The organism is Shinella fusca (assembly GCF_014203155.1).
GTDB classification, from domain to species: Bacteria; Pseudomonadota; Alphaproteobacteria; order Rhizobiales; family Rhizobiaceae; genus Shinella; species Shinella fusca.
Genome location: NZ_JACHIK010000001.1, coordinates 1 through 111,246, shown reverse-complemented (window position 1 = coordinate 111,246; position 111,246 = coordinate 1). Strand labels below are relative to the sequence as shown.

Sequence of the window (111,246 nt, the reverse complement as noted above, 5' to 3'; positions counted from 1 at the left end):
CTCAAGGCGAGCCGCCCGCTACGCGACCACCGTGTTCCGGCCCATGGCCTTCGCGCGGTAGAGGTTGCGGTCGGCGGCGGCGAGGGCTTCGGCGGGGGCGAAGCGGGGCGGGCAGTGGAAGGCGCCGATGCTGATGCCGAGTGCGACGGGCGTGCCGTCCGGCGCGCGCAGGTCGATCGCTTCGACCGCCTCGCGGATCGCCTGCGAATGGTCGAGCATCCGCTCGGGCGAGGCCTCGCGCAGGAAGAGGCCGAATTCCTCCCCGCCGAGCCGGCCGACGAGGTCCGCGTCCCGCGCAAGGCTGGAGAGGAGCGCGCCGACGCGGGCGAGCGCGGCATCGCCCGCGGCATGGCCGAAGCGGTCGTTGATGGCCTTGAAATGGTCGATGTCGAGGAAGAGCAGCCCGCCATGGGTGCCGGCCCGGGCCTCCGCATCGAGCCCGGCCATGAAGGCCGCGCGGTTGAGGACGCCGGTGAGCGCGTCCCGGCGCGCCTGTTCCTGAAGGCGGGCATAGGCGTCGGCCAGTTCCCGGGTGGTGCGGCCGAGGGCGGCATGCGCGAGATGCAGCTTCTCCGACTGGTAGAAGTGCAGGAACGAGGCGGGGATCGAGATGGCGATGGGGCAGGCGATGGTCATGACGAGGCCGGCGCCGGCCACCCTGCCGCCCAGCATGGGCACGAAGGCGAAGCTGATGGCGAGCGATGCCAGCACGGAGAGAACCGCGACCGCCAGGGTCTTGCCGAGGATACCGTACATCGAAGGGCCTGCCTGCTGTTGAATGCAGGCCCTCACTAGGAGCGTCTGGTTGAAGAAGCCTGAATTTGCTCGCTAAAAGTGGTTCGAGCATCGAAATTCACGTAAGGGAAGGCTTCTATCGGTCGGACCAGACCGCAAGCTCGTATCCGTCGGGATCGGCGAAGTGGAAGCGCCGGCCGCCGGGGAAGGAAAAGATCGGCCTGACGATGCCGCCGCCCGCCTTTTCCACACGGGAAAGCGCGTCTTCCAGATCGTCGGCGAAGAGGATGACGAGCGGGCCGCCTTTGGCGGAAACCGGCGCGAGCGTCGTGAAGCCGCCGGTGAGGCGCCCGTCGCGGAACTCGCAATAGTCCGGGCCGTAATCGGTGAAGGTCCAGCCGAAGGCGCCGCCGTAGAAGGCCTTGCTCCTGGCGATGTCCGCCACGTTGAACTCGATATAGTCGATCTTGCGGTCTCTCATCGTGCCGTCTCCCGTTCTTCCATCAGCCGTGCCAGCGTATCGAGGTCGCGGGCGACATGCGCGGCGTCCGCCTCGAAGGCCGCGTCGTCCATGCCCGGCGGCCTCAGCAGCGTGAACATCACCTCGGCCCCGTCGCCGTTCGGCACGACGCGCAGCGCGTTCTCCACGACGAGCCCGTCCGGCAGCGTCACCGTATGGTCGATCACGCCGAAATCGTTCTGCGGGGCGAAGCGCACGCGCACCTTGCCGATCGGCCCGCCGTCGGCGATCCAGTCCTCGCCGTCGCGCACAAGGCCGGACGCAAGGCCCGAGGCCCAGAGCGGCATGTTCTCCGGTTTTGCCGCGAAGGCATAGACGGCGCGCCAGTCGCGCCGGATGGCGCGGTGGACGATGCGGGCGGGCATGGTGGTCATCTCGCGTCTCCCTTTTCCCGCAGAATAGCGGGAAAGCCGTCCGGATGTCGAACAAAAAGTGAACGGTTTTCCGTAAACACCTGCAAGGCTTATCTCCACAAGTCCGCGATGCGGCAACCCGCCACGCCCTGCGGCGTCCGAAAATTGACGTAGATCAACGATGGTCTGGACCGTTGGCGTCATTGTGCCGGAACAACGACACATGCGACCGGCCCCATGCAACAGAATTCCACGACAATCGACACGTCCATCGAGCGCCATGAGGCCGAAGCCGTCAATTCGGCCAAGGTGCGCAAGCCGCTCTACGAAAAACGCAAGAAGATCTTCCCCAAGCGCGCCGAAGGCCGGTTCCGGCAGTTCAAGTGGCTGGTGATGCTCATCACGCTCGGCATCTACTACCTGACGCCGTGGATCCGCTGGGATCGCGGCCCGCATGCGCCGGACCAGGCCGTGCTGGTGGACCTTGCCGGCCGGCGCTTCTACTTCTTCTTCATCGAGATCTGGCCGCAGGAATTCTTTTTCGTCGCCGGCCTCCTCGTCATGGCGGGCTTCGGGCTCTTCCTCGTCACCTCGGCGGTGGGGCGCGCCTGGTGCGGCTATGCCTGTCCGCAGACCGTGTGGGTCGATCTCTTCCTCGTCGTGGAGCGGGCGGTCGAGGGCGACCGTAACGCGCGCATGAAGCTCGATGCCGGGCCGTGGACCTTCGAGAAGGTGCGCAAGCGTGTGGTCAAGCATGCCACATGGCTGGTGATCGCCGTCGCGACGGGCGGCGCGTGGATCTTCTATTTCGCCGATGCGCCGACGCTGCTTGCCGATTTCGTGATGCTGCGCGCGCCCGCCGTCGCCTACATCACCGTCGCCATCCTGACGGCGACGACCTATGTGCTCGGCGGGCTGATGCGCGAGCAGGTCTGCACCTATATGTGTCCCTGGCCGCGCATCCAGGCGGCGATGCTGGACGAGAGCTCGCTGGTCGTGACCTACAACGACTGGCGCGGCGAGCCGCGCACCCGCCACGCCAAGAAGGCCATCGCGGCCGGCGAGAGCGTTGGCGATTGCGTGGACTGCAACGCCTGCGTCGTCGTCTGTCCCATGGGCATCGACATCCGCGACGGCCAGCAGATGGAGTGCATCACCTGCGCGCTCTGCATCGATGCCTGCGACAACGTCATGGACAAGCTCGGCAAGGAACGCGGCCTCATCGCCTATGCGACGCTGTCGGACTATTCGGCCAACATGGCGCTTGCGACGGACGGCGGCACGCAGCCGGTCGATCCGAAGCGGGTGCGCGATGCCAATGGCGGCTTCAGCGACAAGGTCAAGCATTTCGACTGGCGCATCATCTTCCGCCCGCGCACGCTGCTCTATTTCGGCGTCTGGTCGGCGGCGGGGCTGGCGCTCGTCTTCGCGCTCCTGTCGCGCGAGCGGCTGGACCTCAACGTCATCCACGACCGCAACCCGCAGTTCGTCGTCGAATCGGACGGCTCGGTCCGCAACGGCTATGCCGTGAAGCTGCTCAACATGATCCCCGAGCCGCGCGTGATCACCGTCTCCATCGAGGGCATGCCGGGCGCCACCATGAAGGTCGCCGGGCACGACAGCGCGGACGGGCGCAGCGTCGCGGTGCCGGTCGATCCGGACCGGGTGACGGCCCTGCGCGTTTTCGTCACCCTGCCCAAGAACAGCCTTGCCGAAGCGGCCGAAGGCTTCCACATTATCGCCGAGGACCGGCAGGGCCACGAGCGCGATACCTATTCCGCCAAGTTCAACACGCCGGGAGTGAAGTGATGGCCAGCGAGCGCAGGGAACAGGGTTTCGTCTTCACCGGCTGGCACATGGTTCTCGTGATGGTGCTGTTCTTCGGAACAATCATATCCGTGAACCTGGTCATGGCGTGGAACGCCTCGCATAGCTGGAGCGGCCTCGTGGTGCCCAACACCTATGTCGCCAGCCAGCAGTTCAACGGCAAGGTGGCCGAGGCCAAGCGCCTTGCCGCGAGCGGCATCGAGGGCAGCCTGACGGTCGAGGGCGGGCGCGTCGCCTACCGGGTCGTCGATGCCAAGGGGGCGCCGGTCGTCGCCGACGAGGTCATGGCCACCTTCAAGCGCCCGGTGGACGAGCGCGAGGACTTCACCCTCGCGCTGGAGCCGGCCGGGCAGGGGCTCTTTGCCGCGGAGCGGGCCATCGCCGGCGGCCAGTGGGTCGTCGATATCAGCACGACGCGGGACGGGGCGAAGGTGTTCCACCAGACCGTCCGGATCGTCGCAGGAGGCATGAAATGAGTTGCTGCGCACCCGGCACGGAAGGGGCGGTCGAGGCGGAACGGACGCGCCATGCGCTGCCGTCCTCGCAGGAACTGACGCTGGCGAGCCGCCCGGTGGGCGAGGGGCTGCGGCAGGTCGACCTTTCCGTGCCGGGCGTCCATTGCGGCGCCTGCATCACCACCGTCGAGGGCGCGCTGAAGGCCCTGCCGGAAGTCGAGCGCGCGCGCGTCAACCTCTCCACCCGCCGCGTCTCCGTGGTCTGGAAGGAAGCGGTCGACGGCCGACCGACCGATCCGCAGGCCATTCCCGCCGCCATCGCCGCCACCGGCTACGAGGCGCATCTCTTCGCGCTCGCCGCCGAGGGGGACGATGCGCTGCGCAACCAGCTCATCCGCGCCGTCGCCGTCTCCGGCTTTGCAGCGATGAACGTCATGCTGCTCTCCGTCTCCGTCTGGTCCGGGGCGGAAGCGGCGACGCGCGACCTCTTCCACTGGATTTCCGCCCTTATCGCCGGGCCGACGCTGATCTATGCCGGCCGCTTCTTCTACCGCTCCGCCTGGAACGCCATCCGCCACGGCCGCACCAACATGGACGTGCCGATCGCGCTCGCCATCACCCTTTCCTATCTGGTGTCCGTCTGGGAGACCATGCATGGCGGCGAGCATGCCTGGTTCGACGCAACGGTGAGCCTCCTGTTCTTCCTCCTGATCGGCCGCACGCTCGACCACATCATGCGCGACCGCGCCCGCTCGGCCATTACCGGCCTTGCGCGCCTTTCGCCGCGCGGGGCCATGGTCGTGGGCGCGGACGGGGCGCGCGACTACCGCCCGGTCGAGGAGATCGCCGTCGGCGCGCGGCTTTCGATTGCCGCCGGCGAGCGCATTCCCGTCGATTGCCGCGTGCTGTCGGGCACGAGCGATATCGACCGCTCCATCGTCAACGGCGAGAGCGATCCGCTTGCCGCAGGCCCCGGCATGCAGATCGAGGCCGGCGCGATGAACCTCACCGGCTCGCTTTTGGTCGAGGCCGTCGCCACCGCGCGCGATTCGTTCCTCTCCGAGGTCATCGGCCTGATGGAGGCCGCCGAAGGGGGAAGGGCCCGCTACCGGCGCATCGCCGACCGCGCGGCGCAGATCTATTCGCCGGCCGTACATCTGCTGGCGCTCGCCTCGTTCCTCGGCTGGGGCCTTTACGACGGCGACTGGAAGCATGCCATGCTCGTCGCCATCGCCGTGCTGATCATCACCTGCCCCTGCGCGCTCGGCCTTGCCGTGCCGGTGGTGCAAGTCGTTGCGGCCGGGCGGCTCTTTGCCGGCGGCGTGATGGTGAAGGACGGCTCGGCCATGGAGCGCCTTGCCGAGATCGATACCGCGCTCTTCGACAAGACCGGCACGCTGACGCTCGGCAAGCCGCAGCTCGTCGGCCGCGAGAAGGCGAACCGCGCGCATCTTGCCCTTGCGGCGGCGCTCGCCGCCCATTCGCGCCATCCGCTTTCGCTGGCGCTGGCCGCGGCGAATGCCGGGCCGGTGCCGGTCGTCGATGCGGTCACGGAAGTCGCCGGCGGAGGCCTTGAGGCCGTCACGCCGCAGGGCGTGCTGCGCCTCGGCAACCGGGCCTTCGCCTGCGGGGCGGCGTCGGGCGAGGAGGAGGCACACGGGCTCTCCGAGGTCGTCCTGTCGCGCGACGGGACGGAGCTCGAAACCTTCCGCTTCGAGGATACGCTGCGCGCCGGCGCCGACGCGGCCGTCAGGGCGCTGAAGCAGGACGGCATCGACACCGCCATCCTTTCCGGCGACCGTGCCCCGGCCGTCTCCCGCATCGCGGACCAGCTCGGCATCAGGCGCTGGCGCGCCGCGCTGTCGCCGCGCCAGAAGACCGAGGCGGTCGCCGAGCGTTCTGGGCGCGGCCACCGCGTGCTGATGGTCGGCGACGGCATCAACGATGCGCCGGCGCTCGCCGCCGCGCATGTCTCCATCGCGCCGGCGACGGCGGCGGATGTCGGCCGGCAGGCGGCGGATTTCGTCTTCCTGCACGAGAGCCTGGAGGCCGTGCCCTTCGCCTACGAGACGGCACGCCGCGCCGGGCGGCTCATCCGGCAGAATTTCGCGCTCGCCATCGGCTACAATGCCGTCGCCGTGCCGGTTGCGATCCTCGGCCATGCGACGCCGCTGATCGCCGCCATCGCCATGTCGACCTCCTCGATCATCGTGGTGGTGAATTCGCTCCGGCTGCGCGGCGGAATGCCGGCCTTCGCAAGGCGGGAGGCCGATACGGCCGGCCCTGCCGGTTCTCTGGTGCAGGCGGCATGAACACGCTCATCTTCCTCATTCCCATCGCCCTCTTCCTCGGCGCGCTCGGGCTCGGGGCCTTCCTCTGGTCGCTGAAAAGCGGCCAGTACGACGATGTCGACGGCGCGGCCTGGCGCGTCCTCGACGACGGCGACGACAAGCCCGGGAAATAGCCGTCCCGGGCGGCCGGTATGGGGCCATACAAAGCATGCAGGTCGTGGCCAAATTCCCGCCGGAACCAAACAATCCCTTGTCGTAAATCGATTTGAATGCCAAAACACGAGCGCTGGAGCTCGGCTCCCACTCTCTTTCGCGCGGCGTTTCCGGCATGCTCCGGAAATCATCCCCGCCGCGCCATCCTTAGGAGGTTATTATCGTGGCACAGGCGGAAATCGGGCTTATCGGCCTTGGCGTAATGGGGTCGAACCTTGCGCTCAACATTGCCGAGAAGGGCAACAGGATCGCGGTCTTCAACCGCACGGCGGCCCGCACGAAGGAATTCTACGAGGAAGCCGGCGCCCTGAAGGACCAGATCGTTCCCTGCGAGACGATCGAGGAATTCGTCGCCGCCATCCGCCCGCCGCGGCCGATCATCATCATGATCCAGGCCGGCGCTGCGGTCGACCAGCAGATGGAGCTGCTGCGCCCCTATCTCGAAAAGAACGACATCATGATCGATGCCGGCAACGCGAACTTCCGCGACACGATGCGCCGCTTCGATGCGCTGAAGGATTCGGGCCTCACCTTCATCGGCATGGGCGTTTCCGGCGGCGAGGAGGGCGCGCGTCACGGCCCCTCGATCATGGTCGGCGGCACGGAAGATTCCTGGAAGCGCGTCGAGAAGGTGCTGACCTCGATTGCCGCGACATACAAGGATGAGCCCTGCGTCGCCTGGCTCGGCGAGAACGGTGCCGGCCACTTCGTCAAGACCATCCACAACGGCATCGAATATGCCGACATGCAGATGATCGCCGAGATCTACGGCATTCTGCGCGACGGCCTGAAGATGAGCGCGGAAGAGATCGGCGCCGTCTTCGGCGAATGGAACAAGGGGCGCCTTGAATCCTACCTCATCGAGATCACCGAGAAGGTGCTGGCCGCCAAGGACCCGATCGGCGGCGGCCCGATGGTGGACATGATCCTCGACAAGGCGGGCCAGAAGGGCACCGGCAAGTGGTCTGCCATCGAGGCGCAGAACATGGGCGTGCCGGCAACCGGCATCGAGGCGGCTGTCGCCGCCCGCTCCATCTCCTCCTTCAAGGGCGAGCGCGAGGCGGCGGAGAAGATCCTCGGCCTGCCCGACGTGCCGGCCCTTCAGGTCGCCGACAGGGCCGCCTTCCTCAAGGACCTCGAAAGCGCGCTGCTCGCCGGCAAGATCGGCGCCTATGCGCAGGGCTTCGCCGTCATGGCCGCCGCCTCGAAGGAATACGGCTGGAACCTGCCGATGCCGACCATCGCCAAGATCTGGCGTGCCGGCTGCATCATCCGCTCGCAGTTCCTCGATGAGATCACCAGCGCCTTCACCAAGGCGCCGGATGCGGCGAACCTCATCGTCACCCCGGCCTTCGCGCCCGTGGTGAAGGAAACCGACGGGGCGCTGCGCCGCGTCGTCTCCGCCGCCGCCCTGCACGGCCTGCCGGTTCCCGCGCTCGCCTCGGCGCTCGGCTACTTCGACAGCTACCGCCGCGCCCGCGGCACCGCCAACATCGTCCAGGCCCAGCGCGACTTCTTCGGCGCCCACGGCTTCGACCGCGTCGACGGCGCCGACAGCCACCATGGCCCGTGGGGCTCGGGGCTGAACGGCTGAGGCTTTTCAGAGCTTGATACGGAGCGGCCCGGTCTTGCAACCGGGCCGTTTTGCTTTGGCGAGGGACGTCGCTTTGAAGCGCCAACCTCTTCTCCGTCATGCTCGGGCTTGACCCGAGCATCCATCGCCGGTGCGGGTGGCTGTGGATCCTCGGGTCAGGCCCGAGGATGACGTCGAGAGTGGGGCGAGAGGGTAAGTGGGCCGGGCGGCTTTCCTTCCATCTTCTTCCGATCGATCGGAGGAGAACGGTACGTCCAGCGTTCCTCGCCCCGCTTGCGGGGAGAGGATGCCGGCAGGCAGGTGAGGGGCAGTCCACGGGACGGTCGTCCCCTCAAATATCCCCGGTCTCGATCGGATAGCTCAGCGTCTGCAGCTCCTCCGCCGGAATGCCGTCGATGCGGGCGAGGACGGCCTTTGCCAGTTCGCGGCCGGCGAGGCGGATGTCTTCGCGCATGGTCACGACCTCGGGCCGCAGCCATTGCAGGAACATCTGCGGTTCCTTGGAGACCATGTCGATATCGGCGCCGAGCCTGCGGCCCTTCGCCTCCAGCGCGGCGATGAGGGCGACCGCGCCCGCGCCGCTGCCCGAAACGATGCCGTCCGGCGCACCCTCGCCGCCGAAGAGCGTCTCGGCGGCGTTGCGGACCTCGATGAGGTTGTTGTCGAGGTTCACCTCGTTGAAGGGCACGGCCGTCGCGCCGAAGTCGCGGATACCCTTCTCGAACCCCGCCCGCATGTGCAGGTAGAAGGTCAGGTATTGCGGCGGCTGGAACAGCGCAAGCCGCCTGCGGCCGCGCTCGACGAGCTTGCGCACCGCCTCGTAGGCGAAGCGCTCGTTGTCGAAGTCGTGATAGGGATGGGAGAGCCCCATTTCCGTGCGGCCGTGCGTGACGAAGGGGAAGTTGCGCTCCATCATCAGCGCGACGCGCGGGTCCTTCGGCTCGGTGCGCGAGATGATGACGCCGTCGGCGGCGCCCGTCTCCAGCACGTAGCGTACCGGATCGAGCGCATTGCCCTGCGTGCGGTAGGGCGTGACGACGAGATGGTACTGCGTTGCCGCAAGAACCTCGGAAATGCCGATCACCATGGGGCTCGTCAGGCCCATGATCTCCTCTTCCAGGCTGAGGATGAGGCTGATCACGTTCGTCTTGCCGGTGCGAAGGCGCACGCCCGCGCGGTTCGGCTGGTAGCCGATCTGGCGGGCGACGAGGCGCACGCGCTCCTTCGTCTCCGCGCCGATGTCCGGCGCGTCCTTGAGGGCGCGTGACACGGTGGTGATGCCGAGGCCGGTCATGAAGGCGATCGTCTTCAGCGTCGGCCGTTCGCTGCTGGGCGGAGGTGCCGCCTGACTGTCGCGCGTCGTCCTGTCCATTCCCTGCCCGTCACCTCATCCCATTAGCGGCAGGTTATACATGGTTTGCCACCCGCTGCCACTCCCTCGCGGAGTTGGCTCCAAATCTGTAACGATACAGTCCCTTTGTCGAGGCGAATTTTCCGGAACGGGCCGATTTTCATGCCGAGAGGGCGGTGTTGCACCGCAAATCGGTAAATATTGCAGGTGCGCTCACATGGATGGGCAGAAATCAATTATATTAAGCGAAATCATAAATTTATCCTGCTTCGCGTTGTGGATTTCAAGGCTATCGGAGGGCGCAGAAAACGCCGATTTCCGGGAAAACACGCTTTTGGCCGGGAAGGGCGGTTGCGCGATTAAATCGATTGGACTAAGTTTTTACGGTAACGTTTCAGTGAGGGAGGAGACTCATGAAAATCCGTTCGATGGCTGCTGTTCTTGCCGCCAGCGTCCTGCTGCCGCTCGGCGCGGCCAACGCGACCGATCTCGAAGTAACCCATTGGTGGACGTCCGGCGGGGAAGCCGCGGCGGTCGCCGAACTTGCCAAGGCCTTCGACGCCACCGGCAACAAGTGGGTCGACGGCGCGATCGCCGGATCGGGCGGCACCGCCCGTCCGATCATGATCAGCCGCATCACCGGGGGCGACCCGATGGGCGCCACGCAGTTCAACCACGGCCGCCAGGCCGAGGAGCTGGTGGAGGCGGGCCTGATGCGCGACCTCACCGATGTGGCGACCCGCGAGCACTGGAAGGACGTCATCAAGCCGGCCAGCCTGCTCGATAGCTGCACGATCGACGGCAAGATCTATTGCGCCCCGGTCAACATCCACTCCTGGCAGTGGCTGTGGCTGTCCAACGCGGCCTTCGAGAAGGCCGGCGTCGCGGTTCCGAAGAACTGGGACGAGTTCGTCGCCGCCGCGCCCGCGCTGGAAAAGGCCGGCATCGTTCCGCTCGCCGTCGGCGGGCAGGCCTGGCAGGCTTCGGGCGCCTTCGACGTGCTGATGCTCGCCCTTGCCGGCAAGGACACCTTCTACAAGGTGTTCAAGGACAAGGATGCGGACATGGCCGCAGGCCCGGAAATGGCCAAGGTCTTCAAGGCGGCGGACGATGCGCGCCGCATGTCCAAGGGCACCAACGTGCAGGACTGGAACCAGGCCACCAACATGGTCATCACCGGCAAGGCCGGCGGCCAGATCATGGGTGACTGGGCGCAGGGCGAATTCGCGCTCGCCGGCCAGGTCGCCGGCAAGGACTACAGCTGCCTTCCGGGCCTCGGCGTGACCGACGTGATCGCCACCGGGGGCGATGCCTTCTACTTCCCGCTGCTCAAGGACGAGGAGAAGTCGAAGGCGCAGGAGGTGCTCGCCTCCACGCTGCTCGCCCCGGCCACGCAGGTCGCCTTCAACCTGAAGAAGGGCTCGCTGCCCGTGCGCGGCGACGTCGACCTTGCCGCCGCCAACGACTGCATGAAGAAGGGCCTCGACATCCTTGCCAAGGGCAATGTGATCGAGTGGACCGACCAGCTGCTTTCGGCCGACACCCAGAAGCAGAAGGAAGACCTCTTCTCCGAGTTCTTCGCCAATCCTTCGCTGACGCCGGAAGACGCGCAGAAGCGCTTCGCCGAGATCATCGCCTCGGCGGACTGACCGGCCATCGGCCGGTACCGGCGCCCGTAAGAGGGCGCCGGTGCTTCCGCTCGAGACCAGGAAGGAGTGACCCATGACGGGCCAGCCACATGCCGGGCGCCCCAGCCAATTGCTGCGCAATCTCAATGCCAAGATTGCCTCGATCCCCATGATCCTGACCGCCGTCGTCATCTTCCTCGGCGGCACGATCTGGACGGTCGTCTATTCGTTCACCAATTCCAAGCTGCTGCCGCGGGCGAAGTTCGTCGGTTTCGACCAGTACGAGCGGCTGTGGGCCGCGCCGCGCTGGATCGTCTCGATCGAGAACCTCGCCATCTACGGCCTCTTCACGCTGGTGTTCAGCCTGGTGATCGGCTTCGTGCTGGCGGCGCTTATGGACCAGAAAATCCGCTTCGAGAACACGTTCCGCACGATCTTCCTCTATCCTTTCGCGCTCTCCTTCATCGTCACCGGCCTCGTCTGGCAATGGATCCTGAACCCGGAATTCGGCGTGCAGTCCGTCGTGCGCGCGCTCGGCTGGGAGAGTTTTGCCTTCGACCCGCTCTACAATTCGAAGATCGTCATCTACGGCGTGCTGATCGCCGGGCTCTGGCAGGGTACGGGCCTCGTCATGTGCCTGCTGCTGGCGGGCCTGCGCGGCATCGACGAGGATATCTGGAAGGCCGCGCGCGTCGACGGCATCCCGATGTGGCGGACCTATCTCTTCATCGTCATCCCCATGATGCGCCCCGTCTTCATCACCACGCTCGTCATCATCGCGAGCGGCATCGTCAAGGTCTACGACCTCGTGGTGGCGCAGACGAGCGGCGGGCCGGGCATCTCGTCCGAAGTGCCGGCGAAATATGTCTACGACTACATGTTCCTCGCGCAGAATCTCGGCCAGGGCTTTGCCGCCTCGACCATGATGCTCGTCACCGTCGCCATCATCATCGTTCCGTGGGCCTATCTCGAATTCGGAGGACGCAAGCGTGCCTGATCCCGTCGTCCTCAAATCCGGCGCCGAGCCCTGGGGCGCAAAGCCCCGCCGCGCCCTTTCCCGCCGCAACATCGTGCTCTATGGCACGCTGCTCGTCGCCGCGCTCTATTACCTGCTGCCGCTCTACGTGATGATCGTCACGTCGCTGAAGGGCATGCCGGAAATCCGCCTCGGCAACATCTTCTCGCCGCCGGTGGAAATCACCTTCGAGCCCTGGGCGAAGGCCTGGGCGACCGCCTGCACCGGCCTCAACTGCGACGGGCTTTCGCGCGGCTTCTGGAATTCGGTGCGCATCACCGTGCCCTCGACGCTGATCTCGATCCTCGTCGCCTCGGTCAACGGCTATGCGCTCGCCAACTGGAGGTTCAAGGGCGCGGAGGTGTTCTTCACCATCCTCATCGTCGGCGCCTTCATTCCTTACCAGGTGATGATCTACCCCATCGTCATCGTGCTCCGGGAAATGGGCATCTACGGCACGCTCACCGGCCTCGTCATCGTGCACACGATCTTCGGCATGCCGATCCTGACGCTGCTCTTCCGCAACTATTTCGCCTCCCTGCCGGAGGAGCTGTTCAAGGCCGCGCGCATCGACGGCGCCGGGTTCTGGCAGATCTACGGCCGCATCATGCTGCCCATGTCGATGCCGATCTTCGTCGTGGCGATGATCCTGCAGATCACCGGCATCTGGAACGACTTCCTCTTCGGCGTCGTCTTCACCCGGCCGGATACCTATCCGATGACCGTGCAGCTCAACAACATCGTCAACTCCGTCCAGGGGGTGAAGGAATACAACGTCAACATGGCCGCGACGCTTCTGACAGGCGCGGTCCCGCTCATCGTCTACTTCGTGTCGGGACGGCTCTTCGTCCGCGGCATCGCCGCCGGCGCAGTCAAGGGTTAAGCCATGCAGCATTCCGTATCCATCAGGGACCTTTCCTTGAGCTTCGGCTCGGTGAGCGTGCTCAAGGACCTCAATCTCGATATCGGCGAGGGCGAATTCCTCGTTCTCCTCGGCTCGTCCGGCTGCGGCAAGTCGACCCTGCTCAACTGCATCGCCGGGCTTCTGGAGCCGACCGGCGGGCAGATCTTCATCAGGGACCGGAACGTCACCTGGGAGGAGCCCAAGGACCGCGGCATCGGCATGGTGTTCCAGTCCTACGCGCTCTATCCGCAGATGACGGTGGAGAAGAACCTTTCCTTCGGCCTCAAGGTCGCAGGGATGGCGAAGGCCGAGATCGACAAGCGCGTCGCCCGGGCCGCCGAGATCCTGCAGATCGGCCCGCTCCTGAAACGCAAGCCGTCCGCCCTTTCCGGCGGCCAGCGCCAGCGCGTCGCCATCGGCCGGGCGCTGGTGCGCGACGTCGACGTCTTCCTCTTCGACGAGCCGCTCTCCAACCTCGACGCGAAACTCCGTTCGGAACTGCGCGTGGAGATCAAGCGGCTGCACCAGTCGCTGAAGAACACGATGATCTACGTCACCCACGACCAGATCGAGGCGCTGACGCTCGCCGACCGCATCGCCATCATGAAGAGCGGCGTCATCCAGCAGCTTGCCGATCCGAACACGATCTACAACATGCCGAGGAACATGTTCGTCGCCGGCTTCATCGGCTCGCCGTCGATGAATTTCCTGCACGGCGAAATCGTCGAGCGGGGCGGCAGGCCGGCCTTTGCCACGAACGGCGTCGATTTCTCGCTCGACGGCTATGCGGCCGGCGAGGCGCTTCAGCCGGGCCGCAAGGTCGTGCTCGGCGTCCGGCCGGAGCATGTGAAGGTCGACGAGGACGGGGCCGAAGAGGCCCATCGGGCGACCGTCGACATCGAGGAGCCGATGGGGGCGGACAACCTCCTCTGGCTGAAACATGCCGGCCACAGCATGTCCGTCCGCGTCGGCGGCGCACGGCGCTTCGCCCCCGGCACGGCGGTGCGGCTCTCCTTCGACATGGGACTGGCCTCGCTGTTCGATGCGGGGACGGAGGAGCGGATCTAGGGGGCTGCCCCTCATCCGGCCTGCCGGCCACCTTCTCCCCGCAAGCGGGGAGAAGGAGACTTGCGGAAACGTCGCCATTCCCTCTCCCCGCTTGCGGGGAGAGGGGTAGGGTGAGGGGCAATCCGCCCCGCCCACGAAGTTCAGAGACGATGCCATGACCCAGACCTCCGTCACCACCGCCATCGACCTTTCCGGCACCTGGACGCTGACCAGCACGGACGGCGCCCATACCGCGCCCATGCCGGTGCCGGGCGACGTGCACAGCGCGCTCATCGCCGCCGGCCTCATTCCCGATCCCTATGCCGGCCGCAACGAGCGGGACGTGCAATGGGTGGCGGAGAGGGACTGGGCGATCGAGCGCACGTTCGACCTCGCGCCGGAAATGCTGGAGGGCGGCTGGTATCTCGATATAGGCAGCATCGACACCGTCGCCTCCGTCTATGTGAACGGCGTCCTCGTCGAGGACACGGACAATTGCTTCCGCCGCTACCGGCCGGACGTCACCGATGCGCTGAAGGCCGGTGAGAACACGGTGAAGGTCGTCATCCATTCCGCCATCGCGGCGGGCGCGGCGCGGCAGGCCGACCAGCCCTTCTTCATTCCCTGGTCCACCGGCAACTCGCCGATCCCGAACGGCAACATGCTGCGCAAGCCGCAATGCCATTTCGGCTGGGACTGGAACATCGCCATCGCCCCGCTCGGCATCTATGGCGGGATCGTGCTGCGCAAGCTGGAGGTCGCCCGTATCGAGCATGTGACGACCCGGCAGTTCCACCATGCCGACGGCGCGGTCGACCTCTATGTCACCGCCACCTTCCATGCCGGTGAGCCGGGCATCCTGCCGGTGCATTTCGCGCTCGGCGAGGAGCGGGTGCGGCTCGATGTCGGCGTCAATGCGGGTGAAACGCAGCTCACCCACATGTTCCACATCGAAAAGCCGGCGCTCTGGTGGCCGGCGGGGCACGGCGAGCAGGCGATCTATGCCGTGCGCGTCGAGACGCCGACGGAGACGGTGGTGCGCCGCGTCGGCCTCAGGCAGGTGGAACTCATCACCGACAGGGACGAGGCCGGCAGCCGCTTCGCGCTCAAGGTCAACGGCCGCGAGATCTTCTGCCGCGGCGCCAACTGGATTCCGGCCGACGCGCTGCCCTCGCGCATCACGCCCGCCGGCGTGCGCGACCTCTTGCAATCGGCCGCCGCCGCCAACATGAACATGATCCGCGTGTGGGGCGGCGGCTTCTACGAGCCCGACTGGTTCTACGATATCTGCGACGAACTCGGCCTGATGGTCTGGCAGGACTTCATGTTCGCCTGCAACCTCTATCCCTCGACCGTCGATTTCCTCGACAATGTCGCCGCCGAGGTCGACTATCAGGTGCGGCGGCTCGCCTCGCACCCCTCCATCGTACTGTGGTGCGGCGACAACGAGCTGGTGGGCGCGCTGACCTGGTTCGACGTCAGCCGCGAGAACCGCGACCGCTACCTCGTCTCCTACGACCGCCTCAACCGCACCATCGAGGTGGCGATGAAGAAGGCGGCGCCCGGCGCGATCTGGTGGCCCTCCAGCCCCGCTTCCGGCTATCTCGACTTCGGCGACGCCTGGCATGCGGACGGGTCCGGCGATATGCACTACTGGTCCGTCTGGCACGAGAACAAGTCCTTCGACAATTACCGCACCGTGCGCCCGCGCTTCTGCTCGGAATTCGGCTTCCAGTCCTACACCTCCATGCCGGTGATGGAGACCTTCGCCGAACGGAAGGACATGAACATCGCGTCTCCCGTCATGGAGAGCCACCAGAAGAATGCCGGCGGTAACGAGCGCATCGCCGGCACCATGTTCCGCTACTTCCGCTTCCCGAAGGATTTTGCGAGCTTCGTCTATCTCAGCCAGATCCAGCAAGGCCTCGCCATCCGCACGGCCGTCGAATACTGGCGCTCGCTGAAGCCCCATTGCATGGGCACGCTCTACTGGCAGCTCAACGACACCTGGCCCGTCGCCTCCTGGTCGAGCCTGGACTACGGCGGAAGCTGGAAGGCCATGCACTACATGGTGCGCCGCTTCTTCCAACCCGTCGCCGTTGCCGCCATCCCCTCGAAGGACGGCGAGACCATCGGCTTTTCCGTCGTCAACGACACGGCCGAACCCGTCAGCGTCAAGCTCGACACCCGGCTCGTCTCGCTTTCCGGCGAGCGCCGGCTCTATCGCAGCGCCGAGGGTGTCTGCGGGCCGGACAGGGCGGAGATGCTGTTTTCCGTCTTTGCCGCCGACCTGCCGGAGGACACGCTGCTCTTCTGGTCCTTCGAGGCCTCGAACGGCATGACGGGCGAGGGGCACCACGTCTCGGTCAACTACAAGGCGCTCGATCTCCAGCCCTCCGGCCTTGCCCTCGATGCCGCGCCGCGCGGCGACGGCGCCTTCGCCGTCACGGCCTCGGCGAGCGGCCTTGCGCTGCATGTCATGCTGGAGGCGGACGTTCCCGGCCGCTGGTCCGACAACGCCTTCGACCTGACGGCCGGCGCGCGCCGCACCGTCACCTTCACGCCCGCGCAAGGCGGGGCGGCTCCGAAATTCCGCTGGCTCGACCTTCATTCCTGCCAGACCGACACCGAATAGCACGAGGAGACATCCATGCAGACAGTCAGCTTCCAGCTCTACAGCGCCCGCAATTTCCAGCCCTTTTCCGGCATATTCCGCATCCTCGCCGATGCCGGCTACAAGCAGGTGGAAGGCTACGGCGCGCTCTACGCCTCGCTCGACGACGCGGCCATCGCGGACGTGAAGGCCGATCTCGACCGCAACGGCCTTGCCATGCCCACCGCCCATTTCGGCCTCGACATGCTGGAGGGCGAGCCGGAGCGGGTGATCGCCATCTGCCGCACGCTCGGTATCGAAGCCGTCTATTGCCCCTATCTGATGCCGGAGGACCGGCCGACGGACGGCGCCGGCTGGCATGCCTTCGGCGCACGGCTCCAGAAGGCCGGTGCGCCGATCCGCGCGGCGGGCCTCACCTTCGGCTGGCACAACCACGATTTCGAGTTCTTCACCCTGCCGGACGGCACGGTGCCGCTCGACCATCTCTTTGCCGGCGGGCCGGACCTTGCCTGGGAGGCGGATATCGCCTGGATCATCCGCGGCGGGGCCGATCCCTTCGCGTGGATCGCCAAATACGGCGACCGCATCACCGCGGTCCATGTCAAGGACATCGCGCCGAAGGGCGAGAATGCCGACGAGGACGGCTGGGCCGATGTCGGCCACGGCACCGTGCCGTGGGCCGACCTCGCCAAGGCGCTCGCCGGCTCGCCCGTCAGGCATTTCATCGTCGAGCACGACAATCCGAAGGACATCACCCGGCTTGCCACCCGCTCGATCGCAACCATCAAGGCATTCTGAGGACGGACCGTCATGAGCAAGGAATACGGAGTCGGCATCATCGGCTGCGGCAATATTTCGGGCGCTTACTTCAAGCTGATCCCGATGTTCAGGAACCTGAAGCTGGTTGCCTGCGCCGATATCAACCCGGCGGCTTCCAAGGCGCGATCCGAGGAGTTCGGCGTCCCGGCCGAAGAGATCGACGCGCTGCTCGCCAATCCGGCGGTCGACGTGGTGGTCAACCTGACGGTGCCGGAGGCGCATTACCCGGTCTCGAAGAAGGCGCTCGAAGCCGGCAAGCACGTCTATTCGGAAAAGCCCTTTGTGCTCTCGCTGGAGCAGGGCGAGGACCTGCGCCGCATCGCCGACGCGAGAGGCCTCAAGGTCGGCTCTGCGCCGGATACCTATCTCGGCGGCGCGCATCAGTTCGTGCGCCACCTCATCGACAGCGGCAGGGTCGGCAAGATCATGTCGGGCACGGCCCATGTGCTGGGGCCGGGTATGGAGAGCTGGCACCCGAACCCGGACTTCTTCTTCGCGCCCGGCGGCGGGCCGATCCTCGACATGGGCCCCTATTACGTCAACAACCTCGTCAACCTCGTCGGCCCGGTGAAGCGCGTCGTGGCGCTTGCCAACAAGGCGCGCGAGGCGCGGGTGATCGGCAACGGTCCGCGCCAGGGCGAGGTCGTGCCGGTGAGCGTTGCAACGAACATCCACGCCATTCTCGAATTTACGAGCGGCGCGCAGGTGGCGCTGATGGCGAGCTGGGACGTCTGGGCGCACCGCCACCAGAACATGGAGCTTTACGGCACCGAGGGCGCCGTCTTCGTGCCGGACCCGAATTTCTTCGGCGGCACGGTGGAAGTCGCCGGCAACGACCGGGAGCCGAAGGAAGTCGAGGTCTGGGACCATCCGCTGACGGCGCGCAACTACCAGTTCGACTGGGGCACGCAGGCCAACTACCGCGGCATCGGCCTTGCCGACATGATGGAGGCCGTGACCACTGGCCGCGACTACCGCTGCTCGCTCGACCGCTCGCTGCACACGATCGACGTCCTGACGGCGATCCTGCGCTCGGCGGAGGAGGGCAGGGCCGTGGATATCGTGACCACCTGCACCCAGCCGGCGGCGCTCGGCATCGAGGAGGCGCGGGCGTTGCTTCGGTAGGGGAAGGGAAAGCCCCTCATCCCGCTGCCGCGACCTTCTCCCCGCAAGCGGGGCGAAGGGATATACCGTGCCGGTTTCCCGAATCTCGAACATCGCCTGGGGCGAGTCCCCTCTCCCCGCTTGCGGGGAGAGGGTTAGGGTGAGGGGCAATTCCCCCTTGTGAATACCAGCATGAGAGCGCTATGCAGGCGCAACCCGAATACAGCAAAGGAAGACACTATGGCCTGGCAGCCGGCGGAAAACCGTTACGACACGATGACCTATAACCGCGTGGGGCGCTCCGGCCTGAAGCTGCCGGCGATCTCGCTCGGGCTGTGGCACAATTTCGGCGACGACACGCCGCACGAGCGCAAGGTCGACATGTGCCGCACGGCCTTCGACCTCGGCATCACCCATTTCGACCTCGCCAACAATTACGGCCCGCCGCCCGGCTCGGCCGAGATCGCCTTCGGCGAGATCCTGCGCACCGATTTCCGGGACCTGCGCGACGAGCTGATCATCTCCTCCAAGGCCGGCTACAACATGTGGCAGGGGCCCTATGGCGAATGGGGCAGCCGCAAGTACCTGATCGCCTCCTGCGACCAGAGCCTCAAGCGCATGGGCCTCGACTATGTCGACATCTTCTATTCGCACCGCTTCGACCCGGACACGCCGCTGGAAGAGACCTGCGCCGCGCTCGACCATATCGTGCGCTCCGGCCGCGCGCTCTATGTCGGCATCTCCTCCTACAACTCTCAGCGCACCCGTGAGGCGGCGGCGATCCTGAAGGACCTCGGCACGCCCTGCCTCATCCACCAGCCGAGCTATTCCATGCTCAACCGCTGGATCGAGACGGACGGCCTCGTCGATACGCTGGAAGAGCTCGGCATCGGCTCCATCGTCTTCTCGCCGCTGGCGCAGGGCATGCTGACGGCAAAATATCTCGGCGGCATTCCCGGCGACAGCCGCGCGGCGCTGAACCACTTCCTCAAGAAGGACTTCATCCGTCCGGAGATCATCGACAACATCCGCAAGCTCAACGGGATCGCCGAGAAGCGCGGCCAGACGCTGGCGCAGATGGCGATCTCCTGGGTGCTGCGCGGCGGGCGCATCACCTCCGCCCTGATCGGCGCCAGCCGCTCGGCGCAGATCGTCGATTGCGTCAAGGCGCTGGAAAAGCGGGACTTCACGGCGGAAGAGCTGGCCGAGATCGACCGCTACAGCGAAGGCGCGGACATCAACCTGTGGAAGCGCTCCGCCGAGCTCGATTGAGTTGAGTGCATGCCGCCCGGGCGATGGCGCGGGCGGCTTTTTTCGATACGCATCTGACGTACGTGCATCATTCTTGGGAGGAACCGATGATCCGCAACCCGATCCTGCCGGGCTTCAACCCGGACCCCTCGATCTGCCGGGTGGGCGAGGACTATTACATCGCCACCTCCACCTTCGAATGGTATCCGGGCGTGCAGATCCACCATTCGCGCGATCTCGTGAACTGGCGGCTGGTCAGGCGGCCGCTGGAGCGAAAGAGCCAGCTCGACATGCGCGGCAATCCGGACAGCTGCGGCGTCTGGGCGCCGTGTCTCTCCTATGCCGACGGGCAGTTCTGGCTAGTCTATACGGACGTCAAGCGCTTCGACGGCAGCTTCAAGGATGCGCATAACTACATCGTCACGGCCCCCGCCGTGGACGGCGAGTGGTCCGATCCGGTCTATGTCAATTCCTCCGGCTTCGACCCCTCGCTCTTCCATGACGAGGACGGGCGCAAATGGTTCCTCAACATGCAGTGGAACCACCGGCCGGAGAACCACACGGGCGCCGCGCACAATGCCTTCGACGGCATCCTGCTTCAGGAATGGGATGCGAAGGGAAAACGCCTCGTCGGCCCGGTGAAGAATATCTTCGCCGGCAGCCGGCAGGGGCTGGTGGAGGGGCCGCATCTCTTCCGCCGCAACGGCTGGTACTATCTCACCACGGCCGAGGGCGGCACGGGCTACGACCATGTCGTGACCATGGCGCGCTCCCGCATGATCGACGGTCCCTACGAGATACATCCGGACATCCATCTCATCACCGCGAAGGACCATCCCGAAGCGCCGCTCCAGCGGGCGGGGCACGGGCAATATGTCGAGACGCCGGCGGGTGAGGCCTATCACACCCATCTTTGCGGCCGCCCGCTGCCGCCGCAGCGCCGCTGCACGCTGGGCCGCGAGACGGCATTGCAGAAATGCATCTGGCGCGACGACGGCTGGCTCTATCTGGAGCACGGCTCGCCCGTGCCGGAAGTAGAGGTTCCCGCGCCGGACGGTGCAGCGACGGCCGAAAAGCCGCAAAGCGTTTCCTGCGCTTTCTCCGAAGGGGAACTGCCGGCCGATTTCCAATGGCTGCGTACGCCGGAGCCGGAGCGCATCTTCTCGCTTTCGGCCCGGCCGGGACATCTGAGGCTCTTCGGGCGCGAGAGCATCGGAAGCTGGTTCGAGCAGGCGCTGGTGGCGCGCCGGCAGGAGCACCACGATTTTCGTGCCGAAACGACGGTCGAGGCCGCGCCGGAGGTCTACCAGCAGGTGGCGGGACTCACCCACTACTACAACCGCTACAAGTTCCACGCGCTCGGCCTCACCATGCACGAGACGCTCGGCCGCGTGCTGACGATCCTCTCCTGCCCCGGCGACTACCCGGACGGCAGTCTGACGTTCCCCGTCGGCAGCGGCGTTGCCGTGGGCGAGGGGCCGCTGGAGCTGGCGGCGGAGGTGCGCGGCAACGATCTCCGCTTCTTCTGGCGCCCGGCCGGAGCCGGTGACTGGCAGGCGATCGGCCCGGTGCTGGATGCCGGCGTCGTCTCCGACGAGGGCGGGCGGGGCGAGCACGGCTCCTTCACCGGCGCCTTCGTCGGCATGTTCGCCTTCGATATCACCGGACGCGCCGTCCCCGCCGATTTTGCGCGCTTCGCCTATACCGCGCTTTCCTGATCAGCCGGCCTGGCGGATCCACAGCGGGAAGGGGTCCGGCAGGTTCGCCCAGCGTGCCGGTTCGAAGGCCTCGTCCTCGACGAGGCAGGCATCGAGCCGGCGGCGGATGTCGGCCTCCTCCATCGGGTTTGCGCCGATGAAGACGATCTCCTGCTGCCGGTCGCCCCAGACCGGATCGCAACTGCGGGCGATGGCCTCGCGCGCCGCCTCGTCTTCAGGCCAGTACCGCTCGGGCACGGAGGCCCACCAGAGGCCGAGCCGGCCGCTTCTGACGAGCGCGCCCGCCTGGCTCATCTCGCCGACATGGTGCGGGCGGGTCGCCAGCCAGAAGAAGCCCTTGGCGCGGATGACGCCCGGCCAGCTCTCGTCGAGAAAGGCCTTGAAGCGGGCGGGGTGAAACGGTTTTCGCGCGCGGTAGACGAAGGAGCGGATGCCGTATTCCTCTGTTTCCGGCACATGGTCCCTGAAACCGTGCAGTTCCTTGAACCAGAGCGGATGCTCGCTCGCCTTCTCAAAATCGAAGCGGCCGGTGCCGAGGATATCGGCAAGCTCGATGCGGCCGTAATCGGTCTCGATCACGCGGGCGGCGGCGTTGAGGCCGCCGACGATCTGCCGGACGGCGCGAAGATCGGCGGGACTGGCCGTGCCCGCCTTGTTGAGCACCACCACGTCGGCGAACTCGATCTGCTCGACCAGCAGTTCCACCAGCGTGCGCGTGTCGCCTTCGCCGGCCGTCTCGCCGCGCTCGGCGAGGAAATCCTGCGAGCCGTAGTCCCTGAGGAGGTTCGCCGCGTCCACCACCGTCACCATCGTGTCGAGCCGGGCGACATCCGAGAGGCTCCGGCCGTCCTCGTCGCGGAAGTCGAAGGTGGCGGCAACGGGCAGCGGCTCGGAAATGCCGCTCGATTCGATCAGCAGGTAGTCGAAGCGATCCATTTCGGCGAGGCGGCGCACCTCGGTAAGGAGATCGTCGCGCAGCGTGCAGCAGATGCAGCCGTTCGTCATCTCCACGAGCTGCTCGCCGGTGCGCGAGAGGTCCGCCCCGCCCTCGCGGATCAGCGCGGCGTCGATGTTCACCTCGCTCATGTCGTTGACGATGACGGCGACGCGCAGGCCGCTGCGGTTGGTGAGCACATGGTTCAGCACCGTCGTCTTGCCGGCGCCGAGAAAGCCGGAAAGGACGGTGACGGGGAGGCGGTTGTCCATGTTGGCTGGCCTTTAATGTTATATCATTTCATTGATGGGGCTGAAGAAAGCGGGATGGTTCCCGCCTTTGTCCTATGGGATTGGCAAATTTCCGCCGTCAGGCGGCTTCTCGCTTCGTCTCGCGCTGCGCCTCGTCTTGTGCCGCTCGCCTTGTGCTGCGCCGCGCCTTGTACAGTGACTCTTCTTGTGTCGTACCTTGTCTTAGGCCGTGCCCCTCCTCCTCCGTCATGCTCGGGCTTGACCCGAGCATGACGGAGGAGAGAGAGGAGAGAAGAGGAAGGGAGAGAGGGGAGAATGGGGAGAGGAGAGCAGAAGGAGCGAGTGATAGCGAAGAGGTCCGCCGACCACGGCAAATGGCGAGTGATCTCGTCATAGCACCGCTCTGTCATCGCATCACTCCGTCTCCGCCTTTTCGCTCTCCCCTCACGCCTCAGCCAGCCCCGCCGAGGCAATCGCGCAGCGATGTGGCGATGCCCTTCATCAGGGTGAAGTAGAGGTCCGGGCCGGGGTCGAGCGTGGCGGCTTCGGGGTCGAGCGTGCCGGATTTGGCAGGCGTTCCCTCGATCACAACGTTGACCAGCTTCGGCTCGAACTGCGGCTCGGCGAAGACGCAGGTGGCGCCAAGGGCCTTCACCTTGTCATGGATCTGCGTCAGGCGCGCGGCGCCGGGCAGCGTCTCCGGGCTGACGGTGATGGAGCCGGCGGCGTGCACGCCGTAGCGGTGCTCGAAATACTGGTAGGCGTCGTGGAAGACGATGAAAGGCTTGTCCTTCACCGGCGCGACGGTCTCCGCGATCTCCGTGTCGAGTGCGGCGAGGCGGTCGTTGAGGGAGGCGAGGTTCTTGTTGTAGGTCTCGGCATTGCCCGGGTCCTTTTCCGCAAGCACCTTGGCGACCTCGGCGGCGATGGCGCGCGCATTGTCGGCGCTCAGCCACAGATGCATGTCGTATTCGCCGTGCTCGTGATCGTGGTCGTCCTCCGCCTCCGCGGCGTGATCGTGGCCGTCCTCGTCATGGGTGTGTTCCTCGTGGGCATGGTCGTGCCCTTCCTCGCCCTCATGCACATGCGGCTCGAAGGGACCACCCTCGCGGAAGGGCAGCTTCTCGAGGCCCGGCGTGTCGTCGAGCTCCACGACCGTCGCCTTGCCGCCGAGCGTTTCCAGCGGCTTTTCCAAAAACGCCTCCAGCCCGTGGCCGACCCAGAAGACGACGTCCGCATCCTGCAAGGCCGCCGCATTGGACGGCTTCAGCGAATAGGTATGCGGCGAGGCGGCGCCTTCCACGATGAGCTTCGGCTCGCCGACCCCTTGCATGATCGCGGCCACCAGCGAATGGATGGGCTTGATCGAGACGACCACGTCCGGCACCTCGGCCCGGGCGGCAATGGTGCCGGCGGCAAGGAGCGCGGTGGAAAGGAGGAGGGCGCGTACGGTGTTCTGCATGGGGATCTCCGTCTTGAATATGAATGTAATGTTATTACATCAATTGCGTTATGCTATAACGTGTGCCATAGCTGGTGGCAACAGGCTTTCGGAAAAAAATGATGCTGCAGACCCCGACCAAGACCATTCCGCCGCTCGTCTCGCTTGCGGGCGTCGGCGTGCGCCGCCAGGGCCGCTGGCTCGTGCGCGGCGTGGAGTTCTCGATCGCCCCCGGCGAGATCGTCACGCTGATCGGCCCGAACGGCTCCGGCAAGTCGACCACCGCCAAGGCGGCGATCGGCGTCCTCAAGGCGGACGAAGGCCGGGTGGAGCGCAAGGCGGGCCTCAAGGTCGGCTATGTGCCGCAGAAGCTCGCCGTCGACTGGACCATGCCGCTCACCGTCGACCGGCTGATGACGCTGACCGCGCCGTTGAAGGGTGCGGAGATCGACGCGGCGCTGGAGGCGACCGGCATCCGCCATCTTGCCCGCGCGGAGGTGCAGCACCTTTCCGGCGGCGAGTTCCAGCGCGCGCTGCTCGCCCGCGCCATCGCCCGCAAGCCCGACCTGCTGGTGCTCGACGAGCCGGTGCAGGGCGTCGATTTTTCCGGCGAGATCGCGCTTTACGATCTCATCAAGACCATCCGCAACACCACCGGATGCGGCATCCTGCTGATCTCGCACGACCTGCATGTCGTGATGGCCGAGACGGACACCGTCATCTGCCTCAACGGGCATGTGTGCTGCCGCGGCACGCCGGAGACCGTCAGCCAGAGCCCGGAATATCTGCGCCTCTTCGGCGCGCGGGCCGGCCAGACGCTCGCCTTCTACAACCACCATCACGACCATACGCACCTGCCGGACGGCCGCGTGCTGCATGCCGACGGCTCGATCACCAGCGATTGCCGGCCGGACGACGGCCACCACGGCGATATCCTGCCGAGCGGCGGCAAGGCGGGGCCGATGCGCATCGTCCATACATCCGGGCCGAACTGCGCCTGCGGCCACGATCACGGCCCGGCGCCCGCCGCAAGCGAAGGGGAGCGGCGCGATGCTTGACGATTTCTTCCTGCGCGCGCTCGTCGCCGGCGTCGGCCTTGCGCTTACCACCGGCCCGCTCGGCTGCTTCGTCGTCTGGCGGCGCATGGCCTATTTCGGCGACACGATGGCGCATTCGGCGCTGCTCGGCGTCGCGCTGTCGCTGCTGATGAGCTTCAATCTCCTCCTCAGCGTCTTTGCCGTCGCCGCCACGGTCTCCATCCTGCTGCTGCTGCTCCAGAAGCGCGGCACGCTCTCCACCGATGCGCTGCTCGGCATCCTCTCCCATGCGACGTTAGCGATCGGCCTCGTCATCGTCTCCTTCATGACCTGGGTGCGGATCGACCTCGTCGGCTTCCTGTTCGGCGACATCCTCGCCGTCTCGCGCGCCGACGTGGACCTCGTCTGGGGCGGAGGCATCCTCGTGCTCTTCGCCATCGTCTGGATGTGGCGGCCGCTGATCGCCTCCACGGTCAACCCCGAGCTGGCGGAGGCCGAAGGCCTGCAGCCGGAACGGGCGCGGCTTGCCTTCATGCTCCTGATGGCGCTCGTCATCGCCATTTCCATGAAGATCGTCGGCATCCTCCTCATCACCTCGCTGCTGATCATCCCCGCCGCGACGGCGCGGCGGTTTTCCACGAGCCCGGAGGTCATGGCCGTCCTTGCATCCCTCATCGGGGCGCTCGCCGTCATCGGCGGGCTCTTCGGTTCCCTGAAATTCGACACGCCCTCCGGTCCCTCGATCGTGGTTGCAGCGCTCGGCCTGTTCATCCTGAGCCTGCTGACTAGGCCGAGGACGGGCGGGGCGGAGCATCCGGCGGCAAGCCAGAAAGGTCCCGCATGACCACGCAACAGTTGACGCGCAACCAGGGCCTCGTCTTCGACGTGCTGTCGCATTCTGACGGCCCGCTCAGCGCCTATTCCATCCTCGACAAGCTGCGCGACAGCGGGTTCCGCGCGCCGCTGCAGGTCTACCGGGCGCTCGACAAGCTGCTGGAATTCGGCCTCGTGCACCGGCTCGAAAGCATCAACGCCTTCGTCGCCTGCGCCCATCCGGAAGAGGACTGCCACGCGCACGGCCTCACCGCCTTCACGATCTGCGAGACCTGCGGCAAGGTGACGGAGTTCCACGACCATGTGATCGAGGACCGGCTGAAGGGCTTTGCCCGCGACCGCAATTTCAAGACCGGCAAGACGACGATCGAGATCCGCGGCACCTGTGCGGGCTGTGCCTGATTTCAGGCGAGGGGCTTCAGCCCCTTCTTGAAGCGCTGCCAGTTGCGCACGTAGCTTTCGGCCGAGCGCTTCAGGCCTTCGATGGCCTCATCGTCCAGCGTGCGGATGGCCTTGGCGGGCGAACCGACGATCAGCGAATTGTCCGGAAAGATTTTTCCTTCCGTCACCAGCGCATTGGCGCCGACGAGGCAGTTTTTGCCGATCACCGCGCCGTTCAGCACCGTCGCGCCCATGCCGACCAATGAATTGTCGCCGATGGTGCAGCCGTGGACGATGGCGCCGTGCCCGATGGTGCAGTCCTCGCCGATGACCACCGGCCGGCCGGGATCGGTGTGCACGACGACGCCTTCCTGGATGTTCGAGCGCGCGCCGACGATGATCGGCTCGTTGTCGCCGCGCAGCGTGGCGCCGAACCAGATGCCGACATCCTCGCCGAGGATCACCTTGCCGATGACATTGGCATCGGGCGCCACCCAGTAGCGGTCCTCGGCGGGCAGCGTCGGCACCCGGTCGTCAAGGGCATAAAGCGGCATCGGCATCCTCCGGCGGTTCGAGTCTTGCCGCACTCTAGCACCCATCCGCGGCGGCGGGGAAAGGCCGAGGGTGGTTTTTCCGCCGCGCATGGAGTATGAGCCGGCCATGACGACGAGAGGCACATTCTACCGGCAGGCCGTGGAGACGGGGGCGAAGATCTTCGCCACCGCGCCGATGATCGACTGGATGGCCTGACCTGAAATACAGGCGAGCGAGGTGGTGAGTCGTACTTCTCGTCGTACCGTTTTGGGCGGGTAGGGCAGGGCGAGATTTATGTCGTCCTATCGCGCAGGCGAACGCCTGGGCCGTTTCCGTTCTGGTCGATGAAGATGACGCCTGCCGTTTCGAGCGCCGCCTTCAATTTCGTTTGCGTCGCAGAATTCAGCCCGCCCCGCTCATTCTCAAAACGAGTGATGGTGGCGGTCGTCACCCCTGCCATAACTGCTAGATCACGCACACCTATTTTCAGCGCTGCGCGGGCCATCCTCAGTTGGGCGGAATCCATAGTTGTCACCTTGTAGCAAATTATTGTTACGGGGTGTTGACTTTGGATTTGCCACCCTGTATCAATTACCTATCACACGGTAACAAGTCAACGAGGAGCCCACCCCATGCACATGCACACCACGTCACCCGAAAGAAGGCTCGAGCCGCGCAGGTTGGTGCCGAGAAGACCTGTCTCCGCCCATGTCAACAACCCCGCCACCATCCTCGGCTTTCGGCTGCACCTTCGCAGCAAGAATCCTGCGAAGTTCCAGGTCGGCGACATGATCACGTTCGAAAAGGCCAGCGGGCGCAACTGGCCGCTTCTGATCCTCGATATTCGCGGCAACGATGTCGATGTCATCTGCTACAACGGTAATCCGCATCTTGTTCGCATCAAAGTCACCACTCTAGACGCCCTGCGGATCGTCAAGATCGAGAAGTTCAATACCGAGGCCGTCGACATGTACCGCGCGCTGGTAGGTCTGGACATCGACCACGAGGCCGTAGCATGACCCACCTCATTTTCCGCGACGGCACCCGCGCCGAACTCGTCGATCGCACAGACGACCACGTCACCTACAAGCGCCATGACGGGGTTTGCGTGACCTTGCCCTTAGCTGCCGCACAAGCGGTTGCGGTGGGCGTGCTGACGACCTTCGATTTTCCCGCCAGCCGTTAGCCGCATCTGTCGGCTGGCTTTTGCCGGTGGCGCTGTATAGCCGCCCCGGCCTTTTATTACACCGCCCCGCCGACTACCAACCGGACGGGGTACCTGAGGAGACGGCCGAACCGCTCGCCCTAACAACGGGGCGGGCGGTTTTTTGTTACTGCAATACAGCCACACGCAACCATGCCGGCGCAGCATCCCTGCATCAAACAGGAGGCTGGCATGAAGCGCAACGACTACGTGTCTGACGCCGAATTCGAGCAATGCATGCTCATATCCGCCACGCTGGTGGATCGCTACGGCGACGAAATGCTTCCGATCTTAGAGCGATTGGAACACGAGTATAAGATGCGGAAAGAGAAACGCGACGCTGGCAATCAGGTCGACCGCATCAAGGCGCTAATCGCGGCAGACAAGGCGCCTACACTGGCTTAGCTTTAAGAAAGCTTGCCGCCATCCCTTTGAGATCATTCGGCACGTATCGGTGCATACAAAAATGTATCGAGCGCTTTCAATGGCTTGCCGCTGACATTTCAGCGGCAAATCCCATGAGGCCCAGCTTCATCCCTGCTACTTCTGCCCAGCCATGCACTTCACGAGTGCAGCGCCCGCCTTCGTCGAGCCCCGCGCGGATAGCAGGAAAGGTCGATCGCTGATGCCGTCCTTAATCGCGATCTGCTTCTGGGCAGCAGCAAAAGCCTTCACGAAAATCTCGGCATTCTCCTTGGACAGTTGCGTTTGGGCGGCAGCGACGTTGTCACCTACCGCGCCGACCTGCCCGGCTTGCCCGAGGATGCGTTTACCATCGACGGCAAACTCCATCTCCGGCTGAAAGTCCGAAAGATTGGCATCCATCGCGAAGCCGGGAACGGCGCGAACCATAAGGCCGGGTTCTGCCGTGTCACAAACAATTAGGACACCCGACCGCATGGAGTTGGAATAGTCCACCGTCGTCCTGTTCCCACCAGAGAACGGATCATCTTCGCTTTCGGTGGTCCAACTATTAAAGCCGGCGAGCGCCGGACTCGTAATCGCCAGGGAAGCCAAGCAAATAGCCGTTAGAAGTCGCATTCCATACCCCCAAGTCTTTGCAACCTTTAGTCATAATCCACTAAACGCGTCACAATGCAATCGGGAAACACCCCCCAATAAAGGCTGGACGTCTTGCCGCGCCGACCTAGGACGGGAGGCGACGGTTAGGGACCTCCACCCTCCTTGACACCGCACCTCCAAAATGAGAACATAACAAGAACAAAGCGGAGGTTGTCATGCACGCAGACCCCATCCAGAAAGCCCTTGAGATGGTCGCCGCCAGCCGCGCGTTACGCGAACGCCAGTTGGCCAATCGCGCTGAACTGCAGCGGAAGGTCGCCGCAGCCGCGAAGCCTCTCTATGTCCTGAAGAGCAAGCGCCAATTGGAGCTGCGGCTGCAATGACCCCGCGCCGGCAGGACAAGCCAGACGAGGCCTTTGTGGTACTGGCCCTGCACGACTGGGACGCATTAGAAGCCCTGCGCACATTCCTGGCCGAACGGGATGCGGTCGAAGAGCGCCTGCGGATCGCGGTCCTGGCGATGGGCCGCGGGTTCATGCGGGGATGGCGGCCGTAGGCTACATTAATTTACTGTGGTTGTACTATCGTAGGCTATAGACAATTTTTGGTGTCTCGAAGAAGATTCTCTCATATTCGAGGAGGCACTATGCGCTACACGAAATTTCGAATTCAGAATTTCAAGGGCATCAAAGATACGACTATCGACTTGAATTCAGGTGTCGGGGCGTCGGTCTTTCCGCTTGTCGGCCTCAACGAGAGCGGCAAGACAACGATCTTGGAGGCCATCTATAGTTTCTCACCTGACCTTGGCACACGGGATCTAATAGACCGCGGATTATCGTCTGAAGACGATAGTGTACCAAGGCACTTACTATCGAGCTTCACCGGTACAATCAGTGTAGCGGCGACTCTTGCCGTCGATGGACAAGATCGCAGGTCTATTGCACGCATGCTTGCTCCCGAGCTTACTTTGGAGGATATCCCAGATGAAATCACAATGTTCAAGGAGAGACACTACAAGAACGGTGATAAGCAGTCATCCGGAGACAGGATAGAGCCCTCGCTTCGAGTAAAAAAGAAAGGGGAACGTAAATTCAGGAAACCAAACGATGAAGAATTCACAAGAATATGGCGTTGGTTCTTTTGGAGAACCCCGAGCATAGCTTATTATCCCACGTTTGTTTTCGATTTCCCGAAGAAGATATACTTAAGTGGAAAATTTGGGGCAAAAGATGCCCTGTATCGACGTGTGTTTCAAGACATTCTTGATCAAGATGGTCAGGGCCACACAATTGAAGAATCGATAGTGCAGAGAGTGCAAAATGAAGATTTTGTTGTATCCTGGACAAACTTCCTCTCATTGTGGTCCAACCATCGCGATCGAGACAAGATACAGCAAGTTATGGATAGAGCGAGCTCTACTGTTACAAAGGTTGTTCTCGGACGGTGGAATGAAATTTTCGGAGAGAAACCTGCTGGGAAAGAGATAGTAATCAGCTATGATGTTACCGAAGGCGAGGAGACTAACAAGGCCGGTATCGTCGAAAAGACACTCAAGCACAATGTCGTCATAAAATTCCACATCAGAGACGGAACACGGCGCTTCGAAGTAAATGACAGATCTTTAGGATTTAGGTGGTTTTTTGCCTTTATGCTATTCACGCAGTTTCGAGTAGCGAGGGACACGGTCCGGCCGGTATTATTTCTCTTTGACGAGCCAGCCGCAAATTTGCATGCTGCCGCACAACAGAAACTTATCGACAGCTTCCCGGAGATCGCAAAAGATCAGCATATGCTGATATACACAACTCACTCTCATTACATGATAGAGCCAAAATGGCTTGAGCAGACTTTCATTGTTACTAATCGGGCAGATGCGCCGACGTCGTCGATTATGGACGCTGTGTCGCTAGACGATGAGTCGCTAGACATTCGCGCAACAAAATACCGCGTATTTGTAAACGATCACCCTAGTCAAACCAGCTATTTCCAGCCAATCCTTGACAGGTTGAACGTTGTTCCTTCGAAATTTGACAGCAGGAGGCAGTCTGTAATAACAGAGGGCAAATCTGATTACTACATTATGAGATATGCTATCCGCCTTTTAGGAATGAATGAGATAGCGTTGCTTCCTGCAATGGGAGCGGGTACACTTGACGCCTTGCTAAGTATTCATATGGGGTGGGGGCTCGACTTTCTGTTTGTGCTGGATTCCGACAAGCAGGGAAAGTCCGAACGGGAAAGGTATCTATCAGAATTCGCTGCTCGGCCAGACGACATTGTGGGCATTGGCGATCTAGTGCCCGGCCTAACGGAAATCGAAAAGTTACTCGACGATGACGCGCTAGACCTTATCGCTGCTGATATCGGTGCGACGAAAACACCGACGAAAAACCAGATTCGCCGGTTCTTCCAAGAGCGCTTGGCAGCTGACGACGTAATCGAGCTCACTCCGAAATTCAGGCAAAATGCGACAGAACTGCTGGAAGCAGTCAACCTTGCCCTAAGTAGAAAGCAAGCAAATTGAGCGAGGGCTTCTGCTCAGGCGGCTGAGGATGGTGGCCACTATCGGTTGCGTCTACGGGAACCTTTCACCCCCATCCGCGTTCCGGGCGCGCAATGGGGGCATCGTATATGGAACTAGACAACCTTACGCTCACCGAAATCATCGCGCGTCTGCGCAAGCTTGCCGACGAGATCAGAGTGCAGGCGCAGGCCGGCACCACGCCGGCCTAGTGCGTGAGGCCAGCGAAAGGCCCTCCTCGACTTAAAACCCGCCACCACCGCTGAACGTAGATTCAAGCGCTGACTTGGCGGCCTGGCCGAGCCGAGAAGCCGCCGCCTCGACGGCGTCCTGCGGAGAAGCGATGTTGCTGATCGTCACTGGCGCATGGACCGTGATATTCGGCCGCTCGTGGTTCATAACCTGAACCTGCTGCACACCGCTTGGCTGCGTCATCGCCGCGATGCTTGAGGCATCGATGGTGACGGGCTGTGGTCCTGCGCCCAAGCCGGCACGGTGCATGCCACCTTCGAATGCTACGCCGCGCCACATAGCGTTTGCACGATCGAGCGCCGGGAGAAGGTCAGGATTGCCGCGCGTCGCGGATTCCATTGTCCCGTGCGATACTGCGTCCAGGGCACGGAATGTCGCCTCCGCAACCATGGAAGGCGTGCCAAGCAGGCGGCCCGCACCGCGGCCAAGCCAGCCGAGCTTGGAGCCGAACCGACCGGTCAGTTGGCCGATCTTCTCGAATGCGGTTAGCTGAGTAGATTTCCGGCCGGAACCGACAAGATCAGAGATGCCCTCGCCGCTGAGCCAACGAGCCAGGAATTGCCCACCCTTTTTCGCTGCAGCACCTGCAACGCTCGCACCAGCGCCACGGCTTCCGGCAACGGCAGCAGAGCCACCTCCCAGCCCCAGAGCGGCGGCAACACCGCCGATGCCTCGCACGGCCGACAGGATCGTCGACGCGCCGCTGAGCAGCATCATGGCGCTGGCCAGCTTGCGGATCGCGCCGGCCACAGCAAGGAAGCCGATCGACCATTTCAGCGCCTCCCAATAGTACGGCGACAAGTCCGCGAAGAACTTGACGATCGGGTTGTCGCGGACATCCTCGCCGAACTTCCGAATGGACCTGCCGTACTCCTGGAATTGCCCGAAAAGACGACCGTATTTGTCGGCCGCTGCGCTGGCGTCTTCCGCGCCGAATATCAGGTCACGGATAGATTTGAAGACGTCAGTGCCGTCTCCCAGACCGAGACCGGACGCAAGACCGCCCAAGCGCGACTTCAACTCGTCGAAAATCGTGAAGCGGCTGTCAAGCGTGTTGAAAACGTGCGAAAGATTGTCCGCCACTTCCGAAACCGGGCCGAGGAGATTGGCACCGATGCTCTCCCCAAGGTTCTCGATGGAGACCTTGAACGACTTGACCTTCTGGTTGGCGTCATTCATCCGGCGCGCATAGGCGTCGGCGACGGTTCCGGAGGCCTTCTCGGCATCCTCCCTGATGCGGATATAGTCCTTGAAGTCGGAGAGCATGGGCCGGACGAAATCCAGCACCTGCTTGTCGCCAAACAGCTGTCCCAAGAGGTCGGCCTGGCCGCCCTTGGTTTTCTCGTCCACCAATCGAATGAAATGCTCGATCGGCGAAATGCCCTGCTTGTGGGCCTTCTTCAGCTCCTTTGTGACGTCTATCCCGAAACCCTTGAAGCGCTTCATCACCTCCGGGCTCATGATCTTGCCGAGGAAGTTGCTCATGTTATTCGCGGCGCTCGATGCGTCGCCCGCACCGCGGCGTGCGATCTGGAGCGCCGCGGCCATATCGAGGATGCCGTCAACGCCCTCGATGCCGAGCGACTTGGCGGATGCGGTGAGCTGCGGGAAGTATTGCGCCATGTCGCGCATTTCGAACGCGCCGGCATTACCGGCGGACGTCATGCCGTCGAGCATTCTCGGGATCTGGTCTGACAGAACGTTGAGGTTCTGCATCGCTGATACCGACGCACCGGATAGGTCCGTCATCGAAGCGCCCGTCGCCGTCGACGTCTTACCAATCGCCTCGATCGACCCCATGGCCTGATCCACGCCAAGACCCATCGTCAGCATGGTGTCGACGCCGGCACGAAGGTCCGATGTGAACTGGTTCACGCGCGGACTCATATCAGCCAGACGCTTCTGCATGACGCCGAGCTGTGCTTGGCTCAACTCGGCCTTGATGCCGATTTCGGAGAGCTGAGCCTGGGCGTCCGCCGCTGCGCTATACGTGCGCGACCAGCCCTGCGTGACGCCGAGATAGGCGCCGCCAAAAGCTGCCAGGCGCGAAGTCATGCCGGCAAGTGACGACGACTGGCGGGTAATCCCGTCGAGTGCCTTGTTGATCCGTCCCGCCCGGCCAGACACATTGTCGATGAGCGAGAGGATAAGGCTTGATTTCAAGACGACCATGGGGGGCCTTCCGCTAGCGCTTCGAATAGTCCCGAATGAACCGCGTGAGCCCATCGAGCACGGCATCAAGATTGACCGGGTCGATCTGATCGACGACGGCGCGAGGAAGGCTCGTGACGGCCGCGAGAACGTCGAGCAGGTTGTCGGCCAAGCTGCCAACATCACCGCTCGACCATGCAGCGTACGCACGCATCAGGATCGGCGAGTCGCCAAGGCGCGGCGGGCGCAGCGTCAAAACGCTGATTAGTTCGGGGCCGTTGGCGATCGGTTTGGAAAGAATGATGGTCGTCATTTTGTCTCCAGGTGTTTCAGGGATCTGAGCGGGAGCAGCATCGCCCCAAGTTCGGTCAGCAGCCCAGCTGCCTTTCCAGCCATGGAAGTACGATAGGTCAGCCAATGCGGCCTCCTTTAGGATGTGGGTGGGTGGTGGTGGGGGGTGGGGCCGAAGGGCCGGCTACAGTTCCGACGCGCTACGCCAAGTTGCGTCAATCTGATCGCCGGTCATGCCGTAAAGCTGGCCGATCAGTTCCGTGACTGGATGCGTGCGCCGGAAAGTCGTAGCACCGCGGATCAGCATGCGAGCTGCAAAGCGCTGGCTTTCAGGAAGCTGTTCGACCAGCGCGTCCATTGCGGCGGGGATGACGCCAGAGCCAACGGCATCCAGCGCTTCGTCTTGCGTGATGCGGCCTTCGATCGCCATCTGCTGGAAGAACTGACGATCAGAGATTTCGGAGGGCACGGCCGGCGGCGGGTTGAGGTAGGCAACGACGTCCGCGTGGTCCGGCTCCAACCATTCCTCGGCATACTCGGGCTGGGCAACACCATATACGCCGACGATGGCGCCATTCTTGCGTTCGACATAGGGCATCAGCTTCTTCCTCTCTTGTCGGTCCAGCCTACGGTAGCCATGTAAAGGGTGGTGTTTGCATCGGATGCAGCGAGGCGACTACGGATCTGTCCGGAAGTATTAGTCCGAACCCGCACTTGTTGGCCCTGGCGGTTATCGATGTTGCCAGTACCAGCGTTGGAGAGCGCCCCAGTCAAGGCGACTGTCAAATCATCAGTCGCTAGATCAGAGATGTACGCCATCCACTGACCCGCGCTTATGGAGTTTCGAACAACGACGTTGCACAGCGCGAAAAGTTGCAGACCGAGTGGAATTCGGAGTGTTCGAGTGACCGCTGACGTGCCAGGGTTTGTGGCCGAAACCTCCGTGCTTGGAATTTTATAGAAGAAGTCATCTCCATCTTGCACGAACCCCGCAATAGCGCCGCTCTCGCGAAGGATTGACCCAATCCGCCGTTTCCATGTGTAGTTCGTCGGCAAGGTTGGTGTGAGCGAGGCTGAAATTCCAACGTCAACAACGCCGGTATCCGACCTACCAATCAGGAAGACGTGGCCAGTCCCATTGGGCATAGAAGCGCCGTCGAGCCAACCGCCTTGGTTATTCCCAACTGCCCATGCGGCATCTGTGCGCTTGGTTAGAGCGGATGCAAGCACCATCAGAACTGGGTTGGTCTCCGTACTAGCCGCCTCACCTACGGCGATGTCAATATCGTTGGCCGCGTCAGACGCATTGTTGGAAAGCGTCAGACCGAAAATGTGCCCCTTGAGCGCTGCGCTGATGTTCGAGCGGGCCTGAGCCTGCTGCGATGCAGCGAGAAGCTGGGCTGCGTCAGCCCTGACCCGACTATCTAGCGCGGCGGCCGTCGCCGCAGCATCCGCCTTCCCAGCCAGCGCTGCAGTAGTCGCCGCCGCATCAGCCTTCGTCCCGATCAGAGCAGCCATCGTAGCCGCGAAGTTCGGATCGTCCCCTATGGCCGCAGCGAGCTCATTCAGCGTGTCCAGCGCACCAGGGGCGCTATCCACCAGCGCCGCAACAGCCGCCCTGACAAACGCAGTCGTCGCCAGTTGCCCGCTATCCGTGCCCGGCGCGGCCGTCGGCGCGGTCGGGGTGCCCGTAAAAGCCGGAGACGCCAAGCCAGCCTTGGCTGCTATGGCAGCCAACGCGGAAGCAACGTCCACGTCAATGGCGCGTAGGGCTGAAACTAGGCGATCAATGTCTACCTTCAGTGTATTCCCAACCGCAGGCTCTTGATACCCGCGGTTGGGGGTCGTGTTCTCAGTCACCATCTTGTGGATTCCCTAGAATTGAAAAGGCCTCGCGCGATGGCGAGGCCGGTGTAACGAGGTGCGGATAGCCCCCTCCGTTGGTTCCCCCTGGACCCACCCACCGGGGGAGCGGGTGGGCGCGACTGCGGGATTTCGGTCGCTGCAATTTTTTTCAAATGGGATTTCCTTCCGGGCTATCGGCTGAAAGCCCTGGAAATCCAACGTTTTCGCGGTGTGGGAACGGAAATGGCGGCCGCTATACCAGCCGGGAATGCCGCTCGAACATCGCGGCGGCCCAGCTAGGCAATAGATCAGCGGAAGCAATGCGACGGGCCGCAGGGACAAGCGGCGCGCTTCGTCCTGCCGCATTGTCGAGCGTCAAATTCGCGTGCAAGGCGACCTGCACCTCGGAGAGCAGCCGGTCAGATTCCTCCATCTGATTCAGCGCCTCCGCAATCACCTTGGCGGCCGGCACCACGCGTTTTCGAACCGTCTCCAGCACGGCCTCTGCAGACGCGTCCGCGGAAGCTCGTTTGGCCAGGAATTCTCGATCGAACTCGGCCGCCTCGGCCGCGCTGAGTTTGCGTTCCAGCTCGTTACGCGCGACGTCCGCGCGCTCGACCGCAATTCGCGCCGCGGCCAGTTCTTTCTCGGCTATGGCCACTTTCTCGTCCGTGCCGCCCAGGAGCGCTTCAGTGCGCTGAGCACGAGCGCGCTCAAGGTCAGCCAGGAGCGGTGCCGGATCCAGTTCCGAAATTGCCGCGCGAATATCTTCGGCGCTCTCGCTTTTCATAAGCTTGCGGATTTTTTCAAACATCTGGTTTCCTTTATGAAAACTCGCCGTGACGGACGAAAGGTTCGATGATCGACGCGGCGCGCTTGCCGCTCACGGTGTGTCGCTCCATAAGCTCTTGGGCGAGCATCTGGATCGCTTGCCGGACGCGGCGTTCTTGCGCGATGCGGAGAACGAGTAACTGCCCCTCGCGAAACACACCGCGTGCAGCATCGATACCGGCGGGAAGACCGACGGCTGCCCACGCCGCAAGAGCCATTCGGCACCCGTCGCAGCCGCCGAACTGGAAAGCCTCGACCCGAGCCAAGAAGTCGGCCTCGTCGGCCTGGCCAAAGGTCGACCAGCAGCGGGTAAGCGCCATTTCTCCGACTGGGCCAGCGTAAGACATGGCGACCGACTCTACGGGCTGGAGGCTTCCAGAGGAGACGAACTCCACATGCGCGGGTGAGCGCACCGTGACGGATGCAAGCACTGCCCCGAAGCCGTGGCCGATCACGGCGTGACACGCTTCGTGCCAGCAGACCCGCTCGTCCGGCTGGGGTTCTTCTATGGTGCCGATGACTGGCGCGGTCTCTGCGTGGAACTGGAAACCCATCGACCGCTCTACGGTGGCGGGCTCGATGAACTCGAACTCGCCTCCTGGGCAGCACTTCCGCCGTACGAATGTGTGAGCTTTCGATTCAGCCGTTGCGTCTTTATCGCCCAACGTCAACGTGCCGCTCCAATGCGGGCCGCTTTATCGATCACGTCCCTCCAGATACGGCCCACTGGAATGGTGATCGCCGTTGTGGTTGCCGACGGGGCGCGCCAGTTGCATCGGTCCGCCATGACGCCAGAGCCAGGATCAGGACCAATTGCCGCGATTTGATCAGGCGTCCCGGCGAGAACGGCGTCGGGCGCCGGTTCTTGCCGCATCACGACCGCGCCGACGCGCGCAGCTAGCGGCGGGGGAAACTTAAGTTTAACGAGGTCGCGGGCAACCGCGAAACCGGCGATATCTCGAGCCGAGTACCGAACTGCGTAGTCAGACTTCCGCCCGAAGCACCGCGAAAACCCTGAGTGATGCCAGCGACGGACGGTCGTTTCTTTCTCGTCGAGGACATTGGCGACATCGGCCGCGCCGAAGAGTGGTTCGTCAATCATTTGGTCTACCTCGCGACATAGAAGCGATCGCGCCGGTCCCAGTCCGCGAGACGCGAGCCTCGCGGCACCAACAGCGCCCCACGATTGGCGACGTGGTCTCGCTCGGCGATATGGCCGAGGAACTCGGACACGGAGAACACACCGCGGATGAAGTGCACGTCGAGTTCGTCCGCATCGAGAGCGTGTTCGTGAAGGAGGCCAATCCACCTCATGGTGACGTCGTCGGGGTTCTCGCCGGCGAAGTAAAATACCCTGCCGCCCTTGGTCTCACGCCCCGCAAACGGCGATCCGAGCGCGGTGCAGAGGGCGAGCAGCAGCGCCACCGCCGTCTTGCCGGACCCGGTCTGGCCGGTGAGCGAATACAGGAAGCCCGACTGCATGATGCCGTCGACCGCGTAATCCGGCGGCACGAACCCCCTGACGAAGTCGCCGCTGTGGATGAGCTCGGGACCGGCAGGACGGTTGTCGTTAGCCGGTGCGGGCATCGCGGCCTTCGCAAGCGCCTGCAGTTGGTCGATGGTGTTGCCGGCCTCCAGCCAGTCGGTGACGTCGCCCTTATCGGGAAGGCCCGGAAGCTCGACGCGCTTCACTTTGGCGATACCCTGCAGGAGGCCGATGGCCTTATCCGCTTTATCCGTGCCGGTCCTGTCGTTGTCCGGGATAACGAAGATAGTGCGACCTTTCAGCGGCGATAGGTCCGACGGCCACGAGCCGTTTGGCGCCGTCGTGGCGAGGAGGCCAGCGTTGATGAGCGTGTCGACGTCTTTCTCACCTTCGACGACATATACCGGCTCGCCGGGCCGCGCAGCGATCTCCGGCCACCTATAGATGATTGGATCTGGACGGCTGCCGAGCCAGCCGCCTTTCCCGTCCGGCTGGCGCTGAAGGAAGGTCTTGGATTCGGTGGCGTGCTCATAGCGCAGCACCTGGAATAGCACTTCGCCGTCCAGATCCACGTAATCGTATTCCACGGCCAGCCTGAAGCCTCGGCGTGTCAGATGGCCGTCATAGAATGCCTTCTGGGCCTCCTTCGATTTCAGGAGACCAGTGTGGGCAGCATGCGCCTCGGCTTTCTGACCGGGCGTGAAGGCTGGCTCGCCGCAGCGCTCGAGGACCCAGTCCTTCATGGCCACCGGATCTTCGCCGCTGAAACAATTCACGAGAAGACCGCGAGGCGCGGAGGGGTCGACGGTGATGGAAATCTCGGGCGAGCCCTTTTTATGCCCTGGCGCATGAGCGACCACCCGGTTGGTTCCGGCGATGACCTTACCGCCGATCGCCTTGGCGACTGCATGCGGATCGAGGTATACGGGATCAGGCTGCGCGATTGCGGTCATGGGCGGTGATCTCTCCGTGTACGAGCGCGATCATCTCGGCTGCGATTTCAGGGGTGAAGGTGACGGCCGCGCAGCCGAACGCCGACGGCGCAAACACGCGGAGGCCGGAGCCGGTCCGCTTTAGCGAAACATTGTGCAGACGCATGCCGTCTAGCTGGACGTCGAAACGGCAAAGGGTGTTCCCGCTCCCAGGCGGGGCGGGGCGGATATCCAATATCTGCATTCTTCCTCCTAGATTGCGCACGGATGCGCTGCCCGCCGGCACGCGGCCGGCAGATGGTTGAAATCATTGGGTGCAAAATTGCGTTGGTTAGGCGGCTAGGGCCGGTTAGGCGGCACCCCAGACATTCCCGATTGGCGAAAACACTTCCTTGAAGCGGTCTACGTTTGGCCCAAGATAGAAGAATGATTGCCCCTGAGCAGGTGTGCCGGGCTTGCGGTCGCGGGTCTCGAAACGGATGCGCCCTGTCTTGAGACATACTCGCATATTCGGAACCCTAAACAGCCTATGATACCATGCAGTATCCGTATTGTTGGGGACTAGGGCTATCGCCTCCAAGACCCGCCCGGAGAGGTATTCCTCCACGAGTCTATCGGTAAACGCGGCGAAACTGCCGCGGCCGTTCGGCGGGGAGAGCCAGACGCGGCCGAACCGCGGATTGCCAAGTCCGTCATCATCCGGTGTATAGTAGCGTTCCGCTTGGACGTTGATTTGCGCGAAGTCGGATGACGCGGGGTCTAAATCGATCCCGCCCATGACCTGCCGCGCCATGTTGATGTACGCCTTCGGCGTTACCCACTCGACGCTCACGACGCCGCCCTCGCTGCGGCCCGATTGTTGTCATTGGCGAAGTCATAGACGGCTGTACGTCGCGTGCCGGAAAGCCAAATGTCGAGTTCATCTTTCGTGTAGCGTACGGCTCCGCCAATCTTCAGGTAGACTGGACCGGAGCCCGTCATCCGCGTCTTGTTGAGCCATGATGCCGATTTGCTAATATATTCTGCGGCAGTCGCCGTCGTCATGAGTTGTGTCATTCTCCCTCCGTTCGGTTGTCGATATTTAAGTAGATAGTGTTTTGGCTGATTTTTTCAGCACAACCCTCCATTAACCTCTTGCTGTCGAAAACCGTCAATACTTAATTGGATCGTTCATTTTTTTTCACATGCCACATCCAGCCACGGCCAGTTGTCATACTTGTCGCCCGTCTGGCGGAGGTGCGTGTAGCGCTGCAGGGAATTCCATGAACGATGGCCGGAGACGCTGGCGGCGAGGGGGATCGTGCGCCCCATCTCAAACAGGCGCGATACGCCCTCGTGTCTCAGGTCGTGGAAATGCAGATCCTTGATGTCAAGGAACTGGCACGCTCGAGTGAAGCCGCCCGAGATTGCGTCGGTGCCGTACGGGAAAATTCGATCCTTCTCCCGCCGCATGGACAGGGCGATGCGGAGTGCTTCCGGAGGTAGCTCCACCCAAACGTCATTCCCCTTCTTTTGTCCTGGGTGTTTCATGTCGCGGACCAGTACGCGGCTATGTGCCTCGTCCAGATCGACCCACTTGATTCTCGTTATCTCCTCTTGGCGGCGTGTCGAGAACAGTGCAAAGGCGATGATCTTGTGCATCGGCGCAGAGTTGTGCGCTCTCGACTGCCTTTCGACGAAGAAGCTCATGAGAGCATCCAACTCGGCAAGGGTGGGCCGCCTATCGCGCTTTGCCGACTTGGAAATCGTCTCTTGTCGCGCCAGCGCAGACTTCGCCGCCTGCATCGCCTGATAGTCCAGCGGTATGTCCCATAGCGTCTTCGCGTCCTTAAAGACGGCCGAGACATGAGAGATATAGTTGCCGACTGTTTGTGGCTGCCTGCCGCCGTCGAGAAGCTCCCGCGCGAACGCGGAGATGTCGCTGGCCTTGATCGTCGAGCACTCCATCGCAGCGATGTTGTACTGCTTCACGGATCGCAAACATTGTGCCTTCGTCCGCCCGATGTCCTTCTTCTCCTGCACATACCGGTCGATCGCTTGCGCTAGCGTGAACGAGGGGAGAGCAAGGCGATCGAGGGCGCCGGGTTTGTCGAGCTCGCCCTCGCGAAATCGGATCCAAGCCTCAGCCTCGCGTCTCCGATCGAAGGTCTTTGCTTCCCGCAAAACGGTCTTCCCGTCTTTCTTCCGTATGATCTGCGCGGTATAACCAAGTGAACCGTCTTTGCGTTTCCGTGCGTTTATCGTGCCCATGTCGGTACAACATTCCTCTGATCGGTACGACATTGTTGTACCTGACAGTGAAAAGTGGTGCAACACGCGGAAAAACGCTGACAAAACCGGAAACAATCTCAGGCCGCTAAGATTTTGAATTTCTACGAAAAAGCCGTAAAATCAGGCACCCTTGTATTCGCCACCGCGCCGATGATCGACTGGTCCGACCGGCACTACCGCGTCTTCGCGCGCCAGCTCACGAAGAACGCGCTGCTCTTCACCGAGATGATCGTCGCCGACGCGATCCTGCGCGGCAACCGCGACCGGCTGCTCGGTTTCGATGCGGTGGAACGGCCCGTGGCGCTCCAGCTCGGCGGCAACGATCCGCAAAAGCTCGCCGAGGCGGCGCGGATCGGCGAGGGCTTCGGCTATGCCGAGATCAACCTCAATGTCGGCTGTCCCTCGGACCGGGTGCAATCTGGCACCTTCGGCGCCTGCCTGATGCGCGAGCCGCAGCTCGTCGCCGATTGCGTGGCGGCGATGAAGGCGGCGGTCGCCATCCCCGTCACCGTGAAATGCCGCATCGGCGTCGACGACCAGGACCCGGAGGTGGCGCTGCGTGACCTCGTCTCCCGCGTTTCGGCCGCCGGCACGGATGCCGTCTGGGTCCACGCGCGCAAAGCCTGGCTGCAGGGCCTTTCGCCGAAGGAGAACCGGGACATCCCGCCGCTCGACTACGGCCTCGTGCGCCGGCTGAAGGCGGAGAACCCCGCTCTTTTCATCGGCCTCAACGGCGGGCTTCACACATTGAGCGATGCCGTCCGCGAGATGGACGGCCTCGACGGCGTCATGCTCGGGCGGGCCGCCTACCAGGATAGCGGCATCCTGACGGGCGTGGACGCGCTTTTCCCCCATCCGCTTTCCCCCGAAGGAAAGCCCTCCGGCGCCGCCACCGACCCGCGGGACCTTCCGTTCGATCGCTGGGAGGTGGTGCGCGACGCGATGATCGCCTATGCGGCGGACGTCGTCGCCAGGGGCGGGCGGGTGGCGCATGTGACGCGGCACATGATCGGGCTCTTCCAGGGTTTTCCGGGCGCGCGGCGCTACCGGCAGATCCTGTCGAGCGATGCGACGAAGCCGGGGGCCGGGCCCGAAGTGATCGAGGCGGCCTTCGCGGCGGTGCTCGCCGCACGGGCCGAGGCCGCGGCGGCGGAATAGCGCTTTCTGTGCATCGCCCCGGCGCGACCACAATTTCGTCCCCTCGGGGTCCGAGAGTTTGCTAGAACCGACGACGCAATGCAGGAAGACAAGACAGGTGGCCGCGTGATCGATCCCTACGCCATGCTCGGACTAGAGCGCGATGCCGACGACAGCGCGGTGAAGACCGCCTATCGCAAGGCCGCCAAGGGCATGCATCCCGATTCGGGCGGCGACGCCGACCAGTTCGCCCGCCTGCAGGCCTGCTACGACCTGCTGCGCGATCCCGTGCGCCGCAAGGTCTTCGACGATACCGGCTTCGACCCGCAGCTCGCCGACCCGCGCGACCTCAAGGGCCTGATGCTGCTCGAGCCGCTCGTCAACGACGTCATCCTCGATGAGCGCGAGCCCGGCAGCTTCGACCCGCTCGCCGCCATGCGCCGCAAGCTCTCCGACGACATCGTCAAGAGCCGCTTCCACATCCTGGAGCTCGAACGCCACCGCAACCGCGTGCGCCAGCACATCGACCGCCTCGGCCGCAAGGCCGGCACGGATTTCCTCGGCTCCATGCTGCGCGCCCGCTCGCAATCCATCACCGAGGCGATCCGCAACGCCGAAGGCCAGATCCAGGCCATCGAGCAGGCCTACGCCATGCTGGAAGGCTATTCCTACGAACTGGCCGCGGCGCTGGAGCCGGTGAAGGGCGAGGCGGCGGAGTAGGCACCTGGCCTCGTTAGCGGTTTGGACGGGGCAAGATCCTTGCCTATTTCTGAATGAGTAAGAACCTATTCACTAGGGAATCTATTGGATTCTTATGAGTTTATCGATTGGTTCCTTTATTTCTTCGTGTAATTCTTTAATGTATCCAGTTGTATTCTCGGGTTTTATCGCAATCACGTAGTCCAACACGCCATGCGTGATATTGATTCGCCTTGTCTTTGATGCATACTTCTTCGCGAATTTATCCATCATTTCCTTGGTTTCGCCAAGGAGCGCTTTTCTTGATCTATATTGATTCGATCCTTCATCCGTGTACCGAACGCCAATGTTTATGTGCGTTTGATCGCTGTCTACATCGATTTCTATTTTTGTTCCTCCGGGAATCTTGAGATATCCCTTGTCGGATACATCATCCCATTGATATCCCCTACCATCGCTTATTTGGGATAATATCTCTTCCGCTATTAAATCGATAGGCTGCGGTGAAGATGGCTCCTGAAGGGCGTACACCGCTTTCTCTAGGCGACGGGAAAAGCTCGAAAAGTCCAGCCTGTCTTCCTGAGTAACCCTGCTCGCATCAATTATAGCGCGGGCGACCCTATGGTGGAGGCAACTCCAATTCGCCTTGAAGCCCGTCTTGATTGTGCTACGAACCCGCGTCTCCCAGTCGGCGCTCATACTCCAACCCGCCATTGGGTGAATGCCCCCGATCAAAGCGAAGGCCGTCATAGCGAGTCCGTAGCTATCCACCTTCGTTGAGCGGGTCGATACTCGCCTTGCTGGATCCGTTTGCTCAGGTGCAAGATATCCAAAGTCATCGCGGGACTCAAAAACAATGTCTTTTTCACTGGAATTCTTATGCCAAGACATATCGAAATCCAAAACAAAAATCTTTTCATATTCGAAGGTGGTGAAGTCAAAATTTTCAATCATAATATTTGACGGTTTGATATCTCTATGCAGTATCATCTCAGGAAGCTTGTGGCATCGATCTACAATCAACGAAATATCATTTATAATTTCGATCTTTGTCTTCCAGCTCATATCTTTAGATGAAGAAAATAACTCCTGTAGGCTATTACCGGGTATGATATCCATAACAATTGTTGGTGGAATTTCGAAAGCTTCAATTATTCTCGCAACACCGCTTATGCCATAGGCCGTCAATATTTTCATTGAACGAACGCCGCGCCGAAATCCTCCAATCATCTCGCGGTTGTTGACAATATTACTGTGCATTATCTTTATGCATACGGCATTGTTTTCTTCATCTGTTGCTTGAAATGCTTCACCAAAATTTCCTGACCCGAGTTCCGGAAATATGACCTTGTATCCAAAAAATACATTATCTGGAGGGACGCTGTCTTTGTAGAACGATTTCGTTTGTATAGGATATTTATATTTCCGACAAAATTCGTCGAAGGCATCATACAACGAGTCTCCAGACAGGCCATGCAATTCCTTGGCAATCAAGTCGGATAGCGTTCTCCTAACTTCTTCGCTCTCCAAGTTTGCTATTTTTCGAGGATCTTTGATCTCATTTTGAGATTCATTGAATATCTTTTGCGTTGTGATTTGTGGCGGTAAGCGCTGCTGTTCTTTTGAGTAGAATTTTCTGATGTCATCGACAAAGGAATTTAGAAATGCTTCATGTTCTGCGTCGTTCGATGCTTTATATAGGATTTTTTGAACGAAATTATCTTTCGACCATTCTTCCGATATTGAGTCTATCCTTGTTGTGAGCCAGAAAAGTCTTGGAGGAGCGAAGCCTGCGCTTTTGAGTTTAAGCAAGGCGGATGATATCGCGATGTCATCAGCACTTAATCCAACAAAAAGAACCGTATGGTTCATGTATATCTGGGACAGGAACAAGCGGTGGCCGTCGGTGGAAAGAAGTCTATCCAGTTCCGACTGCGTCAGAACCCACGTCTCATGATCGTGTAGGTGGCCGTGCATGTAAACGAGATATGGTTTCTCATCTGTAATTATTTGCCATTTCCTGGCGATCTCAAATCCATATACAGGAACAATCGATCTATGATTGCTTTGAGAAAAGGCTTGCCCGGTAATTGAGTCAAGGTTTAATGTAATAACTCCTCTTGGGGATAACTCAAAAAGCTTTTGATAACCTGACGGAACTTGTTCTTCATCGACGCTTAGCGTGTTTCTTATTATTCCGTTAAAGGTTGCTGTTCCTAAAATGTCCTTTGCGAGTTGAAAGAATTCCCAATAATTTGATGTGTTGGATGCTCTTTTAAAACGAGGATCCACAAATGATTTATCCGCCGACGTTTTCGTTGTATATAAATTATTAATTTGAAGCTGAATTGAATTTCTCAATTCCTTCCAATCGGGTAATCCGGCAGGTTTACTCAAGCCAGATCCAATAATAATCGTTAATGGAGCGATACTTTCGCTAATCGCTTTCTTGAGGAGTAAATGAGATGGTTGTTGTAGAAAATCCTCGAACAAGTAACGCCCCTCCACTTTAGGCCGATTTTAGCTGAAAAATACTATTCCTGCAATGCAGGATTGTTCTATCGCCCCGGCCGCCCCGTTTTCCCCTTGGTTCGCCCCTTGCGTTTCGCCTCCGCCGGGTCCTCGTAGCTCCCCGCGCCAATCTTCCCCCGACGAACCGGCTTGGCATCGTCCGCCCCGCTCGCGCGCTCCGGCTGGCCTTCGGTGGCCGGGGCAGTGCGTTTCTTGGTGGAGAGGGTTTCGTCCGGGCGGGTGGGCAGGGCGCCGGTGACGGGTTTTTCGGTGCGGCCGACGGTCATTTCGTCGAGGGTGTTTCGGCGGAAGAGGGATTTGCCGGCCGGGGTGGCGATGTCGCGGCCCATGTCGTCGAGGTCGGGCTTGCGGAAGAGCGGGTGTTCGGTGTCGGTGCCCGGGCCCATGTCGTCGAGCGAGGGTTTGGCAAAATAGCTTTTGCCATTCTCTTCTGTGCTCACGGCCGTACCGCCCTTCGGGCTGGCCTCCGCACGGGGCGCCGGACGATCGGCGGCGACCGCTTGGCCTTGCGGCTTCGCCGGGCTTTTGCTCTTTCCTCCACCTTCCTGCGATCTTGCTTCGTCCCGTGCCATCGGGTCGTCCATGACGGCGAGCTCGGCGGCCTTGAGGCGCTTGATCTCGTCGCGGATACGGGCGGCGGCCTCGAAGTCGAGGTCGGCGGCGGCGTCGCGCATCTGCTTTTCGAGCGCTTCGAGATGGGCCTTGAGGTTGTTGCCGACGAGGTGGCCGGCGTCGGCAAAGCCCTTGCCGGAGACGCCGGAAATGTCGGCGCGGACGTGGTCGCGCTCGTAGACCGAGTCGAGGATGTCGGAAATCTTCGCCTTCACCGATTCCGGGGTGATGCCGTGCGCCTCGTTGTAGGCGACCTGCTTTTCGCGGCGGCGGGTCGTCTCGTCCATGGCGCGCTGCATGGAGCCGGTGATCTGGTCGGCATAGAGGATGACCTTGCCGTCGACGTTTCGCGCCGCGCGGCCGATGGTCTGGACGAGCGAGGTTTCCGAGCGCAAAAAACCTTCCTTGTCGGCGTCGAGGATGGCGACGAAGCCGCATTCGGGAATGTCGAGGCCCTCGCGCAAGAGGTTGATGCCGACCAGCACGTCGAAGGCGCCGAGGCGCAGGTCGCGGATGATCTCGATGCGCTCCAGCGTGTCGATGTCCGAGTGCATGTAGCGCACGCGCACGCCCTGCTCGTGCAGGTATTCGGTGAGGTCCTCGGCCATGCGCTTGGTGAGCACGGTGACGAGGGTGCGGTAGCCGGCCTGCGCGGTCTCGCGGATCTCGCCCAGCACGTCGTCCACCTGGCTTTTCGCCGGGCGCACCTCGACCGGCGGGTCGATGAGGCCGGTCGGGCGGATGACCTGCTCGGCGAAGACGCCGCCGGACTGTTCGAGCTCCCAGCCGCCGGGCGTCGCCGAGACGGCGACCGTGTCCGGGCGCATGGCGTCCCATTCCTCGAAGCGCAGCGGGCGGTTGTCCATGCAGGAGGGCAGGCGGAAGCCGTATTCGGCGAGCGTCGCCTTGCGGCGGAAGTCGCCCCGGTACATGGCGCCGATCTGCGGGATGGTGACGTGGCTTTCGTCGATGAAGATCAGTGCGTTGTCCGGCACGTATTCGAAAAGGGTCGGCGGCGGCTCGCCGGGGCGGCGGCCGGTGAGGTAGCGCGAATAGTTCTCGATGCCGGCGCAGGAGCCAGTGGCCTCCAGCATCTCCAGGTCGTAGCGCGTGCGCTGCTCGAGGCGCTGCGCCTCCAGCAGGCGGCCGGCCTTCTCCAGCTCGGCGAGGCGGTGCTTCAGCTCCTCGCGGATGCCCTTGATGGCGCCGTTGAGGGTGGGGCGCGGGGTGACGTAGTGGCTGTTGGCGTAGATTTTTACCGATTTCAGGTCGCCGGTCTTCTGGCCGGTCAGCGGGTCGAATTCGGTGATGGCGTCGATCTCGTCGCCGAACATGGAGATGCGCCAGGCGGCATCCTCAAGGTGGGCGGGGAAGATCTCGATCGTGTCGCCGCGCACGCGAAAAGAGCCGCGCTGGAAATCCATTTCGCGGCGCTTGTACTGCTGCGCCACGAGGTCGGCGAGGAGCTGGCGCTGATCGAGCCGGTCGCCCACCTCCATCTGGAAGGTCATGGCCGTGTAGGTCTCGACCGAGCCGATACCGTAGATGCAGGAGACCGAGGCGACGATGATGCAGTCGTCGCGCTCCAGCAGCGAGCGCGTCGCGGAGTGGCGCATGCGGTCGATCTGCTCGTTGATCGAGGATTCCTTCTCGATATAGGTGTCCGAGCGCGGGACGTAGGCCTCCGGCTGGTAATAGTCGTAGTAGGAGACGAAATATTCGACCGCGTTCTCCGGGAAGAAGTTCTTGAATTCGGAATAGAGCTGTGCAGCCAGCGTCTTGTTCGGCGCGAGGATGACGGCGGGGCGCTGCGTCTCCTCGATCACCTTGGCCATGGTGAAGGTCTTGCCCGAGCCGGTGACGCCGAGCAGGACCTGGCTGCGCTCGCCGGAATTGAGGCCTTCGACGAGGTCGCGGATGGCGGTCGGCTGGTCGCCGGCCGGCTTGTAGTCGCTGATCATGCGGATCGGGATGCCGCCTTCGGACTTCTCCGGCCGGGCGGGACGGTGCGGCGTCCAGAGCTTGCCGTCCTTGAAGAGCGGGTTGCCGCTCTCGATCAGCTTCGACAGGGCCTCCACGGTGGCGGTGACGCCGGACCCCTTCTCCAGCGCGGCGGCGTCTTCCAGCGAGACGTCGAGGCCGGAGACCGGGTTGAGGCCGGCGGCGGCGCGCGTCTTCGGGTCGGACGAGCCGCCGATGGAGACGCCGCGGGAGGTTTTCGAGACCGTGACCTGCTCGGTGTGGCGGCGCGCGGCGTTCTCCACCGTCTTGCGGTGCTTGCCCGCCTTGGAGGCGACCTCGCGGCGGCTTTCGACGCTTGCGGCTTCCGCCTCGGCTTCGAGCTGCTTCACCCAGTCGGAGACGCTGCCCGAGAGCGGCTCGCCCTCGAAGGGCGATTGCGGGGCTTCCTCGAAACCGGGCTTCGGGGCGGGGGATTTCTTCGGAGATCTGGCCATGCGGGGAATATGGAGAGAGTCACCGCGAAAGGGAAGGGGGAGGGAGTACAAAAGGGAAACGAATTTGCGGCCGGCCAGTCCTAGGAAAGGCCGACGAATATCGCCCGCAGCTCCCCCGCCACATGCTGCACGGCGCGGTCCCTGTCACGCCGGCGGTGCCAGGCGAGGTGCAGCGGAAAGCCCGGCACGGGAATGGGCGGCGGGAGGAGGTGGAAGCGGTCGCCGGCATCGGGCGGCAGGCAATGGCTCGGCGTCATGGCGATGAGGTCGCCGTCCTCCAGCAGCGGCGGCACCATCAGGAAGCTCGGCACGACGATGCCGATGCGGCGCGCACGGCCGAGGGCGGCGAGGCGGTCGTCGAGGTCGGAGCGGGTGTCGCCCCGGCCCGAGACGAGGACATGCGGATAGGCGAGCCAGCGGTCGAGGCAGAAGCCTTCTACGGCGGGGTGGCCCTTGCGCATGGCGACGACGTAGTGCTCCTCCAGCAGCGTTTCGCGGTGGAACGCTGCCTCGTCAATCGTCGGAAAGACGGAGAGCACGATGTCGCTGGCGCCGCGGGCGAGGGATTCGAGCGCGGCCGGAGCGCCGTGCCAGGGCTGGATGACCAGGTCGATGCCGGGCGCGGTGCGGGCGAGCGCCCTGTGCAGCGGGCCGGCGATGACGATGCCGGGGTGATCGGCGGTGACGATGCGCACGGTCCGGCGGATTTCGGAAAGGGGTTCCTCCGGCGCATCGACGACGGCGGCGATGCCGGCGAGCAGGACCTTCAGCGGATCGCGCAGGGCTTCGGCCTTCGGCGTCAGGCGCATGCCGCCCTTGCCGCGCTCCAGCAGGGGATCGTCGAAGAGGTGGCGGCAGCGGTCGAGCGCGCTGGACGTCGCCGGCTGGGAGAGGTTCAGCCGGGCGGCGGCGCGCGAGACATGCGCCTCGTCCAGCAGCGCATCCAGCACGACGAGGAGGTTGAGGTCGATCGATCTTAAATTCATGAAATCGATAATCGCATATATCGATCATCGATTGGAATGATTTTATCGCTCCGGGCATCCTGTGCGCATCGACACAGGAGACGATGCCATGAGCAAGACGCTGATCCTTCTTTTCCATTCCGGCCCCAACCGATCGCGCGCAAACGCGGCGCTGGCGGCGGCCGCCGCCAGCCTGCCGGGCGTCGAGGTGGCGGATATCCACGCGCTCTATCCGGACGGGCGGATCGATATCGACCGGGAGGTCGCCCGGCTGCTTTCCGCCGACCGGATCGTGTTCCAGTTCCCGATCCAGTGGTACTCGGCTCCGCCGGTCCTGAAGGCGTGGGAGAACGCGGTCCTGACGCGCATGTACTACCTCGCCTACGAGACCGAGGGCCGGCTGCTGGAGGGCAGGCCGCTGCTGGTCGCCGCGACGGCCGGCAACGTGCCCGAGGCCTACGGGCCGGGCGGCGCCAACGCGTTCACCATGGCCGAGCTGCTGCGCCCGCTGGAGGCGACCGCCCGACGCTGCGGCCTGCTCTGGCAGGCGCCGTTCCTGCTCTTCCGGGCCGACAGGCTCGACGACCTCGCCCTGCACGGCGCGGCGCGGGACTATGCGGCCCTTCTCGAGGAATGGCGCAGGGCGGGCGAGCCGGCGGAGGACCCGCGGCGCTATCTCGTGGAGGCATGGGGATAGGCTTCAGGCGCCGTCGGACGCCGGATTGACGGTGCGGGCGTGCCGCTCGAGCCATTTCGGGATATCCGCGGCCGGCATGGGGCGGGCGAAGTGATAGCCCTGCGCGTGGCGACAGCCGAGCATGCGCAGGATTTCCGCCTCCTCGCGCGTCTCGACGCCTTCCACGACGATGTCGATGGACAGCGCATGGCCGATGCCGATGAGGGCGGAGATCAGCGCCTGGTTTTCGCGGCTCGTGGCGATGCCGGTGACGAAGCTGCGGTCGATCTTCAGCCGGTCGATACGCAGGCTCACCAGATAGGCGAGGGAGGAATGGCCCATGCCGAAATCGTCGACGGCGAGGCGGAAGCCGGCCGCGCCCAGCCGGGCGAGTTCGGCGCCGGCGGCCTGCGTGTCGAGCGTCGCCTCCTCGGTGATCTCGATCTCCATCAATCCGGGCGAGACGCCGTGCCTGTCGGCGATGGCGACCAGCAGACGCGAAAGCGTATCGCCGGAGAACTCCCGCGGCGAGACGTTCACGGCGACGGCCGCCTGCGGAAGGCCGAGGCGGGGCAGGCTGCGCAGGAGCTCGGCAGCGCGGGTCGCCACATAGCCGGTCAGCTCGGTGGAGATATGCAGGGCATGGGCGGCACGCACGATGTCCGGCGGGCTGACGGCGCCGAGCTGCGGATGCGTCCAGCGCAGCAGCGCCTCGAAACCCGTGACGCGGCCGGTGGCGAGCTCCACCTGCGGCTGGAAGAAGACCTGGAGGGCGCGCGTCTCGATGGCTTCCGTCAGGGTCGCCTCGATGAGGCGCTGGCGCTCGATGCGTGCCTTCAGCTCCGGATTGAACAGGCCGAGCCGCCGCCGCCCGCCTTCCTTCGCCGCATAGAGCGCGATGTCGGCGCTGGCGAAGAGGTCGTCGGCCGTCTCGCCGTGCTGGGGGTAAAGGGCAAGGCCGGCGCTGGCGCCGACGGTGACCGGCCGGTCGCCGATGAAGACGGGATCGCCGGCAAGGCGCACGATGCCTTCGCCGATCCACCGGCCGCGCGCCTCGGCCGCGCCGCCTTCCACGATGACGGCGAATTCGTCGCCGCCGAGCCGCACGACGGTGTCCGTCGGATCGGTGAGGTCGGCAAGGCGGCGGGCGATCTCGGTTAGCACGATATCGCCCGCGCCGTGGCCCATCGTGTCGTTGATGGCCTTGAAGCGGTCGAGGTCGATGGCAAGGAGTGCGAGCGGGCCCGCGTCGGTGCGGTCCGTGTCGAGCAGGCTGCGCAGGCGCTGGTTGAAGAGCGCACGGTTGCCGAGGCCCGTCAGCGGGTCGCGGTTCGCCAGCGTCGCCAGCTTGTCGTAGGACTGGCGGATCTCGGCATTGGCGTCGGAAAGCGAGGAGGCGAGCGCCACCGCCTTCAGCCGGTCGATCTGGCTGCGGATGAAGCTCGCCTCGCTGAGCTGGCTGGCGCGCAGCATCATGACGGCGAGCAGCACGGCGTCGGCGGCGATGACGAAGGCTTCCGTCGTGCCGGAGACGAGGAGCGAGATGAAGGCGGCGGCGAGCGGCGGGGCCGAGAAGAACAGCGCCGTGCGGGCATAGGCGGTGCTCTGCATCAGCGCGCCCGCGCAGATGCCGCCGATGATGAAGATCAGATAGGGATTGAGGCCGTTGGCGCCGTGCGCCGAGCCGAGGAGGGGCGAGAGGCTCCAGACGAGGCCGCCGGCCAGCGCGCCGAGCGACAGGACGTCGAGCGCGCGCTGCGGGCGTTCCATCGCGCAGTCCATCCGCCGGATGATGCGCACGCCGACATAGCGCGCGAGATTGACCGCGACGACGGCGACCAGCCAGAAGAGGATGCCGGCATTCGGCGTATCGAGCCAGAGAATGGCGGCGGTGGTGGCGGCCAGGAAGCTGTTGGCGACGAGCGACAGCACGATGCCGTCCAGCACGGACAGGGCCTGTGCCGAACGAATCTGTCGTCGTGTCTGTTCGTCCGCCGGCATCAGCCGGGTCGCATCCGTCATTCTCGTTCCCGGCCTTGCGGAAAGGTCGCCGTCGCGGCTTGCGGGCGATGGTGTGGCGGGCGGCATAAGATTGTCTTAACGGGGGATCGCCAGAATCCACTAGGCGGCGGACTTGACGGCGCCGACGGGTCGGCTATGCCGTGGCGTTCTCCTCCACTTTCAGGATTCGCCGATGCCCTTCAGCCTCAACCCCGCGGCCGTCTGGCCGATCGCCATGCTCTGCCTTTCCAATGTCTTCATGACCTTCGCCTGGTACGGGCACCTCAAGTTCAAGGCCGCGCCGCTCTTCGTGGCGGTGCTGGCAAGCTGGGGCATCGCCTTCTTCGAATATTGCCTGGCGGTGCCGGCCAACCGCATCGGCCACGAGGTCTATTCGGCCGCGCAGCTCAAGACCATCCAGGAAGTGATCACGCTTCTCGTCTTCGCGGGCTTTTCCGTGTTCTGGCTGAAGGAGAGCCTGACCTGGAACCATGCCGTCGGCTTCATGCTGATCGCCGCCGGCGCGGCCTTCGTCTTCAAGGGATAGCCGGCGTCCTATTCGACCGGAACGGGGGTCGGGTGCCCCGTCCGGTCGAGCGCCACCATGACGAAGGTGGCGGCGGTCACCTTTTCCAGCGTGGTGGTGAGATAGCGCTGCGCCCAGGCCTCGACGGTAAGCGTGATCGAGGTGCGGCCGACGCGGGCGATGTCCGTGTAGATGCTGAGCGTGTCGCCGATCTTCACCGGAAGCTCGAAAGCCATCTCCTTGACCGCCGCGGTGACGACGCGGCCGCGGGCGCGCTCGGCGGCGCGGATGCCCGAGGCAAGGTCCATCTGCGCCATGACCCAGCCGCCGAAGATGTCGCCGGCGGCGTTGGCGTCGCCCGGCATGGCGAGCGTGCGAAGGGTGAGCTGTCCGTTGGGGGCTCCGGTATCGGTCATGCGCGTCCTCTCCTTTTTCCCCAGGTCTAGCGGAAGAGCGGCGGGCGAAAAAGGGCCGCGGCGGCGAAAGAACCGGCGTATTTGCGAGTATTTTCAACTTCTAAAAACTGATAGCTGCAATTTTAGATGATTTTAAAGGATTTCCTCGACCTTGGATCACAAGACGCACTGCGCCCGGAAAGATCGAGGAGAGCATGATGAAGAACCTGAGAATATCCACACGGCTGTCATTGCTGGTGGCACTGGCATTGACCATCTTCACGGGTGCGCTCGTCTATACGCTCTATCACTACCAGGGCGCGATGGTCGCCGAGCGCAAGTCGAAGCTCGCCGCGATGGACGAGAACATGCTCACGCTCTTCAAGCATTACCAGGAGCTCGAGGCGGCCGGCACGCTGACGCGCGAGGAGGCGCAGACGCGGGCGAAGGACGCCGTGCGGGCGCTGCGCTACGAGGACAACGGCTACTTCTGGATCAACGACATGAACGCCGTGATCGTGATGCATCCGATCAAGCCGGCGCTCGACGGCACCGACCAGTCCGGCATGGCCGACCCGACCGGCAAGCACATCTTCACCGAATTCGTCAAGGCGGTGAAGGGCAGCTCCACCGGGCAGGCCTTCGTCGACTACTACTGGCCGAAGCCGGGCTTCGAGGAGCCGGTGCTGAAATATTCGCATGTCGCGGGCTTTGCGCCCTGGGGCTGGATCGTCGGCACGGGCGTCTATGCGGACGACCTTGCCGCCATGTTCCGCCGCAACGCGATCGAGACGGCGTCGATCCTGGCGATCGGCGCGCTGGCGATCATCCTTGCCGCCTGGGGCATCGTGAAGAGCGTCACCGGCCCGGTCGGGCGCCTCAAGGCCTCCATGCAGGCGATCGCCGAGGAGGACGTGTCGAGCGAGGTGCCGGAGACGGACCGCAAGGACGAGATCGGCGAAATGGCCAAGGTCGTTTCCGTGCTGCGCCAGTCGGTGGCCGAGCGCGCCGAACTGCGTGAGCGCGAAGGCGAGCAGCAGGCCCGCCTCGACGCCGAGCGCTCGGAAGGCGAGCGGCGCCACCGCGCCGTCAGCCAGAGCCAGACGGATGCCATGCAGACCGTCGGCCAGGCGCTGGAACGGCTCGCCAACGGCGACCTCACCGCCTCCATCGACACGATCGCGCCGGAATATGCCAAGCTGCGCGACGACTTCAACCGCGCGGTCGACGCGCTGGCCGGCGTCATCTCGGCGATCTCCCGCTCGACCGACATCGTGCACGGCAGCGCCTCGGGCATTGCCGAGGCCGCCAACAACCTGTCGCACCGCACCGAGCAGCAGGCCGCCTCGCTGGAGGAGACCGCCGCGGCGCTCGACGAGATCACCGCGACGGTGCGCAACGCCTCCGACCGCGCCGCCGAGGCGAGCCGGATGGTCGCCGAGACGAAGCAGTCGACCGGCCGCTCCGGCACCATCGTGCGCGATGCCGTCGCCGCGATGAGCCGCATCGAGGACGCGTCGAGCCGCATCGGCCAGATCATCGGCGTCATCGACGAGATCGCCTTCCAGACGAACCTCCTGGCGCTCAACGCCGGCGTCGAGGCTGCCCGCGCGGGCGAGGCCGGCCGCGGCTTTGCGGTCGTGGCGCAGGAAGTGCGCGAGCTCGCCCAGCGCTCGGCCAACGCCGCCAAGGAGATCAAGGGCCTCATCAGCAATTCGGCCGCCGAGGTCAGCACGGGCGTGACGCTCGTCCGCTCGACGGGCGATGCGCTCGACGAGATCGAGGCGCTCGTCAACAAGGTGAACGACCAGGTGAACTCGATCGCGACGTCTGCGCGCGAGCAGGCCGTCGGCCTTGCCGAGGTGAACACGGCCGTCAACCAGATGGACCAGATGACCCAGCAGAACGCCGCGATGGTCGAGGAGACCAATGCGGCCGGCCAGACGCTGACGCAGGAAAGCGAGCAGTTGAAGACGCTGCTCGGCAATTTCCGGCTGGACGGGGCAAGCCTGTCGGATCCGCGTCGCCGCGCGGCCTGACCTCACCCGCCTTCGCAGTCCTGAAGCCCCGGCGCCGCAAGCGCCGGGGTTTTTCGTTGGGCGGGAACGCTTCGTTTACCCTGTTGCGGGAAAATATCCGGGAAAAGCAGGCGTTCGCGCCTGCGCCCGGTTTTCGCTGCCGTTCCGTCCGAATGCGGACAAAGGCGGCCCGCACGATGAACCGGACAGGAATGGTGCAACGGGGCCCCGCATCGGGCGGGGCGGGCGCCGGGCGGAAGTGACAATGGGTATGGCGTTCGTTTCTCGTCTGCGCAGGCCGCTCGGGCTGCTTCTCCTGCCGGCGATGCTCGCCGCCTGTTCCGGCGGCCTGACGCCGCCCGACGATATCGACGGCGCCGACGTCGGCGCGATCCGGCCCTCCCGCCCGGTTGCCATGGAGATCGGCGATACGGGCGGCGACCTTCCCGATTATTCCTCCGAGAGCATGCAGGCGATGCCCGCCGCCACGCAGAAGAAACGCCTGCCGATGATCGACAGCGACGAGGCGATGGGCATGGCCGAGCCGGTCCAGGCGAGCGCCGGCGCGCTCTCCGTGCCGGAGGGCGGCGTCAGCATGGACGACGGGCTCGGCGTCGGCCGCGTCGAGGGCCTTGCGGAAGCGCAGGCCAACGAGATCGCCGAGGGCAATGCCACGCAGGTCGTCGTCGACGGCATCGGCACCGACGATCCCCGCGCGGTCAACCAGTCCGAGGCGCTTCCCATGTCGGAGGCCGGCATGGAGCTCGGCGGGGAAAGCGAAGGCTATCTCCGCGTGCCGGACAAGGCGGCGCGCCGGCGTGAGGCCGCGGAGGGCGAGCAGGTCGCCTTCCTGCCGCGGCTTTCCAACCCCATGCAGATGCCCGAGACCATGGGCGGCATGCCCGCCTCGGAGAAGGCCTGCCGGCAGCGGCTGCAACGGCTGGGCGTAACATTCCGCGACGTGCCGCGCGTTTCCCGCGGGCGCTCCTGCGGCATCGACTGGCCGATCGAGCTGTCCGGCCTTTCCGGCGGCATCCAGATCAAGCCGGCCGCGCAGGTCAACTGCCAGATCAGCGAGGCCTTCGCGCGCTGGGTGAAGAACGAGCTCGTGCCCTCGACGCGCATGCGCTACCTCTCCGGCGTCTCGGCGATCCACCAGATGTCCTCCTATTCCTGCCGCACGATGAACTCGCAGAAGGGCGCCGCCATGTCGGAGCACGCCAAGGGCAACGCCATCGACGTCGGCAAGATCGTGCTGAAGAACGGCAAGGCGATCTCCATCGAGAAGAAGGGCTTCTTCGCCTTCCGCGAGAAGGGGCTGCTCAAGGCGGTGCGCGGCGATAGCTGCAAGTATTTCTCCACCGTGCTCGGTCCCGGCAGCGACCGTTTCCACAAGGATCACTTCCATTTCGACCTGCGGGCGAGGAAGTCCGGCTACCGCCATTGCAGCCTTTAGGCGGCGCAACTTTTTTCCAAGGTCCGGGTGAAAATTGACGAAGGACACGCCATATAGGGTGTCCTTCCGCATGAATTCCCCTTTTCCCGGACCCACCAATGGCGCCCATCGTTTCCATTCGCAATCTCACCAAGAGCTACGCATCGGGGTTCACGGCGCTGAAGGGCGTCGACCTCGATATCGAGGAGGGGGAGATCCTTGCCCTGCTCGGCCCGAACGGGGCCGGCAAGACGACGATGATCTCCATCGTCTGCGGCATCGTCACCCCGTCCGGCGGCACGGTCACGGTCGCCGGCAACGACATCCTCACCGATTTCCGCAAGACGCGCGCCATCATCGGCCTCGTGCCGCAGGAACTGACGCTCGACGCCTTCGAGACGGTGTGGAACACCGTCGCCTTCTCGCGCGGCCTGCACGGCTGCAAGCCGGACCCGGCGCTGATCGAGCGCATCCTGAAGGACCTCTCGCTCTACGACAAGAAGGACACGGTGCTGCGCCACCTGTCGGGCGGCATGCGCCGGCGCGTGCTGATCGCCAAGGCGCTCTCCTACGAGCCGAAGGTGCTGTTCCTCGACGAACCGACGGCCGGCGTCGACGTCTCGCTGCGCAAGGACATGTGGCAGCTCGTGGAGCGCCTGCGCGCCGCCGGCGTCACCATCATCCTGACGACGCACTATATCGAGGAGGCCGAGGAGATCGCCGACCGCATCGGCGTCATCAACCACGGCGAGATCCTGCTGGTGGAGGAGAAGAAGGCGCTGATGGCCAAGCTCGGCCGCAAGCAGATGACCGTCGAGCTTGCCGAGCCGATAACCGCGATCCCCGACGCGCTGGCGCCCTACGGGCTGACGCTCGGCGAAGAGGGGCACCGGCTCGTCTATGAATTCGACTCGTCTGGCGAGCGGACGGGCATCTCGTCGCTGCTTTCGGCGCTCTCGCAGTGCGGATTGCGGGTCAGGGACATCTCCACCGAGCAGAGTTCGCTGGAAGACATTTTCGTGGAACTGGTGGGGGCAGGCAAATGAACTTCGAGGCGATCAAGTCCATCTACTTCTTCGAAATGGCGAGGACGCGCCGCACGCTGCTGCAGAGCGTCGTGTCGCCCGTCATCACCACCTCGCTCTATTTCATCGTCTTCGGCGCGGCCATCGGCTCGCGCATGCAGGAGGTGCAGGGCGTCTCCTACGGCGCCTTCATCGCACCCGGCCTCATCATGCTGACGCTGCTCAACCAGTGCATCGGCAACGGCTCCTTCGGCATCTACTTCCCGAAATTCACCGGCACGATCTACGAGATCCTCTCCGCGCCCGTCTCGATGATTGAGATCGTCATCGGCTATGTCGGGGCGGCGGCGACCAAGGGGCTGATCGTCGGCACGATCATCCTCCTGACGGCCTCGCTCTTCGTCGACATTTCCATCAAGCACCCGCTCATGATGGTGCTGTTCTTCGTGCTGACGGCGGTGAGCTTCTCGCTGTTCGGCTTCATGATCGGCATCTGGGCGAAGGATTTCGAGCAGCTCAACCTCTTCCCGATGCTGATCGTCCCGCCGCTCGTCTTCCTCGGCGGTAGCTTCTACTCGATCCACATGCTGCCGCCCTTCTGGCAGACGGTGAGCCATTTCAACCCGGTGCTCTACCTCGTCTCCGGCTTCCGCTGGAGCTTCTACGAGATCGCCGACGTCAGCCCCGTCGTCAGCCTCGTGACGGTGCTCTGCTTCCTTCTCGTGTGCCTGTCGATCACCGCCTGGATCTTCAAGACCGGCTACAAGCTGAAGAACTGAGGGCTCAGTCCTTCAGCCGCAATTCGTCGCGCGTGATCTCGATGGAGCCGAGGGTTTCGAGGAAGCTCATGCCGAGCAGGCTCTGGTCGAGCCGGCCTTCTTCCGTCACCATGCCGCGGATCGCGCCGCGGTGGATGGGGCCGATGGTGACCTCCCGCAGCGTCACGGGCGCGGCGAGCGCCCGCCCGTTGGCGGTGGCGACCTCGATGGAGAAGACGAGGTTGCCGGGATCGATGCCGAGGCGCATGGCGTCCTCGTAGGTGAGCACGATCGAGCTTGCGCCCGTATCGACCAGCATGCGCAGCGGCGTGTCGTCGATGGCGACGTCCGCCTCGAAATGGCCGGAGACGCCCTTGTGGATGACGAGGATCTGCTCGCCGCCCGCGCCGGTCGTCACCACCGCGCGGCCGGGAACGAGGCCGGCGGTGAGGCGGTTGCCCATGGCCTCAAGATCGAAGCGGTAGATGTATCCGGCGGCCAGCGCCAGGATGATGACCAGCCAGACGGCGGCGTGGCGCAGGCTTTCGCCCCATTGGCGGCGGCTGGCGAGGAAGCCGGTCGCCAGCATCGTGGCGATGGCCGAGAGCGTCACCAGGCGGCCGAAATCGTCATTTGCGATGCCGAGCGTGCGGCCGCCGTCGTGGTTGAGGATGAGGAGGGCGAGCCCCGCGGCGATGATGCCGAGGAGGAGATAGAGCCTCATGCCTCGCCGCGCTCCCGCGCCATGCGCGCGCGCCGGGTCTCGCGCCGGGGTTTGCGTTCGACGGTGGCAAGGCGCGCCGGCAGTTCGGCCATGATCGCGCGGCGCTCCTCGGACGTGTAGAGCGTCCACGCGCCGATTTCCGCCTGCGTGCGGCCGCAGCCGAAGCAGTAGCCGGTCACCATGTCGATCGAACAGACGAGAATGCAGGGCGATTCCATCGCGGCTCCAGAGTTGCCTCTTTTATATCGGCGGCTCAGAGCGTCATGGCAAGGGCGAAGAGCACGGCCATTTCCGCGAACTGTTCCGTCGCGCCGATCGTGTCGCCCGTATGCCCGCCGATCTTGCGCAGCGCCACGCGGTTGAAGGCGAGGACGGCGAGGATGGCCGCGGCAAGCGCGACAAGGACGGAAAGCACCGTGCCGTGCGGCAGGAGCAGGAGGGCGGCGATCACGATGCCGCTTATGAGCGCGAAGCGGGTCGCGCCGCTTTCCGGCTCGCCGACCGAGGCGGCGACGCCGTCGCGCCGGGCGGGCGGCAGCAGCGACCAGTGCCAGACCATCGCCGTGCGGCCGGCGGCAGCGACGGCGAGCAGCACCATGCCGAGGCCGGATGGGGTGAGGGCGGCGGCGAGCGCGGCGATGGCGGCCGCGCGCAGGCCGAAGGACAGGACGAGGGCGACCGCGCCGTAGGAGCCGACGCGGCTGTCCTTCATGATGGCGAGCGCGCTTTCCCGGTCGCGCCCGCCGCCGATGCCGTCCGCGCTGTCGGAAAGCCCGTCCTCGTGCAGCGCGCCGGTGACGAGCACCTGGAGGGCGAGCGCGGCGAAGGCGACGAGGAGCGGCGGGCCGTGCAGCGCCGAAAGGATCGCGGCGAGCGCCGCGGCCGGCAGCACGATCAGCACGCCGGCCAATGGAAAGGCCCGCACCGCCCGCGACAGCCGCCCGTCATGGCCGATGAAATGCCGCTGCGGCACCGGCACGCGCGAGAGGAAGGCGACGGAGCGGGCGGTATCGTCGATGAAGTCCTGGATGGTCACTGTGGAGCCCCTGCTTGAAGGAGGGGTGTCGCGATGGTGTGCCGTATGGGGTGGATCCTCGGGTCGAGCCCGAGGATGACGACCCAAAGGGAGGTTCGGGGATTTAAGCGCCTTGCAGGCTTCTGCAACGCGTCCGTCGTCCTCCGCCATCTCCCCTAACTCCGTCATCCTCGGGCTCGACCCGAGGATCCACCCAATACGGCACGTCCCTCAAAATCACCCTGCCGCAAAAGGCCATGAACGCCGCCGCAAATGCGGTTGTCGGATTCGCGCCCTCGCTCTATTAGGAGACACCAAACACCCGCCTTTGAAAGCCCCAACCCGAGGAATTCCCCAAGATGAGTGCCAGCGGCCTGCCGTTCGATGATTTTCGTGAATTGCTGCGCAACCTGCCCGGTCCCGATTCGGCGGCGCTGGTGGCGGCGCGCGAGCGCGATTCGCAATTGACAAAGCCGCCGGGGGCGCTCGGCCGGCTCGAGGAGATCGCCTTCTGGCTTGCCGCCTGGACCGGCCGCCCGCCCGCCGTCACGCGCCCGCTCGTCGCCATCTTCGCGGGCAACCACGGCGTCACCAGGCAGGGCATCACGCCTTTCCCGTCCTCCGTCACGGCGCAGATGGTCGAGAACTTCGCGGCCGGCGGGGCGGCGATCAACCAGATCTGCGTGGCGAACGATCTCGGCCTCAAGGTCTTCGACCTCGCGCTCGACTATCCGACCGCCGACATCACCGAGGAAGCCGCGCTCTCCGAGCGTGACTGCGCCGCCACCATGGCCTTCGGCATGGAAGCGGTCGCCGGCGGCACGGACCTCCTGTGCATCGGCGAGATGGGCATCGGCAACACGACGATTGCCGCCGCCATCAACCTTGCGCTCTACGGCGGCACGGCGGAAGAGTGGGTCGGCCCCGGCACGGGCTCGGAAGGCGAGGTGCTCCAGCGCAAGATCGCGGCCGTCAAGAAGGCCGTCGAGCTTCACCGCGCCCACCTTTCCGACCCGCTCGAAGTGCTGCGCCGCCTCGGCGGGCGCGAGATCGCGGCGATGGCCGGCGCGATCCTCGCCGCGCGCATGCAGAAAATCCCCGTCATCATCGACGGCTATGTCGCGACGGCCGCCGCGGCGGTCCTGCGCGCGGCCAACCCGTCGGCGCTCGACCATTGCCTCATCGGCCACGTCTCGGCGGAGCCCGGGCACCTGAAGTCGATCGAGAAGCTCGGCAAGACGCCGCTTCTGGCGCTCGGCATGCGGCTCGGCGAGGGCACGGGCGCGGCGCTCGCCGCCGGCATCGTCAAGGCGGCGGCCGCCTGCCATTCCGGCATGGCGACCTTCGCTCAGGCAGGCGTCAGCAACCGCTCTTAACGGTACGCCGGCAAAAAGCCTCAATGGCGTGGATTGAGAGCCCCGGGCGCGCCTCGGGGCCGCGACAGGATCGGGATTGCGGGAATGGGCCAGGCGCCAATCGACAAGAAGACGGGCTTCAGCCACCTCATCGCGGCGGCGACCTATTCGGCCGGCGGCGCAAGGCGGCTCTTCGGCGAATCCGCCTTCCGCCACGAGCTGATCGCCTTCGCCGTCGCCATGGCCGTCTTCGTGGCCGTGGGCGCCTCGTTCTTCCAGTATGTGGCGATGGCCATCCTCTTCCTGCTGATGGTCGCCTTCGAGGCGCTGAACACCGCCATCGAGGAGATCGTCGACCGCGTGTCGCCGGAAATCTCCGAGATGGGCAAGCACTCCAAGGACCTCGGCTCCTTCGCCGTCTTCTGCCTCATCATCGCCAATGCCGGCTATGCGGGATATGTGGTGATCTCCAGGTTCCTCTGAGGCGTGCCGCGCCGGTGGATCCCCGGGTCAAGCCCGAGGATGACGACGGAAGAGAAAAGCATGGCGGTGATCGCAACGGCGCCGCGTGCCGCGCTGTTCGATAGGCGAGTGACGTCTCCACCCCTCCGTCATCCTCGGGCTTGACCCGAGGGTCCACGCGGCGGGTGCCTTACGCGAAGCTCTTGCGGCGCGGGGCGACGGCCTGCGTCTCGGTCACGGCGGGCAGGCTTTGCAGGACGCGCTTGGCCGGCAGGATGGCGATGGCCTCGGTGCCCTCGCGCAGCTTGGATTTCAGGATGAACTCGCCGTTGTGCTTGGCAAGGATCGCCTGCACGATGGGAAGGCCGAGGCCGGTGCCCTGTTCGGCGCTCTTGATGGCGATGGAGCCCTGGCCGAAGGCCGAGAGCACGACCGGAATCTCGTCTTCCGGAATGCCGGGGCCGTTGTCGCGGATGGAGACGTACTGGCCGCCGCCCGCCGTCCAGCCGGCCTTGACGACGACCTCGCCGCCCTGGGGCGTGAACTTCACGGCGTTGGACAGAAGGTTGAGGATGACCTGGCGCAGCGCCTTCTCGTCCGCCCAGACGGCCGGCATGCCGCTTTCCACCTGCTCCGAAATGGTGATGTTCTTGGCGCGGGCGCGCAGTTGCACCATGCCGATGCAATCCTCGGCGATATCGACGAGATGGACGGAATCCTCGGAAAGATCGTACTTGCCCGCCTCGATGCGCGAGAGGTCGAGAATCTCGTTGATGAGGTTGAGGAGGTGCTGGCCGGAGCGGTGGATGTCGGAGGTGTATTCCTTGTAGACCGGGTTGTTGAGCGGCCCCAGCACCTCCGTCGACATCACCTCCGAAAAGCCGAGGATGGCGTTGAGCGGCGTGCGCAGCTCGTGCGACATGGAGGCGAGGAAGCGGGATTTGGCAAGGTTCGCCTCTTCCGCGCGCCGGCGCGCCTCGTCCGACATGGATTTGGCCACTTCCAGCTCGGCGATGAGGTCGTCCTTCTCCGATTGCGAGGAGAGGAGCTGGGCGCTGGTGTAGCGCAGGCGATGCGTCATGAAGACGAGGAAGGCGAGGGCGGCGGCGATGATCGCCGCCATGCCGACGGTCGCCGGATCGGGCGTGCGCACGGCGGAAACGGCGAGCGCGGCGACGGTCGGCAGGAAGGCGCACAGGATGGCATTGCGCAGCATCAGCGTGCTGACGGCGGTGACGGCGAGCGCCACGAGAAGCGAGGAGCCCTTGTAGAATTCGAAGGTGACGCCGGTGCAGCGGCCGCAGTCCTGCAGGGCGAAGGTGGCCCAGGCAAGGCCCATCAGCACCTGCGCCATGAGGAACCGGCGATACCAACGGCGCACGTCCTCGGCGGCGATCTCGCGCTTGCGCGCGCGCCGCGCGACCAGCATGCCGATGGCATGGACGGAAAGGGCGAGCACCGCCCAGGCGAGAAGGCCGATCTCCTCGGTGAGATAGATGCCGCCGGCGGCGATGAGCGCCACGACCATCGGCACGGCAAGCGCGCTCTGCGCGGCCGATGCGATGTGGAGCTGCAGCATTTCCCGCTCGAAGCCCGGCGAGATGCCCGTTGCCGTCTGCAGCCGTTCCCTGGTCGAGCGGACAGCCCGCGAGACAGCCTTGTTTCTGTGGCTGCGCGACTTGTCGACGATGATCTTGTCGGTCGATGTACTGACGCCGGTACTCATCATGGGTTGCACTGTTGCGGACAGCGTTGAATTCTAGGGAGGAATCCTTAAGAAGATGCTGCCGCGCATAAACCATTTGCGAACCATTCCGGCATTTTCCGCCCACCGGAATCGGATGCGTCCGGCATAGGACGCAGCGGCATCATATTGAGGAACCTGTTCATGGGACTTTCCAGGAAGGCGCGCGACATCGGCGTTGCGGCGGCGATCCTCGCGCTGACGGCGCTCATCGTGGCGCGCATCGACGGCGGCGGCGGCGAGACGGTGACCGGCAGCGCGAGGGCGGCGGACGGCGACACGCTGACGCTCGACGGCCATCGCATCCGCCTCATGGGCATGGATTCGCCGGAGATGATGCAGGCCTGCCGGCGGGACGGGGTGGAATGGCGCTGCGGCGTCGCCGCCCGCTCGCGGCTTGCGGAACTCCTGCGCGCCGGGCCCATTACCTGCAAGGCCGAAGGCCGCGACAAGTACGACCGCTGGCTGGCGCGCTGCGAGGCGAACGGCGAAGACCTCGGCGCGCGCATGGTGCGCGAGGGGCTTGCCGTCGCCTATGGCGGCTATGAGAATGAGGAGCGACTCGCGAAGGCCGAGCGGAAGGGCCTGTGGAGCAGCACGTTCGACATGCCGCAGGACTGGCGCCGCATGAACGGCCGGCCGCAGGAAGACACGCATGAAGGGGAAGGCGGCCTGATCGGCGGCCTCCTCAAGGCAATGGGATTGACGTGACCGACAGGAAAGACGCAGAACCCGCCGAGGACCTTGCCGCACTTTCCGCGGCGATCGCGGCCTGCCGCCTCTGTCGCGACGCGCCGGCCCGGGGGCCGGCGGACCGCCTGCCGCACGAGCCGCGGCCCGTGGCGGTGATTTCCGATACCGCGCGCATCCTCATCGCCGGGCAGGCGCCGGGGCTTCGGGTGCATGAAAGCGGCCTGCCGTTCAACGATGCCTCCGGCGACCGGCTGCGCACCTGGCTCGGCGTGACGCGCGAGGAATTCTACGATCCGAAGAAATTCGCCATCGTGCCGATGGGCTTCTGCTTTCCCGGCTACGACGCGCATGGCAGCGACCTGCCGCCGCGGCGCGAATGCGCCCCGCTCTGGCGCGCCCGCATCATGGCGGCCATGCCGCAGGTCGAGCTGGTGCTGGCGATCGGCCAATATGCGCAGGCCTGGCATCTCGGCCGGGCGAAGGCGCCGAGCATGACCGAGACGGTGCGCGACTGGCGCCGTCATCTCGGCCGCAACGAGGGGCCGGCCGTGCTGGCGATGCCGCATCCCTCCTGGCGCAACACGGCCTGGCTGAAGCGCAATCCGTGGTTCGAGGAAGAGGTGCTGCCGGAACTGCGAAAGCGGGTGAAAACCCTGACTGCGTGAAACACAATTCTTTCAATTTGCAGCGAAACCGCTATATGAGGGAATTAAATTTCTTTTGTTTCACGCAGCCCCGCATGCTAACGCGTCGCGGATCTGCCCCGAGGGAGCCCGATGGATCGTCTGGACCGTAAAATCCTGCGCCTTTTGCAGGAAGATTCCACGCTGGCGGTGGCGGACCTCGCCAAGAAGGTGGGGCTTTCGACCACGCCATGCTGGCGGCGCATCCAGAAGATGGAAGAGGACGGCGTGATCCGCAAGCGCGTGGCGCTGCTCGATCCGGCGAAGATCAACACGAAGGTCACGGTCTTCGTCTCGATCCGCACCAATTCCCATTCGACGGAATGGCTGAAGCGCTTTTCCGAGGTGATCGTCGAGTTTCCGGAAGTTGTGGAGTTCTACCGCATGAGCGGCGAGGTGGACTATCTCCTGCGCGTCGTCGTGCCGGATATCGCCGCGTACGATGCCTTCTACAAGCGCATGATCGCCCGCATCGAGATCCGCGACGTCTCCTCCGCCTTCGCGATGGAGCAGATCAAGTACACGACCGAGATGCCGCTCGACTACATGATGGTCGACAACCAGAAGAGCGGCGAGGAATAGGGAGCGCTTGCCCCTCATCCCCCTGCCGGGACCTTCTCCCCGTAAACGGGGAGAAGGAGGGAAACGGTGCGCCCATCATTCCTCGCCCCGCTTGCGGGGAGAGGATGCCGGCAGGCAGGTGAGGGGCGAGCCTGCTACTTCCGTTCCAGCCGTGCCAGCAGCGAGGACGTGTCCCAGCGGTTGCCGCCCATGTCCTGCACATCGGCATAGAACTGGTCGATGAGCGCGGTGACGGGCAGTTTCGCGCCGTTGCGGCGGGCTTCCGACAGGATGATGTCGAGGTCCTTGCGCATCCAGTCGATGGCGAAGCCGAAATCGTACTTGCCGGCGATCATCGTCTTGTGGCGGTTGTCCATCTGCCAGGAGCCGGCCGCGCCCTTGGAGATGACCTCGACGACGGCTTCCATGTCGAGCCCGGCCTGCTTGCCGAAATGGATGGCCTCGGCAAGGCCCTGCACGACGCCGGCCACGCAGATCTGGTTGACCATCTTGGCAAGCTGCCCGCTGCCGGCCGGGCCCATCAGGCCGACCATGCGGGCATAGGCGTCGATGACGGGCCGCGCCTTCTCGAAGACGGCCTCGTCGCCGCCGCACATGACGGTGAGAACGCCGTTCTCCGCGCCGGCCTGGCCGCCGGAGACCGGGGCGTCGATGAAGTGGAGGCCCTTTTCCTTCGTCGCCGCGTCGAGCTCGCGGGCGACCTCGGCGGAGGCGGTGGTGTTGTCGATGAGGGTCGCGCCCTTCTTCATGCCCTCCAGCACGCCGTCCTTGCCGACGGTGACCGCGCGCAGGTCGTCGTCGTTGCCGACGCAGGTGAAGACGAAGTCGGCGTCCTTCGCCGCTTCCGCCGGCGTGCGGAAAGCCTTGCCGCCGAATTCGGCCGCCCATTTCTCCGCCTTGGCGAAGGTGCGGTTGTAGACCGCCACCTCATGGCCGCCCTTGACCTTCAGGTGCCCCGCCATGGGATAGCCCATGACGCCGAGACCGATGAACGCAACCTTTGCCATGCCGTAACCTCCTGCAATCGTTTGCGGATGGTGTAGCGGATGATCGTTTCGGGCGAAAGGGCTTCTCGCAGGGGGGCGGCGATGGATCCTCGGGTCGAGCCCGAGGATGACGGCGGGGAGGGAAGGATTTCCTGTCCGTCGCGCGGCGCGGCAGGCGTCAGCGCCCTCTAGCGCCACACCTCTCCTCCTGGTCATCCTCAGGCTTGGCCCGAGGATCCATCTTCCGCACGAACCTGCCCGTCAGCCGCGGTACTTCGCCAGCACCAGGTGGCCGGCGATGGGCTCGCCTTCCTCCATGCGCACGGTGATGTCCGTGATCTCGACCACGTCGAAGCCGGTTTCGTCGAGGCGCTGGCGGACATAGGCGGGGGCGTGGGCGAAGCGCTGGTGCGGGCCGACCATGAAGGGACGGCCGGCGAAGGTCTCGTCCGGCAGCGTCTCGGAGGAGAAGACGAAATGGCCGCCGGCAACGAGATTGTCGGCGACGCCGAAGAGGAGCGGTTCGAGCGCGCCGAGATAGGGCAGCACGTCCGTCGCGGTGATGAGGTCGAAGGGCTCGTCGTCGTTGTCGTCGAGGAAGTCGACGGCCTCGGCGACGTAGAGCGTCTCGTAGAGGTCCTTGTCGTGCGCGACCTCGACCATGTTCTCCGAAAGGTCGACGCCGGTGATGTCGTCCGCCATGTCGCGCAGCGCCCCGCCGGTCAGCCCCGTGCCGCAGCCGAGGTCGAGCACGCGCCTGAACGGGCCGAGCCCGAGTGCCTGGAAGCGCTGGCGCACGAGAAGCGGCACGCAATAGCCGAGCTGATCGACGAGAACGTTCTCGAAGACCTCCGCATGCTGGTCGAAAAGGGTGGCGACAAAGGCGTCGGGGGCCTTTTCCGGCGTCTCGCCGCGGCCCATCGAGGCAAGGCGCACGGCCGCGCCGCCGTGATCGTCCGGATCGAGCGCCAGCACTTCCGCATAGGCCCGGGCGGCGGCATCGAAATCGCCGGATTTCTCCAGCGAGAGGGCGCGGTTGTAGGCTTCCGCGAGCGCGTCTTCGTCGATCTTCTTCATGGGCCGTCTCTTAGGCTTCGCTCACGGCTTTGGCAATGGAGGGCCAGGCTGCAATTAGGCGTTTATCAAATACGCAAAGAGGCGCATGATCCTTTCAAGACCAAAAAGACCAATGGGAGGAACACCATGCCCGCCGATATGCCCACGTTGTCCTTCGCTGCCGAGGCTGCCCGCTCCGCAAGTCCGGGCTTACCCTCGACGCCGGGGGAGAAGATCAACATGATGGCGCATTACTATCGCGGCGAGCTCGGCCGCATGGCCGGCTGGCGCGACCGGATCGACCGAACGTCGAACTGGGCGATCACCGTGGTTGCGGCGCTGCTCTCCGTGTCGCTGTCGACGCCCAACGCGCATCACGGCGTCCTGCTCTTCGCCATGCTGCTGGTAACGCTGCTGCTCCTGATCGAGGCGCGGCGCTACCGCTTCTTCGATGTCTACCGGGCGCGGGTGCGCCAGCTCGAGCGGTTCTACTTCGCCGAACTCCTGGGGCCGAACGACCAGCTCGCCCTCGACTGGGCGGCGCCCATCGCCAAGAGCCTGCGCAAGCCGGAATTCCTGATCAGCTACCGCGATGCCGCCTGCCGGCGGCTGCGGCGCAACTATTGCTGGATGTATCTCATCCTGCTTCTCGCCTGGGCGCTGAAGATCTCGTCCTCGGCCCTGCAGCGGCCGGCGACGGCGGGCCGGGACATGACGCTCGCCGTCGAACATGTGGTGGGCAATGCGGCGCTCGGGCCGGTGCCCGGCGGCGTGGTGATCTGCCTCGTGCTCGTCTTCTACCTCACCATCGCCTATTTCTCGCTCAAGGTGGACATGTCCGACAGCGAGCTGTCGCACGGCTCGGTGCATGTGTGAGCGGCGGGCGGGCTCTCAGTTGATGATGAACTCGCCCTTGAGCGCGCGCCACTCCGTCGCCGAGATCAGGCGGCGGTGGACGTAGCGGACCGAATGCAGCGGCCCGTCCAGCTTCTCCTGCCAGAATTTCAGGAAGCGCTTCATCTCCGGGAAATCGGGAGCGAGATCGTAGTGCTGCCAGACAAAACTTTGCAGGAGCTGCCGGTGATCCGGCATGCGGTAGAGGATCTGGGCCGTGGTCACGCCGTAGCCCCTGAGCTGCAGTGCCATGTCGTTCGTCATAGCGGACCTCATCGCGTGATGAATGATGGTCCCTATGATTGAGCGCTCGCAAGGTTAATGAAAGGTTTCCCTTTCGCCTGCTCTAAAAATATTTGTTTCGAATCAGGGGTTTGGCAGCACCTCATGCGAAGTGCTGCCAAGGTGTCAGCGCTTCAGGTGGCGCGTCAGGCGGTTCTCGAGCCAGTTCCACAGGTTGCGCAGCAGCTCCACGATCACGAGGTAGAGGAGGGCAGCCCAAAGATAGGTCTGGTAGTCGAAGGTGCGCGAGAAGGCGCGGCGCGTCTCGCCCATCAGGTCGAAGACCGTGACGATGGCGACGATGGCCGAGCCCTTGATCATCAGGATGATCTCGTTGCCGTAGGGGCGCAGCGCAACGATGAGCGCCTGCGGCAGGATGATCTTGAAGAAGGCGACCTTCTTCGGCAGGCCGAGGGCGGCCGCGCCCTCGTGCTGGCCGCGCGGCACGCTCTCGATGGCTCCGCGCAGGATCTCGGCCTGGTAGGCGGCCGTGTTGAGCGTGAAGGTCAAAAGCGCGCAGTTCCACGCGTCGCGGAAGAACCACCAGAGGTCCAGCTCCTTCAGCTCGGCCGAGAAGCTGCCGAGGCCGTAATAGACGAGGAAGAGCTGCATGAGCAGCGGCGTGCCGCGGAAGAAGTAGACATAGGCATAGGCGATCCACGACAGGACCGGGTTCTTCGACATGCGCGCGAAGGCGAGCGGGAGCGAGATGAGGCCGCCGAGCACGATGGAGAGCGCGACGAGCGTCAGTGTGACGCCGAGGCCGGACAGGTAGCTCGGCCCGTACTTCGTGAATTTCGCCGGGTCCCAGCCGTCCACGATCATCATGAAGATGCCGACCGAGAGCGCCAGCCAGACGCCGAGGAAGACGTTGCCGAAGAAGCGGGCCGCCGTGAAGGGTTTCGGCGGCGCCGGCGGCGGGGCCTGCGGGGCGATGAGGGCGGTGACGAAGCTCATCGTGCGGCCTCCGAGCGCTTGGTCCAGCTCTCGATGCCGGAGAAGACCAGCGAGGAGAGGAAGGCGAGGACGAGGAAGAGAAGGCAGGCGACCGCGTAGAACTCGAAGGCCTCCTTCGTCACGCGGGCGGCGACGCTCGTCTGGCGCAGGATATCCGGCAGGCCGATGACGGAGACGAGGGCGGTGTCCTTCAGCAGCGCCATCCAGAGATTGCCGAGGCCGGGCAGGGCAATGCGCACAAGCTGCGGCAGCACGATGAGCTGCATTGTGCGGCCGTGGTGGAGGCCGAGCGCATAGCCCGCCTCGTACTGGCCGCGCGGAATGGCCTTGAAGGCCGATTGCAGCACTTCCGAGCAATAGGCCGAGAAGACGACGCCGAGCGCGATCATGCCGGCGAAGAAGGCGTTGATCTCGACCGTGCCCTGGTAGCCGACCGCCGCCGCGAAGTTCTGCACGAGGATCTGCAGGCCGTAATAGACGATGAAGAGCGTCAGCAGCTCCGGCAGGCCGCGGAAGAGCGTCGTATAGACATTGGCCGCGAGCCGGAGCGATTTCTCCTCCGACTGCTTGGCAAGCGCGATGAAGAAGCCGAACACGAGGCCGACCGGCAGGGTCGCGATCGCAAGGGTGCCCGTGACGAGGAAGCCGAAGGCGATCTCGTCGCCCCAGCCCGCGTCGCCGCAGGCCAGGAGCGTCTTGCCCAGAAACAGATTGAAGATGCCGACCGGACCGCACAGGGGGTCGATAACCCCGAGAAATGCGGATACCGCCCCGACGATGGCGGTGAAGAACCCGCTCATGCCAAAAGAACCCCCGTGCGCTTTGCGCTTCTTGTCCGGGCGTTGTGGCGCCCGTTTTTCTATGTGCAAGTTCTCAAACAAAAGGAGCGGGAGAGCAAGCCCTCCCGCCCGTGCATTCTGGTGATAGGGTCAGAAAAAACCCTCATGAGCCATGGGCCCGGTCTCAGTCGCCGTAGACGTCGAAGGGGAAGTACTTGGCGTTGATTTCCTGGTACTTGCCGCTCTTGCGGATGGCGGCGATCGCCTGGGTGAACTTGTCGGCGAGCGGGTCGCCCTTGCGGACCGCGATGCCGGCGCCTTCGCCGTTGATGACCGGGTCGATCGGCAGCGTGCCGAGCAGCTTGCAGCAGGCGCCGTCTTCCGTCTTCAGCCATTCCGACAGCACCACGACGTCGTCGATGGCGGCGTCGATGCGGCCGTTGCCGAGGTCGAGCTTGTATTCGTCGGCGGTCGGATAGAGCTTGACCTCGGAATCCTTCATATGCGCTTCGGCATAGTTGGAGTGGGTCGTGGAGCCCTGCGCGCCGAGCGTCTTGCCGGCCAGCGCCTCAGGCGTTGCGTCCTTGATGTCGGAATCCTTCGGCACGACGATGGCCGGCGGCGTGTTGTAGTACTTCTTGGAGAAGTCGACCTGCTGCTTGCGCTCCTCGGTGATCGACATGGAGGCGACGATGGCGTCGAACTTCTTGGCGATCAGCGCCGGGATGATGCCGTCCCAGTCCTGCGTGACGAAGGTGCATTCGGCCTTCATCTCCTCGCAGAGCGCCTTGGCGATATCGATGTCGAAGCCCGTCAGCGAGCCGTCCGATTCCAGGTTGTTGAAGGGCGGGTAGGCGCCTTCCGTGCCGATCACGATCTTTTCGCCGTCCGCCATCGCATTCGTGGAAAACAGGGCGATGACCGCTGCCGAGGCAGCGAGCGCGAAACGTTTGGAAATACGCATGTTGGTCCTCTCAGTTGAAGGCTCTCCGGCTTCTTCTTTTTGTCCGGGCCTTGAAGCAAAGCGGGCAGGGCTGCCCGCTTGGCGGCGATAATCGACCGTTTTCCGCCAAAAAATCAACTGCTTTTACGCCGTCTTTCCGCCCCGTTTCCCCGACAATTTGCCGCGCCGCCTCTGGTCCGGGCCGCCGCGCGTCCTATCTGGCCGTTCGACCGAGGCCCGTTCAGGCGTGGTTCAGGCGCCTGTCGCTAGGCCTTTGAAGGAAAATGAATGATCCGCCGGCCCTTTCGGCGCCGGCGGAATGCAACGACGGAACACCGTGAGGATATGACGATGACTTTCCGCTCAAGACTTTTCGCAACCGTGGCGCTTCCGGTGCTCTCGGCCTCGATGATCGCGACGCCGAGCCTTGCCGACGCGCTGGTCAAGCCTTTCGAGGTCGCGCAGGACAGCGGCGACCAGGGCCAGCCGACCGACGAGGAACTGCTGCTGAAGAAACAGCAGGAAGAACAGCGCCGCGCGGCCGAGGAGGAAGCCAAGCGCCAGGCCGAGGAACAGCAGCGCGCCGCCGACGAGGAGGCGCAGCGCCAGGCCGAGGAGCAGAAGGCCGCCGAAGAGCAGCAGCGCAAGGCCGACGAAGAGGCCCGGCGTCAGGCGGAAGAACAGAAGGCTGCGCAAGAGCAGCAGAAGGCCGCCGAGGAAGAAGCCCAGCGGCAGGCCGAGGAACAGAAGGCCGCCGAGCAGCAGAAGGCGGCCGACGAGGAGGCGCAGCGCCAGGCTGAAGAGCAGAAGGCCGCCGAGGAAGCCCAGCGTCAGGCTGAGGAACAGAAGGCTGCCGAGGAGCAGCAGAAGGCGGCTGAGGAAGAACAGCAGCGCCAGGCGGACGAGCAGAAAGCCGCCGAGGAGCAGCAGAAGGCTGCCGAGGAAGAGCAGCAGCGTCAGGCGGATGAGCAGAAGGCCGCCGAGGAACAGCAGAAGCAGGCCGAGCAGCCGGCGCAGGACGATGCGGGGCAGCCCGCCGTGACCGGGGAGGCTCCGGCCGAGACGGGCACCGACCAGCCGGCTACCGCCGAGGAAGGCACGGACCAGCCCGCCACCGCCGAGACAGGCGGCGAACAGCTGCCTGCGGAAGCGCAGACGGGCGAAGGCCAGGCCGGCGCGACCGAGACCAAGGAGGCGGTTCCGCCCGTCACCGAGACGCTGAGCGAAGACGAAAAGCAGGAGATCGCCAAGGACCCGGGCCAGACCGACGAGACGGTCGTGCTGCCGGTGGAGAACGGAGCTGCGGTTCTCGACAGCGACAAGGACGCCGACAACAGCGGCGGCCAGGCGAGCCGCGAGGAACGCCGCAAGCGGCGCGAGGAACAGCGCGCGCAGGAGGAGGTCCCGCTTCCCGAATCGGACGATTCGGCCCAGGCGGCGATCCCCGAGGACGTGCGCGAGGCCGTGCCGCAGAAAATCGAGGCCGCGATCAAGGAAGAGGGCCAGCGCGTCGACAAGGCGCCCGCCTTCGAGGTGCCGGCGACGACCAACATCGTCAACAACACCGTGATCAACAACACGATCGTCAACAACAACACGACCGTGAACAATGTCGACAACAGCAACAACGTCACGAAGGTGAACGTGGTGGAGAAGGTCGACAACCGCACCGTCCTTTCGGTCGGTGACCGGCTGATCGTGCGCAGCGACGACCGGCCGCGCCTTCGCCGCGATTCCGAGGACGTCTATTACGACAAGCTCGCCCGCGGGCGGGTGCGCGAGACGATCGTCCGGCCGGGCGGCGTCAAGCTGGTGACGATCTACAACCGCTACGGCGACGTCATCCAGCGTTCGCGCGTCGGCCGTGACGGGCGGGAATACATCCTCGTCTATGCGCCGGAACTGGAGGACGACGCACCGCGTCCCGACCTGATCGACGTCGGCTACGAGCTGCCGCCGATGCGCCTGCGCATCCCCGTCAGCGACTATATCATCGACACGTCGAGCGAGCCCGATAGGGATTACTACGACTTCCTCGCCGAGCCGCCGGTCGAGCGCGTCGAGCGCGTCTATACGATCGACGAGGTGAAACACTCCGCGCGCCTGCGCGACAAGGTGCGCCGCATCGACCTCGACACGATCACCTTCGCCACCGGCAGCGCAGAGGTGCCGATGTCGCAGGCCCGCACGCTGCGCAAGGTGGCCGAGGCCATGCTGAAGATCCTCGACAAGGATCCGGGCGAGACCTTCCTCATCGAAGGCCATACGGACGCCGTCGGCTCCGACAAGTCGAACCTCGTGCTCTCCGACGAGCGCTCCGATTCGGTCGCCAACCTGCTTACCGAGGTCTACGGCATCCCGCCGGAAAACCTCCAGACGCAGGGCTATGGCGAGCGCTTCCTCAAGGTGCGCACGCAGGCCGCCGAACAGCAGAACCGCCGCGTCACCATCCGCCGCGTGACGACGCTGGTACGCCCCGTCGCCCGCGCGGACTGAGCGGGTCTGGCGAGAGAGGCCGCGGGTTTTTTGCCGCGGCCTCGGCTTACTGTTGGAGACTATTGCAGACTGCCCAACCCCTCCGTCGTCATCCTCGGGCTTGACCCGAGGATCCATACCTCATCATCCTCGGCGGGTGCTGCGTGGATCCTCGGGTCAAGCCCGAGGATGACGACGGAGAGGTGGAGGGTGGCGATGGAGGAGTGGGATAACGACGGAGAGGTTCGAGGGACGGCGGAGACGTTTGGAGCATTTGCCATCCAATCGAGGCCGCGGAGACGATCCCACGGCCTTTTTCATGCCGGTTTCGCAAGTCCCGTGATGCGCACCACGAAATCGGCGATGGCGGTGGTGTCGTCGAGGTCGAAGACGGGAAGCGCCGTGTCGGTCACCCTATGGTCGGCGGCGATAGCGGCGATATGCGGGTCCTCGGGGGCGAGCGGCGTGCGGTTGGCGGCGGCCAGCCGGCGGGCCTCGATCTTGGGGATGGGCTCGCGCTTGTAGCCCTCGATCAGCACGAGATCGCACGGGGCAAGGCGCGCGAGGATTTCCGCGAAGGACGGTTCCGGCGCGCCGCGCAGCTCGTGCATGATGGCATAGCGCGTGCCGGAAACGATGGTGACCTCGTGGGCGCCCGCCTGCCGGTGGCGGTAGCTGTCGGCGCCGACCTTGTCGATGTCGAAATCGTGGTGGGCGTGCTTGACGGTCGACACGCGATAGCCGCGCGCGACCAGTTCGCTGACGAGGCGGACGGCAAGGCCCGTCTTGCCGGAATTCTTCCAGCCGGCGATGCCGAAGACCTTCGGTTGTGTCATCGTTCCAGTATCCAGAGCCAGTTTTCCGCCGCGGCGAGGTCGTCGGGCGTATTGATGTTGAAGAACGGGTCGAGCGGGCCGCGCGGCGTCTCGACGGGAGGGAAGGCGACCTCGCGGGCCTGATGGCGCTCGAGATAGCTGCGCACGCGCAGCGCCCCGCCGCCGGCAAGCCAGGCGGCAAGGTCGCCAGCAAGGGCGACCGGCCAGAGCGCGAAGACCGGGTGGAGCCCGCCGGCCGAGCGGGCCGCGACGATCCGCTCGGGGCCGTCGGCGGCGCGGGCGAGCCGCGCGACGAGATCGGCGGGGAAGAACGGGCTGTCGATCGGCACGGTCGCCACATGGCTGGCGCCGGGATGGTGCTTTCCGGCGTGGTCGAGGGCGGCGAGGATACCGCCGAGCGGGCCGGCGCGGGCCGTATCGAGATCGGCGAAGACCGGCAGTTCCTCGCCCTCGGCAAAGAGCACCGGGCCGTTGGCGTTGACGGCAAGGGCGCTGACCTGCGGGGCGAGCCGCCGGGCGGCGCGGTCGAGAAGGCAGACGCCGCCAAGCCGGATGCGGGCCTTGTCCTCGCCCATGCGCGAGGAGAGGCCGCCCGCCAGGATCACACCCGGTATGTCTTCTGTCGTCGTCGCCATCGCCGCTTTCCTCCTGCCTCCGTCTAGTCCGCGCGGCGCCCGCCGGCAAGCCGTCAGGGCGCTTCGGGCACGCAGCTTCCCGCGACCGCCTGCGTGCGGCGCAGGTTCTCGCGGTAGAAGGTGTAGAGGCCGGAGGCGACGATGATCGCAACGCCCGTCGCCATCCAGAAATCCGGCAATTCGCCGAAGAACAGGAAGCCGATGCCCATCGCCCAGATGAGGCTCGTATAGCGGAAGGGCGCGATGAAGGAGATCTCGCCGGTGCGCATGGCGCTGACGATCGTCTGGTAGCCGATGAGGAGCAGTACGCTCGCAAGCGCCAGCCTTGCAAGCACGCCGGGCGCCATCGGCTGCCAGCCGCCCATCGGCGCAACGAGCAGGCCGCCGACCGTGCTGATGGCGATGGCGGTGATGACGCTGACGAAGATGGAGGGCACGTCGCTGCTGATCCTGCGCGTGGCAAGGTCGCGCGTCGCCGCGCCGATGACCGAGGCGATGACGTAGATCGCGGCGGTGGAGAACCCGTCCGGCCCCGGGCGGATGATGATGAGCACGCCGACGAAGCCGGCCGCGATCGCCAGCCACCGCCGCCAGCCGACCTTCTCGCCGAGGAAGAGCGCCGCTCCCAGCGTGACGGCGAGCGGCAGCGACTGGAGGATGGCCGCGGTATTGGCGAGCGGCATGGCGCCGAGCGCGGAAATATAGGTGATCGAGGCGAGGATCTCCGCCGCAAGGCGCAGGAGGAGGGCCGGCTGCAGCATGACCCGCCAGGAGCGCAGCGCGCCCATCCACCAGGCGATGGCGACGACCAGCACGCTCGTCATCGCGCCGCGCACGAAGAGGATCTGCCCGGTGTTCATGGCGCCGGTGGTGGATTTGACGAGGGCATCGTTGCAGGTGAAGGCCGCCATGGCGATGACCATGAGAAGCGCGCCGGTGGCGTTGCGGGAGGGGTTCATCGATGGCTCCGTGCGTCTGTCCCACTCTCATAGGACGAATGCGGGGGCCATGTCATCGCCGAACGCGCGGGAACGATCGGGGTGGATGCCGGAACGTGCGGCGCCTTGCCGCAACCGCAGTTCCTCACAAGCGCCCCGAAGGGTTTCATTAAGTTTCGGCGCCTATCGTTGCGTTACCCCAATGAGCGTTCGCATGATGCGACGGGTGAGGGCGCGCCGCCTGGTGGAAGGCCGGCAGGCCCCGACAACGACAGGACGGCCGCGCTCGCAGGGCGAGCATTCGCGGCCATGTCCGCTTTGACCGGCACCCACGGGGATTTGGCCGCCATAAATGCCGGGGAAACCATGTCCTTCATCGACCGCCTGCTCCAGCAGCGCCGCATCGTCACCAAGGTGCTGCTCTTCGTCATCCCTCTCGTCGCGCTGATCGCGGGCATCGGCCTCGTCGGCTATTTCACGGCCAGCACGCTGAACGGCCACATGACGGTGACGCGAGAGACGATCAACAGCCTGTCGCATTTCCAGAACCTGCGCACCGGGCTGCAGGACTTCGCGGACCGGCCGGGCGAGGAGACCCGCAACGCGCTGCAGGCGCGCATCGACGAGCAGGAAGCGGGCATCCGCGCCCTCGACGCCCTCCTGCCCGACGCGGCGGAGAAGGCCAAGATCGCCTCGGTCGTCTCGCTCGCCGCCACGATGCGCGGCGAGACCGACACGCTCTGGGCCATCGACCAGGAACGCAACACCGTCACCGCCGAGCTCGAAGGGGCGCTGGCGGCCATGGCGAAGGACGGCGAGTTTGCCGAAAAGCAGATCGGCGTCATCCGTGCCGAATCGGGCGAGAAGGAAGCCTTCGCCAAGGCGCTGCTCTTCGATGCCGCCGCCTACCAGGGGCTCGCCGAGCGCATCGGCAAGTTCCGCAAGCCCGTCGCGCTCGCGATGAAGCCGGAAGACAAGGTGAAGGCGGCCGAGACCTACCTGCCGCAGCTCCTCAAGCAGCTCGACGAGTCCAGGGCCATCGCCTCGCCCAAGGCGCTGGAGAAGATCAAGCCGCTCGAAACGGAAATCGCCACGGTGAAGGAAATCCTCGCCGGCACCGACGACGCCGATTCCAAGAAGGCGAAGTTCGTGCCGGTGCTGACGAGCCTTTCCAAGTTCGATGCCGATTTCGTCAAGGAAGCCGGCAAGAATTCCGACACCGCCGCCAAGCGCTTCGTCGGCATGGATGCAGAGATCGCGCTCCTCAAGACGCTGATCACGCTCATGGGCGACACGTTCAAGGGCATCGACGAAACGCGCCTGCATATCAGCGAGCTGCACCGCAAGCTCGACGAGGCGAGCCGCGACGCCATCCTCGCCGACATCAAGGCCGTGAGCGCGAGCGCGGCGGAGCTCGCCAAGCTCGGCGGCAAGAATGCGGCGCTGCGCGATCTTGCGCAGAAGCTCGCGCCGTCGCTCGCCCGCATCGAGAAGGGCAGCGGCGACCTCATCGCCGTCGGCGAGAAATGGCAGGCCGCGCGCGCAACCGCCTATGCCTCGGTCGCAAGCGCCAGCCAGACGCTCGAACAGTTCGTCTCCAGCGCCCAGGAGGCCGGCAAGAAGGACAGCCAGCGTTCCGCCAACGTCTCCATCATCGCGATGGTCGCCGGCACGCTGCTGGCCATCATCGGCGGCCTGATGCTGGTCGAGACCCTGCGCGGGCCGCTGAAGCGCGTCACCGAGGCCATGTCGCGCCTTGCCAGCGGCGACCTCGACATCTCCATCGACGGGCGCAACCGCGGCGACGAGATCGGCGACATGGTGCGCTCGGTCGCCGTCTTCCGCGATGCCGCGCTCGAAAACATCCGCCTGGAACAGGAGGCCGAGGCCCAGCGCCAGCTGACGGCCGAGGAGCAGGCCCGCCGCGCCAGCGAGCGCGCCCGCATCGAAGCCGAGCAGACCGAGGCGCTGACGGCGCTTTCCGAAGTGCTCGGCCAGCTTGCCGCCGGCAATCTGGAGGAAAGCATGACGGAGGCGCTGGCTGCCGAATATGTCGCGATGGCCCGCACCTACAACAACGCCGTCGAGGCGCTGCGTGTGACGCTTTCCGACGTGCGCGCCACGACGCTGGAGATCAACAGCGGCACGGGCAACCTTGCCGTTTCCGCCGACGATCTTGCCCGGCGCACGGAGCAGCAGGCCGCCGCGCTGGAGGAAAGCTCGCGCGCCCTTCGCCAGCTCACCGAGATCGTCCGCTCGACGGCCGAAAGCGCGCAGAAGACCGCCGTTTCGGTCGACGAGACGCACAACTATGCCCGCCGCTCCGGCGAGGTCGTGGCCAAGGCGGTCGACGCGATGGACCAGATCAACAAGTCCTCGGAGAAGATCAGCACGATCATCTCGGTGATCGACGAGATCGCCTTCCAGACGAACCTGCTCGCGCTCAATGCCGGCGTCGAGGCGGCGCGTGCGGGCGAGGCCGGCCGCGGCTTTGCGGTGGTCGCGCAGGAAGTGCGCGAGCTTGCCCAGCGCTGCGCGGGGGCTGCCCGCGAGATCAAGGGCCTCATCTCCGACAGCTCGGCGCAGGTGCGCAACGGCGTCTCGCTCGTCACCGAGACCGGCGAGGCGCTGACGGTGATCAACGAGCACATCTCCTCGATCCACACGCTCGTCAGCAAGATCGAGGCTGCCGCCGCCGCGCAGTACGACGGCATCAACGAGGTGAACCAGGCCGTGCACCAGGTCGAGCTCATCACGCAGCAGAACGCGGCGATGGTGGAGGAGAATACCGCCGAGATCCACGGCCTGCGCCGCCGCGTGCAGACGCTCAACGAGAAGATCGACCACTTCAAGACCCGCGATCTCGAAGCGCGGCCGGGCGACGCCTACGGCGAGCACTACGCCGCGTAGGCGGTACGGGTTTGCGAAAACGGAACGGCCGGGCGAAAGCCCGGCCGTTTTCGTTCGGGGAACTGAAGAGGAAAGGTCAGCCGCCGGTGACGCTCATGTGGCGGGCGACGGCGGGGCGGTTGCGGCGGTCGATGATGAAGTCGTGGCCCTTGGGCTTGCGGGCGATGGCCTCGTCGATCGCCTGCGAGAGGAGCGCGTCGTCCTCGGAGGCGCGCAGCGGCAGGCGCAGGTCCGCCGCGTCGTTCTGTCCGAGGCACATGTAGAGCGTGCCGGTGCAGGTGAGGCGGACGCGGTTGCAGCTTTCGCAGAAATTATGCGTCATCGGCGTGATGAAGCCGAGGCGCCCGCCGGTCTCCTCGACCGTCACGTAGCGCGCCGGGCCGCCGGTGCGGTAGGCGTTCTCCGTCAGCGTGAAGTCCTCGGCAAGGCGCGCGCGCATTTCCGACAGCGGCATGTAGCGGTCGGTGCGGTCCTCCTCGATCTCGCCCATCGGCATGGTCTCGATGAGGGTGAGGTCCATGCCGCGCCCGTGCGCCCAGCGCATCAGTTCGGGGATCTCGCGGTCGTTGAAGTCCTTGAGGGCGACGGCGTTGATCTTGATCTTGAGGCCGGCGGCCTGCGCGGCGTCGATGCCTTCCATGACCTTGGAAAGCTCGCCCCAGCGGGTGATGGCCTTGAATTTCTGCGTGTCGAGCGTGTCGAGCGAGACGTTGATGCGGCGCACGCCGCAGTCCGCCAGTTCGGCTGCGTGTCTTGCCAGCTGCGAGCCGTTCGTCGTCAGCGTCAGTTCGTCGAGGCGGCCGTCATGCACCTGCCGGCCGAGCTCGCGCACGAGATGCATGATGTTCTTGCGCACCAAGGGTTCGCCGCCGGTCAGCCGCAGCTTGCGCACGCCCTTGGCGATGAAGGCGGAACAGAGCCGGTTCAGCTCTTCCAGCGTCAGGAGGTCCTTCTTCGGCAGGAACGTCATGTTCTCCGCCATGCAATAGGTACAGCGGAAATCGCAGCGGTCCGTCACCGAGACGCGCAGATACGTGATCGCGCGCCCGAAGGGGTCGATCATCGGCGTGTCGGATTGCGCGACGCGGTCCGCGCCGCTCCATTGTCCCGTAAACGAATTCAATGCACGTCCTCCATTCCCGACATGTCGTGCGCGCGGGGCGCTCCGTCAAGCCGGTGCGGCAATTATGACAGCATTTTCAGCCTTGCACATCCCCGGCTTGCGGCATAGTCCTTCGCGAAATCGTGAAGAAAGGAACCGGCATGAGCGACCTTTGGCCGACCGAACTGCGCGTCTCGAAGGACCACCAGCGCCTCGTCGTGACCTTCAACGACGGCGCGGCCTTCGATCTTTCCGCCGAGCTGCTGCGCGTCCTCTCGCCCTCCGCCGAGGTGCAGGGGCACGGGCCGGGACAGAAGGTGACGGTGCCGGGCAAGCGCAACGTCGCCATCCTCTCCATGACGCCCACCGGCAACTATGCCGTCCGCATCGGTTTCGACGACATGCACGATACCGGCATCTATACCTGGTCCTATCTTCGCGAACTCGGGGAAAAGGGCGCCGAGCTCTTCGCCGGCTACGAGCGCGAGCTTGCGGAGAAGGGCATGAGCCGCGATATATCCGAAAAGCCGCGATAACCGCAGGGCCGCCGCCGAAGGCTGCGTCCACCGGCAAGCAACGGAGACGGACCTTTGGCAGTCGAAGCGAACGCGAACGATCTCACCCAGGTGGTGGTGCTCCTGGCGGCGGGCGTTGCCGCCGCGCCCGTCTTCAAGAAGATCGGGCTCGGCTCCGTGCTCGGCTATCTCGCCGCCGGGCTGGCGATCGGCCCCTTCGGCCTCGGCTTCTTCGCCGATCCGCAGGCCATCATCCATGTCGCCGAGCTCGGCGTCGTGATGTTCCTCTTCATCATCGGCCTCGAAATGCAGCCTTCGCGCCTGTGGGGCATGCGCAAGGACATTTTCGGGCTCGGCGCGATCCAGGTCGGCGGGGCCATGGCGGCGCTGACGGGCATCGGCCTCGCCTTCGGCTTTCCGCTCGTTCCCTCCTTCGTCGCCGGCACCGGCTTCGTGCTGACCTCCACGGCCATCGTCATGCAGATGCTGCAGGAGAAGGGCACGCTTTCCACGCTCAAGGGCCAGCGCATTGTGGCGATCCTGCTCTTCGAGGATCTCGCCATCGTTCCGCTGCTCGCCGTCGTCACGCTGCTCGGCACGGGCGCGGCGGCGACGGATGCCTCCGGCCGCTGGCTTTCCATCGGCATCGCCGTCGGTGCCGTCGTGGCGCTGGTGCTGGCGGGCCGTTACCTCCTCAATCCGCTCTTCCGCATTCTCGCGGCCTCCGGTGCGCGCGAGGTGATGACGGCGGCGGCGCTTCTCGTGGTGCTCGGCTCGGCGCTCGCCATGCAGGTCTCCGGGCTCTCCATGGCGATGGGCGCCTTCCTTGCCGGCGTGCTCCTTTCCGAATCGGCCTTCCGCCATCAGCTCGAGGCCGATATCGAGCCGTTCCGCGGCATCCTGCTCGGCCTCTTCTTCCTCGGCGTCGGCATGGCGATCGACCTTTCGGTGATCGCCGCGGACTGGAAGCTCGTCGTGGCGGGCATCATCGGCTACATGCTGGCGAAATCGCTCCTCATCTACATCGTCGCGCGCCTCGTCGGCACCTGCCACAGCGAGAGCCTGGAGCGCGCGGTGCTGATGGCGCAGGGCGGCGAATTCGCCTTCGTGCTCTACGCCGCCGCCGTTTCCGCCGGCATCCTCGACGGGCGGGAGAACGCCATCCTCACGGCGACGATCATCATCTCCATGGTGCTGACGCCGCTCTTCGTCATCCTGCACGACCGGCTCGTGCCGAAGCAGCCGCCCTCCACCGAGGGGCTGACGCTGCCGGAGAACGTCGAGGGCACGGTGCTGATGATCGGCTTCGGGCGCTTCGGCCAGATCGTCAGCCAGCCGCTCCTGGCGCGGGGCTACACGCTCTCGCTGATCGACAAGGATGCCGAGTTCGTGCGCGATGCCGCCGATTTCGGCTTCAAGGTCTATTACGGCGACGGCTCGCGCATCGACATCCTGCATGCCGCGGGCGCGGCGACCGCAAGGGCGATCCTCATCTGCCTCGACGACAGGCAGGCCGCGGTGAAGACCGCCGAGGTGGTGCGCGAGGAGTTCCCGCTCGTGCCGCTGCTGGCGCGCGCCTACGACCGCGGCCACGCCCTCGACCTCATCCATGCCGGCGTCGACTTCCAGATCCGCGAGACCTTCGAATCGGCGCTGGTCTTCAGCCGCGAGACGCTGAAGGCGCTCGGCGAGGACGAGGACCTTGCGGCCGACGTGGTGGAGGAGTTCCGCGATGTCGACCGGCGGCGGCTGGAGCTTGAGACGGTCGGCGGCATCTATGCCGGCCGGCAGCTCGTGCGCGGCAATGCCCAGCCCGCCGACATCGTCGCCGCCCGCACCGGCCGCCAGCGCGCGGCGGCCGAGGAGGAGCGCCAGCGCCAGGCGCATGAACAGGCGAATTGACGATCGGCAAGCGCCTGTGGCACCTCTGTCGATAGAGGCTATCGGGCAGGGGCGGGGCGCGCATGAACAAGGGACGGCTCGAAGCCTTCAGCGATGGCGTGATCGCCATCATCATCACCATCATGGTGCTGCAACTGACCGTGCCGAAGGAGCCCACCTTCGCGGCCCTCGTGCCGCTGGCGCCCGTCCTTCTCGGCTATCTCCTCAGCTTCGTCTACGTCGCGATCTACTGGAACAACCACCATCACCTCCTGACGGTGTGCGACAATGCCAGCGGCGGGGTGATGTGGGCGAACATGCACCTCCTGTTCTGGATGTCGCTCATTCCCTTCGTCACCGCCTGGATGGGCAACAATCCGGGCACGGCGATCCCCGCCGCGCTCTACGGCGTGGTGCTGCTTCTCTCGGCCATCGCCTACAAGATCCTCCAGGTGCTCGTCGTCGCCGCGCACCCCGACGGCGCGCGGCTGCGGGCGGCATTCGGCAGCGACCTGAAGGGCCGGCTGTCGCCGGTCCTCTACCTTGCCGCCATCGGCCTTGCCTTCGTCTCGCCGACGATCTCCTATGTCGTCTATGCCGCCGTCGCGCTCGTCTGGGTCGTTCCGGACCGGCGGCTCGAGCGCCTCTAAGCGAAAGGACCCGCCATGACGGCGACGGACGAAGACCGTTTCTCCACTTCCGCCTATCTGAGGGCGCGCGGCACGGCCAGCGAAGACAAGGTGGGCTTTGCCGAGCTCTTCTTCGACCTCGTCTTCGTGCTGACGATCGTCCAGCTTTCCCATACGCTGGCGGCGCATTATTCGCTGCTCGGCCTCGTCGAGGCGGCGCTGCTGATGCTGGCCGTCTGGTGGGTGTGGATCTACACGACCTGGGTGACGAACTGGCTGGACCCGGAGAAGGCGCCGGTGCGGCTGCTGCTCTTCGTGCTGATGTTCCTCGGCCTGATGCTCTCCATCGCCATTCCCACGGCTTTCGGCGCGGGAGGCCTCCTCTTCGCGCTCGCCTATGCCGCCATGCAGGTCGGCCGCTCGGCCTTCACCGCCTTCGCCATGCGGCGCGACTGGCCGGACAACAGCCGCAACTTCGTGCGGATCACTGCCTGGACGCTGCTGTCCGCCGCCTTCTGGCTGGCCGGCGCCTTCACCGGGCACGAGGCGCGGCTGGCGCTGTGGCTCGTCGCGCTCGGTATCGAATACGTTTCGCCGGCGCTCGGCTTCGTCGTGCCGGGGCTCGGCCGCTCGACGGTCAGCGACTGGGAGGTCTCGGGCGAGCACATGGCGGAGCGCTGCGCGCTGTTCGTCATCATCTGCCTCGGCGAGACGATCCTCGTCACCGGCCGCACCGTCGCGGCGATGGAACTGCTCGACGGCTTCACCGTCGTTCTCCTCGCGGTCGCCTTCGCGTCGACGGCGACCATGTGGTGGATCTATTTCCGCTTCGGTCACGGAGAAGCGGCGCACCTCATCGAGCATACGGTGACGCCGGGCCGCGTCGCGCGGCTCGCCTTCACCTATGCCCATATCCCCATCGTCGCCGGCATCGTGCTGTCGGCGGTCGCGGAGGAATTCACGCTCGCCCATCCGCACGGCCATGTCGATTTCAGGACGGCGAGCGCCATCCTCGGCGGGCCGGCCGTCTTCCTCCTCGGCAATATCTGGTTCAAGGCGGCGATCCGCGGGCGCGCGCCGCTCTCGCATCTCGTCGGCATCGGCGCGCTTGTCGCCCTGTCGGCGCTCGCCCCCGCCGTCGAGCCCTACCAGCTCTTCATGGCGGCCTCGGCGGTGCTCTTCGCGGTGGCGGTCTGGGAATTCCTGTCGCTGCGGTCGACGCGGGCCGATGCCGTGGCGAAGGCCTAGCCTTCGTCGTCTTCCATCGTCTGGAGGATGCCGATGATGTCCTCCATCGCTTCGGCGACCTGAAGGCAGCGATCCGCGGGGGTCTTCGACAGGGTGCGCTCGATGAGGCCGGTCTGGATGGCCATGGCCTTGGCGGTGAGGTCGCGGCCAGCCTCGGTCAGCGAGAGGCGCAGCACGCGCTTGTCCTTCGCGTCCGGCCTGCGCGCGATGAGGCCGCGCTTTTCCAGTTGCGGCAGCAGCATGCTCATGTTGGAGCGGCCGACGAGCAGCTTGCGGGCCAGCTCCTGCTGCGAGATGCCGTCGAAGCGGTAGAGGTTGATCAGGATATCGAGATGCGGGGTCTTGATATCGAGGTCGGCAATCGCCCGCGTCATCGCCTGCTGCATGAGCTGGCAGGCCCGCGCCACGCCGATCCAGCTACGAAAGCGCGGATGATCCCACGGGAAGGCTTGATTTTCGTTCATCGTTGTACTTTATTGTTCAGCATTGAACATTTTTCCGGATTCCCACTATGGCACCCTTTGGCTTGAAGGTCATCCGGCTCGCGCTTGCCGGCCTGTCGACGATTTCCCCGCATGCGGCCGGGCGCGCCGCCTTCCGCCTCTTCGCGACGACGCCGCGCCGCCGGCCGGCCAGTGTGAAGGAGAGGGAGCTGCTTGCCCGCTCCGAAGGCTGGATGCGGCAGGCCGAGCGCGTGCCGCTTACCTTTGACGGCGGCACGGCCGTCGCGCACCGTTTTGCCGCGCGGCCCTGCGCGCCCTTCGCCGGCCGTGTGCTGGTGGTTCACGGCTGGGGCTCGCGGGCGGCCTATCTTTCGGCATTGACGGAAGAGCTGGTCGCCGCCGGCCATGAGGTCGTCGCGCTCGACCTGCCGGGCCACGGCGCCTCGCGGGGGCGCACCCTGACGCTGCCGATGGCGGTGAGGGCGATCGACGCGGCCTGGCAGCGCTTCGGCGGCTTCGACCATTTCTGCGGCCATTCCTTCGGCGGGGCCTCGCTCGCCTGCGCGGCGCTCGGGCTGGTGCCGGGCGTGCCGGCGCACCGGCCGCGCCGGCTCGTCACCATCGGCTCGCCGAGCGAGATGACCTGGCTCTTCCGGGATCTCGGGCGCCTGCTGCGCCTCGGGCCGAAGGCGCAAGGGGCACTGGAAAACCATGTGGAGCGGATCGCCGGCGCGCCGCTTTCGGCCTTCGACGCGGCGAACGGGGCAGGGCGGCTCGCCATCCCCATGCTTGTCGTCCATGCGGAGGACGACAAGGAGGTGCCGGCCCTGCACGCGCGCCGCTACGCCGCTGCGGGATCGAACGTGACGCTCGAATGGGCGAACGGCTTCGGCCACCGCCGCATCGTCTCCGCCGAGCCCGTGATCGACCGTATTGTCGCCTTCCTCGCCGAGGACGGCCGGCGCATCGCGGCCTGAGGAAAGGCGGCCAGTCCCGGCAGGCGGATTTCTGTTGGCGCGCTAGAAGGGCTGGATCCAGACGAGGCTGCTCAGCATCAGGGCGGTGATGATCGTGAGTTCGAAAAATCCGGTTTGCATGGCACGTACCTCCGTGCCGCAAGAACGCGCGAGCCCTGCCACGGTTCCGCCCGATTGCACACTTTCCCGCCTCAAACGTAAACGGCGCCTCGCGGCGCCGTTCGAGGGTCGGGGAAAGCCGGCCTATTTCCGGTAGATCAGCCAGCTCTTGGCGAAGTCCTTCTTCATGCCGTCCTCGAAGGCCATGGTGCGGTTGCGCCCGGCGTTCTTGGCGCAGTAGAGCGCGATGTCGGCCTTCGAGTAGAGTTCGCCCGGCCCTTCCGCCCAGGAGGCCATGCACAGGCCGAGCGAGATGGTGATCGGGCCGTAGTTCACGCCGGTCTTGGAATTCTTGAAGGGCGTGTGCTCCAGCGCGGTGCGGATGCGCTCGGCGAGCGCCATCGCCTCTTCCTCGGTGTTGCCTTCCACGATCATCGCGAATTCCTCTCCGCCGGTGCGGGCGACGAGGATGTCCTTGCGTACGCTGGTGCGGATGAGGCTGCCGAGCGAGGCGAGGATCTTGTCGCCGACGGGATGGCCGTAGGTGTCGTTGATCTTCTTGAAATGGTCGATGTCGGCGAGGATCAGCGCCGTGACGCTGCGCGAGAGCGTGGAATTGTAGATCGCCGAGAGCTTGTCGTCGAAGGCCCGCCGGTTGGAGAGCTGCGTCAGCGAATCGGTGTTGGCGATGCGCTTGTATTCGTCGAGCTCCTTGCGGACATTCTCCATCTCGATCGATTTCTGCGCAACGTTCTCCACCATCTCCTTGCCCTGGCTGATGGTGTCGCCCGTCGCTTCCGTCAGCACGCCGATGGCGCTCTTGATGATGTCGACGCTGTTGGCGCTCTTGCCGCTGATGCGCACAAAGGTCTCGTCGAGCAGCCTGTTGTAGCTTTCGAGCGAGGTCTGCTCTTGCTTGAGCAGGCGCAGCAGGCCTTCCAGCTCGCCGGCGATCTTGGTGTGCGCGCCGTCGATGGCGTTCGCCCCGTGATGATGGCCGAAATAGCGCGCGCCGATCTCGTCCAGCTCTTCCTGCGAGGCCTTGCTGCCGAGGGCGGCGAGGTCCCGCGTCAGCTTCGGGTTCGAGCCGATATAGGCCTCGTAGAACAGCTCGTAGTTCCGCGGAATGGGGGAAACGCCCATTATGCGCATGGCATAGGTCACCTGTGCCGCGATGTCCGGCACCTGAACCTTTTGCGCAACTGCCGTGTTCATGTCGGCTGCTCCTGATCTCGCATATTCGCTCCCGACCCGTAAAATACGATGTAAATGCTTTGGGAATGATTAACGATTGCGGATGACGCAGCGGCAAGGCGAGGACAAAAAAGGCCGCAGATTCAATGATCTGCGACCTTTCATCAGGAATGGCTGAAGAAAATCCCTCAACCCGGCATAATCATTTTTTCCGGGCGTACAACCGCGTCGAATTCCTCGTTGGTGACGTAGCCGCCGCCGACGGCCTCCTCACGCAGCGTCGTGCCGTTCTTGTGGGCGGTCTTGGCGATCTTGGCGGCGTTGTCGTAGCCGATCTTCGGGGCGAGCGCCGTCACCAGCATCAGCGAACGGTCGAGCGCCGCCTTGATGTTGTCCTCGCGGGCCTCGATGCCGACGACGCAATTGTCGGTGAAGGAGATCGCGGCGTCCGAGAGGAGCTGGACGGACTGCAGGAAATTGTAGGCCATCAGCGGGTTGAAGACGTTGAGCTCGAAATGGCCCTGGCTGCCGGCGAAGGTCAGCGAGGCATGGTTGCCGAAGACCTGGGCGCAGACCTGGGTGAGGGCTTCGCACTGGGTCGGGTTGACCTTGCCCGGCATGATCGAGGAGCCCGGCTCGTTTTCCGGCAGGGCGAGTTCGCCGAGGCCCGAGCGCGGGCCGGAGCCGAGGAAGCGGATGTCGTTGGCGATCTTGAAGAGCGCGGCGGCGGCCGCATTGATCGCGCCGTGCGAGAAGACCATGGAATCGTGCGCGGCAAGCGCCTCGAACTTGTTCGGCGCGGTCTTGAAGGCGATGCCGGTGATCTTGGCGATCTGGTCGGCGACCTTTTCGGCAAAGCCGACCGGGGCGTTGAGGCCCGTGCCGACGGCGGTGCCGCCCTGGGCGAGCTCGCAAAGGCCCGGCAGCGTCAGTTCGATGCGCTTGATGGAGGAGGCGACCTGCGCGGCGTAGCCGGAAAATTCCTGGCCGAGCGTGAGCGGGGTGGCGTCCTGCGTGTGCGTGCGGCCGATCTTGATGATGTGGTCGAAGGCCTTGACCTTGGCTTCCAGCGCGGCATGCAGGTGCTTGAGGGCCGGCAGGAGGTCATGGACGATCCGCTCGGCGCAGGCGATGTGCATGGCCGTCGGATAGGTGTCGTTCGACGACTGGCTCATGTTGACGTGGTCGTTCGGATGCACCGGCTTCTTGGAGCCCATGACGCCGCCGAGCATCTCGATCGCCCGGTTGGAGATGACCTCGTTGGCGTTCATGTTGGACTGGGTGCCTGAGCCCGTCTGCCAGACGACGAGGGGGAAGTGGTCGTTCAGCTTGCCGTCGATGACTTCCTGCGCGGCGGCGACGATCGCCTCGCCGAGCTTCGGGTCGAGGCGGCCGAGTTCCATGTTGGCGCGGGCGGCGGCCTGCTTGACGATGCCGAGGGCACGCACCACGGCGAGCGGCTGCTTTTCCCAGCCGATCTTGAAATTGCCGAGCGAACGCTGCGCCTGCGCGCCCCAATAGCGGCTATTGTCCACCTCGATGGGGCCGAATGTATCCGTTTCCGTGCGCGTCGATGTCATTGTGCTTCCCGCTTAAAGCCCATGCGCTTCGTCCTGACGCCGGCGATGCCGCCGCATGGGGCGCGGCAGGCCGGGCGGACGCGAAGCCTTCGGCCGCGCCCGCGCGAAATCGCGCAATTCTCTGGCCCATCTGCGTCGCCGTTGCAAGGGGCGGATGGCGCCTCGGCAACGAGACTTTCGGTTAAAATCGATTAGCCGGCGGGCGAGGGAAAAGAGCGGGCCCGGTGCCGCGCGCAGGCTGTGCTTTTTCCAACACAACCGGCGGCTCATTTTTTCTACCTTGCAAGGAGGAGGGCGGCGGGAAAAGCCTGTCCAATGTCAAAAATCCGTGACGGTTCAAATTTTTATCCCCTCCCGCCCGTCCTTTCCGGCAAGGCCCGCAATGACGGTTTCGTGAGCGCTGGGAGAGGATGCGGGAAGGGGCGTTTCCTTTTCATTCACCATCCTTTCCTATAACTTACCGGCCTGCTGGTTCGGGCGTCGCCAGAAGCCGCTTAGGGCGGTTTATTCGGGGAATGGATTACTGATGAGACTTACCAAGACTGCCGTGCTGGCCGCCGCGCTGGCTCTTTCCTGCGCTACGATCACGCTCGATGCCGCACCCGCAAACGCCCTGACCCTGATGGACATCATCCGCGGCGGCAAGAAGAAGGAGCCGAAGCGCGAGGCGCTTCCCGGCGTGGAAACCGGCACCGCGCTGCCCGGCGCGGAAGCCCGCCAGGAGGCCAAGCCCCTGCCGCGCGTCACCGGCCCGCGCTACTACACCTACAAGGCCGACGCGCTGAAGCGCATCGCCACCGACAAGCTGGCCGACCCGGTCGTGACCAGCTCGATCTCCGCCGACGTCGCGCCGGCCGGCGATGCGGGCATCCGCGCCGCCTTCGGCAACGTCAGCGCGCGGGCCACCCCCGACGCCGCCAAGGCCGTCGAGGCGTTCTACAGCGCCAACCGGAAGTTCCTCTGGGTCGAGGGCACGGGCATCAGCGAGAAGGCGAAGGCGGCGATGGCCGTGCTCGCCGACGCGGCCGCCGTCGGCCTCGATCCCGCCGACTACGCCGTGACGCCGCCGGCCGAGACGTTCGACAGCGCCGACATGGCGAAGCGCTATGGCGATCTTGCAAGCTTCGAGATTTCGCTTTCGGCTGCCGTCGCGACCTATATCGAGGACGCCGTGCGCGGGCGCGTCGATCCCAACCGCATCTCCGGCTACCACGATTTCAAGCGCAAGGAGGTCAACCTCCTTGCCGCGCTGAAGAACGTCGCGCTCAGCGGCAACGTGAAGGCCTATCTGGAAAGCCGCTCGCCGGCCAATGCCGATTTCGAAGCGCTGAAGGCCGAGCTTGCGAAACTGAGGGCCGAGACGGCGGCGGAAGACCGGGTGGTCATCGCCGAGGGCACGCTGCTAAAACCCGGCCAGAGCAATCCGGAACTGGCCAATATCGTCAAGGGCATCGTCAAGCACGGCTCGGATGCGCTGAAGAGCGAGCATGCGGCAACGCTTGCCGCCTATCAGGGCACGCCCGAATATACGCCGGAACTCGTCACCCTCGTCGAGGCGTTCCAGAAGGAGAAGGGGCTGAAGCCCGACGGCATCGTCGGCAATGCCTCGATCCGCAAGCTGACGGGCGGCGATTCGGTCGAGGACAGGATCGCCAAGCTCGACGTGGCGCTGGAGCAGGCGCGCTGGCTGCCGGCCGATCTCGGCCAGCGCCACGTCTTCATCAACCAGCCGGCCTTCATGGTCTATTACTACGAGGACGGCGCGGAAAAGTTCTCGATGCGCACGGTGGTCGGCTCCAAGTCGCACCAGACCTATTTCTTCGAGGACAAGATCCAGACCGTCGAGGTCAATCCCTATTGGGGCGTGCCGCAGTCGATCATCATCAACGAGATGCTGCCGAAGCTCAGGAGCGATCCGTCCTATCTCGACCGGATGGGCTATGAAGTGGCCGTGGGCGGCCGCGCCGTGCCTTCGTCCTCGGTCAACTGGTACGGCTCGACGGCGGGCGTTTCCGTGCGCCAGCCGCCGAGCGGCGACAATGCACTCGGCGAATTGAAGATCCTCTTCCCGAACAGCCATGCCATCTACATGCACGACACGCCCTCGAAGAGCTTCTTCAAGCGGGACATGCGCGCGCTCAGCCACGGCTGCGTGCGCCTTGCCGAGCCGCGCAAGATGGCGGCCGCTGTCCTTGGCGTCAGCGAGGCGGACGTCGGCAAGGAGATCGCCTCCGGCCGCAACAAGGCCATCGGCGTGAAGGCCGATATCCCGATCTACGTCGCCTATTTCACGGCCTGGCCGGACAAGGACGGCAAGGTCCAGTATTTCGACGACGTCTATGGCCGCGACGACTACATGCGCAAGGCCTTCGCCGCGACCAGCGCGGCGCGTGGGGTCGAGGGCTGATCGGGCGCCGGCAGGCGGATGAGGGGCTTTCGCCCCGCCGTCACCGGGCGAGCAATTCTTCCACCAGGGCCGGCGTCAACTCGTCGAAATGGGCGATGACGTGGCTCGGGTCGAGGTCGGCGACCGGGACGTCCGAATAGCCGAAGGGCACGCCGATGGAGGGCACGCCCGCGTTGCGGGCGACGAGCATGTCGTTGAGGCTGTCGCCGATCATCACGGTACGCTTCGGCTCGGCCCCGGCAAGGCGCACCGTGCCGAGGAGGTGTTCGGCGTCCGGCTTGCGCACGGCGAAGGTGTCGCCGCCGGTAATCGCGGCAAAGCGCGGCGTAAGCGCGAGGCCTTCGAGCAGCCGGCGGGCGAGGCCTTCCGTCTTGTTGGTGCAGACGGCAAGCCGGTGACCGGCGCCGGCAAGCCGGTCCATGGCTTCGGCAAGGCCCGGGAAGGGCGTCGAGACGCCCGGCATCGCCTCGGCATAGTGGTCGACGAAGGCGGTGAGCATTTCTGCCAGTTCGCCGTCGGAAATCTCGCGTCCGCGCATCGCGAAGGCGCGCTTGATCATCACCTGGCCGCCATGGCCGACGAGATAGGTGAGGTCGCCGTAGGTCACCGGCTCGAGGCCGGCGAGGCCGATCGTGTGGTTGAGGCTCGCCACGAGATCGTGCGCCGTGTCGATGAGCGTACCGTCGAGATCGAAGACAACGAGGGGGGAATTCATGGGCAGTACCTTGCGGGAAGGAGGAGGGAGGCTTCCGGCCTAAGCGATGGCGCGGGCTTTTGCAATCGGCTTCGGCCCGCTGGGGATGCGCCGATTTTGGCTTTCGTTTGCCATTCAGGGCGTGTAAGTGTCTCACCGGAATTTCGGCGGCCCATGTGCGCCGGCTGGCACCGTTGGGGGAGTTTGGGCATGGACGCCCGGGAAATGAAGATCAAGGCGGCCGAAGCCGCGCTTGCCCATGTGGAAGACGGCATGCGCCTCGGCATCGGCACCGGCTCGACGGCGGAAGAGTTCGTGCGCCTTCTTGCCGAGAAGGTCGCCGGCGGCCTTCGGGTCGAAGGCGTGCCGACCTCCGAGCGCACGGCGCGGCTGTGCCTGGAACTCGGCGTGCCGCTGAAATCGCTCGACGAACTGCCCGAGCTCGACCTTGCCATCGACGGCGCCGACGAGGTGGACGGCCGCCTCAACCTCATCAAGGGCGGCGGCGGCGCGCTCCTGCGCGAGAAGATCGTCGCGGCCGCCTCGCAGCGCATGATCGTGATCGCCGACGAGAGCAAGGTGGTCGAGACGCTCGGCGCCTTCAAGCTGCCGATCGAGGTCAATCCCTTCGGCCTCGTCTCCACCCGCATCGCCATCGAGAAGACGGCCGACCGGCTCGGCCTTTCGGGACCGATTTCGCTGCGCGCCTCCGGCGACGGCACCTTCACCACGGATGGCGGGCACTACATTCTCGACGCATCTTTTGGCCGCATTCCTGATGCAGATGCGCTCGCAAGCCGCCTCAATGACATACCGGGCGTCGTCGAACACGGCCTCTTCATCAACATGGCGTCGCTGGCCATCATCGCGGGACCCGCGGGTGCGCGCACGCTGACGGCAAAAGACTAGACAGGAGCACAGACCGACATGATCAAATTTGCTGGTTTCGGCCGGACCCTCGCGGCGACCCTCATCGTTTCGGCAAGCCTTGCCGGCGCCGTCAGGGCGCAGGACGTGACGGACGAGCAGATCAAGGCCGCGCGCACGGCCATCGACGCCATCGGCGCGACGAGCCGCTTCGACAATATCCTGCCCGGCCTTGCCGCCCGCGTGAAGTCGACGCTCATCCAGGCCTCGCCGAACCACGAATCGGAGATCAACACGGTCGTCGACGAGCAGGCGCTCGCGCTTGCCTCGCGCCGCGCCGACCTCGAGAAGGAAGCCGCGACCATCTACGCCAAGACCTTCACGCAGGACGAGCTGAAGGCCATCGCCGACTTCTACAATTCGCCCGTCGGCAAGAAGCTCCTGTCGGACGGCCCGATCGCCACGCGCGAAGTCATGAAGGCCGCCGAGATCTGGGCGAACGGCGTCGACCGCGACCTTCGTGCCGAGAGCGGCAAGAAGCTGGATGCGATGATCGGCACGACGACCCCGGCCGAAGGCGGCGAAGCGCAGACGCAGCAGCAGTAATCGTCGGAAAGGCGGCCTCAAGGCCGCCTTTTTCCTTTCGGGCCGTTCCTTTCGGGAGCGGCCTTTTCCTTTTCAGTCCGCACTCCCTATATTCGGCGGGCCCCAAGGCGGATTCGCCCGCGGGCGCTTCGTCCAGGCCCGCCCGCAGGAGATCATCACATGACGGCATTCGACTACGACCTCTTCGTCATCGGTGGGGGCTCGGGCGGCGTGCGCAGCGCGCGCCTTGCGGCCGGCATGGGCAAGAAGGTGGGTATTGCCGAGGAATTCCGCTTCGGCGGCACCTGCGTCATCCGCGGCTGCGTGCCGAAGAAGCTCTATGTCTACGCCTCCCAGTTCCACGAGCATTTCGAGGACGCGGCGGGCTTCGGCTGGACGGTCGGCGAGACGCGCTTCGACTGGAAGGCGCTGGTCGCCGCCAAGGAGGCCGAGATCACGCGGCTCGAGGGCCTTTACCGCAAGGGCCTCGACAATGCCGGCGCGACGATCCTCCAGACCCGCGCCGTGCTGGTCGGGCCGAACACGGTGCGCCTGACGGCGACCGACGAACTGGTGACGGCCGAGCGCATCGTGATCGCCGTCGGCGGCCATCCGACGCCGCATTTCGACCTGCCCGGCCACGATCTCTGCATCACCTCCAACGAGGCCTTCGACCTTGCCGAACTGCCGAAGTCCATCCTGATCTCCGGCGGCGGTTATATCGCCGTCGAATTCGCCAACATCTTCCACGGGCTCGGCGTCGAGACGACACTGATCTACCGCGGCAAGCAGATCCTCTCGCGCTTCGACCAGGACATGCGCGCAGGCCTGCAGGCGGCGATGATCGCCAAGGGCATCCGCGTCATCTGCGAGGACATCATCACCCATGTCGCCGAAGGCGAGGGCGGCCGGCGCACCGTGACGACCAAGGCGGGCGAAACGCTCGTCGTCGACCAGGTGATGCTGGCGCTCGGCCGCGTGCCGAACACGGCGCGCCTCGGGCTGGAGACGGCGGGCGTCAGGACGAACGAGAAGGGCGCCATCGTCGTGGACGACTATTCGCGCACCAACGTTCCGGGCATCTTCGCGCTCGGCGACGTGACCGACCGCGTGCAGCTCACCCCCGTCGCGATCCACGAGGCCATGTGCTTCATCGAGACGGAGTTCCGCGGCAATCCCGTCTCGCCGGACCTCGACCTCATCGCCACCGCCGTCTTTTCCCAGCCCGAGATCGGCACGGTCGGGCTCAGCGAGGAGGAGGCCGCGAAGAAGTTCGACGACCTCGAAGTCTACCGCGCCGAATTCCGCCCGATGAAGGCGACGCTCTCCGGCCGGCAGGAGAAGACGATCATGAAGCTCATCGTCAATGCCGGCGACCGCAAGGTCGTCGGCGCGCATATCCTCGGCCACGAGGCGGGCGAGATGGCGCAGCTCCTCGGCGTCTCGCTGAAGGCCGGCGTCACCAAGGACGATTTCGACCGCACCATGGCCGTGCACCCGACGGCGACGGAGGAGCTGGTGACGATGTACCAGCCGAGCTATCGCGTGCGGAGCGGCCAGCGGGTCTGAGACGAAGGCGTATCGCGACGGCCACAGGGCGCAAACGGAGCGATGCCGGCTGGAAAGCCGGCTATGCAAGAACCATCTAACGGTCTATAAGCCCGCATCTTCTAAATGAGTGGCGTCTTCCGGCTCCGGCAGGCGCTTAGGACAGGTGAGTATCATGGCACAGAATTGGACGCCGAGCAGCTGGCGGGACAAGCCCATCAGCCAAGTTCCGGAATATCCCGATCTCGCCGCATTGGCGGCGACCGAAGAGCGCCTCGCGAAGTTTCCGCCGCTCGTCTTCGCCGGCGAAGCGCGCCGCCTCAAGGCTTCGCTCGCCAACGTCGCCGAAGGCAAGGGCTTCCTGCTTCAGGGCGGCGACTGCGCCGAGAGCTTCGCCGAACACGGTGCCGATACGATCCGCGACTTCTTCCGCGCCTTCCTGCAGATGGCCGTGGTGCTGACCTTCGGCGCCCAGCAGCCCGTCGTGAAGGTCGGCCGCATCGCCGGCCAGTTCGCCAAGCCGCGCTCCTCCGGCTTCGAGAAGCAGGGCGACGTGACGCTGCCCTCCTACCGCGGCGACATCATCAACGGCATCGAGTTCACGGAAGAGGCCCGCGTGCCGAATCCGGAGCGCCAGATCATGGCCTACCGCCAGTCGGCCGCGACGCTGAACCTGCTTCGCGCCTTCGCCATGGGCGGCTATGCCAACCTGGAAAACGTCAACCAGTGGATGCTCGGCTTCGTCAAGGATTCGCCGCAGGCCGAGCGCTACCGCAAGCTCGCCGACCGGATCTCCGAGACGATGGACTTCATGAAGGCCATCGGCATCACCTCGGAGAACCACGCGAACCTGCGCGAGACGGATTTCTTCACCAGCCACGAGGCGCTGCTGCTCGGCTACGAGCAGGCGCTGACGCGCGTGGATTCCACCTCGGGCGACTGGTACGCCACGTCCGGCCACATGATCTGGATCGGCGACCGCACGCGCCAGCTCGATCATGCCCATGTCGAATACTGCCGCGGCATCAAGAACCCGCTCGGCCTCAAATGCGGCCCGTCGCTCCAGCCCGACAACCTGATCGAGCTGATCGACGCGCTGAACCCGGCCAACGAGGCCGGCCGCCTGACGCTGATCTGCCGCTTCGGCCACGACAAGGTCGCGGAAAACCTGCCGCGCCTCATCCGCGCCGTGGAGCGGGAAGGCAAGAAGGTCATCTGGTCGTGTGACCCGATGCACGGCAACACGATCACGCTCAACAACTACAAGACCCGCCCGTTCGAGCGGATCCTGTCGGAGGTCGAGAGCTTCTTCCAGATCCATCGGTCGGAAGGCACGCATCCGGGCGGCATCCACATCGAGATGACCGGCAACGACGTCACGGAATGCACGGGCGGCGCCCGCGCGCTTTCCGGCGACGACCTTGCCGACCGCTACCACACCCATTGCGATCCGCGCCTCAATGCGGATCAGGCGCTGGAGCTCGCCTTCCTCCTTGCCGAGCGCATGAAGGGCGGCCGCGATGAAAAGCGCATGGTGGTGAACGGCTGATCGCGTTTCGTTCACGCTTCGGTTCCGTAAATTAGCGGAGCTGATGCAAGCATTCAGGAATGTGAAATTGACAGGACCGGGCCGGCTGGCAAAGCTGGCCCGGTTTTCGTTCGGGAGGAAGAATGAGCGAGGAACATACCGGCCATTGCCTGTGCGGGGCGGTGCGCTTTCGCACCGTCGGCCCCTTGCGCGACGTTATAGCCTGTCATTGCAGCCAGTGCCGGCGGCAGACCGGCCATCACTACGCCGCCACCAATGTCGGGGACGACCGGCTGACGGTGGAGGGCGGCGAGAACGTCACCTGGTACAGGGCGAGCGATATGGCCAGCCGCGGCTTCTGCCGCACCTGCGGCTCGGCGCTGTTCTGGAAGGGCGACGGTTCGGACTATACCTCGATCATGGCCGGCGCCTTCGACCGGCCGACAGGGCTGAAGATCGGCGTCCATATCTTCTGCGCGGACAAGGGCGACTATTACGAGATCGACGACGGCGTGCCGCAATTCCCGCAGGCCCGGTAGGCTCATTGCACGAGGGCGGGCCGCTGGCAGCGCACGCCCGTCACCGTGACGTCGGCCTCGCCGATCCTGACCCCGGCCACCAGCAGCAGGTTGTAGAGAAGCTCGTCGATGGCGGGCGTCACGGCCGTCAGCGTCGAGGCGAGCGCCTTGGTGACCAGCGAGGTGTTGAGCGCAAGGTTCAGGAGCTTGATGTCGACTTCCACGTCCATGTCGCCGATCAGGGTCTTGACGGCGGAGGTGAGCGTGTCGCGCGTCGATACGGTCTTCGTCGTCCTCGCGGCGATCTCGGTCGGCGAATAGGTGAGGCGGGTCTTGCCGAGGTTCTTCACCTCGCCATGCGCCAGCGCATTGATGGCAAGCAGCGCGGAATCGACGATGCGGGCCTTTTCGACACGCGGCTCGTCGGAAAAATCCGAAAGGACGGAAGGATCGACCTTGCCGATCGCGATCTCCGCGACGCCCGGCACGGTATCCACCGCCACCTCGGCATTTTCCGGCGTACCGCCGAGGCAGCGGATGTCGGCGAGCTTCGCCTCCGACGCGGCGACCTCCACGTAGAGCGGCAGTTTAACGCGCAGGCCCGCAAGGGCGGCAAGGCCGTCGATGCTCACCTCGACGGCAAGCCGGGTCTGGGCGCTGCGCACGGCGCTGCCGGGTGCGCCGAGCCGATGGGCGGGCGTTTCGACCGGCGGCTCGCCGATGGCGAGCTTCACGCTGACGCCGGCAAGGCCGGGAAGGGCGGCGCCGGCGTCGAGCGCCACCTGCTTGCCGCTATTGGCGAGCCCCGCGGCGGCGGATATCATCTGCAGCGCATTGACGGACATCGCCCAGTCGCCGCCGGTCGCGACGGCAAGGCCCTTCTTCGGATCGAGGTTGAGGATGCGCGAGAGCGGCAGCTTGACCTTGCTGCCGGCCGTCGCCTGCTCGATGAGGCGCAGCGCCGAACGCACGGGGCCGGAAAGCCCGTCCACGGCGCCCATCGCGGCGAGAAGCTCGGGCATGGTGAGGCCGGCATTCAGCACGTCCTCGTAGGTCGCCGCCGTCAGGTCGAGGCGGGTCGCGACCGCCTTGAGGAAGGGCTGGGCGGAAATATCGGCATCGACGAGCGCCCGGTAATCCATCGCCTTCAGGGAGAGGGTCGTGCCGAGAAGCTGGCCGAGCAGGGCATTGAGGATGCCGTCGTTGAGGCTGGCAAGGCGCGTGCCGAGCGAGAAGGCGGCGATCTTCGAACGCGAGGCCGTGCCCGTCGCGGAAAGGAGCGGCGGCTTCGGCAGGAACATCGCCGACACGAAGAGATCGGCGGGCCGGCTGAGGGTGACGCGCGCGGCGTCGGCATCCGCGCCGGCGGGCTTGAAGCGCGCCTCGGGTGCGATATCGGGATCGGCGACGTAGCGGCCGCGCTCGACCTGGGCGGCCGCAAGGGGCATGGCGTCCCTTGCGAGCGCGATTGCCGGGGGAATGATGAGCCCGTCCCTGCCCGTGACGGTGACGGGCAGCTTGTTGAGCGCGAAATAGGCTGCGGCCGACTTCTCCGCCTCACCGACGCTCGAGGCGGCGGCGATGGCGGCAAGGTCCACTGAAGCCTGCAACTGGCGCCGCTGCACGGTGAAATAGCCGTAGTCGACGCCGAGGGCGAGCGAGAAGATCATCAGCGGCAGGCTGAGGGCGGCGAGCGTGCCGATATTGCCGGAGCGGTCGGCAAGGAGGCGGGGCGGCTGCATCCTACAGCCCTCCCACGCGCACCGTGGCATAGCGCTCGATCTTCTCCTGCGGCAGGGCGAAGGTGAAGAGCTTCCAGATCGGCAGGTCGCTGGAATCGTAGGTGATCGTCACGGTGAACTGGTCGGCATTGCCGGGATCGTCGCTGACCTCGACATGCATCTTCGCCCGGTTGATGAAGGAATAGTCGAGGCGCGAGGCGTCGAGATAGCGATTGACCAGCGTGACGCGCTCGGCCGGGTTGAGGCCGGCCACCGCCGTGCGTGCCGCATCCGCCGCGATCTGCTGCACGGAATGGGTGACGGAAAGGTAGATGCCGTAGGCGATCAGCGTGAAGAGCGTGAGAAAGAAAAGCGGCGCGATGATCGCGAATTCCAGCGCCGAGGTGCCGGCGCGATCCTTCGACAGGCGGGTAAGGGCGTGCATGACATCTCCTCCTTGGGATTGTCTGGCGACGTGGCATTCCCGCATCCGGAAGGCGGATGCACGCATATCGTGCTCCGCGAATCTTAATTTCTCCTATAGATTGATTTTGTGAGATTTATGGGTATTTCAGGTTGTGGTGACGTGTCATTCCTGCTGCCGCAGCGCCTCGCGCAGGCGCAGGATTTCCAGCTTGAGGGCGGCGATCTCGTCGAGGAGATAGGTGTCGATCTTGTGATGCAGCGCGATCAGCTCGATCTCGGCCTTCAGGTTGACCTCGTAGTCCTTGGAGGCCTCGAAGCGGTCGCGGGCGGCCTGCCGGTTCTGCGACATCATGATGATCGGCGCCTGCAGCGCCGCGAGCATGGAGAGCACGAGGTTGAGGAAGATGAAGGGATAGGGGTCGAAGGCATCCCGCGACAGCAGGACGGTGTTGGCGAGCGTCCAGACGACGAGGAAGAGGAGGAAGCCGATGATGAAGGTCCACGATCCGCCGACCCGGGCGATGGCATCGGCCACCCGGTCGCCGAGCGATTGCCGCGCCTCGTAGGCGACGTTGCGGTCTTCCGAGAGGATGCGTCCCTCGCGGGAATGCAGCAGTACCTCCCGCTCCGTCTCGTCGAGCTGGTCGGCGGACTTGCCGAAGAGGATCTGTGCGGCGTCGTCGAAGGGTCTCATGGCGGGGCTCCGGAGGGAATCAGAACCGTTAGCCTAGAGTCTGTCAGGGAAAAGTGGAAACCGGTTTTCCCGAAAAGGCAAACGAAAACAAACAATCCCGGAGTCTGTCCGGTTCAGAATGAGTCGGACAGACTCTGGCGCCGTTCCGATGAAAATCAGTAGCCCGCCGACATCAGTTCCGCATGGGAATCGAAGAAGCGTTCAAGGCCGTACTGCTTGCCGAACATGATGTCGTGCTGGAGGAAGCGGTAGTCGCGCACCAGCGGGTCGACGGTCTTCTGGCGGGCCCAGTCGGGCGTCGCGTTGCCCTTGGCGTCGATCAGCATGTAGCGGTCGATGACGCGGAGCCTGTCGTGCACGGCGCCGAGGAAGCCGGTGTAGTAGGGATGCTCGAAGCCCGCCTCCTTGAGGAGGTAATAGGAGAGGAAGGCCGGGCTGATCGTGCCGATCTCCTTGTCGACGCCGGTCTTGTTCGACCAGATGACGAGCGGGGTCTCGTGTTCCTTCTTCATCTGCTCGGGCGTGCCCTTGCGCGAGGCGGTGATGCCCTGCATGTAGCCGGAGTTCTTGTAGACCGTGTTGAGCGGCGGCAGGTGGTCGCCGAAGATGACGATGATCGTCTCGCGGTCGCGTTCCTTCGCCCAGTCCATCAGCATCTTCAGGCTGCCGTCGGCCTCCTTCACGCCCTGCGCGTAGCTTGCGAGCATGCGCGTGTCGCGGGCGTCGAGCCGGCCGTCGACCTTGATGTCGGTCCTGGCGTAGCGGCCGTCGTCATAGGGGCCATGGCCCTGCAGCGTGACGGCGAAGAAGAAGAACGGATCCTCCTGGCTGTCCGCCTGGCGGATGATCTCCTTGGTCAGCGCCTCGTCCGAGGTGAAGTTGCCGCGCTTTGCCAGAGGCGGCATCTTGTCGACATCCTTGAAGGTCTCGAAGCCGAAGGCCTTGTAGACGCTCGTGCGGTTCCAGAACCAGCCGGAGAACGGGTGGATGGCGCGCGCCGTATAGCCTTCCGCGCGGAAGAACGTGGCGAGCGAGGGGATCGGCTTGCGCACATACTGCTGGTAGGGAATGCTGCCCGTCGGCAGGAAGGCGTTGGAGAAGCCCGTCAGCGCCTCGAACTCGATATTGGCGGTGAGGCCGCCGAACTCCGGCGAGAAGACGGAGCCGCTGCGGTTCTTGCGGATCACCGGCATCGGGTCTTCCGAGAGCTTGACCGTGTCGAGGCGCGTCGGGTCCCACAGGGACTCGCTCATCAGCACGATGACGTCCGGCTTGGAGCGGTGCGTCGTGCCGGCGGGCATGGGCTTCGACGGGATCTTGTCGATGGCGTCGATCATGTAGCCGGCCGGCGCCTTGACGTTGGCCATCGGCAGGTTGATCGCGAACGCCATGACGAAGCCGTTATGGCGGTAGTTCTCCGCCTGGTCCCACATGATCGGGAAGACCTTCAGCCGGTCGCGGACCCAGGAGAAGTCGTTGTAGTCCATGATCGAGACGAAGCCGGCGAGAAGCGGCAGCGCAAGGGCGAGGCGCGTCAGGCGCTCCTTGCCCGTCAGCGGCCGGAAGCGGCGCCAGGCGAAGACAAGGAGGCTGACGAGGCCGACGACGGCGAAGACGAGCGCGACCGCAAGGCCGGCGGCCGTCCACGGCCGGTCCTTCACGAGGACCGGCATCAGTTCGAGGATCTGGCGGCCGAAGAGCAGGTCCGTCGGATAGAGCGGGTCGGTCAGGAAGACCTGCTTCTGCTGCGAGATGAAGCCCATCAGCACGGCGAGCGGGAAGACGATCAGCACGGCCTTGTGCTGGCGGCCGATCAGCGCGTCGACGGTGAGGAAGAGCAGGAAGAAGACGCCGACCGTCGTCCAGCCCGGCTGCTGCGGATTGGTCAGGAACGTCCAGGTCTGGGCGAGCGAGCCGCGCGTGATGAGCTCGATGGCGGTGACGGTGAGAAGGGCGAGGAGCCCGGAGACGGCAAGCGAGCGCAGCACGGCGAGCGCCCTGGCATGGCGCGTGAGGAAGCCTGCCTTGCCGGCACGCTCTTCGGTGGTTTCGATCGCCACGGCTGCGGATGTAAAGATAGCCAAGGCCGTCTCCAGATTTCATAAAAGTTTCGCGTATCTGTCATACGGATGTCATCTTGAACAGGGGATGAACGGTTTCAGCAACGTTCTCGCGGTGGATTGGTTCCCCCTGTTGCGAGGCCGCCATGAGCGCCGGAAGCATTGAAAAACGAGGACTTGCAGGCGAAGGATGCGTAATCGGCGCCGCGCTTCATTCCCAAAACGTCCCCGATGCTCTAAAGAGCTTGTCGACCGTTCGAGATGCGACAACCGCGTGCGGCCGCAGGATCGGACACCATGAGGAGACGGGTCCGCAGACATGACTTCCGAGACTGAAAAGACGACCCTGCGCATCGCCGTCGCGCAGCTCAACCCGACCGTCGGCGACGTCGCCGGCAACCTTGCCAGGGCGCGTGCCGCCCGCGAGGATGCCGCCCGGCAGGGCGCCGACCTCCTGCTCCTGACGGAACTCTTCATTTCCGGCTATCCGCCGGAGGACCTCGTGCTGAAGCCGGCCTTCCTGAAGGCCTGCCGCCGGGCGATCGACGATTTTGCCGCCGATACGGCGGATGGCGGCCCGGGCGTCGTCATCGGCTTTCCCCGGCAGGACGAGACGGGGCGCTACAACGCCGTCGCCGTGCTCGATGCCGGCAAGGTGATCGCCGTCCGCGACAAGGTGGACCTGCCGAACTACGGCGAGTTCGACGAGAAGCGCGTCTTCGACCAGGGGGCCATGCCGGGGCCGGTGAATTTCCGCGGCGTGCGCCTCGGCATCCCGATCTGCGAGGACATCTGGGGCGAGCTCGGCGTGTGCGAGACGCTGGCCGAGAGCGGCGCGGAAATCCTCCTGTCGCCGAACGGCTCGCCCTATTATCGCGGCAAGGTGGACGTGCGCCACCAGGTCGCCCTCAGGCAGGTCATCGAGACCGGCCTGCCGCTCGTCTATGCCAACCAGCTCGGCGGGCAGGACGAACTGGTCTTCGACGGTGCGAGCTTCGCCTTCAACGCCGACAAGACGCTCGCCTTCCAGATGAGCGAGTTCGAGGAGGCGATCGCGCTCACCACCTGGAAGCGGCAGGGCGGCGGCTGGGTGTGCGACGCTGGCCCGATGTCGCGCATTCCCGAAAGCGAGGAGGCGGACTACCGCGCCTGCCTGCTGGGCTTCCGCGACTACGTCAACAAGAACGGCTTCAAGAACGTGGTGCTCGGCCTTTCGGGCGGCATCGACTCGGCCATCTGCGCGGCCATCGCCGTCGATGCGCTCGGCGAGGAACGCGTGCGCTGCGTGATGCTGCCCTACCGCTACACCTCGAAGGATTCGCTGAAGGACGCGGCCGATTGCGCCAAGGCCCTCGGCTGCCGCTACGACATCGTGCCCATCGAGGCGCCGGTGACGGGCTTCCTCTCCTCGCTCGCCGAGCTCTTCGAGGGCACGGAAGAGGGGATCACCGAAGAAAACCTGCAGAGCCGCGCGCGCGGCACCATCCTCATGGCGATCTCCAACAAGTTCGGCTCGATGGTCGTCACCACCGGCAACAAGTCGGAGATGTCGGTCGGCTACGCCACGCTCTACGGCGACATGAACGGCGGCTTCAACCCGATCAAGGACCTCTACAAGATGCAGGTCTACGCCCTTTCGCGCTGGCGCAACGCCCATGTGCCGCCGGGCGCGCTCGGGCCTTCCGGCGAGGTCATTCCGGCCAACATCATCGACAAGGCGCCCTCGGCGGAGCTGCGCCCCAACCAGACCGACCAGGATTCGCTGCCGCCCTATCCGGTGCTCGACGATATCCTCGAATGCCTCGTCGAGAAGGAGATGGGCACCGACGAGATCGTCGCGCGCGGCCACGACGAGGCGACGGTCCACCGCATCGAGCACCTGCTCTACATCGCCGAATACAAGCGCCGCCAGTCCGCCCCCGGCGTCAAGATCACCAAGAAGAACTTCGGCCGCGACCGCCGCTATCCCATTACCAACCGCTTCCGCGACCGGGGGTAGGAGCGCGTTAACCCTTGCAGGCAAAGGGCGGCCCGGCAGGATTGCCGCAAGGCCGCCTTTTGCTATCGTCCGCAGGTTTTGCGGAGGCGGCGATGGCAGCCGCGCCGTGCCGAAGGTGGCCATTGGCAGCGAGATGGGAAACGCCGTGCGCAGCTCCGTCGAAATCCACAATATCGTGACCGGCGAGACCCGTGTCGTCTGGCAGACGGAGCGGCTGGTGGAGGCGCCGAATTTTTCGCGCGACGGGGCGTTCCTCATCGTCAATGGCGACGGGCTGCTCTATCGCCTGCCGCTCGATGGCGGCAGGCCCGTGAAGATCGACACGGGCTTTGCCACCCGCTGCAACAACGACCACGGGATTTCGCCGGACGGTGCGCTGATCGCGATCAGCGACAAGGTGGAGTTCGGCAAGTCGGCGATCTACCTGCTGCCGTCGGAAGGCGGCACGCCGCGGCTTGCGACGCCCAACCTGCCGTCCTACTGGCACGGCTGGTCGCCGGACGGCGGGACGCTCGCCTATTGCGGCATTCGCGGCGACCTCTTCGACATCTATACGATCCCGGTCACGGGCGGCGAGGAGCGGCGGCTTACCTTCGGGGAAGGACGCAACGACGGGCCGGATTATTCCGCCGACGGCGAATGGATCTACTTCAACTCCAGCCGCACCGGCCGAATGCAGATCTGGCGGGTGCGGCCGGACGGCGGCGAGGTGACACGCATCACCGACAGCCCCTATGGCGACTGGTTCCCGCATCCTTCGCCGGACGGCCGGAACCTGCTGGTGCTTTCCTATGACGGCGACGTCTTCGACCATCCGCGCGACCTTACCGTCCGGCTGCGGCTGATGGATGTCGACGGCGGCAATGCGCGCGTCCTCTTCGAACTTTTCGGCGGGCAGGGCACGATGAACGTGCCGAACTGGTCGCCGGACGGCACGGAATTCGCCTTCGTGCGCTACGCGCCGGTGCGTTAAGCTTTCGCTCACCAGCCCGCTTAAACGAATCTTGCCGTCTGCCGGCTAGTCTTGCCGCAACGATGTCCGGGAAATCCGGCGGGGGACAGGCAGGGAAAGATGGCGGGCAGCATGGGCGATGGGCGTGGGATACGCCGACGCAGATTAGGGATGGCGATCCGGGCGGCGGCGGTGATGATCGTCGGCCTGTTCGTGGCCGCGAACTATTTCGTGCTGGAATATTCGATCGAACGGGCCGACAGCTTCGTCGCCGAGACCGAGCGCACGCTGGTGCGCAACGAGTTCAGCCACCAGATCGACCAGGTCGTCCAGTACCAGAGCCAGATTTCCTTCTGGGACAAGACCTTCCAGGAGCTGGAAGACGGTATGCCGGGCCACGCCTTCATCCGCGACCAGATCCGCGACTGGATGTGGGCCGACTTCGGCTTTTCCTGGATGATCTTCACCTCGCCGGACGGCGAGAAAATCCTCGGCGTGCACAATGGAAAGGCGGTTTCCGAGCGCAAGGCGCGCGAGAAGCTTTACTGGGTGAGCGACCTGACGCGCCGGGCCGAACAGGCCTACCGTGCCGCGCTTTCGCCCGACCGCGGCGGCTGGCAGGTCGCCCGCGCCCGGCGCGACCCCGATCTCCTGACACCGGCGCTGCCGAATATCCATGTCACCGGCATGCGTCTCATCGACCGCGTCATGAGCATCGTCGTGGTGCAGGCGGTCATTCCGAAGACCCTCTACATTCCCGCGAGCCGCCGCGAGCCGATCCTGCTCGTTACCGTCAAGCCGGTCTCCGGCAAGATGCTGGCGAACACGGCAAGCCGCCTCGGCGTGCACGATCTCGGCTTCACGCCCATCGTGACGGAGGAGCCGGGCCTGCTGATGACGCCGGTCGGCGGCGACGGCTACAATCCCATGGTCGCTTCCTGGCGCCCGAACATGCCGGGCTCTTTCGTCTGGCAGTCGGCGGTGCCGCAGATCGCGATCTTCGTGGTGGCCTTCGCGGCGGTCATGCTCTTCGTCGCCGTGCGCTTCTCCTCCCTCGTCAAGGCGCTCCAGCGCAGCGAGGCGAAGAACGCCTTCCTCGCGCGGCACGATCCGCTGACCGGCCTCAAGAACCGCAGCGGCTTCGACGAGGAGGTTTCGCGCGCCGTGCGCAAGGGAGAGGACAAGCCCTTCGCGATCCTCGCGCTCGACCTCGACAAGTTCAAGGCCGTCAACGACCGGCACGGCCATGCGGCCGGCGACACGGTGCTGCAGGCCGTCGCCCGGCGCTTTTCCGACAGGATCGGTCCGCGCGGCACGGTCGCCCGTCTCGGCGGCGACGAGTTCTGCGTGCTGCTTGCGGGCGAATACGACCGCGCCGACCTCGTGGCGCTCGCGGAGGATCTGGTGCGCGACACGCAGGTGCCCGTCGCCTATGACGGCCAGCTTCTCCTCATCGGCGGCAGCGCCGGCATCGCCCAGTTCCCCGAGCACGGCGGCTCGGTCCACGACGTCATGGTGATGGCCGACGCCGCGCTCTATGCGGCCAAGAACGGCGGGCGCAACCGCGCCGTCCATGCCGGCGATATCGGCAGCGAGGCGGTCGCCGAGGCTGCCGCGGCGCGCGCCGCCTGACGCGGGGGCTTGATCGGGCGCGGGAGGCGTGCGCATATCCTTCCCGTCAGGTGCCCGCTTCGGCGGGAGAATCGGGAATCCGGTGCGGAAGCGCTCCAAGACCGGAACGTGCCCAACGCTGTGACGGGGATGGCTGGACCTTGAAAGCCTGAGTCGATTCAGGCTTTTGCCACTGGTTTTTCAACCGGGAAGGCAGGTGCGGCCAGATGAACCGGAGTCAGAAGACCGGCCTGGCGAGATAGACCGCACCCGCGCGGACGGCGGAAGGTTGCACGCATTGTTGGGGAGATGACGATGCGAACCGAACCCCTGGATCCTCTGGTCCGGGCGGGCGCCTTTTCTTGCGAGGAGAGGCAGGCCGTCTACCGTGCCATCGAAACGCGCCGCGACGTGCGCGACCAGTTCCTGCCCGAGCCCCTGCCGGACGATCTCGTCGGCCGCCTGCTGCATGCGGCCCACAGCGCGCCGTCCGTCGGCTTCATGCAGCCGTGGAATTTCCTTCTGGTGCGCAGCGAGGCGACGCGGCGGGCGGTGCATGCCGCCTTCCTGAAGGCCAATGCCGAGGCGGCCGAAATGTTTGCCGGCGAGCGGCAGGCCGCGTACCGCGCGCTGAAGCTCGAAGGTATCCTGAAGGCGCCGCTCTCCATCTGCGTGACCTGCGATCCGACGCGGGGCGGCACCGTGGTGCTCGGGCGCACGCACAATCCGCGCATGGACGTCTATTCCACCGTCTGCGCGGTGCAGAACCTGTGGCTCGCCGCGCGGGCGGAGGGCGTCGGTGTCGGCTGGGTCAGCATCTTCCACGACAGCGATATCCGGCAGGCGCTCGCCATTCCCGAGCATGTCGAGATCGTCGCCTGGCTCTGCGTCGGCTATATCGACAAGCTTTATGCCGAGCCGGAGCTTGCGGTGAAAGGCTGGCGCCAGCGCCTGCCGCTGGAAGAGCTGGTGTTCGAGGAGCGGTGGCCGGAGGGGGCGGGCGTCAGTTGACGCCGGCATCGGCCGGGCGACCGAGGTCTATGGCGGATTCGCTCGACGGCAGGAAGACCGGCCCGACCGTGCGGACCTTGTGCTTTGCCGGGTCGTAGTCGCGCTCCTCGACCGTCACGGGCTTTTTCGCCACGGTGGCCTTGGGCAGGGTGCGGATGTCGGTGACGGAGCCTTCCGCCGGCTCGTCCGTCTCGCCCCTGGCGACCTTCTCGCGCTTGATCATGTCCTGGTAGTAGGCCGAGAGGTTGCAGCCGCAGCTTCCCGGCTTGGAGAGATCGCGCGTGCGGTAGGAGAAGGCGTTCTGCAGCTCGACATAGGGCCGGCCGGTGACGGTGGACGTCATCTGCTCGGTCTCCTGCCCTTCGGCCATCGACTGGTAGAAGAGCTCGGTTTCCGTCTGCGGGCACATCATGGCGCAGACCTGCTGGTCGCGGCGGAAGTCCATCGGCGAGGCGTTGGAGGAGATCGGGAAGAAGCCGCCGTCGCACGTACGCACGCAGACCGTGCGCAGGTTGCCGTGGCCCGAGCCGCCGAGCCGGCGCAGTTGCAGCCGCTCGCTGCCCTCCGGCGCGGTGCCGAGCGGCAGGGTGCGCGTCTCGTCGAGCGTGCGCAACGTTTCCGTCGCGGCGATGGGCATGACCTCGGCATTGTCGTTGCAGCCGTTCTTCTCCAGCGCCGCGAGAAGGCGCCCGCGCTCGCCCCTCGAGGAGGTGCCGCCGGCAAATTCGCGGCGCTTCTTGTCGAGGATATCGAGGTTGCGCTCCATCCTGTCGATGACGGTGGAGAGCGTCGCGCAGGCGTCGGCATTCGCCCCGCCGATCACGATGATGCTGCCGCTGGAGCAGCCGAGGCGGCGCTGGTCGCTTTTCGCCTTGCGGAGCTGGATGTTCTGCCGGGTGATGGCGCCGGCATATTTGCGCACGCTGGCGGTATCGACGATCACCGTCGGCAGGTTGGCGATGTCCCTCTGGATGCGCTCGCACACGCCCGCCATCGCGCCGCCGGAAAGGAAAAGCGGCACGCCGGCGGCGACAATGGACAGGAGGCGGATGCAGCCCCTCATGTTCTCTATCCCTCGGCAAGCGTGGCAAGACAGGGCCTTATCATAGGCGAGAGCGGGGCTCATGCAACGCGCTCCCGCATTTGTGATTAACGGCGCGGCGTCCCTCAGCCTTGCAAGAGGGGCGTTCGGACCCTAGATTGGCGCCATCGCAGCACCGACCGGATGGTACGTCATGGATTTCAACCCGACCGCAAACCGACTTCGTTTTGTCATCGGGGAAAACCGTATCCATGCCGCATTCCATCACGCTTTCCAAAATCACCTGGTCGACGCCTGACGGCCGCACGCTCCTTTCCGATCTCGACCTGACCTTCGGCGCCGAACGCGCCGGCATTGTCGGCCGCAACGGCGTCGGCAAGACGACGCTGCTGAAGCTTGCCGCGGGCAAACTGTCGCCGCGGGCGGGCTCGGTGACGGTGGACGGTACGCTCGGCGTCCTTCGCCAGAGCGTGCAGGTGGGCCCGCGGGAAACCATCGCCGGCCTCTTCGGCATTGCCGATGCGCTCTCCCTTCTCGCCCGCGCCGAGCGGGGCGAGGCGGATGCCGCAGCCCTTGCCGAAGCCGATTGGACGCTGGAGGCGCGCCTTGCCGCGGCGCTCGCCCGCGTCGGGCTGGAGGCCGAGCCCGAAACGCCGCTCGCCGCGCTTTCCGGCGGGCGGCGCACCCGGGCGGGGCTTGCCGCGCTCCTCTTCGGCGAGCCGGATTTCCTGCTGCTCGACGAGCCGACCAACAATCTCGACCGGGAGGGACGGCGCGCCGTCATCGATATGCTGGCCGGCTGGCGGGCCGGCGCCGTCGTCGTCAGCCACGACCGCGAGCTGCTTGAGACCATGGACGCTATCGTCGAGCTGACGAGCCTCGGCGCCACGCGCTACGGCGGCAACTGGAGCGCCTACCGGGCACGCAAGGCGCTGGAGCTCGCCGCCGCCCACCGCGACCTCGCCGACGCGGAGAAAGAAGCCGCCGACATCGCCCGCACCATGCAGGCGCTTGCCGAGCGCAAGGCGCGCAAGGACAGCGCCGGGCGGCGCAAGAAGGCGCGCGGCGACCTTCCGCGCATCGTGCTCGGCGGGATGAAGGAGCGCGCGGAGCTGACGGGCGGAGCCAATGCGCGCCTTGCCGAAAGCCGGCAGGGGCAGGCGGCGGAGGCCGTGGCCTCGGCACGCGAGCGCATCGAAATCCTCCAGCCGCTGACCGTCACCGTGCCGTCGACGCAGCTTCCGGCAAACAGGACGGTTCTGCGCATGGAGGGGGTGACGGCGGGCTATGCGCCGGAGCGGCCGGTGATCCGCGACCTCTCCTTCGCCATGACGGGGCCGGAGCGGGTGGCGGTGACGGGGCCGAACGGGGCGGGCAAGACGACACTGCTTTCGCTGGTCACGGGCCGGCTCGCGCCCTTTGCCGGCAGCGTGCGGCTCTTCACCGAGGCCGCCATGCTCGACCAGCGCGTCAGCCTGCTCGATCCGGCGCTGTCGATCCGCGACAATTTCCTGAGGATCAATCCGGATGCGGACGAGAATGCCTGCCGGGCGGCGCTGGCGCGCTTCATGTTCCGGGCGGATGCCGCCCTGCAGATCGCCGGCAGCCTCAGCGGCGGCCAGCTCCTGCGCGCCGGCCTTGCCGCGGTGCTCGGCGGCGCCCGCCCGCCGGCGCTGCTCATCCTCGACGAGCCGACGAACCATCTCGACATCGAGGCCGTCGAGGCGGTGGAAGCGGGCCTGCGGGCCTATGACGGCGCACTCCTCGTCGTCAGCCACGACGAGGCGTTCCTGGAGGCGATCGGCATCACGCGGCGGCTGGAACTCGTCTCGGCGTGAGCTGACAAGCGCCTTCCACCCTGCTTTCCGTCATGCTCGGGCTTGACCCGGGCATCCATGCCACAAGCGGCGGCGTGCCGTGGGACGTGGATCCTCGGGTCAAGCAACCGTGGAGTCATTGAGAGAGGGCTGCCTGTGATCGGGCGATTGCATTGAGGATTGTCATGAGCTTTCGAATGGTTGCGACCATTGCGAGCTTGAATGGTTTTCCCCTGCCGCGCAGGCGCTGATA

General features: G+C 65.0%; 104 protein-coding genes, 1 pseudogene and 1 riboswitch. Of the genes and pseudogenes, 55 read left to right on the top strand and 50 right to left on the bottom strand.

Annotated elements, in window-relative coordinates; all coding sequences use genetic code 11:
* Positions 1 to 18 precede the first annotated feature (18 nt).
* The 3 genes from HNQ66_RS00525 to HNQ66_RS00515 all read right to left on the bottom strand — a co-directional run bounded on the left by HNQ66_RS00525 (position 19) and on the right by HNQ66_RS00515 (position 1,629).
* Positions 19 to 756 carry a GGDEF domain-containing protein gene (locus tag HNQ66_RS00525; RefSeq protein ID WP_184139771.1) on the bottom strand — a complete coding sequence of 246 codons (738 nt, stop codon included), beginning with the start codon at positions 754 to 756 and terminating at the stop codon, positions 19 to 21.
* A 115-nt stretch (positions 757 to 871) separates the two neighbouring features.
* Positions 872 to 1,216 (bottom strand): VOC family protein, encoded by a 345-nt coding sequence (locus HNQ66_RS00520; protein ID WP_184139769.1) that lies wholly within the window; start codon positions 1,214 to 1,216, stop codon positions 872 to 874.
* Positions 1,213 to 1,629 (bottom strand): SRPBCC family protein, encoded by a 417-nt coding sequence (locus HNQ66_RS00515; RefSeq protein WP_184139767.1) that lies wholly within the window; start codon positions 1,627 to 1,629, stop codon positions 1,213 to 1,215. The genes HNQ66_RS00520 and HNQ66_RS00515 overlap by 4 nt, the downstream gene beginning before the upstream one ends.
* A 216-nt stretch (positions 1,630 to 1,845) precedes the next feature.
* Between HNQ66_RS00515 and ccoG the strand changes: the two genes are divergently transcribed.
* The 5 genes from ccoG to gndA all read left to right on the top strand — a co-directional run bounded on the left by ccoG (position 1,846) and on the right by gndA (position 7,988).
* A complete protein-coding gene (ccoG, locus tag HNQ66_RS00510) occupies positions 1,846 to 3,417 on the top strand; it encodes a cytochrome c oxidase accessory protein CcoG (protein WP_184139765.1) in 1,572 nt (523 codons plus the stop codon).
* Positions 3,417 to 3,911, top strand: a complete 495-nt coding sequence (locus tag HNQ66_RS00505) for a FixH family protein (protein ID WP_184139763.1) — start codon at positions 3,417 to 3,419, stop codon at positions 3,909 to 3,911. The genes ccoG and HNQ66_RS00505 overlap by 1 nt, the downstream gene beginning before the upstream one ends.
* Positions 3,908 to 6,202 (top strand): heavy metal translocating P-type ATPase, encoded by a 2,295-nt coding sequence (locus HNQ66_RS00500; protein ID WP_184139761.1) that lies wholly within the window; start codon positions 3,908 to 3,910, stop codon positions 6,200 to 6,202. Before HNQ66_RS00505 ends, HNQ66_RS00500 begins: the two co-directional genes overlap by 4 nt.
* On the top strand, positions 6,199 to 6,354 hold the full coding sequence (gene ccoS, locus HNQ66_RS00495; RefSeq protein WP_184139759.1) for a cbb3-type cytochrome oxidase assembly protein CcoS: 156 nt from the start codon (positions 6,199 to 6,201) through the stop codon (positions 6,352 to 6,354). The genes HNQ66_RS00500 and ccoS overlap by 4 nt, the downstream gene beginning before the upstream one ends.
* A gap of 203 nt (positions 6,355 to 6,557) precedes the next feature.
* A complete protein-coding gene (gene gndA / locus HNQ66_RS00490) occupies positions 6,558 to 7,988 on the top strand; it encodes an NADP-dependent phosphogluconate dehydrogenase (protein WP_184139757.1) in 1,431 nt (476 codons plus the stop codon).
* A gap of 331 nt (positions 7,989 to 8,319) precedes the next feature.
* On the opposite strand, the gene HNQ66_RS00485 is transcribed toward gndA, so the two are convergent.
* Complete coding sequence (locus HNQ66_RS00485) at positions 8,320 to 9,360, bottom strand: LacI family transcriptional regulator (protein WP_184139755.1); 1,041 nt, start codon at positions 9,358 to 9,360, stop codon at positions 8,320 to 8,322.
* Positions 9,361 to 9,752: 392 nt separating this feature from the next.
* Here HNQ66_RS00485 and HNQ66_RS00480 point away from each other — a divergent pair, with 392 nt between their 5' ends.
* From HNQ66_RS00480 to HNQ66_RS00440, 9 genes are all read left to right on the top strand, one after another.
* Positions 9,753 to 10,988 (top strand): ABC transporter substrate-binding protein, encoded by a 1,236-nt coding sequence (locus HNQ66_RS00480; RefSeq protein WP_184139753.1) that lies wholly within the window; start codon positions 9,753 to 9,755, stop codon positions 10,986 to 10,988.
* 73 nt (positions 10,989 to 11,061) lie between these two features.
* Positions 11,062 to 11,964 (top strand): carbohydrate ABC transporter permease, encoded by a 903-nt coding sequence (locus HNQ66_RS00475; RefSeq protein WP_184139751.1) that lies wholly within the window; start codon positions 11,062 to 11,064, stop codon positions 11,962 to 11,964.
* Positions 11,957 to 12,865, top strand: coding sequence for an ABC transporter permease subunit (locus tag HNQ66_RS00470; protein ID WP_184139749.1), 909 nt, complete (start codon positions 11,957 to 11,959; stop codon positions 12,863 to 12,865). Before HNQ66_RS00475 ends, HNQ66_RS00470 begins: the two co-directional genes overlap by 8 nt.
* Positions 12,866 to 12,868: 3 nt before the next feature.
* Entirely contained in the window at positions 12,869 to 13,954 is a 1,086-nt protein-coding gene (locus tag HNQ66_RS00465; protein WP_184139747.1) for an ABC transporter ATP-binding protein, read from the top strand.
* A 154-nt stretch (positions 13,955 to 14,108) separates the two neighbouring features.
* Positions 14,109 to 16,568, top strand: a complete 2,460-nt coding sequence (locus HNQ66_RS00460) for a beta-mannosidase (protein WP_184139745.1) — start codon at positions 14,109 to 14,111, stop codon at positions 16,566 to 16,568.
* 15 nt (positions 16,569 to 16,583) lie between these two features.
* Positions 16,584 to 17,345: a sugar phosphate isomerase/epimerase family protein gene (locus tag HNQ66_RS00455; RefSeq protein ID WP_184139743.1), complete on the top strand. Its 762-nt coding sequence runs from the start codon at positions 16,584 to 16,586 to the stop codon at positions 17,343 to 17,345.
* A 12-nt stretch (positions 17,346 to 17,357) separates the two neighbouring features.
* On the top strand, positions 17,358 to 18,491 hold the full coding sequence (locus HNQ66_RS00450; RefSeq protein WP_184139741.1) for a Gfo/Idh/MocA family protein: 1,134 nt from the start codon (positions 17,358 to 17,360) through the stop codon (positions 18,489 to 18,491).
* A 219-nt stretch (positions 18,492 to 18,710) separates the two neighbouring features.
* The gene (mgrA, locus tag HNQ66_RS00445) at positions 18,711 to 19,742 is read left to right on the top strand and encodes an L-glyceraldehyde 3-phosphate reductase (RefSeq protein ID WP_184139739.1); all 1,032 of its coding nucleotides are present in this window, start codon (positions 18,711 to 18,713) and stop codon (positions 19,740 to 19,742) included.
* 86 nt (positions 19,743 to 19,828) lie between these two features.
* Entirely contained in the window at positions 19,829 to 21,439 is a 1,611-nt protein-coding gene (locus tag HNQ66_RS00440; protein ID WP_184139737.1) for a glycoside hydrolase family 43 protein, read from the top strand.
* Here HNQ66_RS00440 and zigA read toward each other — a convergent pair whose 3' ends face one another.
* Positions 21,440 to 22,645: a zinc metallochaperone GTPase ZigA gene (gene zigA, locus HNQ66_RS00435; RefSeq protein WP_184139735.1), complete on the bottom strand. Its 1,206-nt coding sequence runs from the start codon at positions 22,643 to 22,645 to the stop codon at positions 21,440 to 21,442. It abuts the gene before it with no gap.
* Positions 22,646 to 23,075: 430 nt separating this feature from the next.
* A complete protein-coding gene (gene znuA, locus HNQ66_RS00430; RefSeq protein WP_184139733.1) occupies positions 23,076 to 24,086 on the bottom strand; it encodes a zinc ABC transporter substrate-binding protein ZnuA in 1,011 nt (336 codons plus the stop codon).
* Positions 24,087 to 24,187: 101 nt separating this feature from the next.
* On the opposite strand from znuA, the gene HNQ66_RS00425 reads away from it, so the two are divergent.
* The 3 genes from HNQ66_RS00425 to HNQ66_RS00415 are packed head-to-tail and all read left to right on the top strand — an operon-like array spanning position 24,188 to position 26,338.
* On the top strand, positions 24,188 to 25,123 hold the full coding sequence (locus HNQ66_RS00425; RefSeq protein ID WP_184140431.1) for an ATP-binding cassette domain-containing protein: 936 nt from the start codon (positions 24,188 to 24,190) through the stop codon (positions 25,121 to 25,123).
* Complete coding sequence (locus tag HNQ66_RS00420) at positions 25,116 to 25,946, top strand: metal ABC transporter permease (protein WP_184139731.1); 831 nt, start codon at positions 25,116 to 25,118, stop codon at positions 25,944 to 25,946. The genes HNQ66_RS00425 and HNQ66_RS00420 overlap by 8 nt, the downstream gene beginning before the upstream one ends.
* A complete protein-coding gene (locus tag HNQ66_RS00415) occupies positions 25,943 to 26,338 on the top strand; it encodes a Fur family transcriptional regulator (protein WP_184139729.1) in 396 nt (131 codons plus the stop codon). The genes HNQ66_RS00420 and HNQ66_RS00415 overlap by 4 nt, the downstream gene beginning before the upstream one ends.
* Positions 26,339 to 26,340: 2 nt before the next feature.
* On the opposite strand, the gene HNQ66_RS00410 is transcribed toward HNQ66_RS00415, so the two are convergent.
* Together HNQ66_RS00410 and HNQ66_RS00405 are read right to left on the bottom strand one after the other, a co-directional pair.
* A complete protein-coding gene (locus tag HNQ66_RS00410) occupies positions 26,341 to 26,871 on the bottom strand; it encodes a gamma carbonic anhydrase family protein (RefSeq protein WP_184139727.1) in 531 nt (176 codons plus the stop codon).
* Between the two features lie 272 nt (positions 26,872 to 27,143).
* Positions 27,144 to 27,377, bottom strand: a complete 234-nt coding sequence (locus HNQ66_RS00405) for a helix-turn-helix domain-containing protein (RefSeq protein WP_184139725.1) — start codon at positions 27,375 to 27,377, stop codon at positions 27,144 to 27,146.
* Between the two features lie 106 nt (positions 27,378 to 27,483).
* Here HNQ66_RS00405 and HNQ66_RS00400 point away from each other — a divergent pair, with 106 nt between their 5' ends.
* The 3 genes from HNQ66_RS00400 (at position 27,484) to HNQ66_RS00390 (ending at position 28,460) form a co-directional block, all read left to right on the top strand.
* On the top strand, positions 27,484 to 27,870 hold the full coding sequence (locus HNQ66_RS00400; protein ID WP_184139723.1) for a hypothetical protein: 387 nt from the start codon (positions 27,484 to 27,486) through the stop codon (positions 27,868 to 27,870).
* A complete protein-coding gene (locus HNQ66_RS00395; protein ID WP_184139721.1) occupies positions 27,867 to 28,037 on the top strand; it encodes a hypothetical protein in 171 nt (56 codons plus the stop codon). The genes HNQ66_RS00400 and HNQ66_RS00395 overlap by 4 nt, the downstream gene beginning before the upstream one ends.
* A 210-nt stretch (positions 28,038 to 28,247) precedes the next feature.
* The gene (locus tag HNQ66_RS00390; protein ID WP_184139719.1) at positions 28,248 to 28,460 is read left to right on the top strand and encodes a hypothetical protein; all 213 of its coding nucleotides are present in this window, start codon (positions 28,248 to 28,250) and stop codon (positions 28,458 to 28,460) included.
* Positions 28,461 to 28,595: 135 nt separating this feature from the next.
* Here the strand turns inward: HNQ66_RS00390 and HNQ66_RS00385 are convergent, their stop codons facing one another.
* The gene (locus tag HNQ66_RS00385) at positions 28,596 to 29,096 is read right to left on the bottom strand and encodes a hypothetical protein (protein ID WP_184139717.1); all 501 of its coding nucleotides are present in this window, start codon (positions 29,094 to 29,096) and stop codon (positions 28,596 to 28,598) included.
* A gap of 197 nt (positions 29,097 to 29,293) precedes the next feature.
* On the opposite strand from HNQ66_RS00385, the gene HNQ66_RS00380 reads away from it, so the two are divergent.
* The 3 genes from HNQ66_RS00380 (at position 29,294) to HNQ66_RS00370 (ending at position 31,605) form a co-directional block, all read left to right on the top strand.
* Positions 29,294 to 29,461 carry a hypothetical protein gene (locus HNQ66_RS00380; protein WP_184139715.1) on the top strand — a complete coding sequence of 56 codons (168 nt, stop codon included), beginning with the start codon at positions 29,294 to 29,296 and terminating at the stop codon, positions 29,459 to 29,461.
* The gene (locus HNQ66_RS00375) at positions 29,458 to 29,634 is read left to right on the top strand and encodes a hypothetical protein (RefSeq protein ID WP_184139713.1); all 177 of its coding nucleotides are present in this window, start codon (positions 29,458 to 29,460) and stop codon (positions 29,632 to 29,634) included. The genes HNQ66_RS00380 and HNQ66_RS00375 overlap by 4 nt, the downstream gene beginning before the upstream one ends.
* A 90-nt stretch (positions 29,635 to 29,724) precedes the next feature.
* Positions 29,725 to 31,605 carry an ATP-dependent nuclease gene (locus HNQ66_RS00370; protein ID WP_184139711.1) on the top strand — a complete coding sequence of 627 codons (1,881 nt, stop codon included), beginning with the start codon at positions 29,725 to 29,727 and terminating at the stop codon, positions 31,603 to 31,605.
* 240 nt (positions 31,606 to 31,845) lie between these two features.
* Here the strand turns inward: HNQ66_RS00370 and HNQ66_RS00365 are convergent, their stop codons facing one another.
* The 12 genes from HNQ66_RS00365 to HNQ66_RS00310 form a co-directional block, all read right to left on the bottom strand.
* Complete coding sequence (locus tag HNQ66_RS00365; RefSeq protein WP_184139709.1) at positions 31,846 to 34,026, bottom strand: phage tail tape measure protein; 2,181 nt, start codon at positions 34,024 to 34,026, stop codon at positions 31,846 to 31,848.
* Positions 34,027 to 34,039: 13 nt separating this feature from the next.
* The gene (locus HNQ66_RS00360) at positions 34,040 to 34,318 is read right to left on the bottom strand and encodes a phage tail assembly protein (protein WP_184139707.1); all 279 of its coding nucleotides are present in this window, start codon (positions 34,316 to 34,318) and stop codon (positions 34,040 to 34,042) included.
* A gap of 162 nt (positions 34,319 to 34,480) precedes the next feature.
* Positions 34,481 to 34,894, bottom strand: a complete 414-nt coding sequence (locus HNQ66_RS00355; RefSeq protein ID WP_184139705.1) for a hypothetical protein — start codon at positions 34,892 to 34,894, stop codon at positions 34,481 to 34,483.
* The gene (locus HNQ66_RS23395) at positions 34,894 to 36,159 is read right to left on the bottom strand and encodes a hypothetical protein (RefSeq protein ID WP_210308626.1); all 1,266 of its coding nucleotides are present in this window, start codon (positions 36,157 to 36,159) and stop codon (positions 34,894 to 34,896) included. Before HNQ66_RS23395 ends, HNQ66_RS00355 begins: the two co-directional genes overlap by 1 nt.
* Before the next feature lie 235 nt (positions 36,160 to 36,394).
* The gene (locus HNQ66_RS00345; protein WP_184139703.1) at positions 36,395 to 36,955 is read right to left on the bottom strand and encodes a hypothetical protein; all 561 of its coding nucleotides are present in this window, start codon (positions 36,953 to 36,955) and stop codon (positions 36,395 to 36,397) included.
* Positions 36,956 to 36,965: 10 nt separating this feature from the next.
* On the bottom strand, positions 36,966 to 37,526 hold the full coding sequence (locus HNQ66_RS00340) for a hypothetical protein (RefSeq protein ID WP_184139701.1): 561 nt from the start codon (positions 37,524 to 37,526) through the stop codon (positions 36,966 to 36,968).
* A gap of 113 nt (positions 37,527 to 37,639) precedes the next feature.
* On the bottom strand, positions 37,640 to 38,074 hold the full coding sequence (locus tag HNQ66_RS00335) for a hypothetical protein (protein ID WP_184139699.1): 435 nt from the start codon (positions 38,072 to 38,074) through the stop codon (positions 37,640 to 37,642).
* A 5-nt stretch (positions 38,075 to 38,079) separates the two neighbouring features.
* Positions 38,080 to 39,411: an AAA family ATPase gene (locus tag HNQ66_RS00330; protein ID WP_184139697.1), complete on the bottom strand. Its 1,332-nt coding sequence runs from the start codon at positions 39,409 to 39,411 to the stop codon at positions 38,080 to 38,082.
* Entirely contained in the window at positions 39,389 to 39,634 is a 246-nt protein-coding gene (locus HNQ66_RS00325) for a hypothetical protein (RefSeq protein ID WP_184139695.1), read from the bottom strand. The genes HNQ66_RS00330 and HNQ66_RS00325 overlap by 23 nt, the downstream gene beginning before the upstream one ends.
* A 105-nt stretch (positions 39,635 to 39,739) precedes the next feature.
* Positions 39,740 to 40,222 carry a DNA N-6-adenine-methyltransferase gene (locus HNQ66_RS00320; protein ID WP_184139693.1) on the bottom strand — a complete coding sequence of 161 codons (483 nt, stop codon included), beginning with the start codon at positions 40,220 to 40,222 and terminating at the stop codon, positions 39,740 to 39,742.
* Positions 40,219 to 40,446: a helix-turn-helix transcriptional regulator gene (locus HNQ66_RS00315; RefSeq protein WP_184139691.1), complete on the bottom strand. Its 228-nt coding sequence runs from the start codon at positions 40,444 to 40,446 to the stop codon at positions 40,219 to 40,221. Before HNQ66_RS00315 ends, HNQ66_RS00320 begins: the two co-directional genes overlap by 4 nt.
* A gap of 114 nt (positions 40,447 to 40,560) precedes the next feature.
* Positions 40,561 to 41,640, bottom strand: coding sequence for a tyrosine-type recombinase/integrase (locus HNQ66_RS00310; protein ID WP_184139689.1), 1,080 nt, complete (start codon positions 41,638 to 41,640; stop codon positions 40,561 to 40,563).
* Positions 41,641 to 41,811: 171 nt separating this feature from the next.
* On the opposite strand from HNQ66_RS00310, the gene dusA reads away from it, so the two are divergent.
* Together dusA and HNQ66_RS00300 are read left to right on the top strand one after the other, a co-directional pair.
* On the top strand, positions 41,812 to 42,819 hold the full coding sequence (gene dusA, locus HNQ66_RS00305) for a tRNA dihydrouridine(20/20a) synthase DusA (RefSeq protein WP_184140429.1): 1,008 nt from the start codon (positions 41,812 to 41,814) through the stop codon (positions 42,817 to 42,819).
* Between the two features lie 78 nt (positions 42,820 to 42,897).
* A complete protein-coding gene (locus HNQ66_RS00300; RefSeq protein ID WP_184139687.1) occupies positions 42,898 to 43,518 on the top strand; it encodes a J domain-containing protein in 621 nt (206 codons plus the stop codon).
* Between the two features lie 81 nt (positions 43,519 to 43,599).
* On the opposite strand, the gene HNQ66_RS00295 is transcribed toward HNQ66_RS00300, so the two are convergent.
* The 3 genes from HNQ66_RS00295 to HNQ66_RS00285 form a co-directional block, all read right to left on the bottom strand.
* Entirely contained in the window at positions 43,600 to 45,990 is a 2,391-nt protein-coding gene (locus tag HNQ66_RS00295; protein WP_184139685.1) for a protein kinase domain-containing protein, read from the bottom strand.
* Positions 45,991 to 46,055: 65 nt separating this feature from the next.
* On the bottom strand, positions 46,056 to 49,097 hold the full coding sequence (gene uvrB / locus HNQ66_RS00290; protein WP_184139683.1) for an excinuclease ABC subunit UvrB: 3,042 nt from the start codon (positions 49,095 to 49,097) through the stop codon (positions 46,056 to 46,058).
* 80 nt (positions 49,098 to 49,177) lie between these two features.
* Complete coding sequence (locus HNQ66_RS00285; RefSeq protein ID WP_184139681.1) at positions 49,178 to 50,083, bottom strand: LysR family transcriptional regulator; 906 nt, start codon at positions 50,081 to 50,083, stop codon at positions 49,178 to 49,180.
* Between the two features lie 88 nt (positions 50,084 to 50,171).
* Here HNQ66_RS00285 and HNQ66_RS00280 point away from each other — a divergent pair, with 88 nt between their 5' ends.
* Entirely contained in the window at positions 50,172 to 50,759 is a 588-nt protein-coding gene (locus HNQ66_RS00280) for an NAD(P)H-dependent oxidoreductase (RefSeq protein WP_184139679.1), read from the top strand.
* 3 nt (positions 50,760 to 50,762) lie between these two features.
* Here the strand turns inward: HNQ66_RS00280 and HNQ66_RS00275 are convergent, their stop codons facing one another.
* A complete protein-coding gene (locus HNQ66_RS00275) occupies positions 50,763 to 52,760 on the bottom strand; it encodes a putative bifunctional diguanylate cyclase/phosphodiesterase (RefSeq protein ID WP_184139677.1) in 1,998 nt (665 codons plus the stop codon).
* A gap of 172 nt (positions 52,761 to 52,932) precedes the next feature.
* Here HNQ66_RS00275 and HNQ66_RS00270 point away from each other — a divergent pair, with 172 nt between their 5' ends.
* Entirely contained in the window at positions 52,933 to 53,286 is a 354-nt protein-coding gene (locus HNQ66_RS00270; protein WP_184139675.1) for a DMT family protein, read from the top strand.
* An 8-nt stretch (positions 53,287 to 53,294) separates the two neighbouring features.
* Here the strand turns inward: HNQ66_RS00270 and HNQ66_RS00265 are convergent, their stop codons facing one another.
* On the bottom strand, positions 53,295 to 53,681 hold the full coding sequence (locus HNQ66_RS00265) for an acyl-CoA thioesterase (protein ID WP_184139673.1): 387 nt from the start codon (positions 53,679 to 53,681) through the stop codon (positions 53,295 to 53,297).
* A gap of 197 nt (positions 53,682 to 53,878) precedes the next feature.
* Between HNQ66_RS00265 and HNQ66_RS00260 the strand changes: the two genes are divergently transcribed.
* The 4 genes from HNQ66_RS00260 to HNQ66_RS00245 all read left to right on the top strand — a co-directional run bounded on the left by HNQ66_RS00260 (position 53,879) and on the right by HNQ66_RS00245 (position 58,917).
* Positions 53,879 to 55,699, top strand: a complete 1,821-nt coding sequence (locus HNQ66_RS00260) for a methyl-accepting chemotaxis protein (RefSeq protein ID WP_184139671.1) — start codon at positions 53,879 to 53,881, stop codon at positions 55,697 to 55,699.
* Between the two features lie 250 nt (positions 55,700 to 55,949).
* On the top strand, positions 55,950 to 57,134 hold the full coding sequence (locus tag HNQ66_RS00255; protein ID WP_184140427.1) for an extensin-like domain-containing protein: 1,185 nt from the start codon (positions 55,950 to 55,952) through the stop codon (positions 57,132 to 57,134).
* Between the two features lie 98 nt (positions 57,135 to 57,232).
* Complete coding sequence (locus tag HNQ66_RS00250; RefSeq protein WP_184139669.1) at positions 57,233 to 58,159, top strand: ABC transporter ATP-binding protein; 927 nt, start codon at positions 57,233 to 57,235, stop codon at positions 58,157 to 58,159.
* On the top strand, positions 58,156 to 58,917 hold the full coding sequence (locus tag HNQ66_RS00245; protein WP_184139667.1) for an ABC transporter permease: 762 nt from the start codon (positions 58,156 to 58,158) through the stop codon (positions 58,915 to 58,917). The genes HNQ66_RS00250 and HNQ66_RS00245 overlap by 4 nt, the downstream gene beginning before the upstream one ends.
* Before the next feature lie 4 nt (positions 58,918 to 58,921).
* On the opposite strand, the gene HNQ66_RS00240 is transcribed toward HNQ66_RS00245, so the two are convergent.
* From HNQ66_RS00240 to HNQ66_RS00230, 3 genes are read right to left on the bottom strand one after another with little or no spacing between them, the layout of a single operon-like run.
* A complete protein-coding gene (locus HNQ66_RS00240; RefSeq protein WP_184139665.1) occupies positions 58,922 to 59,620 on the bottom strand; it encodes a retropepsin-like aspartic protease family protein in 699 nt (232 codons plus the stop codon).
* Complete coding sequence (locus HNQ66_RS00235; protein WP_184139663.1) at positions 59,617 to 59,838, bottom strand: DUF1289 domain-containing protein; 222 nt, start codon at positions 59,836 to 59,838, stop codon at positions 59,617 to 59,619. Before HNQ66_RS00235 ends, HNQ66_RS00240 begins: the two co-directional genes overlap by 4 nt.
* Before the next feature lie 35 nt (positions 59,839 to 59,873).
* A complete protein-coding gene (locus tag HNQ66_RS00230) occupies positions 59,874 to 60,656 on the bottom strand; it encodes an adenosylcobinamide-GDP ribazoletransferase (protein ID WP_343059381.1) in 783 nt (260 codons plus the stop codon).
* A 338-nt stretch (positions 60,657 to 60,994) separates the two neighbouring features.
* On the opposite strand from HNQ66_RS00230, the gene cobT reads away from it, so the two are divergent.
* Together cobT and HNQ66_RS00220 are read left to right on the top strand one after the other, a co-directional pair.
* Positions 60,995 to 62,011, top strand: coding sequence for a nicotinate-nucleotide--dimethylbenzimidazole phosphoribosyltransferase (gene cobT / locus HNQ66_RS00225; protein ID WP_184139659.1), 1,017 nt, complete (start codon positions 60,995 to 60,997; stop codon positions 62,009 to 62,011).
* Positions 62,012 to 62,095: 84 nt separating this feature from the next.
* Positions 62,096 to 62,473, top strand: coding sequence for a diacylglycerol kinase (locus HNQ66_RS00220; protein WP_184139657.1), 378 nt, complete (start codon positions 62,096 to 62,098; stop codon positions 62,471 to 62,473).
* A gap of 169 nt (positions 62,474 to 62,642) precedes the next feature.
* Here the strand turns inward: HNQ66_RS00220 and HNQ66_RS00215 are convergent, their stop codons facing one another.
* Positions 62,643 to 64,178 carry a sensor histidine kinase gene (locus tag HNQ66_RS00215; RefSeq protein WP_184140425.1) on the bottom strand — a complete coding sequence of 512 codons (1,536 nt, stop codon included), beginning with the start codon at positions 64,176 to 64,178 and terminating at the stop codon, positions 62,643 to 62,645.
* A 162-nt stretch (positions 64,179 to 64,340) separates the two neighbouring features.
* On the opposite strand from HNQ66_RS00215, the gene HNQ66_RS00210 reads away from it, so the two are divergent.
* The 3 genes from HNQ66_RS00210 to HNQ66_RS00200 all read left to right on the top strand — a co-directional run bounded on the left by HNQ66_RS00210 (position 64,341) and on the right by HNQ66_RS00200 (position 66,154).
* Complete coding sequence (locus HNQ66_RS00210; RefSeq protein ID WP_184139655.1) at positions 64,341 to 64,907, top strand: thermonuclease family protein; 567 nt, start codon at positions 64,341 to 64,343, stop codon at positions 64,905 to 64,907.
* A complete protein-coding gene (locus tag HNQ66_RS00205; protein WP_184139653.1) occupies positions 64,904 to 65,554 on the top strand; it encodes a uracil-DNA glycosylase family protein in 651 nt (216 codons plus the stop codon). Before HNQ66_RS00210 ends, HNQ66_RS00205 begins: the two co-directional genes overlap by 4 nt.
* 111 nt (positions 65,555 to 65,665) lie before the next feature.
* The gene (locus HNQ66_RS00200) at positions 65,666 to 66,154 is read left to right on the top strand and encodes an Lrp/AsnC family transcriptional regulator (RefSeq protein ID WP_184139651.1); all 489 of its coding nucleotides are present in this window, start codon (positions 65,666 to 65,668) and stop codon (positions 66,152 to 66,154) included.
* A 134-nt stretch (positions 66,155 to 66,288) separates the two neighbouring features.
* Here HNQ66_RS00200 and HNQ66_RS00195 read toward each other — a convergent pair whose 3' ends face one another.
* The gene (locus tag HNQ66_RS00195) at positions 66,289 to 67,356 is read right to left on the bottom strand and encodes an NAD(P)-dependent oxidoreductase (RefSeq protein ID WP_281396962.1); all 1,068 of its coding nucleotides are present in this window, start codon (positions 67,354 to 67,356) and stop codon (positions 66,289 to 66,291) included.
* Positions 67,357 to 67,401: 45 nt separating this feature from the next.
* On the bottom strand, positions 67,402 to 68,217 hold the full coding sequence (locus tag HNQ66_RS00190; protein WP_184139648.1) for a class I SAM-dependent DNA methyltransferase: 816 nt from the start codon (positions 68,215 to 68,217) through the stop codon (positions 67,402 to 67,404).
* A gap of 126 nt (positions 68,218 to 68,343) precedes the next feature.
* Between HNQ66_RS00190 and HNQ66_RS00185 the strand changes: the two genes are divergently transcribed.
* Positions 68,344 to 69,072 carry a DUF2270 domain-containing protein gene (locus HNQ66_RS00185; RefSeq protein ID WP_184139646.1) on the top strand — a complete coding sequence of 243 codons (729 nt, stop codon included), beginning with the start codon at positions 68,344 to 68,346 and terminating at the stop codon, positions 69,070 to 69,072.
* Between the two features lie 15 nt (positions 69,073 to 69,087).
* Here HNQ66_RS00185 and HNQ66_RS00180 read toward each other — a convergent pair whose 3' ends face one another.
* The 4 genes from HNQ66_RS00180 to HNQ66_RS00165 form a co-directional block, all read right to left on the bottom strand.
* A complete protein-coding gene (locus HNQ66_RS00180; protein WP_184139644.1) occupies positions 69,088 to 69,354 on the bottom strand; it encodes an usg protein in 267 nt (88 codons plus the stop codon).
* Positions 69,355 to 69,498: 144 nt separating this feature from the next.
* Complete coding sequence (locus HNQ66_RS00175) at positions 69,499 to 70,329, bottom strand: ABC transporter permease (RefSeq protein ID WP_184139642.1); 831 nt, start codon at positions 70,327 to 70,329, stop codon at positions 69,499 to 69,501.
* Positions 70,326 to 71,129 carry an ABC transporter permease gene (locus tag HNQ66_RS00170; RefSeq protein WP_184139641.1) on the bottom strand — a complete coding sequence of 268 codons (804 nt, stop codon included), beginning with the start codon at positions 71,127 to 71,129 and terminating at the stop codon, positions 70,326 to 70,328. The genes HNQ66_RS00175 and HNQ66_RS00170 overlap by 4 nt, the downstream gene beginning before the upstream one ends.
* A gap of 163 nt (positions 71,130 to 71,292) precedes the next feature.
* The gene (locus HNQ66_RS00165; RefSeq protein WP_184139640.1) at positions 71,293 to 72,072 is read right to left on the bottom strand and encodes an ABC transporter substrate-binding protein; all 780 of its coding nucleotides are present in this window, start codon (positions 72,070 to 72,072) and stop codon (positions 71,293 to 71,295) included.
* A gap of 330 nt (positions 72,073 to 72,402) precedes the next feature.
* On the opposite strand from HNQ66_RS00165, the gene HNQ66_RS00160 reads away from it, so the two are divergent.
* Positions 72,403 to 74,547 (top strand): OmpA family protein, encoded by a 2,145-nt coding sequence (locus tag HNQ66_RS00160; protein WP_184139638.1) that lies wholly within the window; start codon positions 72,403 to 72,405, stop codon positions 74,545 to 74,547.
* Between the two features lie 296 nt (positions 74,548 to 74,843).
* Here the strand turns inward: HNQ66_RS00160 and mobB are convergent, their stop codons facing one another.
* The 3 genes from mobB to HNQ66_RS00145 are packed head-to-tail and all read right to left on the bottom strand — an operon-like array spanning position 74,844 to position 76,956.
* Positions 74,844 to 75,362, bottom strand: a complete 519-nt coding sequence (gene mobB, locus HNQ66_RS00155) for a molybdopterin-guanine dinucleotide biosynthesis protein B (RefSeq protein ID WP_184139636.1) — start codon at positions 75,360 to 75,362, stop codon at positions 74,844 to 74,846.
* Complete coding sequence (gene mobA / locus HNQ66_RS00150; protein WP_184139634.1) at positions 75,359 to 75,997, bottom strand: molybdenum cofactor guanylyltransferase MobA; 639 nt, start codon at positions 75,995 to 75,997, stop codon at positions 75,359 to 75,361. Before mobA ends, mobB begins: the two co-directional genes overlap by 4 nt.
* A gap of 53 nt (positions 75,998 to 76,050) precedes the next feature.
* Positions 76,051 to 76,956, bottom strand: a complete 906-nt coding sequence (locus HNQ66_RS00145) for a DMT family transporter (RefSeq protein ID WP_184139632.1) — start codon at positions 76,954 to 76,956, stop codon at positions 76,051 to 76,053.
* Positions 76,957 to 77,301: 345 nt separating this feature from the next.
* On the opposite strand from HNQ66_RS00145, the gene HNQ66_RS00140 reads away from it, so the two are divergent.
* Positions 77,302 to 79,845: a methyl-accepting chemotaxis protein gene (locus HNQ66_RS00140; RefSeq protein WP_184139630.1), complete on the top strand. Its 2,544-nt coding sequence runs from the start codon at positions 77,302 to 77,304 to the stop codon at positions 79,843 to 79,845.
* 76 nt (positions 79,846 to 79,921) lie between these two features.
* Here HNQ66_RS00140 and moaA read toward each other — a convergent pair whose 3' ends face one another.
* Positions 79,922 to 80,908, bottom strand: coding sequence for a GTP 3',8-cyclase MoaA (gene moaA / locus HNQ66_RS00135; RefSeq protein WP_184140423.1), 987 nt, complete (start codon positions 80,906 to 80,908; stop codon positions 79,922 to 79,924).
* A 200-nt stretch (positions 80,909 to 81,108) separates the two neighbouring features.
* Between moaA and HNQ66_RS00130 the strand changes: the two genes are divergently transcribed.
* The 4 genes from HNQ66_RS00130 to HNQ66_RS00115 all read left to right on the top strand — a co-directional run bounded on the left by HNQ66_RS00130 (position 81,109) and on the right by HNQ66_RS00115 (position 85,220).
* Complete coding sequence (locus tag HNQ66_RS00130) at positions 81,109 to 81,483, top strand: gamma-butyrobetaine hydroxylase family protein (RefSeq protein ID WP_184139628.1); 375 nt, start codon at positions 81,109 to 81,111, stop codon at positions 81,481 to 81,483.
* A 54-nt stretch (positions 81,484 to 81,537) separates the two neighbouring features.
* Positions 81,538 to 83,364, top strand: coding sequence for a monovalent cation:proton antiporter-2 (CPA2) family protein (locus HNQ66_RS00125; RefSeq protein ID WP_184139626.1), 1,827 nt, complete (start codon positions 81,538 to 81,540; stop codon positions 83,362 to 83,364).
* A gap of 62 nt (positions 83,365 to 83,426) precedes the next feature.
* Positions 83,427 to 83,993 (top strand): TMEM175 family protein, encoded by a 567-nt coding sequence (locus HNQ66_RS00120; protein ID WP_184139624.1) that lies wholly within the window; start codon positions 83,427 to 83,429, stop codon positions 83,991 to 83,993.
* Positions 83,994 to 84,008: 15 nt separating this feature from the next.
* Positions 84,009 to 85,220 carry a low temperature requirement protein A gene (locus HNQ66_RS00115; RefSeq protein WP_184139622.1) on the top strand — a complete coding sequence of 404 codons (1,212 nt, stop codon included), beginning with the start codon at positions 84,009 to 84,011 and terminating at the stop codon, positions 85,218 to 85,220.
* Here the strand turns inward: HNQ66_RS00115 and HNQ66_RS00110 are convergent.
* Positions 85,217 to 85,684: a MarR family winged helix-turn-helix transcriptional regulator gene (locus HNQ66_RS00110; protein ID WP_184139620.1), complete on the bottom strand. Its 468-nt coding sequence runs from the start codon at positions 85,682 to 85,684 to the stop codon at positions 85,217 to 85,219. The genes HNQ66_RS00115 and HNQ66_RS00110 overlap by 4 nt on opposite strands.
* Before the next feature lie 47 nt (positions 85,685 to 85,731).
* Between HNQ66_RS00110 and HNQ66_RS00105 the strand changes: the two genes are divergently transcribed.
* Positions 85,732 to 86,640, top strand: coding sequence for an alpha/beta hydrolase (locus tag HNQ66_RS00105; protein ID WP_184139618.1), 909 nt, complete (start codon positions 85,732 to 85,734; stop codon positions 86,638 to 86,640).
* Positions 86,641 to 86,883: 243 nt separating this feature from the next.
* Here the strand turns inward: HNQ66_RS00105 and HNQ66_RS00100 are convergent, their stop codons facing one another.
* On the bottom strand, positions 86,884 to 87,954 hold the full coding sequence (locus HNQ66_RS00100) for a GGDEF domain-containing protein (RefSeq protein ID WP_184139616.1): 1,071 nt from the start codon (positions 87,952 to 87,954) through the stop codon (positions 86,884 to 86,886).
* Positions 87,955 to 88,121: 167 nt separating this feature from the next.
* A complete protein-coding gene (gene fumC / locus HNQ66_RS00095) occupies positions 88,122 to 89,513 on the bottom strand; it encodes a class II fumarate hydratase (RefSeq protein ID WP_184139614.1) in 1,392 nt (463 codons plus the stop codon).
* A gap of 526 nt (positions 89,514 to 90,039) precedes the next feature.
* Here fumC and HNQ66_RS00090 point away from each other — a divergent pair.
* Positions 90,040 to 91,920: a L,D-transpeptidase family protein gene (locus tag HNQ66_RS00090; protein ID WP_184139612.1), complete on the top strand. Its 1,881-nt coding sequence runs from the start codon at positions 90,040 to 90,042 to the stop codon at positions 91,918 to 91,920.
* Positions 91,921 to 91,960: 40 nt separating this feature from the next.
* Here HNQ66_RS00090 and HNQ66_RS00085 read toward each other — a convergent pair whose 3' ends face one another.
* Positions 91,961 to 92,635: an HAD family hydrolase gene (locus tag HNQ66_RS00085; RefSeq protein ID WP_184139610.1), complete on the bottom strand. Its 675-nt coding sequence runs from the start codon at positions 92,633 to 92,635 to the stop codon at positions 91,961 to 91,963.
* A 189-nt stretch (positions 92,636 to 92,824) separates the two neighbouring features.
* Here HNQ66_RS00085 and rpiA point away from each other — a divergent pair, with 189 nt between their 5' ends.
* From rpiA to HNQ66_RS00060, 5 genes are all read left to right on the top strand, one after another.
* Complete coding sequence (gene rpiA, locus HNQ66_RS00080; protein WP_184139608.1) at positions 92,825 to 93,523, top strand: ribose-5-phosphate isomerase RpiA; 699 nt, start codon at positions 92,825 to 92,827, stop codon at positions 93,521 to 93,523.
* Between the two features lie 18 nt (positions 93,524 to 93,541).
* Positions 93,542 to 94,087, top strand: a complete 546-nt coding sequence (locus HNQ66_RS00075) for a DUF2059 domain-containing protein (protein ID WP_184139606.1) — start codon at positions 93,542 to 93,544, stop codon at positions 94,085 to 94,087.
* A 159-nt stretch (positions 94,088 to 94,246) separates the two neighbouring features.
* Positions 94,247 to 95,635: a glutathione-disulfide reductase gene (gene gor, locus HNQ66_RS00070; protein WP_184139604.1), complete on the top strand. Its 1,389-nt coding sequence runs from the start codon at positions 94,247 to 94,249 to the stop codon at positions 95,633 to 95,635.
* Between the two features lie 154 nt (positions 95,636 to 95,789).
* Complete coding sequence (locus tag HNQ66_RS00065) at positions 95,790 to 97,163, top strand: class II 3-deoxy-7-phosphoheptulonate synthase (protein WP_184139602.1); 1,374 nt, start codon at positions 95,790 to 95,792, stop codon at positions 97,161 to 97,163.
* A 122-nt stretch (positions 97,164 to 97,285) separates the two neighbouring features.
* Positions 97,286 to 97,681 carry a GFA family protein gene (locus tag HNQ66_RS00060; RefSeq protein WP_184139600.1) on the top strand — a complete coding sequence of 132 codons (396 nt, stop codon included), beginning with the start codon at positions 97,286 to 97,288 and terminating at the stop codon, positions 97,679 to 97,681.
* A gap of 2 nt (positions 97,682 to 97,683) precedes the next feature.
* On the opposite strand, the gene HNQ66_RS00055 is transcribed toward HNQ66_RS00060, so the two are convergent.
* The 4 genes from HNQ66_RS00055 to HNQ66_RS00040 form a co-directional block, all read right to left on the bottom strand.
* Entirely contained in the window at positions 97,684 to 99,402 is a 1,719-nt protein-coding gene (locus HNQ66_RS00055; RefSeq protein WP_184139598.1) for a pilus assembly protein TadG-related protein, read from the bottom strand.
* Between the two features lies 1 nt (position 99,403).
* Complete coding sequence (locus tag HNQ66_RS00050; RefSeq protein WP_184139596.1) at positions 99,404 to 99,826, bottom strand: TadE/TadG family type IV pilus assembly protein; 423 nt, start codon at positions 99,824 to 99,826, stop codon at positions 99,404 to 99,406.
* A gap of 144 nt (positions 99,827 to 99,970) precedes the next feature.
* Positions 99,971 to 100,501, bottom strand: coding sequence for a DUF1003 domain-containing protein (locus HNQ66_RS00045; RefSeq protein WP_184139594.1), 531 nt, complete (start codon positions 100,499 to 100,501; stop codon positions 99,971 to 99,973).
* A gap of 155 nt (positions 100,502 to 100,656) precedes the next feature.
* Complete coding sequence (locus tag HNQ66_RS00040; protein ID WP_210308625.1) at positions 100,657 to 102,585, bottom strand: LTA synthase family protein; 1,929 nt, start codon at positions 102,583 to 102,585, stop codon at positions 100,657 to 100,659.
* A 295-nt stretch (positions 102,586 to 102,880) separates the two neighbouring features.
* On the opposite strand from HNQ66_RS00040, the gene HNQ66_RS00035 reads away from it, so the two are divergent.
* The 4 genes from HNQ66_RS00035 to bluB all read left to right on the top strand — a co-directional run bounded on the left by HNQ66_RS00035 (position 102,881) and on the right by bluB (position 108,134).
* The gene (locus HNQ66_RS00035) at positions 102,881 to 104,560 is read left to right on the top strand and encodes an NAD+ synthase (protein ID WP_184139591.1); all 1,680 of its coding nucleotides are present in this window, start codon (positions 102,881 to 102,883) and stop codon (positions 104,558 to 104,560) included.
* A gap of 145 nt (positions 104,561 to 104,705) precedes the next feature.
* Positions 104,706 to 105,533 carry a TolB-like translocation protein gene (locus HNQ66_RS00030; protein WP_184139589.1) on the top strand — a complete coding sequence of 276 codons (828 nt, stop codon included), beginning with the start codon at positions 104,706 to 104,708 and terminating at the stop codon, positions 105,531 to 105,533.
* A gap of 150 nt (positions 105,534 to 105,683) precedes the next feature.
* On the top strand, positions 105,684 to 107,144 hold the full coding sequence (locus HNQ66_RS00025) for a diguanylate cyclase domain-containing protein (RefSeq protein WP_184139587.1): 1,461 nt from the start codon (positions 105,684 to 105,686) through the stop codon (positions 107,142 to 107,144).
* 31 nt (positions 107,145 to 107,175) lie between these two features.
* A riboswitch (cobalamin riboswitch) is annotated at positions 107,176 to 107,392 on the top strand.
* A 46-nt stretch (positions 107,393 to 107,438) separates the two neighbouring features.
* The gene (gene bluB / locus HNQ66_RS00020) at positions 107,439 to 108,134 is read left to right on the top strand and encodes a 5,6-dimethylbenzimidazole synthase (RefSeq protein ID WP_184139578.1); all 696 of its coding nucleotides are present in this window, start codon (positions 107,439 to 107,441) and stop codon (positions 108,132 to 108,134) included.
* Here the strand turns inward: bluB and HNQ66_RS00015 are convergent.
* Positions 108,127 to 109,197 carry a DUF2865 domain-containing protein gene (locus HNQ66_RS00015; protein WP_184139576.1) on the bottom strand — a complete coding sequence of 357 codons (1,071 nt, stop codon included), beginning with the start codon at positions 109,195 to 109,197 and terminating at the stop codon, positions 108,127 to 108,129. The two genes, bluB and HNQ66_RS00015, sit on opposite strands and share 8 nt — an antisense overlap.
* Positions 109,198 to 109,427: 230 nt before the next feature.
* Between HNQ66_RS00015 and HNQ66_RS00010 the strand changes: the two genes are divergently transcribed.
* A complete protein-coding gene (locus tag HNQ66_RS00010; protein ID WP_184139574.1) occupies positions 109,428 to 111,014 on the top strand; it encodes an ABC-F family ATP-binding cassette domain-containing protein in 1,587 nt (528 codons plus the stop codon).
* 115 nt (positions 111,015 to 111,129) lie between these two features.
* Here HNQ66_RS00010 and HNQ66_RS00005 read toward each other — a convergent pair.
* Positions 111,130 to 111,246, bottom strand: a pseudogene (locus HNQ66_RS00005) (IS110-like element ISAli16 family transposase); the annotation flags it as partial.

Coding starts and splice junctions, on each gene's coding strand:
- HNQ66_RS00525 (WP_184139771.1), bottom strand. CDS start 756: ATGTACGGTATCCTCGGCAAGACCCTGGCGGTCGCGGTTCTCTCCGTG.
- HNQ66_RS00520 (WP_184139769.1), bottom strand. CDS start 1,216: ATGAGAGACCGCAAGATCGACTATATCGAGTTCAACGTGGCGGACATC.
- HNQ66_RS00515 (WP_184139767.1), bottom strand. CDS start 1,629: ATGACCACCATGCCCGCCCGCATCGTCCACCGCGCCATCCGGCGCGAC.
- ccoG (WP_184139765.1), top strand. CDS start 1,846: ATGCAACAGAATTCCACGACAATCGACACGTCCATCGAGCGCCATGAG.
- HNQ66_RS00505 (WP_184139763.1), top strand. CDS start 3,417: ATGGCCAGCGAGCGCAGGGAACAGGGTTTCGTCTTCACCGGCTGGCAC.
- HNQ66_RS00500 (WP_184139761.1), top strand. CDS start 3,908: ATGAGTTGCTGCGCACCCGGCACGGAAGGGGCGGTCGAGGCGGAACGG.
- ccoS (WP_184139759.1), top strand. CDS start 6,199: ATGAACACGCTCATCTTCCTCATTCCCATCGCCCTCTTCCTCGGCGCG.
- HNQ66_RS00485 (WP_184139755.1), bottom strand. CDS start 9,360: ATGGACAGGACGACGCGCGACAGTCAGGCGGCACCTCCGCCCAGCAGC.
- HNQ66_RS00480 (WP_184139753.1), top strand. CDS start 9,753: ATGAAAATCCGTTCGATGGCTGCTGTTCTTGCCGCCAGCGTCCTGCTG.
- HNQ66_RS00475 (WP_184139751.1), top strand. CDS start 11,062: ATGACGGGCCAGCCACATGCCGGGCGCCCCAGCCAATTGCTGCGCAAT.
- HNQ66_RS00465 (WP_184139747.1), top strand. CDS start 12,869: ATGCAGCATTCCGTATCCATCAGGGACCTTTCCTTGAGCTTCGGCTCG.
- HNQ66_RS00460 (WP_184139745.1), top strand. CDS start 14,109: ATGACCCAGACCTCCGTCACCACCGCCATCGACCTTTCCGGCACCTGG.
- HNQ66_RS00455 (WP_184139743.1), top strand. CDS start 16,584: ATGCAGACAGTCAGCTTCCAGCTCTACAGCGCCCGCAATTTCCAGCCC.
- HNQ66_RS00450 (WP_184139741.1), top strand. CDS start 17,358: ATGAGCAAGGAATACGGAGTCGGCATCATCGGCTGCGGCAATATTTCG.
- mgrA (WP_184139739.1), top strand. CDS start 18,711: ATGGCCTGGCAGCCGGCGGAAAACCGTTACGACACGATGACCTATAAC.
- HNQ66_RS00440 (WP_184139737.1), top strand. CDS start 19,829: ATGATCCGCAACCCGATCCTGCCGGGCTTCAACCCGGACCCCTCGATC.
- zigA (WP_184139735.1), bottom strand. CDS start 22,645: ATGGACAACCGCCTCCCCGTCACCGTCCTTTCCGGCTTTCTCGGCGCC.
- znuA (WP_184139733.1), bottom strand. CDS start 24,086: ATGCAGAACACCGTACGCGCCCTCCTCCTTTCCACCGCGCTCCTTGCC.
- HNQ66_RS00425 (WP_184140431.1), top strand. CDS start 24,188: ATGCTGCAGACCCCGACCAAGACCATTCCGCCGCTCGTCTCGCTTGCG.
- HNQ66_RS00420 (WP_184139731.1), top strand. CDS start 25,116: ATGCTTGACGATTTCTTCCTGCGCGCGCTCGTCGCCGGCGTCGGCCTT.
- HNQ66_RS00415 (WP_184139729.1), top strand. CDS start 25,943: ATGACCACGCAACAGTTGACGCGCAACCAGGGCCTCGTCTTCGACGTG.
- HNQ66_RS00410 (WP_184139727.1), bottom strand. CDS start 26,871: ATGCCGCTTTATGCCCTTGACGACCGGGTGCCGACGCTGCCCGCCGAG.
- HNQ66_RS00405 (WP_184139725.1), bottom strand. CDS start 27,377: ATGGATTCCGCCCAACTGAGGATGGCCCGCGCAGCGCTGAAAATAGGT.
- HNQ66_RS00400 (WP_184139723.1), top strand. CDS start 27,484: ATGCACATGCACACCACGTCACCCGAAAGAAGGCTCGAGCCGCGCAGG.
- HNQ66_RS00395 (WP_184139721.1), top strand. CDS start 27,867: ATGACCCACCTCATTTTCCGCGACGGCACCCGCGCCGAACTCGTCGAT.
- HNQ66_RS00390 (WP_184139719.1), top strand. CDS start 28,248: ATGAAGCGCAACGACTACGTGTCTGACGCCGAATTCGAGCAATGCATG.
- HNQ66_RS00385 (WP_184139717.1), bottom strand. CDS start 29,096: ATGCGACTTCTAACGGCTATTTGCTTGGCTTCCCTGGCGATTACGAGT.
- HNQ66_RS00380 (WP_184139715.1), top strand. CDS start 29,294: ATGCACGCAGACCCCATCCAGAAAGCCCTTGAGATGGTCGCCGCCAGC.
- HNQ66_RS00375 (WP_184139713.1), top strand. CDS start 29,458: ATGACCCCGCGCCGGCAGGACAAGCCAGACGAGGCCTTTGTGGTACTG.
- HNQ66_RS00370 (WP_184139711.1), top strand. CDS start 29,725: ATGCGCTACACGAAATTTCGAATTCAGAATTTCAAGGGCATCAAAGAT.
- HNQ66_RS00365 (WP_184139709.1), bottom strand. CDS start 34,026: ATGGTCGTCTTGAAATCAAGCCTTATCCTCTCGCTCATCGACAATGTG.
- HNQ66_RS00360 (WP_184139707.1), bottom strand. CDS start 34,318: ATGACGACCATCATTCTTTCCAAACCGATCGCCAACGGCCCCGAACTA.
- HNQ66_RS00355 (WP_184139705.1), bottom strand. CDS start 34,894: ATGCCCTATGTCGAACGCAAGAATGGCGCCATCGTCGGCGTATATGGT.
- HNQ66_RS23395 (WP_210308626.1), bottom strand. CDS start 36,159: ATGGTGACTGAGAACACGACCCCCAACCGCGGGTATCAAGAGCCTGCG.
- HNQ66_RS00345 (WP_184139703.1), bottom strand. CDS start 36,955: ATGTTTGAAAAAATCCGCAAGCTTATGAAAAGCGAGAGCGCCGAAGAT.
- HNQ66_RS00340 (WP_184139701.1), bottom strand. CDS start 37,526: ATGGGTTTCCAGTTCCACGCAGAGACCGCGCCAGTCATCGGCACCATA.
- HNQ66_RS00335 (WP_184139699.1), bottom strand. CDS start 38,074: ATGATTGACGAACCACTCTTCGGCGCGGCCGATGTCGCCAATGTCCTC.
- HNQ66_RS00330 (WP_184139697.1), bottom strand. CDS start 39,411: ATGACCGCAATCGCGCAGCCTGATCCCGTATACCTCGATCCGCATGCA.
- HNQ66_RS00325 (WP_184139695.1), bottom strand. CDS start 39,634: ATGCAGATATTGGATATCCGCCCCGCCCCGCCTGGGAGCGGGAACACC.
- HNQ66_RS00315 (WP_184139691.1), bottom strand. CDS start 40,446: ATGACACAACTCATGACGACGGCGACTGCCGCAGAATATATTAGCAAA.
- HNQ66_RS00310 (WP_184139689.1), bottom strand. CDS start 41,640: ATGGGCACGATAAACGCACGGAAACGCAAAGACGGTTCACTTGGTTAT.
- dusA (WP_184140429.1), top strand. CDS start 41,812: ATGATCGACTGGTCCGACCGGCACTACCGCGTCTTCGCGCGCCAGCTC.
- HNQ66_RS00300 (WP_184139687.1), top strand. CDS start 42,898: ATGCAGGAAGACAAGACAGGTGGCCGCGTGATCGATCCCTACGCCATG.
- uvrB (WP_184139683.1), bottom strand. CDS start 49,097: ATGGCCAGATCTCCGAAGAAATCCCCCGCCCCGAAGCCCGGTTTCGAG.
- HNQ66_RS00285 (WP_184139681.1), bottom strand. CDS start 50,083: ATGAATTTAAGATCGATCGACCTCAACCTCCTCGTCGTGCTGGATGCG.
- HNQ66_RS00280 (WP_184139679.1), top strand. CDS start 50,172: ATGAGCAAGACGCTGATCCTTCTTTTCCATTCCGGCCCCAACCGATCG.
- HNQ66_RS00275 (WP_184139677.1), bottom strand. CDS start 52,760: ATGACGGATGCGACCCGGCTGATGCCGGCGGACGAACAGACACGACGA.
- HNQ66_RS00270 (WP_184139675.1), top strand. CDS start 52,933: ATGCCCTTCAGCCTCAACCCCGCGGCCGTCTGGCCGATCGCCATGCTC.
- HNQ66_RS00265 (WP_184139673.1), bottom strand. CDS start 53,681: ATGACCGATACCGGAGCCCCCAACGGACAGCTCACCCTTCGCACGCTC.
- HNQ66_RS00260 (WP_184139671.1), top strand. CDS start 53,879: ATGAAGAACCTGAGAATATCCACACGGCTGTCATTGCTGGTGGCACTG.
- HNQ66_RS00255 (WP_184140427.1), top strand. CDS start 55,950: ATGGCGTTCGTTTCTCGTCTGCGCAGGCCGCTCGGGCTGCTTCTCCTG.
- HNQ66_RS00250 (WP_184139669.1), top strand. CDS start 57,233: ATGGCGCCCATCGTTTCCATTCGCAATCTCACCAAGAGCTACGCATCG.
- HNQ66_RS00245 (WP_184139667.1), top strand. CDS start 58,156: ATGAACTTCGAGGCGATCAAGTCCATCTACTTCTTCGAAATGGCGAGG.
- HNQ66_RS00240 (WP_184139665.1), bottom strand. CDS start 59,620: ATGAGGCTCTATCTCCTCCTCGGCATCATCGCCGCGGGGCTCGCCCTC.
- HNQ66_RS00235 (WP_184139663.1), bottom strand. CDS start 59,838: ATGGAATCGCCCTGCATTCTCGTCTGTTCGATCGACATGGTGACCGGC.
- cobT (WP_184139659.1), top strand. CDS start 60,995: ATGAGTGCCAGCGGCCTGCCGTTCGATGATTTTCGTGAATTGCTGCGC.
- HNQ66_RS00220 (WP_184139657.1), top strand. CDS start 62,096: ATGGGCCAGGCGCCAATCGACAAGAAGACGGGCTTCAGCCACCTCATC.
- HNQ66_RS00215 (WP_184140425.1), bottom strand. CDS start 64,178: ATGAGTACCGGCGTCAGTACATCGACCGACAAGATCATCGTCGACAAG.
- HNQ66_RS00210 (WP_184139655.1), top strand. CDS start 64,341: ATGGGACTTTCCAGGAAGGCGCGCGACATCGGCGTTGCGGCGGCGATC.
- HNQ66_RS00200 (WP_184139651.1), top strand. CDS start 65,666: ATGGATCGTCTGGACCGTAAAATCCTGCGCCTTTTGCAGGAAGATTCC.
- HNQ66_RS00195 (WP_281396962.1), bottom strand. CDS start 67,356: ATGACCAGGAGGAGAGGTGTGGCGCTAGAGGGCGCTGACGCCTGCCGC.
- HNQ66_RS00190 (WP_184139648.1), bottom strand. CDS start 68,217: ATGAAGAAGATCGACGAAGACGCGCTCGCGGAAGCCTACAACCGCGCC.
- HNQ66_RS00185 (WP_184139646.1), top strand. CDS start 68,344: ATGCCCGCCGATATGCCCACGTTGTCCTTCGCTGCCGAGGCTGCCCGC.
- HNQ66_RS00180 (WP_184139644.1), bottom strand. CDS start 69,354: ATGACGAACGACATGGCACTGCAGCTCAGGGGCTACGGCGTGACCACG.
- HNQ66_RS00175 (WP_184139642.1), bottom strand. CDS start 70,329: ATGAGCTTCGTCACCGCCCTCATCGCCCCGCAGGCCCCGCCGCCGGCG.
- HNQ66_RS00170 (WP_184139641.1), bottom strand. CDS start 71,129: ATGAGCGGGTTCTTCACCGCCATCGTCGGGGCGGTATCCGCATTTCTC.
- HNQ66_RS00165 (WP_184139640.1), bottom strand. CDS start 72,072: ATGCGTATTTCCAAACGTTTCGCGCTCGCTGCCTCGGCAGCGGTCATC.
- HNQ66_RS00160 (WP_184139638.1), top strand. CDS start 72,403: ATGACTTTCCGCTCAAGACTTTTCGCAACCGTGGCGCTTCCGGTGCTC.
- mobB (WP_184139636.1), bottom strand. CDS start 75,362: ATGACACAACCGAAGGTCTTCGGCATCGCCGGCTGGAAGAATTCCGGC.
- mobA (WP_184139634.1), bottom strand. CDS start 75,997: ATGGCGACGACGACAGAAGACATACCGGGTGTGATCCTGGCGGGCGGC.
- HNQ66_RS00145 (WP_184139632.1), bottom strand. CDS start 76,956: ATGAACCCCTCCCGCAACGCCACCGGCGCGCTTCTCATGGTCATCGCC.
- HNQ66_RS00140 (WP_184139630.1), top strand. CDS start 77,302: ATGTCCTTCATCGACCGCCTGCTCCAGCAGCGCCGCATCGTCACCAAG.
- moaA (WP_184140423.1), bottom strand. CDS start 80,908: ATGATCGACCCCTTCGGGCGCGCGATCACGTATCTGCGCGTCTCGGTG.
- HNQ66_RS00130 (WP_184139628.1), top strand. CDS start 81,109: ATGAGCGACCTTTGGCCGACCGAACTGCGCGTCTCGAAGGACCACCAG.
- HNQ66_RS00120 (WP_184139624.1), top strand. CDS start 83,427: ATGAACAAGGGACGGCTCGAAGCCTTCAGCGATGGCGTGATCGCCATC.
- HNQ66_RS00115 (WP_184139622.1), top strand. CDS start 84,009: ATGACGGCGACGGACGAAGACCGTTTCTCCACTTCCGCCTATCTGAGG.
- HNQ66_RS00110 (WP_184139620.1), bottom strand. CDS start 85,684: ATGAACGAAAATCAAGCCTTCCCGTGGGATCATCCGCGCTTTCGTAGC.
- HNQ66_RS00105 (WP_184139618.1), top strand. CDS start 85,732: ATGGCACCCTTTGGCTTGAAGGTCATCCGGCTCGCGCTTGCCGGCCTG.
- HNQ66_RS00100 (WP_184139616.1), bottom strand. CDS start 87,954: ATGAACACGGCAGTTGCGCAAAAGGTTCAGGTGCCGGACATCGCGGCA.
- fumC (WP_184139614.1), bottom strand. CDS start 89,513: ATGACATCGACGCGCACGGAAACGGATACATTCGGCCCCATCGAGGTG.
- HNQ66_RS00090 (WP_184139612.1), top strand. CDS start 90,040: ATGAGACTTACCAAGACTGCCGTGCTGGCCGCCGCGCTGGCTCTTTCC.
- HNQ66_RS00085 (WP_184139610.1), bottom strand. CDS start 92,635: ATGAATTCCCCCCTCGTTGTCTTCGATCTCGACGGTACGCTCATCGAC.
- rpiA (WP_184139608.1), top strand. CDS start 92,825: ATGGACGCCCGGGAAATGAAGATCAAGGCGGCCGAAGCCGCGCTTGCC.
- HNQ66_RS00075 (WP_184139606.1), top strand. CDS start 93,542: ATGATCAAATTTGCTGGTTTCGGCCGGACCCTCGCGGCGACCCTCATC.
- gor (WP_184139604.1), top strand. CDS start 94,247: ATGACGGCATTCGACTACGACCTCTTCGTCATCGGTGGGGGCTCGGGC.
- HNQ66_RS00065 (WP_184139602.1), top strand. CDS start 95,790: ATGGCACAGAATTGGACGCCGAGCAGCTGGCGGGACAAGCCCATCAGC.
- HNQ66_RS00060 (WP_184139600.1), top strand. CDS start 97,286: ATGAGCGAGGAACATACCGGCCATTGCCTGTGCGGGGCGGTGCGCTTT.
- HNQ66_RS00055 (WP_184139598.1), bottom strand. CDS start 99,402: ATGCAGCCGCCCCGCCTCCTTGCCGACCGCTCCGGCAATATCGGCACG.
- HNQ66_RS00050 (WP_184139596.1), bottom strand. CDS start 99,826: ATGCACGCCCTTACCCGCCTGTCGAAGGATCGCGCCGGCACCTCGGCG.
- HNQ66_RS00045 (WP_184139594.1), bottom strand. CDS start 100,501: ATGAGACCCTTCGACGACGCCGCACAGATCCTCTTCGGCAAGTCCGCC.
- HNQ66_RS00035 (WP_184139591.1), top strand. CDS start 102,881: ATGACTTCCGAGACTGAAAAGACGACCCTGCGCATCGCCGTCGCGCAG.
- HNQ66_RS00025 (WP_184139587.1), top strand. CDS start 105,684: ATGGCGATCCGGGCGGCGGCGGTGATGATCGTCGGCCTGTTCGTGGCC.
- bluB (WP_184139578.1), top strand. CDS start 107,439: ATGCGAACCGAACCCCTGGATCCTCTGGTCCGGGCGGGCGCCTTTTCT.
- HNQ66_RS00015 (WP_184139576.1), bottom strand. CDS start 109,197: ATGAGGGGCTGCATCCGCCTCCTGTCCATTGTCGCCGCCGGCGTGCCG.
- HNQ66_RS00010 (WP_184139574.1), top strand. CDS start 109,428: ATGCCGCATTCCATCACGCTTTCCAAAATCACCTGGTCGACGCCTGAC.